This window comes from Parapusillimonas granuli (assembly GCF_013416525.1).
Classification (GTDB): domain Bacteria; phylum Pseudomonadota; class Gammaproteobacteria; order Burkholderiales; family Burkholderiaceae_B; genus Parapusillimonas; species Parapusillimonas granuli.
Genome location: NZ_JACCEM010000002.1, coordinates 114499 through 225954 on the forward strand (window position 1 = coordinate 114499; position 111456 = coordinate 225954).

The 111456-nt window shown below is 66.6% G+C and carries 108 protein-coding genes and 2 riboswitches (2 of these 110 cut by a window edge); of the genes, 59 read left to right on the forward strand and 49 right to left on the reverse strand.

Annotated features, from left to right (window positions below; genetic code table 11):
- Window positions 1–831 carry the 3' portion of a Bug family tripartite tricarboxylate transporter substrate binding protein gene (locus H0A72_RS03255; RefSeq protein ID WP_180153638.1) on the forward strand. 147 nt of this gene lie to the left of the window's left edge, so 831 of the gene's 978 nt are visible here — the last part of the coding sequence; its start codon lies beyond the left edge, outside the window; the stop codon is at window positions 829–831.
- Window positions 832–874: 43 nt separating this feature from the next.
- Here the strand turns inward: H0A72_RS03255 and H0A72_RS03260 are convergent, their stop codons facing one another.
- Entirely contained in the window at window positions 875–1855 is a 981-nt protein-coding gene (locus tag H0A72_RS03260) for a LysR family transcriptional regulator (protein ID WP_180153639.1), read from the reverse strand.
- A 194-nt stretch (window positions 1856–2049) separates the two neighbouring features.
- Here H0A72_RS03260 and H0A72_RS03265 point away from each other — a divergent pair, with 194 nt between their 5' ends.
- From H0A72_RS03265 to H0A72_RS03280, 4 genes are all read left to right on the forward strand, one after another.
- A complete protein-coding gene (locus tag H0A72_RS03265) occupies window positions 2050–3006 on the forward strand; it encodes a Bug family tripartite tricarboxylate transporter substrate binding protein (RefSeq protein WP_180153640.1) in 957 nt (318 codons plus the stop codon).
- A 68-nt stretch (window positions 3007–3074) separates the two neighbouring features.
- Complete coding sequence (locus tag H0A72_RS03270; protein ID WP_180153641.1) at window positions 3075–3440, forward strand: COG4315 family predicted lipoprotein; 366 nt, start codon at window positions 3075–3077, stop codon at window positions 3438–3440.
- A 144-nt stretch (window positions 3441–3584) separates the two neighbouring features.
- A complete protein-coding gene (locus H0A72_RS03275; protein WP_180153642.1) occupies window positions 3585–4487 on the forward strand; it encodes a LysR substrate-binding domain-containing protein in 903 nt (300 codons plus the stop codon).
- A gap of 157 nt (window positions 4488–4644) precedes the next feature.
- A complete protein-coding gene (locus H0A72_RS03280; protein WP_180153643.1) occupies window positions 4645–5298 on the forward strand; it encodes a Bug family tripartite tricarboxylate transporter substrate binding protein in 654 nt (217 codons plus the stop codon).
- 31 nt (window positions 5299–5329) lie between these two features.
- Here the strand turns inward: H0A72_RS03280 and H0A72_RS03285 are convergent, their stop codons facing one another.
- The 22 genes from H0A72_RS03285 to H0A72_RS03390 form a co-directional block, all read right to left on the reverse strand.
- On the reverse strand, window positions 5330–6283 hold the full coding sequence (locus tag H0A72_RS03285) for a 2-hydroxyacid dehydrogenase (protein WP_180153644.1): 954 nt from the start codon (window positions 6281–6283) through the stop codon (window positions 5330–5332).
- Window positions 6192–7322, reverse strand: coding sequence for a tripartite tricarboxylate transporter substrate binding protein (locus tag H0A72_RS03290; RefSeq protein ID WP_180153645.1), 1131 nt, complete (start codon window positions 7320–7322; stop codon window positions 6192–6194). Before H0A72_RS03290 ends, H0A72_RS03285 begins: the two co-directional genes overlap by 92 nt.
- Window positions 7323–7397: 75 nt before the next feature.
- The gene (locus H0A72_RS03295) at window positions 7398–7979 is read right to left on the reverse strand and encodes an amino acid synthesis family protein (protein ID WP_180153646.1); all 582 of its coding nucleotides are present in this window, start codon (window positions 7977–7979) and stop codon (window positions 7398–7400) included.
- Between the two features lie 107 nt (window positions 7980–8086).
- Window positions 8087–9100, reverse strand: a complete 1014-nt coding sequence (locus H0A72_RS03300) for an NAD(P)-dependent oxidoreductase (protein ID WP_343060107.1) — start codon at window positions 9098–9100, stop codon at window positions 8087–8089.
- A 9-nt stretch (window positions 9101–9109) separates the two neighbouring features.
- On the reverse strand, window positions 9110–10528 hold the full coding sequence (locus H0A72_RS03305) for an MmgE/PrpD family protein (protein ID WP_180153648.1): 1419 nt from the start codon (window positions 10526–10528) through the stop codon (window positions 9110–9112).
- A gap of 31 nt (window positions 10529–10559) precedes the next feature.
- Window positions 10560–12059: an amidohydrolase family protein gene (locus H0A72_RS03310; protein WP_180153649.1), complete on the reverse strand. Its 1500-nt coding sequence runs from the start codon at window positions 12057–12059 to the stop codon at window positions 10560–10562.
- A complete protein-coding gene (locus tag H0A72_RS03315; protein WP_180153650.1) occupies window positions 12052–12810 on the reverse strand; it encodes an aspartate/glutamate racemase family protein in 759 nt (252 codons plus the stop codon). Before H0A72_RS03315 ends, H0A72_RS03310 begins: the two co-directional genes overlap by 8 nt.
- A 23-nt stretch (window positions 12811–12833) precedes the next feature.
- Complete coding sequence (locus H0A72_RS03320; protein ID WP_180153651.1) at window positions 12834–13595, reverse strand: aspartate/glutamate racemase family protein; 762 nt, start codon at window positions 13593–13595, stop codon at window positions 12834–12836.
- The gene (locus H0A72_RS03325; RefSeq protein WP_180153652.1) at window positions 13588–15033 is read right to left on the reverse strand and encodes an FAD-dependent oxidoreductase; all 1446 of its coding nucleotides are present in this window, start codon (window positions 15031–15033) and stop codon (window positions 13588–13590) included. The genes H0A72_RS03320 and H0A72_RS03325 overlap by 8 nt, the downstream gene beginning before the upstream one ends.
- Before the next feature lie 19 nt (window positions 15034–15052).
- Window positions 15053–15544: a tautomerase family protein gene (locus H0A72_RS21995; protein ID WP_218953155.1), complete on the reverse strand. Its 492-nt coding sequence runs from the start codon at window positions 15542–15544 to the stop codon at window positions 15053–15055.
- Between the two features lie 34 nt (window positions 15545–15578).
- Complete coding sequence (locus tag H0A72_RS03335) at window positions 15579–16451, reverse strand: isocitrate lyase/PEP mutase family protein (RefSeq protein WP_180153653.1); 873 nt, start codon at window positions 16449–16451, stop codon at window positions 15579–15581.
- A gap of 59 nt (window positions 16452–16510) precedes the next feature.
- On the reverse strand, window positions 16511–17209 hold the full coding sequence (locus H0A72_RS03340; protein ID WP_180153654.1) for an ABC transporter ATP-binding protein: 699 nt from the start codon (window positions 17207–17209) through the stop codon (window positions 16511–16513).
- The gene (locus tag H0A72_RS03345; RefSeq protein ID WP_180154018.1) at window positions 17202–17951 is read right to left on the reverse strand and encodes an ABC transporter ATP-binding protein; all 750 of its coding nucleotides are present in this window, start codon (window positions 17949–17951) and stop codon (window positions 17202–17204) included. Before H0A72_RS03345 ends, H0A72_RS03340 begins: the two co-directional genes overlap by 8 nt.
- Entirely contained in the window at window positions 17951–18934 is a 984-nt protein-coding gene (locus H0A72_RS03350) for a branched-chain amino acid ABC transporter permease (RefSeq protein WP_180153655.1), read from the reverse strand. Before H0A72_RS03350 ends, H0A72_RS03345 begins: the two co-directional genes overlap by 1 nt.
- On the reverse strand, window positions 18931–19803 hold the full coding sequence (locus tag H0A72_RS03355; protein ID WP_180153656.1) for a branched-chain amino acid ABC transporter permease: 873 nt from the start codon (window positions 19801–19803) through the stop codon (window positions 18931–18933). Before H0A72_RS03355 ends, H0A72_RS03350 begins: the two co-directional genes overlap by 4 nt.
- 85 nt (window positions 19804–19888) lie before the next feature.
- A complete protein-coding gene (locus tag H0A72_RS03360) occupies window positions 19889–21106 on the reverse strand; it encodes an ABC transporter substrate-binding protein (protein WP_218953156.1) in 1218 nt (405 codons plus the stop codon).
- Window positions 21107–21108: 2 nt separating this feature from the next.
- Entirely contained in the window at window positions 21109–22530 is a 1422-nt protein-coding gene (locus H0A72_RS03365; RefSeq protein ID WP_180153658.1) for an FAD-dependent oxidoreductase, read from the reverse strand.
- A 21-nt stretch (window positions 22531–22551) separates the two neighbouring features.
- Complete coding sequence (gene leuD / locus H0A72_RS03370) at window positions 22552–23175, reverse strand: 3-isopropylmalate dehydratase small subunit (RefSeq protein WP_180153659.1); 624 nt, start codon at window positions 23173–23175, stop codon at window positions 22552–22554.
- A 4-nt stretch (window positions 23176–23179) separates the two neighbouring features.
- Complete coding sequence (gene leuC / locus H0A72_RS03375) at window positions 23180–24604, reverse strand: 3-isopropylmalate dehydratase large subunit (protein ID WP_180153660.1); 1425 nt, start codon at window positions 24602–24604, stop codon at window positions 23180–23182.
- On the reverse strand, window positions 24597–25535 hold the full coding sequence (locus H0A72_RS03380; RefSeq protein WP_180153661.1) for a polysaccharide deacetylase family protein: 939 nt from the start codon (window positions 25533–25535) through the stop codon (window positions 24597–24599). Before H0A72_RS03380 ends, leuC begins: the two co-directional genes overlap by 8 nt.
- 4 nt (window positions 25536–25539) lie before the next feature.
- Window positions 25540–26457, reverse strand: a complete 918-nt coding sequence (locus H0A72_RS03385; protein ID WP_180153662.1) for a polysaccharide deacetylase family protein — start codon at window positions 26455–26457, stop codon at window positions 25540–25542.
- A gap of 14 nt (window positions 26458–26471) precedes the next feature.
- On the reverse strand, window positions 26472–27143 hold the full coding sequence (locus H0A72_RS03390; RefSeq protein WP_180153663.1) for an isochorismatase family protein: 672 nt from the start codon (window positions 27141–27143) through the stop codon (window positions 26472–26474).
- 145 nt (window positions 27144–27288) lie between these two features.
- On the opposite strand from H0A72_RS03390, the gene H0A72_RS03395 reads away from it, so the two are divergent.
- Window positions 27289–28107 (forward strand): GntR family transcriptional regulator, encoded by an 819-nt coding sequence (locus H0A72_RS03395; protein WP_180153664.1) that lies wholly within the window; start codon window positions 27289–27291, stop codon window positions 28105–28107.
- Here the strand turns inward: H0A72_RS03395 and H0A72_RS03400 are convergent.
- The gene (locus tag H0A72_RS03400; protein WP_180153665.1) at window positions 28104–29033 is read right to left on the reverse strand and encodes a LysR family transcriptional regulator; all 930 of its coding nucleotides are present in this window, start codon (window positions 29031–29033) and stop codon (window positions 28104–28106) included. The genes H0A72_RS03395 and H0A72_RS03400 overlap by 4 nt on opposite strands.
- Before the next feature lie 100 nt (window positions 29034–29133).
- On the opposite strand from H0A72_RS03400, the gene H0A72_RS03405 reads away from it, so the two are divergent.
- Genes H0A72_RS03405 through H0A72_RS03415 form a run of 3 tightly spaced genes read left to right on the forward strand, consistent with a single transcriptional unit; the run spans window position 29134 to window position 32315 of the window.
- Window positions 29134–30081 (forward strand): hydroxymethylglutaryl-CoA lyase, encoded by a 948-nt coding sequence (locus H0A72_RS03405; protein WP_180153666.1) that lies wholly within the window; start codon window positions 29134–29136, stop codon window positions 30079–30081.
- On the forward strand, window positions 30078–31295 hold the full coding sequence (locus H0A72_RS03410) for a CaiB/BaiF CoA transferase family protein (protein ID WP_180153667.1): 1218 nt from the start codon (window positions 30078–30080) through the stop codon (window positions 31293–31295). The genes H0A72_RS03405 and H0A72_RS03410 overlap by 4 nt, the downstream gene beginning before the upstream one ends.
- Window positions 31296–31334: 39 nt before the next feature.
- Window positions 31335–32315, forward strand: coding sequence for a Bug family tripartite tricarboxylate transporter substrate binding protein (locus tag H0A72_RS03415; RefSeq protein WP_180153668.1), 981 nt, complete (start codon window positions 31335–31337; stop codon window positions 32313–32315).
- A 22-nt stretch (window positions 32316–32337) separates the two neighbouring features.
- Here H0A72_RS03415 and H0A72_RS03420 read toward each other — a convergent pair whose 3' ends face one another.
- From H0A72_RS03420 to H0A72_RS03440, 5 genes are all read right to left on the reverse strand, one after another.
- Window positions 32338–32889: a VOC family protein gene (locus H0A72_RS03420; RefSeq protein WP_180153669.1), complete on the reverse strand. Its 552-nt coding sequence runs from the start codon at window positions 32887–32889 to the stop codon at window positions 32338–32340.
- Between the two features lie 12 nt (window positions 32890–32901).
- Window positions 32902–33885, reverse strand: coding sequence for a fumarylacetoacetate hydrolase family protein (locus H0A72_RS03425; RefSeq protein ID WP_180153670.1), 984 nt, complete (start codon window positions 33883–33885; stop codon window positions 32902–32904).
- A 31-nt stretch (window positions 33886–33916) separates the two neighbouring features.
- On the reverse strand, window positions 33917–34879 hold the full coding sequence (locus H0A72_RS03430) for a tripartite tricarboxylate transporter substrate binding protein (RefSeq protein ID WP_180153671.1): 963 nt from the start codon (window positions 34877–34879) through the stop codon (window positions 33917–33919).
- A gap of 121 nt (window positions 34880–35000) precedes the next feature.
- On the reverse strand, window positions 35001–35798 hold the full coding sequence (locus H0A72_RS03435) for an IclR family transcriptional regulator (protein WP_180153672.1): 798 nt from the start codon (window positions 35796–35798) through the stop codon (window positions 35001–35003).
- Window positions 35799–35967: 169 nt separating this feature from the next.
- The gene (locus H0A72_RS03440) at window positions 35968–36741 is read right to left on the reverse strand and encodes a LytTR family DNA-binding domain-containing protein (protein ID WP_180153673.1); all 774 of its coding nucleotides are present in this window, start codon (window positions 36739–36741) and stop codon (window positions 35968–35970) included.
- Between the two features lie 234 nt (window positions 36742–36975).
- Between H0A72_RS03440 and H0A72_RS03445 the strand changes: the two genes are divergently transcribed.
- Genes H0A72_RS03445 through H0A72_RS03490 form a run of 10 tightly spaced genes read left to right on the forward strand, consistent with a single transcriptional unit; the run spans window position 36976 to window position 46684 of the window.
- Window positions 36976–37842 (forward strand): FAD binding domain-containing protein, encoded by an 867-nt coding sequence (locus H0A72_RS03445; RefSeq protein ID WP_180153674.1) that lies wholly within the window; start codon window positions 36976–36978, stop codon window positions 37840–37842.
- Between the two features lie 14 nt (window positions 37843–37856).
- Window positions 37857–38378 (forward strand): (2Fe-2S)-binding protein, encoded by a 522-nt coding sequence (locus H0A72_RS03450; RefSeq protein WP_180153675.1) that lies wholly within the window; start codon window positions 37857–37859, stop codon window positions 38376–38378.
- A gap of 17 nt (window positions 38379–38395) precedes the next feature.
- The gene (locus H0A72_RS03455) at window positions 38396–40801 is read left to right on the forward strand and encodes an aerobic carbon-monoxide dehydrogenase large subunit (protein ID WP_180153676.1); all 2406 of its coding nucleotides are present in this window, start codon (window positions 38396–38398) and stop codon (window positions 40799–40801) included.
- Between the two features lie 14 nt (window positions 40802–40815).
- Window positions 40816–41442, forward strand: coding sequence for an SRPBCC family protein (locus H0A72_RS03460; protein WP_180153677.1), 627 nt, complete (start codon window positions 40816–40818; stop codon window positions 41440–41442).
- A 15-nt stretch (window positions 41443–41457) separates the two neighbouring features.
- Window positions 41458–42351, forward strand: coding sequence for an AAA family ATPase (locus H0A72_RS03465; RefSeq protein ID WP_180153678.1), 894 nt, complete (start codon window positions 41458–41460; stop codon window positions 42349–42351).
- On the forward strand, window positions 42345–43493 hold the full coding sequence (locus tag H0A72_RS03470) for a vWA domain-containing protein (protein ID WP_180153679.1): 1149 nt from the start codon (window positions 42345–42347) through the stop codon (window positions 43491–43493). The genes H0A72_RS03465 and H0A72_RS03470 overlap by 7 nt, the downstream gene beginning before the upstream one ends.
- Window positions 43490–44485 (forward strand): XdhC family protein, encoded by a 996-nt coding sequence (locus tag H0A72_RS03475; RefSeq protein ID WP_180153680.1) that lies wholly within the window; start codon window positions 43490–43492, stop codon window positions 44483–44485. The genes H0A72_RS03470 and H0A72_RS03475 overlap by 4 nt, the downstream gene beginning before the upstream one ends.
- Window positions 44482–45099: a nucleotidyltransferase family protein gene (locus tag H0A72_RS03480; protein WP_180153681.1), complete on the forward strand. Its 618-nt coding sequence runs from the start codon at window positions 44482–44484 to the stop codon at window positions 45097–45099. Before H0A72_RS03475 ends, H0A72_RS03480 begins: the two co-directional genes overlap by 4 nt.
- Window positions 45096–45605 (forward strand): hypothetical protein, encoded by a 510-nt coding sequence (locus tag H0A72_RS03485; protein WP_180153682.1) that lies wholly within the window; start codon window positions 45096–45098, stop codon window positions 45603–45605. Before H0A72_RS03480 ends, H0A72_RS03485 begins: the two co-directional genes overlap by 4 nt.
- On the forward strand, window positions 45602–46684 hold the full coding sequence (locus H0A72_RS03490; protein WP_180153683.1) for an XdhC family protein: 1083 nt from the start codon (window positions 45602–45604) through the stop codon (window positions 46682–46684). The genes H0A72_RS03485 and H0A72_RS03490 overlap by 4 nt, the downstream gene beginning before the upstream one ends.
- On the opposite strand, the gene H0A72_RS03495 is transcribed toward H0A72_RS03490, so the two are convergent.
- Window positions 46664–47791, reverse strand: a complete 1128-nt coding sequence (locus tag H0A72_RS03495; RefSeq protein WP_180153684.1) for a M20 family metallopeptidase — start codon at window positions 47789–47791, stop codon at window positions 46664–46666. The two genes, H0A72_RS03490 and H0A72_RS03495, sit on opposite strands and share 21 nt — an antisense overlap.
- A gap of 149 nt (window positions 47792–47940) precedes the next feature.
- Between H0A72_RS03495 and H0A72_RS03500 the strand changes: the two genes are divergently transcribed.
- Entirely contained in the window at window positions 47941–48849 is a 909-nt protein-coding gene (locus tag H0A72_RS03500; protein ID WP_180153685.1) for a LysR family transcriptional regulator, read from the forward strand.
- Here the strand turns inward: H0A72_RS03500 and H0A72_RS03505 are convergent.
- A complete protein-coding gene (locus H0A72_RS03505; RefSeq protein ID WP_180153686.1) occupies window positions 48843–49325 on the reverse strand; it encodes a PACE efflux transporter in 483 nt (160 codons plus the stop codon). The genes H0A72_RS03500 and H0A72_RS03505 overlap by 7 nt on opposite strands.
- Before the next feature lie 163 nt (window positions 49326–49488).
- Window positions 49489–49579: riboswitch (glycine riboswitch) on the forward strand.
- A riboswitch (glycine riboswitch) is annotated at window positions 49580–49672 on the forward strand.
- 39 nt (window positions 49673–49711) lie between these two features.
- On the opposite strand from H0A72_RS03505, the gene H0A72_RS03510 reads away from it, so the two are divergent.
- Together H0A72_RS03510 and H0A72_RS03515 are read left to right on the forward strand one after the other, a co-directional pair.
- Entirely contained in the window at window positions 49712–50959 is a 1248-nt protein-coding gene (locus H0A72_RS03510; RefSeq protein WP_180153687.1) for a D-amino acid dehydrogenase, read from the forward strand.
- Window positions 50960–51032: 73 nt separating this feature from the next.
- Complete coding sequence (locus tag H0A72_RS03515; RefSeq protein ID WP_425502463.1) at window positions 51033–51539, forward strand: YkgJ family cysteine cluster protein; 507 nt, start codon at window positions 51033–51035, stop codon at window positions 51537–51539.
- A 25-nt stretch (window positions 51540–51564) separates the two neighbouring features.
- Here the strand turns inward: H0A72_RS03515 and H0A72_RS03520 are convergent, their stop codons facing one another.
- Complete coding sequence (locus H0A72_RS03520) at window positions 51565–52443, reverse strand: ATP adenylyltransferase family protein (protein ID WP_180153688.1); 879 nt, start codon at window positions 52441–52443, stop codon at window positions 51565–51567.
- A 99-nt stretch (window positions 52444–52542) separates the two neighbouring features.
- Window positions 52543–53424 carry a pirin family protein gene (locus tag H0A72_RS03525; protein ID WP_180153689.1) on the reverse strand — a complete coding sequence of 294 codons (882 nt, stop codon included), beginning with the start codon at window positions 53422–53424 and terminating at the stop codon, window positions 52543–52545.
- Window positions 53425–53651: 227 nt separating this feature from the next.
- Between H0A72_RS03525 and H0A72_RS03530 the strand changes: the two genes are divergently transcribed.
- The 4 genes from H0A72_RS03530 (at window position 53652) to H0A72_RS03545 (ending at window position 58167) form a co-directional block, all read left to right on the forward strand.
- Window positions 53652–54701 (forward strand): ABC transporter ATP-binding protein, encoded by a 1050-nt coding sequence (locus H0A72_RS03530; RefSeq protein ID WP_180153690.1) that lies wholly within the window; start codon window positions 53652–53654, stop codon window positions 54699–54701.
- Between the two features lie 6 nt (window positions 54702–54707).
- Entirely contained in the window at window positions 54708–56372 is a 1665-nt protein-coding gene (locus tag H0A72_RS03535; RefSeq protein WP_180153691.1) for an ABC transporter permease, read from the forward strand.
- 22 nt (window positions 56373–56394) lie between these two features.
- Window positions 56395–57399, forward strand: coding sequence for an extracellular solute-binding protein (locus H0A72_RS03540; RefSeq protein ID WP_180153692.1), 1005 nt, complete (start codon window positions 56395–56397; stop codon window positions 57397–57399).
- A 156-nt stretch (window positions 57400–57555) separates the two neighbouring features.
- Window positions 57556–58167, forward strand: a complete 612-nt coding sequence (locus tag H0A72_RS03545) for a hypothetical protein (RefSeq protein ID WP_180153693.1) — start codon at window positions 57556–57558, stop codon at window positions 58165–58167.
- A 30-nt stretch (window positions 58168–58197) separates the two neighbouring features.
- On the opposite strand, the gene H0A72_RS03550 is transcribed toward H0A72_RS03545, so the two are convergent.
- Window positions 58198–59256 carry a serine hydrolase domain-containing protein gene (locus H0A72_RS03550; RefSeq protein ID WP_180153694.1) on the reverse strand — a complete coding sequence of 353 codons (1059 nt, stop codon included), beginning with the start codon at window positions 59254–59256 and terminating at the stop codon, window positions 58198–58200.
- Window positions 59257–59448: 192 nt separating this feature from the next.
- Here H0A72_RS03550 and H0A72_RS03555 point away from each other — a divergent pair, with 192 nt between their 5' ends.
- The 7 genes from H0A72_RS03555 to H0A72_RS03585 all read left to right on the forward strand — a co-directional run bounded on the left by H0A72_RS03555 (window position 59449) and on the right by H0A72_RS03585 (window position 66862).
- Window positions 59449–61011, forward strand: coding sequence for an ABC transporter substrate-binding protein (locus H0A72_RS03555; RefSeq protein ID WP_180153695.1), 1563 nt, complete (start codon window positions 59449–59451; stop codon window positions 61009–61011).
- Window positions 61012–61101: 90 nt separating this feature from the next.
- The gene (locus H0A72_RS03560; protein ID WP_180153696.1) at window positions 61102–62019 is read left to right on the forward strand and encodes an ABC transporter permease; all 918 of its coding nucleotides are present in this window, start codon (window positions 61102–61104) and stop codon (window positions 62017–62019) included.
- 3 nt (window positions 62020–62022) lie between these two features.
- A complete protein-coding gene (locus H0A72_RS03565; protein WP_180153697.1) occupies window positions 62023–62919 on the forward strand; it encodes an ABC transporter permease in 897 nt (298 codons plus the stop codon).
- Between the two features lie 2 nt (window positions 62920–62921).
- The gene (locus tag H0A72_RS03570; protein ID WP_180154020.1) at window positions 62922–63911 is read left to right on the forward strand and encodes an ABC transporter ATP-binding protein; all 990 of its coding nucleotides are present in this window, start codon (window positions 62922–62924) and stop codon (window positions 63909–63911) included.
- Window positions 63908–64885, forward strand: coding sequence for an ABC transporter ATP-binding protein (locus H0A72_RS03575; protein WP_180153698.1), 978 nt, complete (start codon window positions 63908–63910; stop codon window positions 64883–64885). Before H0A72_RS03570 ends, H0A72_RS03575 begins: the two co-directional genes overlap by 4 nt.
- Window positions 64882–66267, forward strand: coding sequence for a M20 family metallopeptidase (locus H0A72_RS03580; protein ID WP_180153699.1), 1386 nt, complete (start codon window positions 64882–64884; stop codon window positions 66265–66267). Before H0A72_RS03575 ends, H0A72_RS03580 begins: the two co-directional genes overlap by 4 nt.
- 184 nt (window positions 66268–66451) lie before the next feature.
- Complete coding sequence (locus tag H0A72_RS03585) at window positions 66452–66862, forward strand: DUF4168 domain-containing protein (protein ID WP_180153700.1); 411 nt, start codon at window positions 66452–66454, stop codon at window positions 66860–66862.
- A gap of 35 nt (window positions 66863–66897) precedes the next feature.
- On the opposite strand, the gene H0A72_RS03590 is transcribed toward H0A72_RS03585, so the two are convergent.
- Window positions 66898–69018: a methyl-accepting chemotaxis protein gene (locus H0A72_RS03590; protein ID WP_180153701.1), complete on the reverse strand. Its 2121-nt coding sequence runs from the start codon at window positions 69016–69018 to the stop codon at window positions 66898–66900.
- Window positions 69019–69133: 115 nt separating this feature from the next.
- Complete coding sequence (locus H0A72_RS03595; protein WP_180153702.1) at window positions 69134–70564, reverse strand: YdgA family protein; 1431 nt, start codon at window positions 70562–70564, stop codon at window positions 69134–69136.
- 133 nt (window positions 70565–70697) lie between these two features.
- Here H0A72_RS03595 and H0A72_RS03600 point away from each other — a divergent pair, with 133 nt between their 5' ends.
- Window positions 70698–71297 carry a 2-hydroxychromene-2-carboxylate isomerase gene (locus H0A72_RS03600; protein ID WP_180153703.1) on the forward strand — a complete coding sequence of 200 codons (600 nt, stop codon included), beginning with the start codon at window positions 70698–70700 and terminating at the stop codon, window positions 71295–71297.
- A gap of 74 nt (window positions 71298–71371) precedes the next feature.
- Here H0A72_RS03600 and maiA read toward each other — a convergent pair whose 3' ends face one another.
- Genes maiA through H0A72_RS03615 form a run of 3 tightly spaced genes read right to left on the reverse strand, consistent with a single transcriptional unit; the run spans window position 71372 to window position 73460 of the window.
- Window positions 71372–72019, reverse strand: coding sequence for a maleylacetoacetate isomerase (gene maiA / locus H0A72_RS03605; RefSeq protein WP_180153704.1), 648 nt, complete (start codon window positions 72017–72019; stop codon window positions 71372–71374).
- Complete coding sequence (ispH, locus tag H0A72_RS03610) at window positions 72016–72984, reverse strand: 4-hydroxy-3-methylbut-2-enyl diphosphate reductase (protein ID WP_180153705.1); 969 nt, start codon at window positions 72982–72984, stop codon at window positions 72016–72018. Before ispH ends, maiA begins: the two co-directional genes overlap by 4 nt.
- Window positions 72984–73460: an FKBP-type peptidyl-prolyl cis-trans isomerase gene (locus tag H0A72_RS03615; protein WP_180153706.1), complete on the reverse strand. Its 477-nt coding sequence runs from the start codon at window positions 73458–73460 to the stop codon at window positions 72984–72986. Before H0A72_RS03615 ends, ispH begins: the two co-directional genes overlap by 1 nt.
- Before the next feature lie 94 nt (window positions 73461–73554).
- Here H0A72_RS03615 and radC point away from each other — a divergent pair, with 94 nt between their 5' ends.
- On the forward strand, window positions 73555–74232 hold the full coding sequence (gene radC, locus H0A72_RS03620) for a RadC family protein (RefSeq protein ID WP_180153707.1): 678 nt from the start codon (window positions 73555–73557) through the stop codon (window positions 74230–74232).
- Between the two features lie 47 nt (window positions 74233–74279).
- On the opposite strand, the gene H0A72_RS03625 is transcribed toward radC, so the two are convergent.
- On the reverse strand, window positions 74280–75257 hold the full coding sequence (locus tag H0A72_RS03625; protein ID WP_180153708.1) for a Bug family tripartite tricarboxylate transporter substrate binding protein: 978 nt from the start codon (window positions 75255–75257) through the stop codon (window positions 74280–74282).
- Window positions 75258–75355: 98 nt separating this feature from the next.
- Between H0A72_RS03625 and H0A72_RS03630 the strand changes: the two genes are divergently transcribed.
- Entirely contained in the window at window positions 75356–76300 is a 945-nt protein-coding gene (locus H0A72_RS03630) for a LysR substrate-binding domain-containing protein (RefSeq protein ID WP_180153709.1), read from the forward strand.
- Between the two features lie 18 nt (window positions 76301–76318).
- On the opposite strand, the gene H0A72_RS03635 is transcribed toward H0A72_RS03630, so the two are convergent.
- Window positions 76319–77536: an aminotransferase class V-fold PLP-dependent enzyme gene (locus tag H0A72_RS03635; RefSeq protein ID WP_180153710.1), complete on the reverse strand. Its 1218-nt coding sequence runs from the start codon at window positions 77534–77536 to the stop codon at window positions 76319–76321.
- Between the two features lie 212 nt (window positions 77537–77748).
- On the opposite strand from H0A72_RS03635, the gene kynB reads away from it, so the two are divergent.
- The 5 genes from kynB to H0A72_RS03660 all read left to right on the forward strand — a co-directional run bounded on the left by kynB (window position 77749) and on the right by H0A72_RS03660 (window position 83022).
- A complete protein-coding gene (gene kynB / locus H0A72_RS03640) occupies window positions 77749–78414 on the forward strand; it encodes an arylformamidase (protein WP_180153711.1) in 666 nt (221 codons plus the stop codon).
- Window positions 78411–79271, forward strand: a complete 861-nt coding sequence (gene kynA, locus H0A72_RS03645; RefSeq protein WP_180153712.1) for a tryptophan 2,3-dioxygenase — start codon at window positions 78411–78413, stop codon at window positions 79269–79271. Before kynB ends, kynA begins: the two co-directional genes overlap by 4 nt.
- Window positions 79272–79465: 194 nt before the next feature.
- On the forward strand, window positions 79466–79732 hold the full coding sequence (locus H0A72_RS03650; RefSeq protein ID WP_180067512.1) for a type B 50S ribosomal protein L31: 267 nt from the start codon (window positions 79466–79468) through the stop codon (window positions 79730–79732).
- 78 nt (window positions 79733–79810) lie between these two features.
- Window positions 79811–81577: an ArnT family glycosyltransferase gene (locus tag H0A72_RS03655; RefSeq protein WP_180153713.1), complete on the forward strand. Its 1767-nt coding sequence runs from the start codon at window positions 79811–79813 to the stop codon at window positions 81575–81577.
- Entirely contained in the window at window positions 81574–83022 is a 1449-nt protein-coding gene (locus H0A72_RS03660; protein WP_180153714.1) for an MATE family efflux transporter, read from the forward strand. Before H0A72_RS03655 ends, H0A72_RS03660 begins: the two co-directional genes overlap by 4 nt.
- A 16-nt stretch (window positions 83023–83038) precedes the next feature.
- On the opposite strand, the gene H0A72_RS03665 is transcribed toward H0A72_RS03660, so the two are convergent.
- The 4 genes from H0A72_RS03665 to H0A72_RS03680 form a co-directional block, all read right to left on the reverse strand.
- A complete protein-coding gene (locus tag H0A72_RS03665) occupies window positions 83039–84265 on the reverse strand; it encodes a quaternary amine ABC transporter ATP-binding protein (protein WP_180153715.1) in 1227 nt (408 codons plus the stop codon).
- Complete coding sequence (locus H0A72_RS03670; protein WP_180153716.1) at window positions 84262–85119, reverse strand: ABC transporter permease; 858 nt, start codon at window positions 85117–85119, stop codon at window positions 84262–84264. The genes H0A72_RS03665 and H0A72_RS03670 overlap by 4 nt, the downstream gene beginning before the upstream one ends.
- A gap of 114 nt (window positions 85120–85233) precedes the next feature.
- Window positions 85234–86193, reverse strand: a complete 960-nt coding sequence (locus tag H0A72_RS03675; protein ID WP_246436791.1) for an ABC transporter substrate-binding protein — start codon at window positions 86191–86193, stop codon at window positions 85234–85236.
- 427 nt (window positions 86194–86620) lie between these two features.
- Window positions 86621–87874 carry a class I SAM-dependent methyltransferase gene (locus tag H0A72_RS03680; protein ID WP_180153718.1) on the reverse strand — a complete coding sequence of 418 codons (1254 nt, stop codon included), beginning with the start codon at window positions 87872–87874 and terminating at the stop codon, window positions 86621–86623.
- 131 nt (window positions 87875–88005) lie between these two features.
- Between H0A72_RS03680 and H0A72_RS03685 the strand changes: the two genes are divergently transcribed.
- The 18 genes from H0A72_RS03685 (at window position 88006) to hslO (ending at window position 108482) form a co-directional block, all read left to right on the forward strand.
- Entirely contained in the window at window positions 88006–89238 is a 1233-nt protein-coding gene (locus H0A72_RS03685) for a Bcr/CflA family multidrug efflux MFS transporter (protein WP_246436763.1), read from the forward strand.
- A gap of 170 nt (window positions 89239–89408) precedes the next feature.
- Window positions 89409–91403 (forward strand): ligand-gated channel protein, encoded by a 1995-nt coding sequence (locus H0A72_RS03690; protein ID WP_180153719.1) that lies wholly within the window; start codon window positions 89409–89411, stop codon window positions 91401–91403.
- 86 nt (window positions 91404–91489) lie between these two features.
- Window positions 91490–92026, forward strand: a complete 537-nt coding sequence (locus H0A72_RS03695; RefSeq protein WP_180153720.1) for a MarR family winged helix-turn-helix transcriptional regulator — start codon at window positions 91490–91492, stop codon at window positions 92024–92026.
- Between the two features lie 184 nt (window positions 92027–92210).
- Complete coding sequence (locus H0A72_RS03700; protein ID WP_180153721.1) at window positions 92211–93608, forward strand: efflux transporter outer membrane subunit; 1398 nt, start codon at window positions 92211–92213, stop codon at window positions 93606–93608.
- A 17-nt stretch (window positions 93609–93625) separates the two neighbouring features.
- Window positions 93626–94822 carry an HlyD/EmrA/EmrK family protein gene (locus tag H0A72_RS03705; RefSeq protein ID WP_180153722.1) on the forward strand — a complete coding sequence of 399 codons (1197 nt, stop codon included), beginning with the start codon at window positions 93626–93628 and terminating at the stop codon, window positions 94820–94822.
- A 2-nt stretch (window positions 94823–94824) separates the two neighbouring features.
- A complete protein-coding gene (locus H0A72_RS03710) occupies window positions 94825–96426 on the forward strand; it encodes a DHA2 family efflux MFS transporter permease subunit (RefSeq protein WP_180153723.1) in 1602 nt (533 codons plus the stop codon).
- Window positions 96427–96669: 243 nt separating this feature from the next.
- Window positions 96670–96906, forward strand: a complete 237-nt coding sequence (gene rpmB, locus H0A72_RS03715; protein ID WP_180067524.1) for a 50S ribosomal protein L28 — start codon at window positions 96670–96672, stop codon at window positions 96904–96906.
- 31 nt (window positions 96907–96937) lie between these two features.
- Window positions 96938–97105, forward strand: coding sequence for a 50S ribosomal protein L33 (gene rpmG / locus H0A72_RS03720; protein WP_003810296.1), 168 nt, complete (start codon window positions 96938–96940; stop codon window positions 97103–97105).
- A 231-nt stretch (window positions 97106–97336) separates the two neighbouring features.
- Window positions 97337–99994, forward strand: coding sequence for a leucine--tRNA ligase (gene leuS, locus H0A72_RS03725; RefSeq protein ID WP_180153724.1), 2658 nt, complete (start codon window positions 97337–97339; stop codon window positions 99992–99994).
- A gap of 7 nt (window positions 99995–100001) precedes the next feature.
- Entirely contained in the window at window positions 100002–100667 is a 666-nt protein-coding gene (locus H0A72_RS03730) for an LPS-assembly lipoprotein LptE (protein WP_180153725.1), read from the forward strand.
- Window positions 100668–100672: 5 nt separating this feature from the next.
- Window positions 100673–101746, forward strand: coding sequence for a DNA polymerase III subunit delta (gene holA / locus H0A72_RS03735; protein WP_180153726.1), 1074 nt, complete (start codon window positions 100673–100675; stop codon window positions 101744–101746).
- 58 nt (window positions 101747–101804) lie between these two features.
- A complete protein-coding gene (locus H0A72_RS03740; RefSeq protein ID WP_180153727.1) occupies window positions 101805–103091 on the forward strand; it encodes a glutamate-5-semialdehyde dehydrogenase in 1287 nt (428 codons plus the stop codon).
- 12 nt (window positions 103092–103103) lie between these two features.
- Window positions 103104–103520, forward strand: coding sequence for a CopD family protein (locus tag H0A72_RS03745; protein WP_180153728.1), 417 nt, complete (start codon window positions 103104–103106; stop codon window positions 103518–103520).
- 12 nt (window positions 103521–103532) lie between these two features.
- The gene (locus H0A72_RS03750; protein ID WP_180153729.1) at window positions 103533–105086 is read left to right on the forward strand and encodes a THUMP domain-containing protein; all 1554 of its coding nucleotides are present in this window, start codon (window positions 103533–103535) and stop codon (window positions 105084–105086) included.
- Between the two features lie 122 nt (window positions 105087–105208).
- A complete protein-coding gene (locus H0A72_RS03755; protein WP_180153543.1) occupies window positions 105209–105394 on the forward strand; it encodes a hypothetical protein in 186 nt (61 codons plus the stop codon).
- A gap of 148 nt (window positions 105395–105542) precedes the next feature.
- A complete protein-coding gene (locus H0A72_RS03760) occupies window positions 105543–106061 on the forward strand; it encodes an RDD family protein (RefSeq protein WP_180153730.1) in 519 nt (172 codons plus the stop codon).
- Between the two features lie 107 nt (window positions 106062–106168).
- Window positions 106169–107500, forward strand: coding sequence for an AMP-binding protein (locus tag H0A72_RS03765; RefSeq protein ID WP_180153731.1), 1332 nt, complete (start codon window positions 106169–106171; stop codon window positions 107498–107500).
- Window positions 107501–107558: 58 nt separating this feature from the next.
- A complete protein-coding gene (hslO, locus tag H0A72_RS03770) occupies window positions 107559–108482 on the forward strand; it encodes an Hsp33 family molecular chaperone HslO (protein WP_180153732.1) in 924 nt (307 codons plus the stop codon).
- Window positions 108483–108538: 56 nt separating this feature from the next.
- Here the strand turns inward: hslO and H0A72_RS03775 are convergent, their stop codons facing one another.
- From H0A72_RS03775 to H0A72_RS03790, 4 genes are all read right to left on the reverse strand, one after another.
- Window positions 108539–109576, reverse strand: coding sequence for a TadE/TadG family type IV pilus assembly protein (locus tag H0A72_RS03775; RefSeq protein WP_180153733.1), 1038 nt, complete (start codon window positions 109574–109576; stop codon window positions 108539–108541).
- Window positions 109577–109666: 90 nt separating this feature from the next.
- Window positions 109667–110029 (reverse strand): cell division protein FtsB, encoded by a 363-nt coding sequence (gene ftsB / locus H0A72_RS03780; RefSeq protein WP_180153734.1) that lies wholly within the window; start codon window positions 110027–110029, stop codon window positions 109667–109669.
- A gap of 45 nt (window positions 110030–110074) precedes the next feature.
- The gene (gene eno, locus H0A72_RS03785) at window positions 110075–111361 is read right to left on the reverse strand and encodes a phosphopyruvate hydratase (protein WP_180153735.1); all 1287 of its coding nucleotides are present in this window, start codon (window positions 111359–111361) and stop codon (window positions 110075–110077) included.
- A 58-nt stretch (window positions 111362–111419) separates the two neighbouring features.
- Window positions 111420–111456 carry the end of a MarR family winged helix-turn-helix transcriptional regulator gene (locus H0A72_RS03790; protein ID WP_180153736.1) on the reverse strand. 386 nt of this gene lie beyond the right edge of the window, so only the last 37 of its 423 coding nucleotides appear in the window; its start codon lies beyond the right edge, outside the window — the gene reads right to left on this strand; it ends in the stop codon at window positions 111420–111422.

The following is a 111456-nucleotide window of genomic DNA, read 5'->3' on the forward strand; positions in this document are numbered from 1 at the left end:
GCGCGCATGGTGGCCGAGCCCCTGGCCAAGGAGCTGGGCCAGAGCATCATCATCGAGAACAAGCCGGGCGGCGGCGCGACCGTGGGCGCCCGCATCGTGGCCGACGCGAAACCCGACGGCTACACCGTGCTGTACACGACGCCCGGCCCGCAGCTGACCAACCCCTATCTGATGAAAAGCCTGCCTTATGATCCGAACAAGGATCTGAAGCCGGTGTCGCGCATCGCCATCGTGCCCAGCGTGCTGGTCGTCAACAAGACCGTGGGCGTCAAGAGCGTCAAGGAACTGATCGAGAAGGCCAAGAAGGAGCCGCACAGCATCCGCTTCGCCAGCGCCGGCATCGGCGCCTCCAGCCATCTGTCCGGCGAGCTCTTCAAGGTCATGACGGGCGCGCAGATCGACCACGTGCCCTATCGCGGCACCGGCCCCGCCATGCAGGACCTCGTGGGCGGCCGCGTGGAAATGGCCATCGACAGCCTGACGGTCTACATGCCCTTCATCGAGTCCGGCGACCTGATCCCGCTGGGCGTCGCCACGATCAAGCCGCTGGACGCCCTGCCCGGCGTGCCGCCCATCGCCGACGACCTGCCCGGCTTCGATTCATCGCCGGTCAACTACTTGAGCGTTCCCGGCGGCACGCCCGACGCCATCGTCCAGAAGCTCAACACCGCGCTCAACAAAGTGCTCAGCCAGCCCGAGCTCAAAGAGCGCATGCTGAAGGCCGGCCTGCTGCCCGAAGGCAACACCGCCGCCGAAATGCAGGCGCTGGTCGTGAGCGAACAGGCCAAGTGGAAGAAGGTGATCGAGGTGTCCGGCGCGAAGATAGACTGATGCGCGCCGGCGGGGCCGGGGCCTTTCGGGGCATCGGCAGGCCCTAGCCCTCCGCTTCCCCCGCGTCCGGCTCCGCGGGGGTTCTGTCGCCCGACGACCAGAACACCGCGGTCTCGGGCAACTGGCCTATTTCACGGATGGCCATGGCCACGGACCGCGCGGCGTAGGACGGCGGGTGCGCGCTGGTCGTCGCCAGGACGATCTTGCGTTCGATCACCGGGTTCACGATGCGGGCGGCCTGCAGCTGGCCGCTTTCCAGTTCCGACGAGATCGCGAGCCGCGGCAGCACCGTATAGGCGCCCCCCTTGGCGACTATGGCTTTTTGCAGCTGCGTGGAATCCGCCTCGACGATGATGTCCAGCGCCACCTTTTCCCTGCGCGCCAGCTTGTCGAGCGTGGTGCGCACGCCGCTGGGCGCGCTGGGCAGCACCAGGGGCAGGCCGTCCAGCTGGGCGAACTCCACCGATGCGCGGCGCGTGAGGCGGTCCCCCGCCGGACCCACCAAACAGGAATCGGCCGCGATCAGGCATTCGCTGCCCGACACCGCCGCCCCATACCGGTACGGCAGGCCGATGTCGATGTGGCCGGTCAGCAGCCATTGGTCGATCTGCCCCGCCGAGCCTTCGAAGATCTGCAGGCGTATGCCGGGATAGCGCTTGCGCAGCAGGAAGAACAGGGGCACGATGAAAATCATGTAGAGCGAGGGCAGCACGCCGATGCGGACGTCGCCGAAGGGCAGGCCCGAGGTGGCCGTGATCTGGTTGGTGAGCGCTTCGGATTCGCCCAGCACGCGCTCCACCTGCGGCAGGCTGCGCGCGCCCAGTTCGGTAAGCGTCATGCCGCGCCCGGTGCGGTCGAACAAGCGGCCCTTGCATTCCGCCTCGAGCCTGGCGATCTGGCGGCTGATGGCCGGCTGCGGCATGCCCAGCGAAGCGGCCGCGGCTTTCAGGCTGCCGCTCTTCGCGACCGTGACGAATATTCGCAGGCGATTGAGATCCCACTGAATTTTCCAGGGTTCAGACATGACGCAAATTGCAATTCTGGTTTATGTGGCGCAGGGCTGGTCCGCCCCTATGGCGCATCTTATACTGGCCCGGAAGTTTTTCAAAACTTGACAAAGCACGAACGGCCCGCAGCGGCCACGCTTGCGCGCCGTCCCGGCCTCCGCAGCGGCGCCGCCCCGGCGCGGGCGGTTCACCCCATAATCAGAGGACACAAATGTTCAAACGTATCGCAAGCGCCCTGGCCTTGGCCATGCTGGCGTCCACGGCGGCGGCCGCCGACTTTCCCGCCAAACCCGTTCAGATGGTGGTGCCCTATTCCCCCGGCGGGCTCACCGACAACCTGGCCCGCCGCTATGCCGACAAATTGTCGGAAGCCTGGAAGCAGCCCGTGGTGGTGGAAAACAAGCCCGGCGCGGGCTCGTCCATCGGCGCCGCCGCCGTGGCGCGTTCCGCGCCCGACGGCTACACGATGCTGCTGGGCAGCGTCGGCATGGTGACCAACCACATGCTGCTCAAGAAGATGCCGTACGAGCCCAGCCAGCTGGTGCCGCTGGCCTTGGTGGCCCTGGCGCCCAATGTGTTGTATATCCATCCCTCCATCCCGGCGAACAACGTGAAGGAATTCGTCGAATACGCCAAGAAGAACCCCGGCAAGGTCAGCTTCGCCTCGTCCGGCGTGGGCTCCAGCCCGCACCTGGCCGCCGAGCTGTTCGCGTCCAAGACCGGCATCGACGCCATCCAGGTCCCCTACAAGGGCACCGGGCCCGCCATCGCCGACTTCCTGGGCGGGCAGGTCAACGCCTACTTCGACACCATGCAGTCCATGAAGTACGCCAAGGACGGCTCGATCCGCGCCCTGGGCGTCACCACGGAAAAACGCATCGCCGACGCCCCGGACCTGCCCACCATCGAAGAATCGGGCGTGGCTTCCGGCGTGATTTCCAGCAGCTGGTTCGGCTTCTTCGTGCCCGCCGCAACCCCGGCCGACGTGCAGAAACGCATCGTGGACACCTTGCGCGGCATCGCGCAGGACCAGGGCATGAAGGTGGTGGTTTCGGAAATGGGCCTCGTCCCCGACTTCCAGGACCAGACGCAGTTCAAGCAGTTCATACAGAGCGAAACCGCCAAGTGGGGTGAAGTCATACGCAGTCAGAATATTTCCATCCAGTAACAGCTGGCGAAAAACTTATCGTATAGCATGGTGAAACGCCTGCTCCAGGCGCTCTGAAAGGAGTCACCATGCGTACCGGAACCTCTCTGTTTCTGCTGCTGTTGAGCGCCGGGCTGTCCAGCCCGGCCTTCGCTGAAGCGCCCAAGACGCAAAACGGCCACTTCATCGATTCCGACGGCGCCACGCTGTACATTTTCGACAAGGACACCCGCGGCAAAAGCGCCTGCAACGCCGCCTGCGCGAAGAACTGGCCTCCGGCGCTGGTCGGGCAGGACGATGTGGCGAGCGGGGATTGGACTTTCGTGGAAAGCCACGACGGCAAGCCTCAGTGGGCGTACAAGGGCAGGCCTTTGTACCGCTATGCCAAGGACGCCAACCCCGGCGATACCACCGGGGACGGCGTCGGTGGCGTCTGGCATTTGGCCAAGCCTTGATGCGCGGGCCGCTGCCGGCTCGATTGTTTGCCGCCACGCCCGCTCGTCCGGTTCTCGAGCCGGCCCGCCGAAGGCCGAAGGGAGGCGCCGAGCCGCTTAAGCGATAGAATCTCCTACTCCAGACGAAGAGTAGGAGGTTCCCGCATGCGATTCAGCCTGCGTCAAATGGAGGTGTTTCGCGCCGTCATGCTGACAGGCTCGATCAAGGGTGCGTCGCGGCTGCTCTTCACCTCGCAGCCGGCCCTCAGCCGCATCGTGGCGCATACCGAGCTCACGCTCGGGCTGACCCTGTTCAACCGGGTCAAAGGCAAGCTCGTTCCCACCCCCGAGGCCGAGGCGCTGTACAACGAAATCGACCAATGCTACCAGCAGCTGCTGCGGGTGGACGATTTCGCCCGCGGATTGGCCAGCGGCCCGTCGGGCGTATTGAACCTGGCATGCAGCCCGGCGCTCAGCCGGGGGCTGGTGGCCGCCGCGGTCACCCGCTTCGTGCAGCGGTATCCGAACATCCAGGTGAACTACTCCCTGACGCTATTGAACAGCATGGCGCAGGACGTGCTGAGCAACAAGGTCGACTTGGCGATTTCGGTCCTGCCCATCGACCACCCCAATCTGCGGGTGACCACGTTCGCAAAAGGCCGCATGGTCTGCGTGGTGCCGCGCGGGCACGAGCTTGCCCAGCGGGACAGCGTGTCCATCGCCGATCTGGCGCGCTTTCCCCTGATTGCGCACCACCCGGGCATTCCCTTCGGCCAGCTGGTGTCGGCGGCGTTCCAGAAAGCAAACGTCGAACTGCAAGCCTCCATCTACATACACCAGACCGACATCGCCTGCAGCCTGGTGCGCATGCACGCCGGAATAGCCATGATCGACCAGTTCACCGCGCAAAGCATGGCCTGGCCGGACATCCAGGTGATTCCCCTGGTGGAACGCATAGAGCTCAATCCCAGCATCGTTCGATCCGCGTTCGACACGGGCAAGAGCCACGCCGGAAAATTCATCGAATTGCTTCTGAAGATGCAGAAGGAAGCCGGGCTCGCCGTATGATCCGCCGGCTGCGATAGACGATCGCGCCGCCTCGCCTCGCGATTAACCTGAAGCTATATCCCGCCCTTGAATTAGCACTCGTAGGGCGCACGGCCTGTTCCTACAATCCCCACCTGTGAATCCATACGGAAACGCTGAAAATCACAGGAGACTGAAAATGAAGCGACGCCTCTTCACCGCTATGTTGTGCGCCTTGCCCATGCTGGCATGGGGCGCCTACCCCGAGAAGCCGGTCCGGCTGATCGTGCCGTTCACGCCCGGCAGCATCACCGACGTGGTGGCGCGCGCGCTCGCAAAAGGCCTGGACGCCGAACTGGGGCAATCGGTCGTGGTCGAGAACCGCGCCGGCGCCAACGGCATCGTGGGTACGGTTGCGGCGATGAATTCCCCGGCGGACGGATACACCCTGTTCATGGTCGGAGTCACCACGGGCGCCAGCAATGTCAGCGCCTTCAAATCGCTGCCCTACGACCCCCGCAAGGATTTCGAACCGATAGGCCTGGTGGCCGATGCGCCGTTCATGCTCGTCTCGCGCAGCGACCTGCCCGTCAAGAGCGTGCAGGACCTGATCGACTATGCCAAGGCAAACCCCGGAAAGCTGTCTTACGGGTATGGATCGGGATCCGCGCAATTGTGCGCCGCTCAGGTCGTGTCCATGGGCGGCTTCACAGCCACGCCGGTGGGGTACCGGGGCGTGCCGCAAGCCATGACGGATCTGATGGGCGGCGTGCTGGATTTCACGATTGCCGATATGGTCAATGGCTTGCAGCAATCGCGCGCGGGGGCAAGGTGTTCACCGCCGCCGGCTTGACCCCCCCGTAGCGCGGGGCGGTGGAGCCGTGTCAGTTCACCTTGGTGAGCAGCGGCTCTCCGGCGAAATGCCGCTCGGCATTCTCGAGGAACCGCAGCACGGACGCATGGATGGCCTGGGGCGAAATTCCGGCTATGTGGGGCGTCAGGATGGCGTTATCGAATTCCAGCAGGGGCGCTGGCGGCGTGGGTTCGTTCTCGTAAACATCGAGCGCGGCGGCCCAGATCTTCTTTGCGCGCAAGGCATCGGCCACCGCCCGCGTGTCGACCAGCGTGCCGCGCGCCACGTTCACCAGCACCCCTTGCGGCCCCAGCGCTTCGAGCACGGCCCGGTCGACGGCATGGTATGTGGCCTTGCCGCCGGGCGCCGCGATGACGAGGAAATCGCACCATGCGGCAAGGCCGAGGAGGTCGTCGAACCATTTAAAACCGGTTTCATCCTTGCGGGTGCGGCTATGGTAGCCAATTTCCATGTCGAAGCCCCGCGCGCGCCGGGCGATGGCTTTGCCGATGTTGCCCAGGCCGAAGATGCCCATCCGGCGCCCCGACACGTGCGGCGGCCGCGGGATGTCGTCGCGCCACAAGCCGTTGCGCACGCCGTTGTTCAGGAACGGCAGGCGGCGGATGGCCGCGAGCAGGATGGCCATGGCATGGTCGGCCACGGCGTCGTCGTTGGTCCCGGCCGCGTTGCAGACGGGTATGCCCCGGGCGCCGGCCGCTTTCAGGTCCACGTTCTCGTGGCCCACGCCGACCGTGCATATCAGCTCCAGCTTCGGCAGGGCCTGGATTTCTTCGGCCAGCAAGCCGTTGGTGCCATTGGTGAGCACCACCCTGATATCCCTGCCCCGGGCGGCGATCTGTGCCTGCCCGTTCGAGCGGTCGGCTCCAAGATGCTCATTGGGCGCGTAGATCATCTCGAACCGCTCGGACACGAGTGCGCGGTGCTCTTCGGATAAATAGACGAGAACGAGTAGCAAAGGTTTCATAGTGTGTGAACACGCTCGATGAAAGGGCCCGCCCGCCGCCACGGGCGGGAACAGGCCCCGGTTTATGACTCAATTGATGCTGGCGCCGGAGAGCCTCGACCAGCTTGCCCCATTTGCCGATTTCCGATGCAAGGAATGCCTTGAACTGCTGGGCGGAACTGCCGACCGGCACGGTTCCCTGCTCGGCGAACATCTTGCGCACGCGCTGGTCGTTCGTGATTTCCCGGACGGTCCCGGCGATCTTGTCCACGATCTCATCCGGCGTTCCCGCGGGCGCGAAGATGCCGTTCCATAAAGCGATCTCGTAGCCGGGCCGCACTTCGTCTATGGCCGGCACGTTCGGCAGACGGGCCGAGCGCTCCTTCGTCGTCACGCCCAGGGCCAGCAGCTTGCCGCTGTCGATATAGGGCAGCACCTCGACGAGCGGAGCGAATACGGCCTGTATCTGGCCGGCCAGCAAATCCGTGTTGGCGGGCGCGCCGCCTTTATAGGGCACGTGCACCATCGCCCCTTCGGCCAAGCTGTTGAACAAGGCGCCCGAAAGATGCTGGGAGCTGCCGCTGCCGGCCGAGCCATAGTAGACGGGAGCTTTTTTATCGCGCACATGCTGCACGAACTGGGGCAGTGTCTTGGCGGAAAAATCTTTGTTCACCACCAGCACGTTGGGGATGGTCGCCACCTGCGAAACAGGCGTCAAATCCTTGCGGAGATCGAAGCCCATGTTCTTGTACAGCGACACATTGGTCGCGATGGTGCTGGTGGCCAGCAGTAGCGTATAGCCATCGGGCGCGGCGTGCGCCACGTACGAGCTGCCGATGTTGCTGCCCGCCCCGGCGCGGTTTTCCACGACCACCGCCTGCCCCAGCTTCTTGCTCATTTGCTCGGCCACGAGCCGCGCCGTGGCGTCGGTGCTGCCGCCCGCGGAAAATGGCACGACGAGCGTAATGGGCCGCTGCGGCCAAGCCGTGGCGGCCTGCGCCGCCGGCCCGGACAGCAGCGCGCCCAGCAGCAATCCCTTCAGGCATGCCGATACTTTCATGATGATGTCTCCTCTTTGTTGATATGTCGATGCGGCTCGTCTTGGCGCGAGCCGGGAACAGCCGTTTTCTTCGGATCAGCGCTGGCCGTCGCCCGCCTTGATCTCGTCGGCGCGCAGGCCGCCCAGCCGCTCATGGACGCGCGTGCCCGTGGACATGACCAGCGCGTACAGCAGCTCATCCGGGCGAGGCCCGTCTATCACGCCGACGTCCATGGTGCTGAAATGGCTGCGCACGTAGCAGGCCTCGATATGGTGCAAAGGAATCTGCAGGCGCGTGCCGGCCGCGGCGACGACCTTGGCCGCCGGCACGATGGACTTCGCCTTGGGCAGGTTTGCGCGCATCGGATAGCCGCCGCCGATATGCCAGATCGCCCCGTGCTCGAGTTCGCCGTCCAGCCCGACGATCGCGCCTTTTCCATAAGCCTGGATGGCGTCCGCTCCGCCCAGCGCGTCGATCAGCTCAGGCACCAGTTCCTTGGCCATCTCCGTGGAATCCTTGACGAGCTCGGACAGGTCTTCGACATACTTGCCCGCGTACGGGTTGTGAATGACGACGGCGATGGACCCCATCTTGATGGGCTCCTGGCGGACGGGGCCGCCTTCATGGTAGATGCTCTCGATATTGAGCAGCTTCTTGCGGATCTTGATCAGTGACATGAGTGGACTCCTGGTAAAAAATGCGGTCCGCCCGCCTGGCACGGGCGCGGCGAACCACCGCCGCGGACTGCGGCGCTGTCGTTGGCATGATGGATATGAGCGGCGTTTCAGGCGCCCGATACGGCCGGTTCAGTGGCCGCGCGCCCGAATTCGACCCCGGCCCACTGCTCGATATGGCGGATGACGCAGGCGTTGTCCTGCTCGCCGTTCCCCTGGCTGATCGAAAACGCCAGGAATTGGCGCGCGGCCGGATTGACTTGCATCGGCACGCCCAGCTTCTCGGCTTCGTCCAGGCACATCTTCACGTCCTTATGGAGCAGCGCGGTCGTAAACCGCATCGGAAAACTGCGGTCGAGCACGCACTGCGGTATGCGCTCCAGCGTGGCGAAGGAGCGGCCGCTGGACGCGTTGATCACGTCGAGCATCTTTTCGGGATCGAGCCCGGCCTTGACGCCATACACCAGGGCCTCGGAACTGGCGACGAGACTCGTGGCATACAGCGTGTTGTTGATGATCTTCATCGTCTGCCCGAGGCTGGGATCGGCGCCCAGATAGAAGATTTTCTTGCCCAGGACCTGCAGCAAGGGCTCGACTTTGCGGAAGGCGGATTCGGGACCGGCGGGCATGATCGCCAGCGTCCCTTTCTGGGCGGCGACGGTGCCGCCGCTGACGGGCGCGCCCACCAGATCGATTCCGCGTTCGCGCAGCAGGCGCTCGACCTGCTGTGTGACGGAAGGCCCCGTGGTGGAAAGATCGACGACGATCTTCACGGCCCTGCCCTGCGCCACGTCGGCCGCCACGTCGGCCACGATGCCGGGCACCGGAAGGCACAGCATGACGATCTCCGCCTGGTCCGCCACGTCCCGGACGCCGGCGGCGACGGTCGCGCCTTTTTCTTTCAGCCGCTCCTGGATGCCGGCGTCGCGGTCATACGCCAGTAAATCGTGTCCGGCGTCCAGCAACCGCGTGGCAAAGTGCATGCCGATGTTTCCGGTTCCGATCAACCCTATCTTCATGATGAATACAGCCTCCGATTCAGGCCCCCGCGGTTCGCGGGGGTACGGTGTCCATGTTAAGAACGGAGGCCGCGGGCGACAAATGCTGCTTATGCCATACGGTATAGCTTTATGTTAATCGCTCTTGCGGTGGCGCCGGCCGGCGGCGGGCGGTTCTTCGGCAAGGCCTCGCAACAGCTCCGACACCGCCCGCACGCTACCCAAGTCCGGCAGCCGCGGGATCGCCTCCAGCAAGGCATCCACCCGTTCCGCCGGCAGCGCCATGCCCGCCAGCAGCCGGAACTTCTCCACCAGTTCCTGCTCGCCCAGCGGATTGTCGTGGCCGCCCCTGGGCTGCTCCGACTGCACCGTATGAACCTGGCCGGACGACATGCGCACACTCACCCGCCCCGCGCGTATGCCCGGCAGCAGCGCCGTCAGGGCCGGATCCTCCAGCACCCTGATCTTCCCCAGCAAAGCCTGCAGGCGCGGGTCCCGCAGATGCGCGTCGGTATAGACATCCAGCGCATTCGACCCATACACCGCCCGCGCCGCCACGTTGTACGGAATGGAATGCTTCGCCGCGTAGGCGTTGGCCACGCTGGTGCCGCTCAAGCGTGTCGCGGGATCGTAGGTGTGGACCTCGATCTCTTCGATGGCGTCGAGCGCGATGTCCCGGCTGGCCAGGATGGCGGCCATCGCCTCTATGGGCGCATGATTCCAGCGGCTGCAGGCGTGGATCTTGAAGTAATTGCGGGTGATGTAATAGGGCTGCAGCGCCGTCCCGACGCGGAGGTCGAACGCGCTGCCCAGCACCTTCCCGAACACGGATTCCAGCGCGCCCGGCTCGCCGCTGAAACCGGCCTGGGCCAGGCGCACCGCCAGCAGGCCGTTGTGATTGGTGAAGCCGGTGAAAAGGTTGCGCACCGATGCGCCGGCGTTGGCGGCGTTCTGGGACGACGCAATGCACAGGCCCGCCGCGAGCTCCAGCGCCGTGGCGGTCTGCGCGGCGTCCAGGCCCAGCAGCACGGCGGCGCCGGCGGCGGTGCCCACGATGGTATGCGTGCCGAAGGGGTGCACGGGCCCGCGCAGCCGCGTGGCCGCCCCCACCCGCACGGCGATTTCATAGCCCACGATGAAGGCATGCATCAATTGCGCGCCGCTCGCGTCCCGCTCTTCGGCCAAGGCCCATAGCGCCGGCAGCATGTGTATGGACGGATGGTTGACGGCGTACTGGTTGCCCTCGTCGAGCTCCAGCGACACCCCGCCCGTGCCGTTCACCAGCGCGGCCACGTGGCCGGCCGCCGTGTGGCGGGATCCCAGTATGGTGGCGCCGCCCGCGCCCAGCTCCGGCGCCATCCCGGCAAGCTTCCTGACCTCGGCCAGGGTCGATCCGCCCAGCATCACGCCCAGCGTGTCGCGCACGATCCTCAAGGCGTGGGCGACCACTTCCGGCGGGTGCTGCGTCCATGAGGACGAATGCGCCAGCCGCGCCAGGGCAAGCGCGCTTGCCGAAGGCGGCGCGGTGACGGCGTCGAACGAAGTTTTGGGCATGTGAGCCCTCCTTTGCGGCGGGGCTGCGCGGCTATCGATATGCCGCCCAGCGATTGATGTGATAGGGACGTTCGGCCAGGCAGAGGCAGAACGCCCCGACGGCCTTGGACAGTTTTTCGGCCAGTTCGCGCCGCTCGGCGGTCGACGCCCGCAGGCGTTCCTGGGCGCGCTCGACCTCGCCGCGCAGCGCCGCCAGGTCCACGCGCACCAGTCGGCGTTCCCGGACGACGAACTCGCCGCCCACCATGACGTCCCGCAGCGAGGCGCCGTCCTCCACGTGGACGAGCTGGTTGACGACGTCGTTGCGCGGCACCCAATTGATGTGCCCGAGATCCAGAAAGACGATGTCCGCCTTGTATCCCGGATCGATGCGCCCCAGCATGCCGCCAAAGCCCAGGCAGCGCGCGCTGCCTTCGGTGGCGGCGTGCAAGGCTTCGCGCGTGGAGATCCAGTTCGCGTAGTCCGGCCCGAGGACCTTGGAGGCCAGCGAGGCCAGGCGCTGCGCTTCGTACATGTTCTGGTTGTCGGAACTGGTCGAGCCATCGGTGCCGATGCCCACGTTGACGCCGTGGTCGAGCATGGCCCGGAAATCGGCGATGCCGCTGCCCAGGCGCATATTGCAGCCGGGGTTGTGCGCGATGGACGCCCCCCGCTCGCCCACGATGCGCAGGTCCGCGTCATCCAGCCATATGGCGTGCGCCAGGACGAAGCCCGGATTCAGCATGCCGAGCGCATCCAGCTGCGCCACCACGCTGCGGCCGTAGCGCTCCTGGTAGGCCAGGGCCTGGACCTTGGATTCGGCTATGTGGGTATGGATGCCTATGCCCAGGTCCGCGGCCACGTCCCGGCACGCCAGCAGGTAGTCGTCGCTGCATACCAGGGGGATGGTGGGCGCCAGCGCGACCTTGATGCGGTCGCCGTCGCCCTCCGTGCGCAGGAAGGCGTCCACTTCGGACAGGATGCGGCGGTGGTCCTGGGGCTGGAGGCGCCCCACGGCGGCGCGCAGGTCGGGCGGCAAGGCCTGCAGCAGGCCCGGTATGGTTTCATAGAAGGACTGGTTGCCCGCCATGGGCGCCAGCGTGGCGCGCATGCCCGCGGCGCGATAGGCTTGCGCCACGGCCCGCATGCCTTCGGAAGTGGGGACGGGCGCTTCGGCATACAGGTCGTAGCAGGCCGTGCAGCCCTTGAGCAGCATCTCGGCGGCGTTCAGGGTGGCGCTCAGCGCCTTGTCCGCCAGGCTGCGGTCGGCATTCAGCCAGGCGCCCGCCGTCAAGAGCAGTTCGAGCGTCCAGCGGTCGCCCACGCCTTTCGTATAGCTGCCGTAGCCGTGCGTGTGGGCGTTGATCAGGCCGGCGTGCAGCAGCCGGTCGCTCGCATCGACCACCGCCGCATCGGCCGGCGCCGCCATGCCGGGCGGCCCCAGCGCCGCCACCGTATCGCCCTGGATCAGCACGTCCAGGAATTCCGCCCGGCATTCGGCGCCACGCAAAACCAGCCCGCCCCGGACGATGGTCCACGGGCGCTCAGCCATTCAAGGCACCGTCGACCAGCGCATGGACGAGCGCGTCCTTGCGCTCCGTGGGCTGCGGGTAGGCCTTGCGGCTGTGCGTCAGGCCCAGGCCCAGGAAGGCTTCGGCGAGCTTATAGCTGAGCGGGCCGGGATTGACCAGCGGCACGGGCAGCCGCTCCGACAGATAGGCGGCCGCCTGGTGCATGGTGGTCGACCCCAGGCAGATCACGTCCGCGCCGTCTTCTTCGACGCAGCGCATGGCCGTCTCGAGCATGCGCGGGAAGGTGGCGTCTTCCTTGCCTTCGGTAAGATTGATGAAATCGGGCTCGACGTCGAAGGAACGGACGGACGCGCATTGCGCTTCGAAGCCGTATTCGCGTATGGCTTTTCGGTACCGGGGCAGCGCGGGCTTCCATTGCGCCAGCACCGAGAACTTGCTGCCCAGCGTCAGGGCGTACAGCATCGACGCCTTGCCCGGCCCGATCACCGGTATGGACAGCACGGAGCGCAAGGGCGCCATGCCCGAATCGCTCATGGTGTCGATGACCACCGCGTCGAAGCCTTCTTCCTCGGCCGTCACGCCGGCCTCGTAAATGCCCAGGTCGGCGATCAGCCAATCGTGCGGGCTCATGAACGAGGTCGGGCCGATGCGCACCGGGCGATAGACGAGCTCGGTGTCGGGGTCCAGCTGCACGTGGCCGCTCTGGGCGGCGCGGCGGGCCACGCCGGCCGCGTCCAGGGGAAAGGGATTGATGACCAGAATCTTCGGCATGTCTTTCTCGTCTCGTCAAAGGTTCAAGAGCGGGCGGCGACGTGCTCGCCCATGGCGCGGAACATGTCCGGCCGCGGCGCGAGCGGCGCGGGATACGCGGACTTGCTGTGCGACAGGCGCAGGCGCAGGGCCGTCTCCGCCAACCGGTAGGACAAGGGCCCGGGATTGATGACCGGCACGGGCAGCCTTTCCGCCAGATAGGCGTGGGTCTCGTGCATGGTGGTCGATCCCAGGATGATGACGTCGGCGCCGTCCTCCTCGATGCATTGCATGGCGACGCGGTGCAGGGCGGGAAATACCGTGTCCTCCCTGCCCTTCAGCAGCTTCTGGTTGTTGGGCTCCATCTCCGGGGACCGCATGGAGGCGCATTTGTGCGCCAGCCCCAGGTCGGCGAGCGTCTTCTTGTACAGGGGATCCCAGCGGCTCCACATCGACAGGATGGAGAACCGGTCGCCCAGCATCTGGGCCGCCAGCATGGCGTGGCGGCCCGCGCCGATGACCGGAATGCTCAGCACTGAACGCAGGGCGGCCATGCCCGAATCGCTGACGGTGTCTATGCACACGGCGTCATAGCCTTCCTCCTGGGCGGAAAGCCCGGCCTCCAGGATGCCCACGTCGGCCAGCAAGGCGTCCTGCTGGCTGACGTAATTCACCGGTGCGATGCGCACCGCCTTGAAATCGAACCGGATGCCGGGGCCCAGCTTGACCGCCTCGAGCTGCGCTTGCCGTTTCGAAAGATTCTCATCGCTCATGGGAAAAGGAACGATCACCAGCACTTTATGCATCACTGCCTCCTGTAAATTCCGTCCGTTCTTCAAAACCGGCCGCGCGGGCCGCCGAACCGCCGGCCAGGCGGCCGAGCACCACCGCCGTCACCAGCCCGTTTCCGCCCAGGTAGCCGGACGCTTCCGGCCCCGAGACGCCCCGGGCCGCGCCGCCGCCCGCAAATATGTTGGGAAATGCCTTGCCGTCCGCCGCGCGCAGCAGCGCGGCCCGCTCGTCGACGCAAAGCCCTCCCTGCGTATGGAAAAGCGCGCCGCGCAGCCTGACGGCCCGATAAGGCGGGCGCAACAGCTGTTCGGCGCTGAACCGTCGGCCGTAGGCATCGGGCCGCCCTTCCCGGACGCTTTGCTCGATGTCGGCGAAGACGGCGGCCAGCGCTTCCTGCGGCACGGAAATGGCTTGCGCCAAGGCTACCAGGCTGTCGGCCTGCCTGACCGCCCCCGACTCCAGCACCTGGCGGTAGTCGGCATAGCGCAGCGCCAGGCGTTCGCTGCGCTGATCGTAGAGGGTGAACGCCACGCCGCCAGGCTGCCGCAGCAGCGCAGCGGCCTGCTCCGAATAGCCGCTCATTTCGTTGGAGAACCGCCGCCCCAGGCGATTGACCTGGATGCCGCCCTCGATGACCAGCGTCCAGGTGAGCGGCAGGCGCGATTCGTCCACCACGCAATGTCCCTGGTAGCCGCCCAGGTCGCCCAGCGCCGCGCCCAGCAGGCCGCCCCAGGCCAGCGCGTCGCCGCGGCTGCCGTCATGGCCGCAATAGGCCGCGTCGGCCATGGCCGGGATGTGCGTCCGGACGGCCTGGGGGTTGCCGCCATAGCCGCCGGTGGCCAGCACCAGGGCGCCGCAGCCTATGACTTGTTCGCGCCCGTCGCCGAGCCGGCAGCCGACCGCCCTGACGGCGTCGTCCGCATCGCGGTACAGGGTGGTGATGCGGGCCCGGAAGAGAAAATCCGCGCCGGCGTGGCGGGCCGCGTCGTACAGGCTTTGCTGCAGCTCGGCGCCCGTCCGCGACAGCGGCACGTGATACCGATGGCGGCTGTGGCCCGGGTAAAGCACGTCGTCCAGGAGCTGGAAGGTCAGGCCGTGGCGGTCCGACAGCCACTCTATGGCGGGCCCGGAACCTCGCGCCACGGCCTGGACGACGGCGGGATCCGCGCGGTTGCCGGACTTCTTCACGATGTCGGCGGCGAAGCACTCCGGCGTATCCTCGATGCCGAGCGCCCGCTGGTGGCGCGTTCCCGCCCCGGGCAGCATGCCCCAGGTCATCGCCGTCGTGCCGCGCGCCTGGGCGTCCTGCTCGACGACCAGCACGCCAGCGCCCGCATCGCGCGCCGCCAGCGCCGCGGTCAGCCCGCAAGCGCCGGCGCCGGCGATGACGACGTCCGCTCGCCGGGCGGGCGGCCCGGCCTCTTGAAATGCTTGCACCGACAAGTCCGGCATCTCGACTCCTGCACCGGCCCTAGGCCGCCCCGCCCCAGCTCTGGATGTCCACGATGCGCCCCTGCCGCACGTGGAAACGCTCCACGCTGCCGGCCCCGCGCTTGCGCCGCGCATACACCACCGTGCCGTCCTCGGTCAGGGCTTCGTCGAAATCGGCGTAATCCAGGTCCGCCAGCCATTCCCGCATGCGCAGCGGATTGCGCTCCGCGCCGCCGGCGCCGGTGCAGGCGCAGCCCTCGCCCAGATATCCCGCCGCGCGCGCGGAATCGGCTGCGAGCAGCGCCTGCGCGAAGCCCCGGACCACCTCGACCCCCGACGGCAGCGGCGGCCCGGGCACGCGCGACACGCCGCCGCGCGCATAGGCGCTGGGCTTGACTTCATTCAGCATGGTGACGACGCCGTCGGGCTTGGCCGCCATGACGCTCAGGACGACGTGCGTCATGCCTTTGAGCAGACGGGACTTGGTGGCATCGTCATAGCCTTCTATGACCGTCATCTGTACTACGGGCATGGTGTTCTCCTTGTCGAAAAGAAAGAGGCGGCGGCTAGCGGCCGCCGTCCCCGGCCGCGTAGCGCTCGCCGAGCTCCAGCAGCTCGCGGGTGCCGATGATGTCGTTGAGCCCGTTGAAGTCGAACATGCGGTCCTTGAAGGGCGCGTTGGTCTCGTGCGCCTTCAGCGAGGCGTAGTAGTCGACGGCGGTCTTGGCGATGGCGCGCACGATGCCGCCCGGGAAGATGATGATGCGAAAACCCAGGGCTCCCAGCTGGCCCGCGTCGTGCATGGGCGTGTCGCCGCCTTCGACCATGTTGGCCAGCAAGGGCAGGCGCGCCCCCAGCCGCGACGAGATGGTCTCCAGCTGTTCCCGCGTGCGCGGCGCCTCGACGAACAGGACGTCGGCCCCCGCCTCGGCGAAACGCTCCGCGCGTTCCAGCGCGCGGTCGAAGCCTTCCACCGCGATCGCGTCGGTGCGCGCGATGATCAGCGTTTCGGCGCTGGCGCGCGCGTCGACGGCGGCCTTGATCTTGCCCACCATCTCGCCGCAGGAAATGAGGGACTTGCCTCCCAGGTGGCCGCAGCGCTTGGGCAGGCTTTGATCCTCGATCTGCAAGGCGTTGGCCCCGGCGCGCTCGTACAGCCTGACCGTGCGCTGTACGTTCAGCGCATTGCCATGGCCGTTGTCGGCGTCCACGATCAGCGGCGTATCGACGCGGTCGCGGATCAGGCCTATGGTTTCCGCGATCTCGGTCATGGTGGTCAGCCCGATATCGGACCGGCCCAGGCGGGTGTAGGCGATGGCCGCGCCCGACACGTACAGCGCCTTGAAACCGTGCTGTGTGGCGATCAATGCGGTCAAGGGGTCGTAGACCCCCGGCGCAAGCACCACCTCGCCCGCCCGCAGGCGTGTTTTCAACGACATTCGTGAACTCCTTCAATTTAAACGGCCGGCGCGCACGCGCGGCGCCGGTTCCAAAACTCCTACAGGCCCAGATAGGTGCGGCGCAGGTCCGGGTTGTTGCGCACGGACTCCGCATCGCCCGAGAGCGCGATCTCGCCGTTCTCGATGATGTAGGCGCGGTTCGCGAGCTCGAGCGACTGGACCACGTTCTGTTCCACCAGCATGATGGGCAGCCCGTCCTGGTTCAGCCTCTGGATCAAGGTGAACATCTCTTCGACCAGCAAGGGCGACAGGCCCAGCGAGGGCTCGTCCAGGATCAGGAACAGCGGCTCGGCCATGAGGCCCCGGCCGATGGCCAGCATCTGCTGCTCGCCGCCCGACAGGGTGCCGGCTTTCTGGGCGATCCGCTCGCGCAGCCGCGGGAAGATCTCGAAGACTCTTTCCAGGTTGCGCTTGCGGTTGGCCTTGCCGCGCATGTAGCAGCCCAGCTCCAGGTTCTCGAGGATGTCGAGGTTGGGGAAGATCTTGCGCCCTTCGGGCACGTGGATCAGGCCCGAGGCCACGATTTCGCTGCTGGTCCTGGCCAGCCGGCTGCCATTGAAGCGGATGTCGCCGGCGTTGGCGCGCATGATGCCCGACAGCACCATGTTGAGCGTGGTCTTGCCGACGCCGTTGGAGCCCAGCACGGCGACGATCTCGCCCGCCCCGACGTGCATGTCGATGCCGCGGAGCACCTCGACGGCGCCATAGCCGGCCCGCAGGCCCGAGATTTCAAGCATGCTCTTTCTCCTTGTTGGCGGCCAGGCGCGCGGCCGCGCCATGCCCCAGGTACGCCTCGATGACGCGCGGGTCGCCCACCACGTCGGCCGGCGTGCCCTCGGCGATCATTTCGCCCTGGGACAGCACATAGACATAGTCGCAAAGGCTCACCACCGCCTGCATGACGTGCTCGATCATCAAGATGGTGACGCCGCTGTCGCGGATGCCGCGTATGACGGGGATGATGTCGCGGATCTCCGACGGGTTCAGGCCGGCGAGGACTTCGTCGAGCAGCAGCAATTGCGGCTCCGTGGCCAGCGCCCGGGCCAGCTCCAGCCTTTTCCGGCCCGCCACCGTCAGGCCCGCGGCCGGGCGGTCCAGGTCTTTTTCCAGCCCCACCCGCCGCGCGACCTCGCGCGCCAGCCGCTCGGCGTCGGAGCGGTCGGCATGGCGCAGGAAGGCGCCCACGACGATGTTCTCGAGCGTGGACAGGCCCGCGAAGGGCTGCACGATCTGGAAGGTGCGCGCAATGCCCAGGCTCGCGCGCTGATGCGTGGGCAGGCCGGTGATGTCCCGGTCCTTGTAGAAAATCGCGCCCTCGTTCGCCTTCAGGAAGCCCGAGGCGACCGAGAAAAGCGTGGTCTTGCCCGCGCCGTTGGGGCCGATCAGCCCGGTGATGGATCCCTCCCGGACTTGCAGGGAAGCGTCCTTGACGGCGGTCAAGCCCCCGAAGCGCATGGTGACGCGCCTGACTTCGAGCATCATGATTGTTTCTCCAGAACGGGCTCGGCCGCAGGCTTGCGGGCGCTGCGGCGGGGCAGCAGGCTCAGCAGGCCTTGCGGCAGGAAGCACACCGCGCCGATCAGCACGCAGCCGTAGATGGCCAGGTCTATGCCCGGGATCTCGCCCGTGAAGAACTTGGCGCCCTCGCCCAGCAGATGCAGCGCGAAGGTGCCCACCAGCGGGCCGAACACCGTGCCCAGCCCGCCGACCATCGACGCCAGCAGCACCTCGATGGAGATCTTGGGCCCGAAGACGAGGACCGGGTCGATGTACAGGAAATACTGCACGTAGAGACAACCCGCCGTCGCGGTCATCGCGGCGGATATGGTGATGGCCCCCAGCTTGGTGCGCAGCACGTCTATGCCCAGCGCCCGCGCCGCGTCTTCGTTCTCGCGCACGGCGACCAGGCGGGCGCCGAAGCGGGACAGCGATATCCAGCGCATCAGCAGCAGCCCCGCCGCCACCATGGCCAGGGCCACCCAGTAGTAGTGCCTGCGGTCCGCGAACTGGAAGTGCTCGATGCCCAGGTTGATGGGCAGCAGCCGGCCGGCGGCGCCGCCGGTGAAGGCGGCCGAATTCGCCAGGACGCGCAGCACCTCGGCGAAGGCCAGCGTGACCAGCGCGAAATAAGAGCCCCGCAGCCCGGCCCGGAAGGACAGGAAGCCGACGATCCAGCCGACCAGCGCCCCGGCGGCCACGGCCACGACGAAGCCGGTCCAGGCGTCCAGGCCCAGGTTGATCTGCCAGAGGCTGATCACATAGGCGCCCGTGCCGAAGAAAGCCGCGTGGCCGAAGGAGTTCTGCCCGGCCATGCCGCCCAGCAGGTTCCAGCCTTGCGCCCCCAGCGTCACGATCAGCGTGTAGATGAGGAAGTTGAGGACGACGTTGGAATTGGCCAGCAGCGGGGCCACGGCCAGCAAGGCCACCACGATGAAAATGGACAGGTAATGCTTGATCTTCATGCTTTCGCTCCGAAAAGACCCGTTGGACGCACCAGGAGCACGATGATGAAAGTCAGGAAGATGCCGATCTGGCCCAGGCTTTCTCCCAGGAACAAGCCGCTCAGGCTCTCCACCACCCCGATGATGACGCCGCCCACCATGGCGCCCACGATGGACCCCATGCCGCCCAGGACCACGACGGTGAAGGCGACCAGCACGAAGGCGCCGCCTATGCTGGGATTGACGTAGAAGGTGGGCAGCAGCAGGCAGGCGGAGATCGCCAGGCAGGCGAAACCGATGCCGAAGGTCACGGCATAGACGTGCTTGACGTTGATGCCCACCAGGCTGGCGCCGAGCTTTTCCTTGGACACCGCGCGTATGGCCTTGCCCGTGTCGCTGCGCGCAAGAAAGAACCACAGCAGCACGGCCGTCACCACCGATCCCGCCAGGCCGAATACGCGCGCCTGCGAGAAAATGAAGGGTCCCAGCTCGAAGACGTTGAAGGAATAGTCCGTGCTGATGGAACGGATGTCGGAACGGAAGATGGCGAGCAGCACGTTCTCGATCACGATGGCGATGCCCAGCGTGATCATCAGTATGTTCTCGTCCTTGCCGTGGCTGCCCGGCCCGATGATGAAGCGCTGTATGGCGTAGCCGGCCACGAACAGCAAGGGCGTCAGGATCGGAATCTGCAGATAGGGGTCCAGCCCGAAAGCCTGGTTCAGGGTCAGCACCGCGAACATCGCGGCGGCCAGCATGGCGCCGTGCGAGAAATTGATGATGTGCAGCACGCCGTAGACCAGGGTCAACCCCAGGGCGATCAAGGCATAGACGGAACCTGTCAGCATTCCGTTCAGTATCGCCTCGACAACTATGTTCATCGAGTACATGAATCACTCTCTTTGATGACGTTACAACGCAGCGCCGGGCGGGGCGCGGCCCTGCGCCCCGCCCGGCGGATGGGATCCCGGCCGGTCAAGCCTTGAGCGGGTAATTCGCCTTGGCGTCGGAGAATTCCTCGGGGAAGATCACCTTGATGTCGCCCTTCTGGACCTGGGTCATCACGGGCGCGGCGCCCGTGTTCTGGCCGTCGACGAACTTGGTCGGGCCATACGGCATGATGTGGCCTTCGAAGGTCGACGAGGCCAGCGCCGCGATGACCGCGTCATGCGCCACCGAGCCCGCCCGCTCGATGGCGTCGGCCAGCAGCAGGATGTCGGAGTAGTTGATGGCGATGTTGTAGTTCCAGCCCTTGCCGGCGGCCTCGACCTGCTTGCGCAGCTCGAGCGCCTGGGGCTTGCGCGGATCGTGCCAGTGGTTGCAGTCCATGATGTTCTCGGCCGCCTCGGGGAATTCCCGCACGAAGCGCAGGTTCGACGCGGCGCCGTTGAGCACCGAGAACACCCCCTTGGAACGGACCCGCTGCTGCTGCAGCGTGCGCATCAGCAGCACCGTCTCGCCGTAATAGGACGAGGGAATGATCAGGTCGGGCTTGAGCGAACGGATGCGCAGCGCCACGTTGGACATGTCGCGCGCCGGCGTCGGGTGCGCGATGGAGTCCAGGATCTCGAAGCCGTGCTTGGGCAGTTCGGTCGCCATCATCTTGGCCAGGCCGGAACCGAACAGGCCGTCTTCGTGCACGAGCACGATGGTCTTGGCCGGCTTGCCCGCCGCGTCGTTGATCTTGATGAGATTTTCGATGGCGGCCTTGGTGCAGAGCGAAAAGCCCGGGCTGAACCGGAAGGTGTTCTTCAAGCCGCGCTGAATGATCTGGTCGGTGACGCCGACGTCGACGATGTACGGCAGGTTGTAGCGCGAGGCCGCCTGGCTGGCCGCCAGGCACACCGGGCTGGCGAAGCCGCCGACGATGGCCGCCACGCCCTGGGCGTTCAGCTGTTCCACTTCCTGGACGGCCGCCTCGGGATTGGAGCGCGCATCGGCGAACACCATTTCGAACTTGGCGCCCCCCAGCGCCTTGATCCCGCCCATGGCATTGACCTTGGCGATGCCCAGCTCGGCGCCGGTGCGGCCGAAACCGCCGTCCATGGAAAACGCGCCGGTGACGGGCTGGAGAATGCCGATCTTGATGGCGGGAGGGGTCTGTGCGCGCAGGATTCCCGGCGCAGCCAGCATGGCGGCGCCCGCTGCGCCCGCCTTCATGAAATTGCGCCGATTGATAGAGGTGCGTTTCATAGTCATTTTTTATCCTCGAGGTTGAAGTCAAGTGCTGCGTCGTTTAAGAAAGAAAGTGCTGCAATGCGCCCCAGGACGACGGCCGACAGCAGGCCGTTCCCGGAAAGATAGCCGAACGCAGCCGGGCCGCAGAAGCCGCGCGCCGCGCCCCCGCCCGCGTACAGATTGGGCAGCGGCCGGCCGTCGGCGCGCAACACGCGGGCGGAACTGTCTATCGCCAGCCCGCCCTGGGTATGGAACAGCGCGCCCGTCACCTTGGCGGCCCGGTAAGGCGGCGCCAGCGGCATGTTGCCGGTGAAGTCGCGGCCGAAGGGGTCGGCGGCTTCGCCCCGGGCGCAGGCCTCGACGCCGCGCAGCGTGCGCTCCAGCGCCGCTTGCGGCAGGCCGGTCGCGGCGGCCAGTTCGGCCACGCTGTCCGCCTGGCGTATGCCGCCCATGGCGACGAGTTCGCGGTAGTCCTGGAAGGCGAGCGCGGGCGCTTCGCAGCGGGCGTCGTAGATGTTCCAGGCCACCTTGCCCGGCTGGCGCAGCACTTCCTGGGCGTGTTCGGAATAGCCTTGCATCTCGTCGGCGAAGCGCTCGCCGTCGCGGTTGACCTGGATGCCGCCCAGCGTGATCACGGCCCAGGTCAGCAGCGAGCCGTGCGGCGTGGAAACGGACCCGTGCCCCTGGTAGGCGCCCAGGTCCAGGGCCTGGGCGCCCAGCGCCATGCCCCAGTCCAGCGCATCGCCGGTGTTGGAGGTATGGCCGAAGTATTCCGCTTCGGCCATTTCCGGAATATATTGCCGCACTTTGCCGGGATTGCCGCCGAAGCCGTTGCAGGCCAGGATCACGGCGTCGCAGCCCACGACCTCCATGGAGCCGTCGGGCCGGCGAAAGCCCACGGCGGCGATGCGGCCGTTCTCGTCGGCGTACAAGTCCTCGGCCGAGGCGCTGGTGATGATGTCGACCCCCGCCGCCGCGGCGGCCGTCAGCAGCATGCCTTCCAGGTCGGCGCCGGATTGCGAGCGCGGCCCGTGCATGCGCAGCTGCGAATGGCCGGGGTAGCGAAAGCCTTCCACCAGGTGCAGGTCCAGTTCATGGGTGTCGACCAGCCAGTCCACGGTGGGCCCCGACGCCGCGGCAACCGCCTGGACCACGACGGGGTCGTTCAAGCCATGCGCCTTGGCCGAGATGTCGGCGGCGAACCGCTCGGCGCTGTCCTCGATGCCCTTCTCGCGCTGCAGCCGCGTGCCGGCGGCCGGAATCAGGCCGGCGGACAACGACGTGCTGCCCGTGGGGTGTTCGTCGCGCTCCAGGACCAGGACGCCGACGCCGCGCTCGGCCACCGACAAGGCCGCCGTCAGGCCGCAGGCGCCCGCGCCGATGACCACCACCGGCACACTGAACTCGAACTTTGCCTGCTCGGCAGGTTTTACCGCCATCTTGCCGTCTCCTGTGGTCGTTCACGACACCCCGGGCACGCGCGCCCAGGGCATTTCCGCGTAATAGCGCGCTTCGAAGCGCTGGATGTCCTGTTCGTGGCTCAAGGTCAGCTCCAGGTCGTCCACGCCTTTCAGCAGGCAGTCGCGCCAGAAGGGATCGATGGCGAAAGCGTGGCGTTCGCCGCCCGGCAGGGTGACCGACAGGTTCTGGAGGTCGACCGTGACCATGCGGTCGGCGCCGTCCCGCAGGTTCGCCCGCAGCCTGGTGACGACGTCTTCATCGAGGCGCACGGGCACGATGCCGTTCTTGAGGCAGTTGTTGTAGAAGATGTCGCCGAAGCTCGGGGCGATGACCGCCCGGATGCCGAAATCGGCCAGGGCGTAGACCGCCGCCTCGCGGGACGAGCCGCAACCGAAGTTCACGTCGGCCACCAGGACGGCGGCGCGCCGGAAGGGTTCCTGATTGAGGATGAAATCCGCATGCTCCTTGCCGTCCGCGTCGAAACGCAGGTCGTGGAAGAAAATGCGCCCGTAGCCCTTGCTCCGGTCGACTTTCAGGAAGCGCGCGGGGACGATCTGGTCGGTATCGATATTGCGGCCTTCCAGCGGCGCGGCAATACCGGTTTCACATAGGAATGGCTGCATGCGCTCAGTCTCCCAAAAGCTTTCTGACGTCGGTCAAACGCCCCGTCACCGCCGCCGCGGCGGCCATGGCCGGGCTGACCAGATGCGTGCGCGCCCCCGGCCCCTGCCGCCCCACGAAGTTGCGGTTGGACGTCGAGGCGCAGCGCTTGCCCGGCGGCACCACGTCGCCGTTCATGGCGGCGCACATGGAGCAGCCGGACTCCAGCCACTGCAGGCCGGCGTCCAGGAACACGCGGTCCAGCCCCTCGGCCTCGGCCGCCTTGCGCACCAGGCCGGATCCGGGCACCACCATGCCGGGCACGGCGGCCTTGCGGCCTTTGAGCACGGCCGCCGCCGCGCGCAGGTCTTCGAGCCGGCTGTTGGTACAAGAGCCGATGAACACCATGTCGACGGGCACTTCGTCCAGCCTGGCGCCCGGCGCCAGGCCCATGTATTCCAGCGCCGCGGCGGCCGCCGCCCGGCGCTGCGGGTCGGCGAAGGATTGCGGGTCCGGCACCGAGGCGCTGATCGGCAGCGCGTCTTCCGGGCTGGTGCCCCAGGTCACCATGGGTTCGATGGCGCCGCCGTCGATCTCGATGTCCCGGTCGAACACGGCGCCGTCGTCGGACGGCAGGCCGCGCCAGTACGCCACCGCCTGGTCCCATTGCTCGCCGCTGGGCGCGTAGGGCCGCCCCTTCAGATAGGCGAAGGTGGTGTCGTCGGGCGCGACCATGCCGCAGCGGGCGCCGGCCTCGATGGACATGTTGCAGATGGTCAGGCGCTCTTCTATGGACAGCGCCTCGATCACGGGGCCGGCATACTCGATGGCGTGGCCGGTGGCGCCCGCGGAGCCGATGCGGCCGATGATGGCCAGGATGACGTCCTTCGCGCTGACCCCGGGCGCGCGCCGGCCGGTGACGCGGATGCGCATCACCTTGGGCCTGACCTGCCAGAGGGTCTGCGTGGCCATCACATGCGCGTTCTCGGACTGGCCGATGCCGAAGGCGATGGCGCCCAGCGCGCCGTGGGTCGACGTATGGCTGTCGCTGCACACGACGATCAGCCCCGGCAGGGTGATGCCCTGCTCCGGCCCGACCACGTGGACGATGCCCTGGCGCGGATCCGACAGGGGGAAATTGTTCACGCCGCCCCAGCTCATGTTCTGGTCGAACTGGTCGATCATGCGCGCGATCTCGGGCGTCGCCGCGCCGGCCGAACTGCGCGAACGAGTGGGCACGTAGTGGTCGGGGATGCCGAACACCTGCCTGGGCGAGCGCACCGGCAGGCCGCGGCGGCGCAGGTCCGCGAAGGCATGGAAAGAGCCTTCATGGATGATGTCCCGGTCGATGTACAGCAGCGACGGGCCGTTCTCGCGCTCGATGATCACGTGCCGGTCCCAGATCTTGTCGAACATGGTCCTGGGGCCGGTCGCCGTGCGCGCCTCAAGCATTTCCTTCCCCTTGGCCGGCGACGAAAGCGGCCAGGATGTCGGCGCCGGTGGCCGCCCATACCCCGCCATGCCCCAGGATGTATTCCAGCACTTCGCGCACCTTGCCGATGCGGTAGGGCACGCCGCTGACCCAGGCATGCAAGGGAATGCTCATCACGCGCCCGCCGTATTCGGCGGATTCCCGGTACAGGACGTCGAAACGGTCCTTGACCTGCCGCGCCCATTCGTCTTCGGACTGGTGCAGGTCCAGCATCACCACGCGGTCGTCGGTCTCGTATGCCAGCGGCATGGCGTAGTGCGGGCCCCGCGCGGTGTTCATGGCATAGGGCAGGTCGTCGTTGGCCCAGTCGCAGGAATACGCCACGCCGTTGGCCGCCAGCAGGTCGGGGGTGTCGGCCGACTGCGCGCGCCCGGGCGACAGCCAGCCCGTGACGCCGCGCCCGGTCGCCTTGCGCAGGGTCTCCAGGGCGCCGCGGATCAGCGCGTCTTCCTCTTCGCGCGGCATGCCGGTGTAGTGCACGTGGTCCATGTCCTTGCCATGGGCGATGAACTCCACATCGTGCCGCAGCAGCGCGTCGATCAGGGCCGGATAGCGCTCGGCGATCGCGGCGTTGAGCGCGACCGACGAAGGCAGCTTCAGGTCGTCCAGCACCTTGAGGATGCGGAAGATGCCCACGCGGTTGCCGTAGTCGCGGTTGGTGTAGTGCCGGAAGTCGGGAAAGGGCATGGTCAGCCCGCCGGGCGCCCGGAAGGGCTTGCCTTTCATGTCCAGCGGAAACCATTGCAGCATGGGCGTGACCCACAGGGCGACGCGCGCGCCGCCGGGCCATTGGACCGGCTTGCGCTGGAAAAGGTCGGACCATGCGTAGCGCTCGTGATCCATGCCATGGCGGCGCCAGGGATAGTTCAGATAATCTTTGCTCAGGGACATGGTGCTATCCTCGCTTCGCGTCGTGGGCCGCCACGGCGCCGGCCACCGCGTCATAGTGATGATCGATGTAGTGCCGGGCGATCTCGCGCCCGGTGGCCAGCCAGACCTGGTCGTGGCCCGCGATGTAGGAAAGCGCTTCGGCGAAAGCGTCTATGCGATGCGGCTGGCCCACCAGGTAGGGGTGCAGCGGCACGCACATCACGGTGCCCGATTCCGCGCCTTCGGCATACAGCTGGTCGAACTGGCGCTTGATCATTTCGCCGTAATGGCGCGGCGTGTACTGGTAGGTGTTGTAGACGATGGTGTCGTTCATTTCCAGCGAATACGGAATGCTGATCAGCTTGCCGCTGGCGACGTTGATGGGCGTGGGCTGGTCGTCGTGGAACAGGTCGCAGGTGTACAGCACGCCTTCCTCGGCCAGCAGGTCCATGGTCCAGGTGTTGTTGGACAGCGCCGGCGACAGCCAGCCGTCCAGCGTCTGGCCCGTCCATTTGGCGATCGTGGCGCGGGAATCGACGATGATCGCGCGTTCCTGTTCCGGCGTCATGCCGTAGGTGTAGCGCGTGTTGTAGATGCCGTGGGAAAAGAATTCCCAGCCGCGGTCGGCGCAGGCCTTGATGATTTCCGGATGATGCTCGCACAAGGCCACGTTGAGCGATACGGACCCGCGGAAACCGGCCTCGTCCATGGCCCGCATCATGCGCTGCCAGCCCGCGCGGTTGCCGTAGTCGCGATGCGAATAGCCCACCACGTCGGGGTTGGGTCGCGGCCAGGGCGCCCGGACCGGATTCGGCTCCGGGTTCATTTCATAGAATTCGATGTTGGGCGCGATCCACACCGCGATGCGCGCGTCGCCGGGCCAGGCGATCTTCGGCCTGCCCTGGTACGGCAGGTAGCCATACAGCCCGGGGTCGTTCGTCATGACGCGGCTCATGGTCAGGCCCCCTTGTATTGCTTCAGGTGCGCGATCACTTCGGCCACCGGCACCACGTCCCCGTACTTGATGGCGATGTCGTACAGGTTCGCGAAATGCGGGCTTTCGTGCTTGTCGGCCACGCATTCCTCGGGCACGGTCACGCGGTAGCCGCAGGACAGCGCGTCGACCACCGTGGCCCGCACGCAGCCCGACGTCGACCCGCCCGTGACGATGACGCTGTCGCAGCCGTGCCAGGTCATGAGCGAACGCAGATTGGTTTCAAAAAAGGCCGAGGCCATGCGCTTGTTGATGATGATGTCGCGCACGCTGTCGATGCGCAGGCGGTCGTCGAATTCCGAACGGCGCGAACCCAGCTTGATGTTCTGCAGGGAATCGGGGGTATTGCTGCGGGTGCCCCACACGCCGCAGTCCTCGCCGGATTCCATGTAGCCGACGAAAGTCCAGACCACCGGCAGGTGATTGACCCGGAACAGGTCCGCCAGTTCGTTGACGTAGTCGAGCTGCTTGGGATCGGTCTCGTAGGCGGTGACGAATTCGCCGACGTTGGTGTAGGACTTTTGCAGATCGATGTTCACCAGCGCGGGCTTGCGGCCGAAACCGAATCGGGGACGCGTCGGCTTGAGCTTGATTTCTTCGTACAGCTGGCGGGCCGACTTGCCGGAAAGTTCCATGGTGATCTCCTGACTTTTTCTTTGCCGTAAAAGACCTAATGCTATATCATTAGACAAAAATACCCATACTAGTAGATACCCCTATACTGTGCGGTTTGGCCGCCGGCCAGCACACCGAGGTCTGTCAACGCTGGGAAAATATGGAATGACAAGAAGAGACAGAAAAGCCAGCCATACCCTGGCGCACGGCAAGTCGCCGTTGCCGCTATACCATCGCCTGTACGTGATCCTGCGCGAACGCATCGTGAACGGGGACTACCGGGCCGGGCACGTGCTGCCGTCCGAAGCGGACCTCATGGCCAGCTTCGGGGTCAGCCGCATCACCGTGAAGCGGGCGCTGGACGACCTGGCCGAGGAAGGCCTGCTGGAGCGTTCCCGCGGCCGCGGCACGACGGTCACGCAGGCGGGCGCGTCGATGCGCGTCGGCAGCCCGATCTCGGCCAGCATCGACGGCCTGCTGACGAGCCTGTCCGTCATCGGCCAGGGCACGTCGGTCGAGATCGACGCCTTCGAATACCAGCCCGCCAGCCCGTATGTGGCGGAGCAGCTGCGCATCCCCGCCGGCACGGTGATCCAGCGCGCGTCGCGGGTCCGCCACCTGAAGGGCGAGCCTTTCTCGCATTCGACCAGCTATCTGCTGGAAAGCATAGGCCGCAGCTTCACGCGCGAAGACATGATCACCACGCCGCTCATCGACCTGATCCAGCGCGCCGTCACCATTTCGCAGGTGCAGCAGGCGATCACCTGCACGCTGGCCGACACGGTGTCGGCCAGGCTGCTGAAGGTGAGCGTGGGCAGTCCCTTGCTGAAGCTGCGCCGGGTGTTCTTCGATACCGAGGGGCGTCCGGTCAATTTCGCGGAGATCCTGTACACCCCCGATCGTTTCGAATACAGGATGACCTGGTCGCGGAATGCGAACAACCAGCTCGAAGTGGATACGGAGAGCGCGGCGGTGTCGCTTTAATCCGCTTCAAGGCGATTCCCGCCGCCGCGCAGCGCTTCCGAGCCCAGGTACTCCGCCAGCAGGCGCGCCGCGGGCGTCAGCGACGCGCGCGATTGGAAGCACACGGCGAAGCGCCGCTGCGCCCACGGATCCGACAGATCCACCGCCACGATGCCGCTCGCGCGGTGCCGCGCCGCCAGGACCTCCCTGGGCGCAATGCTCACGCCCAGCCGCGCCTGCACCACCCTCAGCGCGGAATCGAAGTTCGATACCGTCACGCGATGGGAAAACCTGCGGCCCAGCAGCGCGGCCTGCCTGCGCATGTGGCTGACGACCGCGGCGGTGGGCGGCAGGCTTACCTGGTCGTAGTCCAGCACTTCCTCGAAAGCGACCGCCTTGCGCTTCGCCAGCGGATGGTCCTCCGGGACCAGCACCGCCAGGTGATCGTGCCGGTACGGCACGTGCTCCAGCCCCTGGAAGTCCGCGGCGTCCCAGCATATGCCCAGCGACGCGACGCCCGCGCGCACGCCCTGGATCACCTTTTCGCTGACGGCTTCCTCCAGGCTCACGCGGATGTCGTGATGCGCCGGCAGCTGCAGGAAGCCGGCGATGTCGTCCGCCAGCGACTCGGCCATCGCGGAAGAGCTGGCCAGCACCTTGATCAGGCCTTTCACCCCGGCCGCATAGGCCGACATGTCCTGGCGGATCTGGTCCGCGCCCGCCAGGATGGCCCGCGCGTGCTCGAGCAGGGTTTCGCCCGCGGCCGTGGGCTCCACGCCGCGCCGGCGCCGTATCAGCAAAGGCACGCCCAGCGCGTCCTCGAGCGCCGCCAGCCGCTTGCTGACGGCGGACGGCACCATGTTCGCGTCTTCGCTCACCTTGGACATGCTGCGCAGTTCGCACACGGCCACGAACAGCCGCAAGGTCGTGATGTCTATGTCTCTCATGATATTCCAATCTGGAAAACGACTCGTTCTTTAATAGCGCAGCATACCCGATAAAGAATAGCTAGAATCAATCGTCTAACTATCCGTCGCAGAGGTGCCCGTGACCGCCCGAAAAGAAAAAATCATCATTCGCGAAGTCAGCCTGCGGGACGGCTTGCAAAGCATAGGCCGGACCGTGCCCACCGGGCAAAAGCTGGAATGGCTGGCCGCGGCCCATGGCGCGGGCGTGCGCGAAATCGAGGTGGGTTCCTTCGTGCCCGCCAGGCTCCTGCCGCAGCTGGCGGACACCGCCGAACTGCTGCGGGCGGCGCGCGCCTTCGACGGCCTGCAAGCCTCGGTGCTCATACCCAACCTGAAAGGGGCGGAGCGGGCGCTGGACGCGGGCGCCGACCTGATGCTGCTGCCCTTGTCGGCCAGCCTGCAGCACAGCCTTGCCAACCTGCGCAAGACGCCGGACGAAGTCGTCGGCGAAATGGCCCGGATACGCGCCGCGCGGGATGCGTCCGGCTCCCGCACCCTGATCGAAGGCGGCATCGGGACCGCCTTCGGATGCACGCTGCAAGGGTACGTCGCCCCGGACGAGGTGCTGCGGCTGGCCCAGGCGCTGCTGGACGCCGGCGCCGACCGCATCAGCCTGGCCGACACCGTGGGCTATGCCGACCCGGCCCGGGTCGCCGAATTGTTCGGCAGGGTGCGCGCCGCCGTCGGCGACCGGCTGCACGGCGCCCACTTCCACGATACCCGCGGCCTGGGCCTGGCCAACACGCTGGCCGCCCTGCAAGCCGGCGTGCGCCGCTTCGACGCCTGCCTGGCGGGGATAGGCGGCTGCCCGCACGCGCCCGGCGCCAGCGGCAACGTCAGCACCGAGGACCTGGCCTTCATGCTCGACAGCATGGGCTACGAAACCGGCATCGACCTGGAGCGCATCCTGCAGGTCCGCGCCCTCGTCGCCGGGCATCTGGGCGACGTCCCGCTGCATGGCGCCCTCTGGCGCGCCGGCCTTCCCAAGACTCGGGCGTCCGCCGGCGCCAATGGGAGGACGGCATGAACCCGACGGACACCGCCGCCGCGCCGCCGGCCGACCTGCCCCTGGCCGGACTGCGCGTGCTGGAATTCACGCACATGGTCATGGGGCCGACCTGCGGGCTCGTCCTGGCCGACCTGGGCGCCGAAGTGATCAAGATCGAGCCCGTGGAGGGCGACCGCACCCGGCGCCTGCTGGGCGCGGGCGCCGGCTTCTTCCCCATGTTCAACCGCAACAAGAAAAGCATGGCCCTGGACTTGCGCAAGCCGGAAGCGGCCGCCATCGCGCGAAGGCTCTGCGAGGGCGCGGACGTGCTCATCGAAAACTTCCGCCCGGGCGTCATGCGGAAATACGGGCTCGATTACGCATCCCTGAGCGCCAGGAACGAAAGAATCATCTACGTCAGCCACAAAGGCTTCCTGCCCGGCCCTTACGAACACCGCACGGCGCTGGACGAAGTCGTGCAGATGATGGGCGGGCTCGCCTACATGACGGGCAGGCCGGGCGACCCCTTGCGCGCGGGCACCAGCGTGAACGACATCATGGGCGGCATGTTCGGCGCGATCGGCGTCATGGCCGCCCTGATCCGCCGCGGCGTCACCGGCAAAGGCCAGGAAGTGCAGTCGGCGCTGTTCGAAAACAATGTCTTCCTGGTGGGCCAGCACATGCTCCAGTACATGCTGACGGGCGAGGCCGCCGCGCCCATGCCCGAACGCATCTCGGCCTGGGCGCTGTACGACGTGTTCACGGTCAAGGACGGCGAGCAGATCTTCCTGGCAGCGGTCAGCGACGGCCAGTGGAACACCTTCTGCGACGCTTTCGGTTTCGACGACCTGAAGCATCGCGCCGATCTCGCCACCAACAACCAGCGCGTGCAGATGCGCCCCACCCTGCTGCCCGACCTGCGCGAGCGCCTGGCCGGCTACAGCGCCCGGGCCCTGGCCGGGATCTTCGAGGCCCGGGGCCTGCCCTTCGCTCCCATCGCCCGGCCCGAAGACCTGTTCGACGACCCCCACCTGAACGCCACCGGCGGGCTTGCCGGCATCCGGGTTCCCGACGGCGCCATGGCGGGCCGGGACACGCGCGTGCCGCTGCTGCCGCTGGTCCTGGGCGGACAGCGCCTGGGCGTGCGGAACTCCCCTCCCGAACTGGGCCGGGACACCGACAGCCTGCTGCAAGAGCTGGGCTACGACGCGGCCGGCATCCAGGCGCTGAAAACGGCGGACGCCGTCCGATAACTCATAGGGGAACCACCCCATAATTCACAGGAGACGAGCATGAACGAATTTTTCCAGACCCGCCGGCAGCTGCTGGCCGGCTTCGGCGCCGCCGCCCTGGCGCTGCCCTTCGGCGTCCGCGCCCAGGGCGACCGCCCCATCACGCTGATCCTGCCGGTCAGCGTGGGGTCCGGCGTGGACACCATCACGCGCTCGGCCTCCGAGGCGCTTTCCCATGCCCTGGGGCAGACCGTCGTGGTCGACAACCGGCCTGGCGCGGGCGGCATCATCGGGACGAGCGCCATCGTCAAGGCCGAGCCCAACGGGTCGACGATAGGCATGGTCTCCAACAACCATGTCGTGTACCCGAGCGTGTACAAGTCCGTGCCCTTCGATCCCATCGCGGACATCACGCCGATTTCGGTCGTCGGGTCCACCCCCTTCATGCTCGTCGCGAACCCGAACACCATCAAGGCGCGCAACATCCCGGAACTGGTCAGCGCGCTGAAGGCCGATCCCGACAAATACACGTATGCATCGTCGGGCAACGGAACCATCCTGCATCTGGCGGTGGAAATGTTCGTGCACCAGGCCGGCGCGTCCGCGCGCCATATTCCCTATCGCGGCGTCGCGCCCATGATGACGGACCTGATCGGCGGGCAGGTGGATTTCGGCGTCCTGTCGCTTCCGTCCGTGAAGAAGCAGGTGGAAAGCGGCGCGCTGCGCGCCCTGGGCGCCTGCGGCGCCAAGCGCATGGAAAGCCTGCCCGACCTGCCCACGCTGGCCGAGCAAGGCGTAGGCGGCTATGAGTGCGACGGCTGGTTCGCCGCGGTCGGCCCGGCCGGCCTGAGCGACAAAGACGTGCAGCGCTTCCACCAGGCGCTGGAAAAGGCCTTCAACGACCCCGCGGTGCGGGTCAGCATGAAGGCCCAGGGCAACAACATCGTCAACATGCCCCCGAAGGAAACCGCCGCCTACTTCCGGTCCGAAATGGCGAAATACGCCGCCGTCGTGAAGGCGGCGGGGCTGCAGCCCGTCTAGGGCCCATCAACGCCGACGGGCTCTAAGCCCTTTGATAGCCCGTCTTGCCGCCGAACAGCTTCTCGCGCTGCGACCAGTCGTGCGTCTGCTCCCACAGGCGCAGGACGTCCATCGCCTCGGCGCGGAACTGGGCGTCCAGCTCGGGCGTGGAAATATTGGCGCCCAGCTCCAGCCTGTGGCCCGAGGGGTCGAAGAAGTAGATGGACAGCAGGAAATCGTCGTGGTTGACCGGGCCGATGACCGGGACGCCCTTCGCTTCGAGATCCGCCTTGGCTTGCAGCAGGGTCGCCTCGTCCTTGACGCGAAACGCGAAATGCTGGACCCAGGCCGGGGTCTCCGGATCGCGGCCCGACGGCTCGCCCTTGTCGCGCGGGAGCTCGAAGAAGGCGATGCAGCTGCCATCCTCCATCTCGAAGAAAATATGGACGTGCGGGCTATAGGCGCCGGTGGACGGGACGTGGTCCTCGCCCATGGCGTGGATGAACTTCAGTCCCAGCACATTGGTGTAGAAGTCGACGGTCTCCCGGGCGTCCTTGCAACGGAATGCCGCATGATGCAGGCCTTTGATCAGCATGGTGCTCTCCTGTCAGTGATCGAGCCCGGCAAAAGTCTGCTGGATCCGTCCGAAGACGGAATTTCCCGCTCGATCGAAATGTTCAATCCGGACCTCGTCCCCGAACCGCAGCAGCGGCGTCGTGGCGGAGCCCGACCGCAAAGTCTCCAGCGCGCGGATTTCGCCGATGCAGCCGCAGCCCGCGCTTTCGTCTTCGTTTGAAACCGTGCCCAGCCCGACCAGGCTGCCCGGCTCGAACGGCCGGGTCCGGGCCACGTGGGCGATGAGGTCGCCGTAATGGAAAGGCGTGTCGATGCCGGTCTCGATATTGCCGACCTGCTCGCCGCGCACCCAGCATTTCATGGTGCCGGATACCAGCTTGCCGTCCCAGAGCTCGCCGAGTTCGTCGGGCGTCACGGCGATGGGCCCCATGCTCGACGCCGGCTTGCCCGTCAGGAAGCCGAAAGTGCGCTTGAGCTCGCCGGGAATCAAGGCCCGCAGCGAAATGTCGTTCATCAGGACGAACAGCTTGATGTGGCGGCTCGCGTCCTCGCTGGCGACGCCGACCGGGACGTCGTCGGTCACGGCGAAGATCTCTGCCTCGAAATCGATGCCCAGGTCGTCGGACGGCAGCCTGACGGTCTCGTTCCAGGCCATGAAGCCATGCGAGATGCCTTGATACACCAGGGGCTTCTCGTAGAAGTCGTCGGGAATGGTCTCGCCCCTGGCCGCCCGGTTGCGTTTGATGTGGCTGGCGTAGGCCGCGCCGTCCAGAAACTGATAGGCGCGCGGCAGAGGCGCCGCCAGCGCGCCGAGATCGAGCGCGAACTCGCCCTCGAACCGGCCGGCATTGAGCCCGTCGTACAGGCGCTGGAGGGCGGGCGACGCTTCCGCCCAATTGTCGAGGGCGGATTGCATCGTGGGCGCAATTGCTTCCGCCTTGACGGCCTTGCTCAGGTCACGGCTGACGACGACCAATGCGCCGTCCCGCCCCGAACGTAAAGATGCGAGTTTCATGTCTGACTTCTTCCTGCTGTCTGTTGCTGCTTCATTGCAAGGGAATCTGCGCGTCCTGCACGACCCGCTTCCATTGATCGATGTTGTCGCGGATCATGTCGCGCATGCCGCCGGGCGTGCTGTAGTACGGCTCGCTTCCCATGTCATTGAGTTTCTTGCGGACGCCGGGATCCTTCAGAATGTCGTCCATGGCGGCGTTCAATTTGCCGATCACGTCGGCGGGCGTTCCGGCGGGCGCCGCCAGCCCCAGCCAGGACATCACCTCGAAGCCCGGCAGGGTTTCCTTCGCCGTGGGCGCATCCGGCAACAGCGGCCAGCGCTCGCCGCTGGTCACGGCAAGCGCGCGCAGCTTCCCGGCCTGGATCTGCGGACCGGCCACCGTCACCGTGTCGACCAGGACGTCGACGTCGCCGGCGATCACGGACACGACGGGCGCTCCGCCGCCCCGGTAGGGAATGTGCAGCATGGGAACCTTGGCCGTGGACGCCAGCAGCTCCCCGGTCAGGTGCTGGGTGGAGCCGACGCCCACCGAGGAAAAGCTCACGCCCCCCTGCTTGCCGCGCGCCGCCTGCAGGAGCTCGGCCAGCGTCTTGGCGGGATTGTTCGCGCTGACGGCGACGACGAAAGGAAACTGCGTGACGGTGGAGATCATGGAAAAATCGGCCACGGGATCATAGGGAACCGATTTGCGCACGGCGGCCGAAGCCGTATGCCCGCCCGTCAGCATGATCAGCGTATAGCCGTCGGCCGGCGCCTTGGCGACGTGGCCGGACGCGATGGTGCCGCCGGCTCCCGTCCGGGATTCCACCACGAAGGGCTGCTTGAGGCGGCCCTCGAGTTCCGCGGCGACCAGGCGCGCGACGGAATCGGCGTTGCCGCCCGCGCCGAATCCATGGACCAGCGTGACCGGTTTTTCAGGATAGGCGGCCGCCGCGGCACCGCTTGCGAAGGCCAGGGCCAGGCCGGCCAGCACTGCTTTGAAACGAAATCCCATCGGGAGTCTCCTTGATTCTTGTGAAGATCAGGAAGAACTATAGAGAGCGGCGCGCGCAGCGGTCCGGAATTTTCCACTGAGTGGAAATGACTTGGCCCTGGATGGCGGCCGGCCCGCGGGATCAGCCGCCGGCGTTCAAGGCCTTGCGTATGGCCCGGGCGCGGGTCTGCAGAATGGCCGCCAGGGACTGTATGCGCGCGGGCCCCATGCGGCCGTCGATGGCGGCCACGCTGATCGCCGCGATCGGCTGGTCCAGCGAATCGAACAAGGGCACGCCCACGGCCGACACGCCGGGGTTGACCTGGTTCCGGATGAAGGCATAGCCGTTCTTTCTGCAGCGCGCGACCGCGGTGCGCAATTCGCTTTCGGACAGGCCGCCTTTGGCCTGCCCCCCGGCGGCCGCCAGGCCGACGATCATGCCTTCGCGTTCTTCTTCGGGCAGGAAGGCGAGCATCGCCAGGCCGCCGGCGCCCAGCCCCAGCGGCCGCCTGCTGCCGACCTCCAGGGTCAGCACGCGCACGGGCGACGGGCCTTCGTAGCGGTCCAGGCAGACGGCGTCGGCGCCGCTGCGCACGGTCAGGTACACAGTGTCGCCGACTTCTTCGGCAAGGGGCAGCAGGTAGCGGCGACAGGGTTCGCGCAAGTCGAAGGACATGGAGGCGGCAACGCCGAGTTCGAATGCGAGCGGGCCGAGGAGGTAGCGTTTGTTGGCTTCTTTCTGCACGACCATGCGCTGCTGGATCAGGCGCTGCAGCAGGCGGTGCACGGTGGAATACGGCAGGCCGGTGTCCGCGGCGAGCCGGGTGAGCGGCAGGCCGCGGCGGCCGGCGGTGGCCATGTGCTTCATCAGCTGCACCGCTCTTTCTATGGTTCCGACGTCGCCCGTTCCGGCCTCGTTCCGCGCCGCTTTACCGCCCATGATGGCTCCTGTGTCGCGCCCATCCCGGGCGCTGGACGGCATTATAGGCGCGAGCCGGCCGCGTGCAAATAATTCCGGTGCGTGGAAAACCCGAATGGTGCGCGCGCCCAGGCGCCCCCGCCCGGCGCGCCTGGGCCGGCGGGCCCCGAAAGCGGCCGCCCGACCCTCCCTACACTATGCCCAGGAGATCCTTCAGCTGCGCCACCTTGGACCGGCTGACGGGAATCAGCGACTGCTCGTTGTCCACCATGGTCAGGCTGACCGAATCCTTGTTGCGCACCAATTCCACGATGTGCTGAATGCTCACGATATGGCTGCGGTGCACCCGCACGTAGACGTCCGGGTCGAGCCGGTTTTCAAGATCGCTCAGGGAAAGGTTGGACAGAAAGCGGTCGTCCTTGGTGGCGATGGTCGTGTAATGCCCGTCCCCCTGGAAACGGACCACATCGGCCAGATCGATGAGCACCACCCGGTTCTTCCGGAACACCGGAATCTTGTACAGGCGCCGCGGCGGCACCGGCTGGGCCGAGGCCATGGGCGTGGGCATCGTCGTGACGTCGGTCAGATCGTAGAACACCATGCAGGTGCCCATGAGGCCTTGCTCGCCGACCATTTTCGACGCCTTGACCATCAATACCTTGTCGGGGATGTTGATCATCATGGCCACCGGGGGCGGAGACTTGATCGGACAACCCACCGGATCCCGGGACTCAAGCATGAAGCTCAGCTTCCCGCGGCTGCGCTCGGGGTGCAGCTGCAGGACATCCAGCCCCAGCAAGCCGTTTTTCCTGACCCCCAGGGACTGCTCCGCCGCGGGGGCGAGAATCTGCATCGCGACGTCGTTCAGCGCCGTCACGCGGTTGGACGAATCGAGCCACACCATGCCCGGATTGAATTGCTCCAGCCTGTGCTGGAAGGTTTCGTTTCTTTGTGTCTCCTGCATTGCACACCTCCAGGCTCTATTCGGCCGATTTCTTGTGAAGTGCCGCCCCGAGCCGCGAATTCACCCTTTTATTTTCTTGCCGCGACCGCCGCCCGCTGGATCGGTTCACCGCCGATCCGGGGCGTTTGGCGTGGCGAAAACCGCCGTTCGTGCAATTGAATTGAATCGCGCCAGGGGTTGATGTCATGCTGTTGGCAGATAAAAAACAATATACCAGACATCAAGGAGACAACCGTGATCCCTCGTCCATTCGAGTACCACGCGCCGCGCAGCCTGCCCGACGCCATCGGGCTGCTGAGCCGGCTCGGCGACGAAGCCAAGCTCTTGGCCGGCGGCCACAGCCTCTTGCCCATGATGAAGCTGCGGTTCGCGCAACCCGGGCACCTCATCGACCTGGCCGGAATACCCGGCCTGAAAGGCATACGCGAAGTCGGCGGCGAAATCCGCATCGGCGCGATGACGACCGAGAACGAACTGATCTGGTCGGAACTGCTGCAGCAGAAATGCCCTCTGCTGGTCGAAGGCGCGCGCCTGATTTCCGACCCTCAAGTCCGCTACAAGGGCACGCTGGGCGGCGATATTTCCCATGGCGACCCGGGCAACGACCACCCCGCCCTCATGCTGGCGCTGGGGGCCGCCTTCGTCCTGGCGGGCCCGTCCGGCGAACGCATCGTGCCCGCCGGCGAGTTCTTCCTGGGCACCTATTACACCGCGCTGGAACCCACCGAGATCCTCACCGAGGTCCGCATCCCCACGCCGGCGCCGGGCGCCGGCCATTGCTACAGCAAGCTCAAGCGGAAAACCGGCGACTTCGCCACCGCCGCCGCCGCCGTGCTGCTGCGCATGGACGGCGCCGCGGTCGGCTCCGTTTCCATTGCCCTGACCAACCTCGCCCCGACGGCCTTCAGGGCGCAAGCGGCCGAAGCATTCCTGGCGGGCAAGGAACTCGACGACCGGACGATCGCGCAAGCCGCCGAACTGGTCATGGCCGCATGCGATCCGGTCGCCGACCTGCGCGGCGACATCCAATACAAGACCGCCATGGCCGGCGTCATGACGGAACGCGCCCTGCGCGCCGCGCATGCGCGCGCCGCCCGCTGAAACGGAGAACCCACATGAGCAAGAAAACCCTGGTGTCCTTCACCCTGAACGGCAAAGCCACCGACGTCGCCGTCGAACCGCGCGAACTCCTCATACATACCCTGCGCGAGCGCTGCCAGCATACCGGGCCGCACATCGGCTGCGAGACCTCGCACTGCGGCGCCTGTACGGTCGACATCGACGGCATGTCGGTGAAGTCCTGCACCATGCTCACGGTGCAGGCCGAGGGCAGCGAGATCCTGACCGTGGAAGGCCTGGCGCAAGGCGGCGAGCTGCACGCCATACAGGAAGCCTTCATGCAGGAGCACGGCCTGCAGTGCGGCTTCTGCACGCCCGGCATGATCACCCGCGTGTACCGGCTGCTGCAGGAAATACCCGACCCCAGCGAAGAAGAAATCCGCTACTGGATCGCCGGCAACCTGTGCCGCTGCACGGGCTATCAGAACATCGTCAAGGCCGTCCAGCACGCCGCCAAGAAACTGCGCGGCGAAGCCGTCCAATCCTCGCACGCCCTGATGGCGGGCGTCGCCAACTGAGAACGCCGGAGACCCGCATGGACACACTCAACCTCGATCGCCTGAGCAAGCTCGAAGGCATAGGCTGCTCGCGCAAGCGCCGCGAAGATCCCCGCTTCATCCAGGGCAAGGGCAACTACGTCGACGACGTCAAGATGCCGGGCATGCTGTTCGGCGCCATGGTGCGCAGCCCCTATGCGCATGCGCGCATCCTGCGGATCGACACCGCGCGCGCGCTGGCGCTGCCGGGCGTGCATGCCGTGCTCACCGCCAACGACCTGAAGCCGCTGAACCTGCACTGGATGCCCACGCTGGCCGGCGACGTCCAGGCCGTGCTGGCCGACGAAAAAGTCTCGTTCCAGAACCAGGAAGTCGCCTTCGTGGTCGCCGACGACCGCTACATCGCCGCCGACGCCGCCGAGCTGGTCGACGTGGAATACGAAGAGCTGCCGGCGGTGGTCGACCCCTTCAAGGCGCTCGAGCCCGACGCTCCGGTCATACGGGACGACCTGCAGGGCAAGGACAGCGGGGCGCACGGCGCGCGCCGGCACCACAATCACATCTTCACCTGGGAGGCGGGCGACAAGGACCGGACCGCGCGCGTGTTCGAGAACGCGGACATCACGGTGAAGGAATCCATGCTGTACCAGCGCGTGCATCCCTGCCCGCTGGAAACCTGCGGCTGCGTGGCGTCCTTCGACAAGGTGCGCGGCGACCTGACGGTGTACATCACCTCGCAGGCGCCGCACGTCGTGCGCACCGTGGTCGGCCTGCTGTCGTCGATTCCCGAATCCAAGATCCGCGTCATCTCGCCGGACATCGGCGGCGGCTTCGGCAACAAGGTCGGCGTCTACCCGGGCTACGTGGCCGCCATCGTGGCTTCCATCGTGCTGGGCCGCCCGGTCAAATGGATAGAATCGCGCACCGAGAACCTCAGCTCCACCGCCTTCGCGCGCGACTATCACATGACGGGCGAGCTGGCCGCCGACGCCGACGGCCGCATCAAGGCGCTGCGCGTGCACGTCACCGCCGACCACGGCGCCTTCGACGCATGCGCCGACCCGACGAAATTCCCCGCCGGCATGTTCCATGTCTGCACCGGCTCCTACGACATTCCCAACGCCTTCGTCTCGGTCGACGGCGTCTACACCAACAAGTTCCCCGGCGGCGTCGCCTATCGCTGCTCCTTCCGCGTCACCGAAGCCGTCTACATCATCGAGCGCATGGTCGACGTGCTCGCCCAGAAGCTGGGCATGGACAAGGCCGAGATCCGCCTGAAGAACTTCATCCCCAAAGAGCGCTTCCCCTACCAGACGCCGCTGGGCCTGGAATACGATTCCGGCGACTACGACACGGCGCTGCGCAAGGTGATGGACGCCGTCGACTACCGCGCGCTGCGGGCCGAGCAGGCGCGGCGGCGCGCCGATCCCCAGGCCGAATGGCTGATGGGCATAGGCCTGTGCACCTTCACCGAAATCGTGGGCGCCGGGCCGTCCAAGATGTGCGACATCCTCGGCCTGGGCATGTTCGACTCCTGCGAGATCCGCGTGCACCCCGACGGCTCGGCGATCGCCCGCATGGGCACCATCACCCAGGGCCAGGGCCACCAGACCACCTATGCCCAGATCATCGCCACCGAAGCGGGCATACCCGCATCGGTCATCGAGGTCGAGGAAGGCGATACGTCCACCGCGCCCTACGGCCTGGGAACCTATGGGTCCCGCTCCACGCCCGTGGCCGGCGCCGCCATCGCCCGGGCGTCGCGCAAGATCCGCGAAAAAGCGCGCCTGATCGCCGCGCATCTGCTGGAAGTCAGCCCCGACGACGTCGAATTCGACCTGGACCGCTATGTGGTGAAAGGCTCGCCCGACCAGTTCAAGACCATGAAGGAAGTGGCCATGGCCGCCTACAACAACGTGCCCGAGGGCATGGAGATGGGGCTGGAGGCGGTCGACTACTACGATCCGCCCAACTTCACCTTCCCCTTCGGCGCCTACCTGTGCGTCGTCGAGGTCAACCGGTATTCCGGCGAAACCCGGGTCAGGCAGTTCTATGCCCTGGACGATTGCGGCACGCGCATCAATCCGATGATCATCGAAGGCCAGGTGCACGGCGGGCTGACCGAGGGCTATGCCGTCGCCATGGGCCAGGAAATGCCTTACGACGACGCGGGCAACCTGCTGGGCGCGACGCTGATGGACTACTTCGTGCCCACGGCGGTGGAAACGCCCACATGGCAGACCGACTTCACCGTCACGCCGTCGCCCCATCACCCGCTGGGCGCCAAGGGCGTGGCGGAATCCCCGCACGTCGGGTCCATTCCCTGCTTCACGTCCGCGGTCGTCGACGCCTTCGCCCACCTGGGCGTCACGCACATGAACATGCCGCACAACGCCTACCGGGTATGGCGGCAAAGCCATGCCCTGGGCCTGGATAAACGCTAACCATCCGAGAACCCATGCAAGCGATACTAGACAAGGTTTACCCCATGCCATGCCACGCCGGCACGGCATGGCAGTTCCTGCAGGACATCGAAGGCGTCGCCGGCTGCATGCCGGGCGCGAGCATCACCGAGCGCATCGACGACCAGCACTACAAAGGCGCGGTGTCGGTGCGCGTCGGGCCCGCGACCATGTCGTTCAAGGGCCAGATCACAGTGCTGGACGTCGATGCCGCCACACAGACCCTGCGCCTGTCCGGCAAGGGCACCGACAGCACGGGCACGTCGGGCGCGTCCATGGACCTGGTCGCCACCGTGCGGGCCACGGGCGACACCTGCGAACTCATCGGAAAAAGCACCATCACCCTGAACGGCAAGGCGGCGGCCTTCGGCGGACGCATGATGGACACGGTGTCCGAGCAGATACTGAAGCAGTTCACCGCGAATTTCGCCGAGCGGGTCCAGGCCTTGCAGGCGCAAGCGGACACCGCGGCGAACGGCGGCGACACGCCCGGGCCGGCCGCGCCGGCCACGGCGCCCGGCCGCAGGGCCGGCCGGAAGGCGAATGAGCTCAACGGGCTGGCGCTGTTGTGGGCCGTCGTCGCCGACTGGTTCCGCCGCCTGTTTTCGCGCAAGCCCGTGTAGAGGCCGGGAGTCGCCATGCCTGCCGAGCAAGCCGACCGGGTTTCCGACTTCAAGCAGTTGCTGGCCGGACACGGATACGTGGCCGATTCCAGCCTGGCGTCCACCCTGCTACTCACGACGGGCCTGGCGCGCCCCTTGCTGCTGGAGGGCGAAGCCGGCGTCGGCAAGACCGAGGTCGCCAAGGCGCTGGCGCTGGCGCGCGGCACGCGGCTGATACGCCTGCAGTGCTACGAGGGCCTGGACGCGCATTCCACTCTGTACGAATGGAATTATCAGCGCCAGCTGCTGGCGATCAAGCTCTTCGAGCACGACGAGCGCAGCGCCGCCGAGAAAGAGCGGGACATCTTTTCGGAACCGTATCTGCTCAAGCGGCCGCTGCTGGAGGCCCTCTGCGCATCGCCCGCGGCCGTGCTGCTGATCGACGAAATCGATCGCGCGGATGAAGCCTTCGAAGCCTATCTGCTCGAGCTGCTGTCGGACTACCAGGTGTCCATCCCCGAGTTCGGCACCATACGCGCACGCACGCGCCCCATCGTCGTGCTGACGTCCAACGGCACGCGCGAGCTCTCCGACGCCTTGCGCCGCCGCTGCCTGTATCACTATGTCGACTACCCCGACTTCTCCAAGGAATTGATGATCGTCCAGGCCCGCGTGCCCGAGGCGCCGCAGGCATTGGCGCGCCAGGTCGTGGAATTCGTGCAGTCCCTGCGCCGGCTGGACCTCAGGAAGAAGCCCGGCATCGCCGAAACCCTGGACTGGATCGGCGCGCTGCTGCAGCTGGGCGTGAGCACATTGGACGAACACGGGACCGACCGCATCATGGAGTCCCTTTCCGCGCTTCTCAAGACCCGCGAAGACCGCGCCCGGATGACGCGGCCGGCCATAGAAAAGCTGGTGGCGTCATGCTGAGCGAACGGATCCAGTCCCGCTACGTGGGCTTCGCGGGTTTCCTGCGCGCCAACGGCTTCAAGCACGCGGACGCCGCCGCCGGGCTGCGGGCGCTGGCCCTCGCCGGCCACCTGGACGGCGACGTCGTCCGCTGGACCTTGCGCGCCGCACTGTGCGGATGCCCGCGGGAATGGCGCCGCTTCGACGAGCTCTTCGATCTCTGGTTCCTGCCCGGCGCCCGGCGCCGGCGCACCGAGCTCCGGGCTTCCGGCGCGGGCCGCCTGGACGCCGGGCCGCCCGGCACGCTGCCCGGCGGCGGGCCGGGCACGCCCCTGGACGCCCCCGCGCAGCAGCGCGAAGACGCGCCCGGCGGCGCCGGCTCGGAAGGCGCGAGCCCGCAGGAAGCGCTGAAGTCGGCCGACTTCCGCCATCTGCACGAACCCGGTTTCCTGCGCGCCCTGGACGCCCTGATGCAGGACTTCGTGAAGCGGCTCCTGCGGATCGAACTGCGCCGCGACCGGCCGTCATCGTCCCGCGGCCGCCGCCTGGATCTCGCCCGTTGCCTGCGGCGCAGCGTGTCCCACGGCGGCATTCCCTTCGAGCTGGCCTGGCGCACGCGCCGCAAGCGGCGCCCCGGCCTGGTCCTGCTGCTGGACGTCAGCCGTTCCATGAGCCTGTACAGCTTCTTCTACCTGAGGCTGGCGCGGGTGCTCGCCTCCCTCCTGACCGACGTGCACTGCTTCATGTTCCACACCCGCCTGGTCGGCATCGGCCAGGCGCTGCGCGATCCCGATCCCGTGCGCGCCCAGGAAAGCCTGGGCCTTTTGTCCAGCGGCTGGGCCGGCGGCACGCGCATCGGCGACGCGCTGGAGCAATTCAACCGCGACTATGCCGCCAGGCTGCTGCACGCCCGAAGCTGCGTGCTCATCGCCAGCGACGGCTACGACACCGGCTCGGCCGCGCAGACGGCCGACGCCCTCACCGCCTTGCGCCGCCGCGCCCGCAGCATTATCTGGCTCAATCCCCTGGCGGGACGGCCGGGCTACACCCCGGTGTCGGCGTGCATGCAGGCGGCCCTGCCCTTGATCGACCGGCTCGTCCCCGCCGGCAATCTGGCGAGCCTGGAACGAGCCTTGCCCGACATTCTGAGAGCCTGCCGATGAATACGACCGCCCCCGACACGGCCCTGCTGTCCGAAGCACTGCGCCTGTCCGAGCAAGACCGGCCATACGCCTGGGCCACCGTCGTCCGCGCCGCGCCACCCACTTCCGCCTACGTCGGCGCCCAGGCCATCGTGACGGCCGAAGGCTCGCTGCTGGGCTGGGTGGGCGGCGGCTGCGCCCGCGACATCGTCGTGCAGTCATGCCTCGGCGCCATTCAAGACGGAAACCCCCGGCTGATCCGCATCAGCAACGACGGCCAGGTCAGCGACCCGGACACGGAACACCACGCCATGCCTTGCGCCAGCAACGGCGCGCTCGAGCTCTTCATCCAGCCCGTCCGGCCGGCGCCCGCGCTGTGCATCGCCGGCTCGACGCCCGCGGCCATGGCGGCGGGCGCAATCGCCGGCGTCCTGGGCTGGCGCGTTTCGCACGGCCGCCCCGGGGTGGACGGCCCGCCGCCGGACTACGTGCTGGTCGCCACCCAAGGCGCGGACGATGCGGAAAACCTGGAATGGGCGCTGAGCAGCCCGGCGAGGAAGGTGCTGCTCATTGCAAGCCGCCGCAAGGCCGAGGCCCTGGCGGACGCGATGCGGCGCGCCGGGCTCGGCGAATCCAGGCTGTCCGACCTCGAAAGTCCCGCCGGGCCGGACATCCAGGCCGGCACGCCCGCCGAAGTAGCGCTCGCCGCCGTCGCCGGGCTGGTGCGCGCGCACCGCCGGGCGAGCGGCGCCGCGCCAAGCCGCGACGCCCACCTGGACGAGCCCCGCGCCGCCGAACCCGCCGCCGCGCGGGCCGCCGCCGCGGCGTACGTCAATCCGGTGTGCCTGCGCCCCATCGATCCGGCAAGCGCCCTGCACACGGTGTCGATCGAGGGCGCCACGCATTATTTCTGTTGCAACGGCTGCAAGGCCAAGTTCGACGGCGACCCCATGAAATACCTGGAAATCGCGCGGCGCATGCCCGGGGCCGGCCACGGCCCGGAGGCCGCATGAAGTTCTCCGCCGTTCTCCTGGCCGCGGGCGCCTCACTCAGGATGCGCGGACGCCACAAGATGCTGCTGCCCGCGCCCGTCGAGCCGGTCGTGCGCCGCAGCGCCCGGTCGGTCGAGCAGTCCGGCGCCTGCGAAGTGGTCGTGGTCACCGGCCACGGCCACGAGCGGGTCGCCGAAGCGCTGGCGGGCTTGCGCGTGCGCCTCGTGCACAACCCGGATTACCGGCAAGGCCAGATGGTGTCCGTCAACACCGGCCTGGCCGCTCTGGTCCAGCCCTGCGATGCCGTCATGGTGTGCCTCGCCGACCAGGTCCTGCTCACCCCGGACGACTATGCCGAGCTGGCGCGCGCCTTCGCGCGCAGGCCGCATGGGTCGATACTGGTGCCCTGTTTCGAGGGCAGGCGCGGGAATCCCGTCATGTTCGACAGCCGGCACATGGCCGGGATCCTCGCGGGGCGCCACAAGCTGGGCTGCCGCAAGCTGGTGCAAGACAATCCCGAGGCGGTCTACGCGCACGAGGTCGCGCACGACGCCTACGTGTCCGATCTGGACACGCCCGAAGACTACGCCCGGATTCTGCGGCGCCTGGCGGCATCCGAATCGCTCGCGCCATGAAGCACGGCTCGCCCCTCTTCGCCTGTCATGGCATGCCGCTGGCCGGCCTGGGCATGCTCGCCGGCATGGCGGCGGACGCCGGGCAAGGCGGCTTCATCCTGCTGGCCGATCTATGCGCCGGGCCTCGGCCGCCGGGCTTCCTCGATCTCCTGCGCCTGCACTGGCTGTGCCTGCCCTTCATGCATGCTGGGATGGTGGTCGCCGGCCTGCTGGCGGCGGCCCTGGCCCCGGGGCGGGCGCCCGGCGCCGCGGAGGCCGCCCGGCGGGTGCTGGCCGGCCTGTCCAGTTCCGCCTGGATGATTCTCGGCATGAATCTGGGCGGCCATCTTCTGCTCCGGTCCTGGTTTCCCCTTGAAGACACCGGCGGCGCCGCCCCGATGGCGGCGGCGATGACGGCGGGCATGGCGGCCGCCATGCTTGCCTGGGCCCGGTTGAGCCGCTTGTGCGGCCCGCGCCCGGCGCCGCGCCGACCGAAACACCCATTACACGACGAGGCGCTTCCATGAACAGCACCGATCTATCCGTACTGGCCCGCTGCATCGGCTGGCTGGAAGCCGGCCGCCGCGCGGCCCTGGTCACCGTCGTCCGCACCTGGGGGTCGGCGCCCAGGCCCGAGGGCGCCTGGCTGGCCATCCGCGACGACGGGCAGATCTTCGGCTCGGTTTCGGGCGGCTGCATCGAAGACGACCTGGTCCACCGGGTGCGGCACGAGGGCTTGCTGGACGCCGATGCCCCGAGCTGCGTGGTCTACGGCGTGGCCAAGGAAGACGCCGCCAGATTCGGGCTTCCCTGCGGCGGCACGCTGGAACTGGTCGTCGAGCCGCGGCCGGACCTGGACTTGCTGCGCGCCCTGCTGCGGCGCATCCAGGCCAAGCGCATCACGCTGCGCGAGCTGGACGTCCGCGACGGCGCCTGCCTGCTGCGCGACGCCGACCGGTCGGCCAGGCCGGAATTCGATGGCGTGACGATGCGCTCGGTCTACGGCCCGCGATGGCGGCTGGTCCTGATCGGAGCCGGGGAATTGTCCCAATGCGTGGCGCAGATCGCCATGGGCGCCGACTATGAGGTGGTCGTCATCGATCCTCGTGAAGAGTTCCTGAGCGGCTTTCTGGTTCCCGGCGCGACGCTGATCCAGGGGATGCCCGACGATGCCCTGCTCGAGCTGGACGTCGATGCGCATACGGCCATCGTGGCGCTGACGCATGACCCGAAGCTGGACGACATGGCGCTGCTCGAGGCGCTGAAGTCGGCGGCCTTCTATGTAGGCGCGCTGGGCAGCCGGCGCAATACCAGAAGCCGCAAGGCCCGCCTGCTGGACTTCGATCTCTGCCCGGATGAGGTGGAGCGGCTGCATGGGCCGACGGGGCTGTACCTGGGCGCGCGGACACCCGCGGAGATCGCAATCGCGATACTGGCGGAGCTGACCTGCGTCAAATACCGGGTGCCGGTGCTGCAGAAGCGCGAGATCCCGGGCGCGGAGCTATGGCGCCGGCATGCGGGGCTTGCCGGCGAGGCCGGCGCCGATGGGGCCGCGGGTGTCCCGGGGGGCGGTTGCAGCGCCCCGTCAGTTCAGTTCCGTGAGTAACAAGCGCCAGAACTCCAGCCTTTTTCCCAGCGTCGACACCAGGACATGCTCTTGCAGAGTATGGGCGCCATCGCCGTCCGCGCCGATGCCGTCGATGGTGGGAACACCCAGAGCGGCCGTGAAATTCGCATCGCTGCCGCCGCCCGTCATGGGCGCCTCGTCCAGCTGGAAGCCGGCGCGCCGCGCGCAGCCCTGGGCCACGGCGAGCAGCTGCGCCGTGCCTTCGCTGCGCGTCATCGGCGGACGGTTCAGCTCCGCCTTCACGATCAGTTCGACATCGGGATCGACGGCCGTCAGCGCCCGGATCCGGGACAGGACCAGTTCCGCCGCTTCCCGGTCCGGGACCCGGAAGTCCACGACCGCGCGGCATTCGCCCGGGACGACGTTGGTGGCGGTTCCGCCGTTCAGCGTGCCGACGCTGACGGTGATGCCCCGCGCATAATCGGTCATGGCTTCCAGCGCCAGCACCTGATGCGCCATCTCCTTGATCGCGCTGCGCCCTTTTTCATGGGCGACGCCGGCGTGCGCCGGCCTGCCGCGCGCGGTCAGCCTGGCCATGCCGGTGCCCTTGCGCGCCGTCACGCAGCGGCCTCCTTCGGCGCGCGCCGGTTCGGTCACCAGCACGCAGCGGGCGCCGGCGGCGTGGCGTTCGATGCTGGCCCGCGAGGCGTGGCTGCCGGTTTCCTCGTCCGGTGAAAACAGATAATCGACGGGCAGCGCGGTGCCGCCGTTCGCCGTCGCCTGCCCCAGGGCGGCCAGGGCGAGATAGGCGCCGGCCTTCATGTCGTAGGTGCCGGGGCCGTACAAGCGGTCGCCTTCGATGCGGATCGGATTCTGGCTCAGGGTGCCAACGGGATGCACGGTGTCCAGGTGCGCCAGGATCAAGATGCCGGCCCGCTCGTCCCCGGGCTTGCGATTGCTGACGCGCAGCAGGGGGCCGACGTCGCCGTCCAGGGTTTCGATGCAGGCATTCAAGCCCAGCCGGCGCGCTTGCCGCTCGGCCATCCGCATCATCTGCCCGACCCGCTCGGGGTCGTGCGTCGGCGATTCCAGCCGCACCCATTCCTCGATGCCGGCAACGAGGCTTTCCGTGGTTTCCCTGTTCATTGCACCTTCCATGTGAAGTTAAATGCGCCCAAGCAAGACGCATGGCGCCGCGCGCCGCCCATTCTACCTTCGACCCGGCCCAGGCACCGCGCCGCGGGCTTCCGGCTTGCATTACACTCATATCAAATAAACTGAAGGATGACGGCGCCATGGCGTTCACGACGGAAAACGTCAAGGTCTTTCTTGCCGTGCTGGACACGGGCAGTTTCTCGGCCGCCGCCCGCCGGCTCGGCCGGGTGCCGTCCGCGGTCAGCATGATGATCGCCCAGCTCGAGGCGGAGCTGGACCTGCCCCTGTTCGACCGCTCGGGCCGCGAGCCGCGCCCCACCAGCGCCGCGCTTGCCCTGGAACCGCAGGCGCGGCAATTGGCGGGGCAGCTGCGGCAATTGCAGACCCATGCGCTCGCGCTGCACAAGGGGCTGGAAAGCCGCCTGACGCTGGCGATTGCGCCCGAACTGCTGTCGGCGCCCTGGAACGATCCGCTCGCCCTGCTTTCCAGCGAGTTTCCCTCGCTCGAAGTGGAGGTCCTGTCGGCGCCGCAGGCCGATGCGCTGCGCATGCTTCAGCAGGGGTCAGCCCAGCTGGCCATCGTGTTCGAGCGCCCGGGCACCGACGAACACGAAGCCTTCCAGGAGTTCAGCAGCGAAATCCTGGTCGCCGTCATCGCGCCCGGGCATCCGGTGTTCTCGAACGGCCGCAAGATGCCGCGCCAGGAAGACCTGATCGACGTCCGGCAGATCATCGTCGCGAGCCGCGACGGGCACGACACCGATCCGCGCATGGTCGTGTCGCGGCAGACATGGCGCACCGACAACTACCTGGCCACCCTGAGCCTGGTGCGGACGGGGCTGGGCTGGGCCTATCTTCCGCGTTCCCTGGTGAAGCCGCTGACCGACAGCGGGGCCCTCGCCGAAATCACTTTCGAGAACATCAGCAACCAGCTGCAGCTGTGGGTGGACATCGTCTGGCTGCGGGACCGCCCCTTGGGCTTGGGCGCGCGGCGCTTCATCGAGCTGGTCCGGCAGCTGCGCGGCCCGCGCCAGGTCGGCGGTCAATAGCTTTTGGCGGCCGGGCCGGCGCAGCGCGCGGCCGAACCGGATTTCGCGGAAGATCCCGCCGGCATGGCCGATGCGGGCAGCCCGAAGACCTTGTCGAAAACCAGGCTGAACACAAAGGTGTAGACCAGGAAGAACACGATGAAGCCCAGGTCCAGGACGAAGGCTTCCCACCAGGAGACCTCCAGCCACCACGCGAAAAAGGGCACGAACGCCACGATGAGGCCGCCCTCGAAGCCGATGGCGTGCGCCACGCGGCGCCCGACGCTGCGGCCCTTGACGGCCTGGCGCGATTCCCAGAATTCAAAGACGGCATTCCAGACCAGGTTCCAGGCCACGGCGATCAAGGACGCGGCGACGGCCGCGACGCCCGCCTGCCCCGGCGCGTGCCCGAGCATCGCCAGCGCGACGCTGGTCAGGATGACGGCGATGAATTCATAAAGCGACACATAAACCACCCTGCGCTTGAGGCCCTGCATGCTGCGACTCCGTGAAAAACTCGACTGAACCGTGAAAATATATCTTTGCGAGCATGCAAAAAAAAGTCAGCTTCTATCAGTTTTACTGAAAGATCGTGGAATCAACGGGTTTATCCCCTATTGAATTTATTGCGCAATCCGGCTACGCTTGCGTCCGTTCACTATCGATCATGCAGAAGAGTCCGGCCACGCGCGCCGGCGCCGACGGAGCAACCGCCCCGGAAACTCTCAGGCCACAGGACTGCAAGGATCAGGACAATCTGGAGAGCGGCGCATTGGCGCCCACCGAAGGGGAACCCGGCGCACGCCCGGGTGAAACTCTCAGGTAAACGGACAGATGGGGCGTCGCCGTCATACGGTGGCGACCACATTTTCCTGGAGCTCTCATGCACCACATCGCCGTCATCGGCGCCGGGATCACCGGCGTCACGTCCGCCTATGCCCTCGCCAAGCAGGGCTATTCCGTCACCGTCATCGACCGCCTGCGCTACTGCGCCATGGAAACCTCGTACGCGAACGGCGGCCAGCTGTCGGCGTGCAACGCCGAAGTCTGGAACAGCACCTCGACCATCCTGAAGGGCATGCGCTGGATGCTGCGCCGCGACGCCCCGCTGCTGGTCAACCCCTCCCCGAACTGGCACAAGTATTCCTGGATGGCGGAATTCGTGCGCCACGTCGGCAATTATCGCGAGAACACGCTGCGCACCACGCGGCTGGCCATCGAGTCGCGCAAGCATCTGTTCAAGATGGCGGAAGACGAAGGCATAGCCTTCGACCTGGAAAGGCGCGGCATCCTGCACGTCTTCCACGACAAAAAAAGCTTCGAGGCCGGCCGCCGCGTCAATGCGCTATTGCGCGAAGGCGGCCTGGAGCGCCACGAGGTCACGCCCGACGAAGCGCGCGACATCGAGCCCACGCTGACCACGGAATGCTACGGCGGCTTCTACACGCCGTCCGACGCCACGGGCGACATACACAAGTTCACGCGCGGGCTCGCCCAGGCGTGCGAACGCAGGGGCGTCCAATTCCTGATGGACACGGAAGTCGACGGCATCGCTTCCGTCGGCCAAGTCCACAGGCTGAGCATCACGCGGGCAGCGGGGCCCATGGAGCGCCTGGACGCCGACGCCGTCATCGTCTGCGCCGGCACCGCCAGCCGGCGATTCGCCTCGATGCTGGGCGATCGCCTGAACATCTATCCGGTGAAGGGCTATTCCATCACGGTCGAGCTGGAAGACGAGCAAAGCGTCGCCGGCGCGCCCTGGGTCAGCCTGCTGGACGAGGAAGCCAAGATCGTGACCAGCCGGCTGGGGCGCGACCGCTTCCGCGTGGCGGGCACCGCCGAGTTCAACGGCTATAACAAAGACATCCGCGCCGACAGGATACAGCCGCTGACGAACTGGGTCCGCCGCCATTTCTCGCAGGTCGATACCTCGCGCGTCATTCCCTGGGCGGGGCTGCGCCCCATGATGCCCGACATGATGCCGCGGGTGATGGCGGGACGGCGGCCCGGCGTCTTCTACAACACGGGGCACGGGCACCTGGGGTGGACGCTCTCGGCGATCACGGCGCAGATGCTGGTCGACGAGATCGCCCGCGGCGCGGCGCCGGCACGGGTGGCGGTGCCGGCCTGATTTCCGGGCGGTGTTTTATTTTGTAAGGCGCGGCTGCAATGCGCGGCGTGCACGGGAAACGGCGTAGTAAACTTTGCGCTTCATTTCCCGTGCCGAACCCATCATGCTCGACGAGCGCTCTTTCCTTGCGCAGGTTTCGCGCCTGTCGCCACGCGGCAGGTCGGCGGCCAACGACGACGTCCACACCAATCCCTGTCTCAGTTGCGGCGCGTGCTGCGCGCATTTCAGGGTGTCCTTCTATTGCGGTGAAATCGCCGGCGAGGCCGGCGGCACGGTGCCGCCCGAGCTCGTGACGCAAGTCGGCCCCTTGCGCGCCTGCATGAAGGGCACCGAACACGGCGGGCAGCGCTGCGTCGCGCTGCGGGGGGAACTGGGGCGGGAAGGGATTCACTGCGCGATCTACGAGCAGCGCCCTTCGCCTTGCAGGGAGTTTCCGGCGTGGCTGGATGACGGCTCCCCGAATCCGGATTGCCGGCGCGTGCGCATGAAATTCGGCTTGCCGCCGTTGCCGGCGATCACGAAGGACGACGGACTGGATCCGGGGAATACGCCGCCGCAGCATGGGGACGTGGCGGCCTGATCGCGGCGGCCCCCGCCTGCGCAATTCACCGCGCCCAGGACGCCTCGGCCAGCACCGCCAGCGGCCCGGCCTTCCGGATGGGCCCCACCTGATCGGGATGCCTGACATACAAAGCGCCGGCGAAAGCCAGGGCATTGACCGACACCTCGTACGAATGCTCTTGCCGCCTCGGCACCAGCAGCATCCAGCCGTTCTGCACCAGCAGATTGCAAGGCGGCATCAACCCCTCCTCGTCCGGCTCCAGACCCAGCTTCGCGCATGCCAGGTCATAGGCGCGCGACATGCTGGCGGCCGACGCCTCGACATCGGCCGTGCGCTGCGCCAGCACGCGGGCGAACACATGCCGGACCGGCAGGACCCCGTGCTCCGCCAGCGACAGCTCGGGCGCATCGGCCGGCAAATGCGCGATCAGCGGGTCCAGGCTGGCGTTGCCGGGCGCCGCCGGCAGCCATTGCACGTGCTTGTGGCGCTGGCTGGCGCCCGCCGGCGCCCCGCCGTTGTAGAAACCCAGGCCGCCGGATTCCGACAGCAGGCTGGCCAGCACCCAGAAATCCTCATAGGCCAGCGGCAGCCGCTGTTCCTGGAATTCCCGGCGCGCCAGGACCAGGTGGCGGTCGCATACCGGGAATTTGTTCAGGATGGCGACATGGTGGTCGCCGAAGGGGCCGACCGTCAGCGCCGGCTCGGGCGACAGGAAGGGATTGAAATCCGGGTCGCGCGGGCCGCCCGGCATGACGGCGGGCTTGGCTTCGTCTTTCGCGGCCAGCGAAGCCAGCCAGCGGACCATGAACGGCAGGCCGCCGTCGGTGATTTCGATCTGTTCCGCCTGTATGGGCTGCAGCGCGCCCGATGCCAGCGCGGCGGCGGCGCGTTCATCAACGGCTTTCATGAATGCGGTCGTCATGCTTTCCCCCTGTTGCCGAGTGCTCACGCGGGCCATTGTACGGCGGGACCGGCCGTATCCGAAGCCGCCCGCGCTGGACCTCGTCAGCGTTGGCGGGCCCTAGACGAACTTGCCGGCCTGGTAGTCCGAGAAAGCGGCCATCAGCTCTTCCTTGGTGTTCATCACGAAGGGGCCGTACTGGGCGATGGGCTCGTGCAGGGGCATGCCCGCGATCAGCAGCGCGCGCGCCGGGCCCCGTGCCTCGATGACCACGCCGTCCGCGTCGGCATCGTTGGCGAGTATGGCCATGCGATGCAGTTCGACGGGCTTGCCGCCCACTTCCACCTGGCCCCGGTAGACATAGACGAAGGCGTTGGCGCCGGGCGCGATGGATTGCCGGAATTCGCCGGCGCCGTCGAAGTGGATGTCCAGATAAAGCGGCTCCGTCACCTCGCGCTGCATCGCGCCCTGCACGCCGTGGCTGCGCCCGGCGATGACGCGCGCCTTCACGCCTTGCGCCGGCGCGACCTCGGGGATGGCGTCGCTCTGGATGTCCTTGTACCAGGGCGCGACCATCTTGTTGCGGGCGGGCAGGTTCAGCCACAGCTGGAAGCCTTCCATGCTGCCCTCTTCCTGTTCGGGCAGCTCTGAATGCACCACCCCGCGGCCGGCGGTCATCCATTGGACGCCGCCGTTCTGCAGCAGGCCTTCGTTGCCCGCGCTGTCGCGATGGCGCATGCGGCCCGAGATCATGTAGGTGATGGTTTCGAATCCACGGTGGGGATGATCGGGAAAGCCGCCGATATAGTCTTCAGGGTTGTCGGTGCCGAAGTTGTCGAGCATCAGGAAGGGGTCCAGCCGTTTCTGCAGGTCCTGGGTCAGGACGCGGGTCAGCTTGACGCCCGCGCCGTCGGACGTGGCCTGGCCGCGCAGCACGCGTTCGACGGGCCGCGGGCGGGTTACGGTTTCCTGCCGGGCAGGGATGGATGCGACGGTATTCATGGTGTTCTCCAGTGAATGGCTTGGGCGTCGCGGCCGCCGGGAGCAGCGGCCGCGACCTCGATGAATCGATTATAGATAGTTCCAGAACCGGCCATAAGCCACCAAACCTGCAAGTCATCGTTCCAAAATTGAAGCCAATTTTTGATTACCGCTGTCATATACAGACTTTTTTCTGTCACAATCCGGGCATTCGAACATGACCTCCGGAGCGCGCTCCAAAAGATCTTATGGCAGAAATATCAATAGAAGGCGTCAGCAAACGTTACGGCGACGTGACGATCATCGATCGCCTCGACCTCAAGGTGCGGCACGGCGAGTTCTTCACCCTGCTGGGGCCCAGCGGCTGCGGGAAAACGACCCTGCTGCGCATGATCGCCGGCTTCATCGTCCCGGACGAAGGCCGCCTTTTCCTGGACAAGCAGGACATCACGCGCCTGCCCGCGCACAAGCGCGAGACCGGCATGGTCTTCCAGGACTATGCCCTGTTTCCCGACAAGACCGTCTATGACAACGTGGCCTACGGCCTGCGGGTGCGCAAGCTTTCCAGCCAGGAGATCGACAGGAAAGTCGGCGGGATCCTCGCGCGCGTCGAGCTGGGGCACCTGGCCAAGCGCTATCCGGGCGAGCTTTCCGGCGGGCAGCGCCAGCGGGTGGCGCTGGCGCGGGCGCTGGTCATCGAGCCCCGGGTGCTGCTGATGGACGAGCCCTTGTCCAACCTGGACGCGAAGCTGCGCATACAAATGCGGGACGTCATCCGCCAGCTGCAGCAGGAAGCCAACATCACCGCCATTTTCGTCACGCACGACCAGGAAGAGGCCTTGTCGATGTCGGACCGGATCGCGCTGCTGCGCAGCGGCCGGATAGACCAGCTGGACACGCCCGAAGGCCTGTACGGCTCGCCCGTCACCGCCTATGCGGCCGACTTCATCGGCGCCGCCAACCTGATCGACGTGCAGGGCCAGCAAGCGGACGGCGGGCGCACCGTGGTGGCCATCGCCGGCGGCCGAGTCGCCATTCCGGGCGCGCCCCGCGGCGACGCCTGCCAGCTGGCGGCGCGGCCCGAGCACATCGGCGTGCATACCGACGCGGCCGATGCGCGCGTTCCCGCCCAGGTGGTGCACCGGCGCTATCTCGGCTTCAAGGCGACCTACGCCCTGCGCCTCGCCGACGGCAAGATCATCAATGCCGACCTGCCGGCGGCGAGCGACCCCATCCACAGCCCGGGAAGCCCGGTGTTCCTGAGCTTCAGCCCCGATTGCCGCCTGGTGCGCGCATAGCAGACCATGCCAGCCCTTTCCTTCAAAAAAAGCCTCTCGCCCTGGTTCCTGCCGGCGCTGCTATGCCTGCTGGTACTGGTCGCCCTGGTCTTGTGGCCGCTTGCGGCCTTGTTCCACCAAAGCGTGCTGGATCCGAAGACCGGCGCGTTCAGCCTGCACGGTTTCCAGACCTTCTTCGATAGCCCGCGCTATGTGGGCGCGTTCTTCAACACCGTCATGCTGGGCGCCGTCTCGACCCTGGGCTGCCTGCTGCTGGGCGCGCCCCTGGCCTATATCGTGGCGCGCTACGAATTTCCGGGCAAGACCATCGTCGCCCTGCTTCCGCTGGCGACCATCATCCTGCCGGACATCGTGGTGTCGCAAGCCTGGCTGATGCTGCTCGGCAACAACGGCATCGCGCGCCATGCGCTGGAAAGCATAGGCATCGACCTGCCCTCGTTCTACGGCTGGTTCGGTATGACCTACACGCTGATCCTGAACGACTACACCTATGTGTACATCGGCATGCTTGCCGCGTTGAAGGCCATCGACGGCACGATAGAGGAAGCCGCCGTCAACCTGGGCGCGAGCAATCTGCGCCGCGCGCTGACGGTCACCCTGCCGGTGCTGGCGCCGGCCCTGCTGGTCAACGCCATGATCGTCTTCACGCTGGCGGTGGACAACTTCTCGATCCCCATGATTCTGGGCGGCCGGGTCGACGTGCTCTCGTCGCTCACCTACACGACCTTCCTTTCCGAAATGGGCGGGAACCCGACCATGCAGAGCGTGCTGGCCGTCGTCTCCGTGGTGCTGGTGGGCTTCGTGCTGTTCATCCAGAAGCGCGTGGTCGAACGCAAGACCTACCAGATGCAGCAAGGCCGGGCGCCGCTGGCCGTGCGCACGAAAGGCCTGGCCGCCGCGGCGCTCACCGCCTGGGCCGTGCTGTTCGTGGCCTTCACCATGATTCCTGCGGTCACCGTGATCGTGGGCGCCTTCACCAAGGCGAGCGGGCCCGTCATGCAGTATGGGACCTTCACGCTGGAAAACATGGAGCGCGCGCTGCGCAACGCGCCCGAACCCATCCTGAATTCGCTCATGCTCGCCAGCGTGGCCGCCGTGGCCGGCACCTGCTTCGCCACCCTCACCAGCTACCTGATCGTCAAGAAGCGCATGTGGGTGGTGTCCACCCTGGACTACGTCGTGATGCTGCCGCTGGCGATCTCGGGCACCGTGCTGGGCATCGCGCTGATACACACCTACAACAGCGGGATGATCATCCTGACCGGCACCTGGGTCATCATGGCGGCCGCGTACTTCGTGCGCAAAGTGCCGTTCTCCATCCGGTCGGCCTCGGCCTCTCTGTACAGCATTCCCGATTCCATCGAAGAAGCTTCGATCAACCTGGGCGTGTCGCCCATCGCCAGCTTTTTCAAGGTGGTCCTGCCGGTGATGAAACCCGCCATCCTGGGCGCCGCGATCCTGATGTGGGTGACGTCGCTCGCCGAAATCTCGGCCACCATCGTTCTTTACTACGGAGGCATGGAAACCATGCCCATCGAAATGTTCCGCCAGATCGACGCCGGCTATCTGGCGCGCGCGTCGGCCTACGGCGTCATACTCATGTTCGTCATTCTCGTGCCGATCTACCTGGCCGTCCGATTCTTGAAACTGGATCTGTTCTCCAGCCGCTAACCTTAACTTCGAGGAACTACACATGTTCAGCCAACGTTTTGCCAAGCATTGCATGGCCGCCGCGATCGGCGGCGCCGCGCTCCTGCTGGGCCGGGCGGCGATCGCCGCCGAAGCCGTCGTCTACACGTCGAACAACGTCCAGACCATAGACACCGCCCTGGACATCGCCAAGAAAGCCGCTCCGGACCTGTCCATACAGAAGGTCACCTCCGGCACGGGCGCGCTCATGAAGCGCATCGAGGCCGAGGCGGGCAACCCCCTGGGCGACGTCGTCTGGGGCGCGGGCTTCGGCACCATGGCCGCCTTCAAGCAGAACTTCCAGCCCTATGAATCGCCCGAAGCCAAAGGCGTGGACGCCGCGTTCATCGGCCCCGATCACCTGTGGACCGGCACCAATGCCCACGTCATGATCATCATGGTCAACGAAAAGCAGCTCAAGGGCCTGGAAGCGCCCAAGACCTGGAAAGACCTGTTCGATCCCAAGTGGAAGGGCAAGCTGATCGTCGGCGACCCCGCCACCTCGGGCAGCACCTACGACCAGATGTACGGCATCCACCAGCTCTACGGCCAGGAAGGCTTCAACAAGCTGGTCGCCAACGCCGACATCTCCAAGAGCTCCGCGCAGATCTACAAGAGCGTCGCCAACGGGGAATACGCCGTGGGCGTGACCATGGAATACGCCGCCTATGCCTATGTGGCGGGCGGGCAGAAGGAGATCCGCATCGTCTATCCGGAAGACGGCGTGTTCGTGGCGCCCGAAGCCGTGGCGGTCATCAAGAACCCGAAGAACGGCGCGGCGGCCGCGCACAAGCTGTATGACGTCCTGCTCTCCAAGGCGGTGCAGGAAGCCGAGCTGGTGCACAACTTCCGCCGCCCGACGCGCGCGGACATCGATGTCGCCAAGCTGACCAAGCTGCCGAACCTGAGCGACATCAAGATCGAGAAGACCGACCCGCTGAAGGCGGCCGCCGAATACGACAACATCATCGCGGCCTGGAAGAAGGCGACCGAGGCGGCGGGCAAATAAGCATTCCGCGCCGCTTCACATTCTTGCAACACTCGAGCCCGTTTTTTTAGAAACGGGCTTTTTTTTAGGGAATCTTCACGCGTACAATTCTGGCTGCCGGCGCATCCGCCCACGGCGGGCCCGGGATTCAGGCATCACCATCGGAACACACGCATTTTGACTACGAAACGAAGCAAACGCTGGAACGGCGATCTGGACTCCCTTTCTCCGGACTTTCTGAAAGAGGTCTTGGAAAAGATGCAGTCCTACGGCGACCGGATCCAGTTCGAACTCCCCAATAAAGCCGCTCGTCCCAATTACCAGGTCATCGGTCCGACGGACCGGAAGATGGCCTTCGATGACAGGCATCTGATCCTGCGTCTGAACGAAAACGGCAATGTCGGCGACGAACTGACGCCGGTCTATTCCCTGGAAACCATCCGGGCCGCCATGCTGGGCGCCGGCAAGCCCGCCCGCGCCGCCCGGACGGCCCGCGGCGCCGCCCGCCGCGTGGCGAGCGCCGGCCCCGCCCGGGACACGGACGACGACGCCGGCCTCTCGGACCTGGAGCGCCTGACCGGCGTCAGCATGCGCCGCAGCGCCGCCGCGGCCCCCGCTGCCGACGTGGATGCGATCGAGCGGGAAAAATACGCATACTACAAGGCCAACCGCGATGCTTTCCCGGACGGCATCACGAAGTATTCGCAGGAGATCAGCGCGCTGATGCGTGCGGGCGTGCCCGTGGAAGATGCGTTCGAGCAGGTCATCAAGGAGAATTTCCAGTTCTGAGGCGCAGGGGCGGGACCCCGCCCCCCGCCTCTAGGCCAGCGAATCGACCGCCTTCAGTATCCGCCCGAACAAGCCATCCGCATATTCCGAATTGAGCCACCGCACAACCGCGACCATGCGCCTTTCGGGCTCTATCCAAGTGAACGAACTGCCCGCCCCGATCGCAAAATAGCTGGATTCGGGCACGCTCGGAAACACCTTGCGCTGATGATTCAGCCAGATCAGATAGCCATAATACGGCGCCAGATCGCAAGGCCGGCGCATCCGCTGTATCCATTCCCGCGAAATCACCTGCTTGTCCCCGACGCGGCCTTCATTGAGCATCATCTGCCCGATCCTGGCCTGGTCCTCGGCGCTGATGGACAGCCCGCCGCCCCAGTGCGTGCCGCCCGGCACCGACTGCACCCTGCGGCCCGCCACCTCTACCCAGGCATTGTCGTAGCCCACCCACTGCCAGGGATCCGCGGCGCCCACCGGCCCCATGATGGACTCGCCGAAGACCTCCGGCAGCGGCCGCTGGAACAGATGCAGCAGCGACAGCGACAACTGGTTGATGCGCACGTCGTTGTATTCCCAGTAAGTGCCCGGCTTCTGCAACGGCCGCGCGTCGCCCTTGCGGCCGTCGGGCGCCTTGCCGAAGGTGACAGCGCGATAGCGGTCCGCCTGGTCGGGGATGCCGAACAGCTCGCCTTCCCATTCGCTCGTCTGCTGCAGCAGGTGTTCCCAGGTGACGAGCGCATTGTTGCCGCTGTCGAACCCGATGCCGGGCAGCCGCTTGCCCACCGGCTCGTGCACGTCGGGCAGCAGGCCGCGGTCGTGCGCGATGCCGGCCAGCAGGGCGAGGTAGGTCTTGGCCACGCTGAAGGTCAGGTCGGAGCGCCGGGGCTCGCCCCAGGAGGCCACCGTCTTGCCGTCGACCACCACCGTGCCGCTGACGGGGCCGCGGTCGTGCACCGGCCCGAAAAGGCGGTTCCATGGCGGCGGGTCCTGCAGATGCACGCCCCAAACACCGCTGACCTCACGATCCCAGGCGGATTCGTGGTCGACGGCGAATTGCACCGCCTCCTGGAATGCTGCATTGCTTTGCATCAGATCTAGCTCCCGAACGTTTTACAAAAATCAAATGAATTCGTGTCATTTGTATACAAAATACCAATTTCGAACCATAATAAGCACCCTGAAGAGCATGCGCAAGCCTTTTACGTGCGTGATAAGGTTTGACCGCCGACACAGACGGAACATAATGCTCAAAGGCACGATCACCCATCAAGGAGAAGACACATGGAGTTCAAAAAATCGCCACGGCCCGTTCCTACGTTCAAGAAAGCCGGCCGGGGCATCGCCGCCTGCCTGCTGGCAGCCGGGCTGCTGAGCACCAGCACGCTGGCGCTGGCCGACAAGAAGTCCGATACCCTGCGCATGGCCTACGACCAGGCGCCCGAAAGCGTGGACCCGTACTTCAACAACGTCCGCATCGGCGTGATCATCGCCGCCAACGTCTGGGACACCCTGCTCTATCGCGACCCGCTCACCAACGAATACGTCGGCCAGCTGGCCAAGAGCTGGAAGCAGATCGACGACCGCACGCTGGAACTCGAACTGCGCGAAGGCGTGAAATTCCATAACGGCGAAGAATTCGACGCCGACTCCGTGGTCTATACGCTCACCTACGTATCGGATCCCGCCAACAAGGCGACCACGCAGCAGAACGTGCGCTGGATCGACAAGGTCGAGAAGCTCGGCAAGTACAAGGTGCGCATCATCAGCAAGGAGCCCTTCCCCGGCGCCAAGGAATACCTGTCGACCACGGTCGCCATCCACCCCGCCAAGTACTACAAGGAAGTCGGCCCTCAGGGCATGAACGCCAAGCCGGTCGGCACGGGGCCCTACAAGGTTGCGGAATACGTGCCCGGCAAATCGATCACGCTGGAACGCAACGCCGACTACTTCAAGGATTCGCCCAAGCGCCAGCCCACCATAGGCAAGGTGCAGATCCGCTTCATCCCCGACCGCCAGACCCAGATGGCCGAAGTCATTTCCGGCGGCCAGGACTTCATCATGCACGTGCCCAAGGACCAGGCCGAGCAGCTCAAGTCCATGCCCAATCTGCAAGTCGTCAGCGGCAACACCATGCGCATCGTCTTCATGCAGATGAACATTCTCGACGGCACCCCGGCGCCCCAGCTGAAGGACGTGCGCGTGCGCAAGGCGATCAACCACGCCATCGACCGCAACGCCATCATCAAGAACATCGTGGGGGAAGGCTCGGAAATCCTGAACACCATCTGCACGCCCTCGCAGGTGGGCTGCACCGATGAAGGCGCGACCGTGTACGAATACGATCCCGCCAAGGCCAAGAAGCTGCTCGCCGAGGCCGGCTACCCGAACGGTTTCGACATCGACCTAGTCGCCTACCGCGAACGCAACCAGACCGAGGCCATCATCAATTATCTCCAGGCGGTCGGCATCAAGCCCAAGCTGAACTTCCTGCAGTACGCCGCCATGCGCGACATGATCCGCGCCAACAAGGCCTCCCTGACCCACCAGACCTGGGGCTCCAACCTGGTGAACGACGTCTCGGCCTCCACGCCGGTGTATTTCTCCTTCGGCAACGACGACATCACCCGCGACCCCGAAGTCCGCGACCTGCTCGACAAGGGCGACCGCACCATCGACGAAGCCCAGCGCAAGGAAGCCTACAAGAAGGCCCTGGGCCTGATCGCGGAACGCGCCTACGCCGTGCCGCTGTGGTCGCTGCCGGTGTATTACGTGGCAAGCAAGGAAGTATCGTTCAAGCCGTACCCGGACGAACTGGTCCGCTTCTGGGAAATGGGCTGGAAGTAAGCCTGCGCAGGGCGCGCGGCGGGCCGGCCCCCGCCGCGGCTCCGCTGCGGCGCAGCCGTTTTTTTCCAGTGAACCATAGAGGCACGCTCAATGCTGATGTACATGCTGAAGCGCATTGGTCTGGCTCTGTTGGTGGCGCTTACCGTCTCCATCATTGCTTACTTATTGCTGCACCTGTCGGGTGATCCCGCCATTGCCCTGGCGGGCGAAGGCGCCCGCCAGGCCGACATAGAAATGATACGCAAGGCCTACGGCCTGGACCGCCCCATCGCCGTCCAGTACGCCGATTGGCTGTGGAACCTGCTGAACGGGAATTTCGGCACCTCGGTGTATTTCAAGACCGACGTGGGCGCGCTGATACTCGACAAGATCGGCACCACGCTGATGCTGGGCGTCTGTGCCCTGGGCGTCGCGCTGGCCGTGTCCATTCCGCTGGGCGTGCTTGCCGCCATCTACAAGAACAGCTGGATCGACCGCCTTTGCCTGGCCATCGCCGTGCTGGGCCAGGCCTTGCCCAATTTCTTTTTCGCCCTGCTGCTCATCATGCTGCTGTCCATATCGTGGCGGCTCCTGCCCGTGTCGGGCAGCGGCACCTGGCAGCATCTCGTCATGCCCTCCATCGCCCTGGGCTATTACGTCGCCCCGGCCTTCATGCGCCTGATCCGCGCCGGCATGATCGAAGTGCTCGGCGCCGACTACATACGCACCGCCCGGGCGAAGGGCCTGCCGGTGCGCAGCGTGGTGTTCAAGCATGCGCTGCGCAACGCCATCGTCCCCGTGGTGGCGCTGGCCGCCGTCCAGCTGGGCTATCTGCTGGGCGGCTCCGTCGTCATCGAGACCATTTTCGCGCTGGACGGCCTGGGCTATCTCGCCTATCAAAGCATCACCTTCAAGGACTACCCCGTCATGCAGACCATCGTGCTGCTGCTGTCCGTCATCTACGTGCTGCTGACGCTGGCCTCCGACATAGCCAATGCCTGGCTGGACCCCCGCATACGAGTATCCTGACCTATGGCCATACCCACCACTCTTCCGTCTCCCGCCGCCGGCGCCGGCCAGCGGCGCTCCGTGTGGCGGCGCCTCGGGCAGAACCGGGCCCTGGCGTTCGGCGGCGGCCTGCTGCTGCTGATCGTGCTGATCGCGCTGCTGGCGCCCTGGATCTCCCCGCACGATCCCTATACGCAAAACCTGGCCAACCGCACGATCCCGCCGGTCTGGTACGAAAAAGGCTCCTGGCTGCATCCCCTGGGCACCGACCAGCTGGGGCGCGACTACCTGTCGCGCCTGTTCTACGGCGCGCGCATCTCGCTGCTGATCGGCGTCAGCGTGGCGCTCATCTCGGGCCTCATCGGCACCACCATGGGCCTGCTCGCCGGCTACTTCGGCGGCAAGACCGACATGTTCGTCTCCTTCCTGGTCACCACGCGCCTGTCCATGCCCGTCATCCTGGTGGCGCTGGCCACGGTGGCCATCGTGGGCGGCTCGCTGACCGTCGTGATCCTGGTGCTGGGCCTGCTGAAATGGGACCGCTTCGCCGTCGTCATGCGCAGCGCGACCCAGCAGGTGCGCTCGCTGGAATACATCGCCGCCGCGCAGTCGGCCGGCGCGTCCACGCTGCGCATCGTCCTGACCGAAGTGCTGCCCAACGTCGTGCCCCACTTGATCGTGATCGCCACCCTCGAAGCGGCCAGCGCCATCCTGCTCGAAGCGGCGCTGTCCTTCCTGGGGCTGGGCGTCCAGCCGCCCCTGCCGTCCTGGGGCCTGATGATTTCCGAAGCCAAGGCCTACATGTTCTTTTCCTTCTGGCTGATCGCGATTCCCGGCACGGCGCTCGCGCTGCTGATCTTCGCCATCAATCTCGCGGGCGATGGCCTGCACCAGTTGCTGACGCCGGACGAGAGGGCATGACCATGAACCAACAAGACGCCGTCCTCGACGTGCAGGGGCTGAATGTCGACATCGACACCCCGCGCGGGGTGCTGCACGCGGTGCGCAACGTGTCCTTCCAAGTCAGGCGGGGCGAGACGCTCTGCCTGGTGGGGGAATCCGGTTGCGGCAAATCCATGACCTCGCTGTCGCTGATGGGCCTGCTGCCGCGCCAGGCCAGGCGCAGCAGCAGGAAGCTCAGCTTCATGGGCGAAGACCTCAGCACCGCGAAGAAGGGGCGCATCAACGCCCTGCGCGGCGACAAGATGGCCATGATCTTCCAGGAGCCCATGACCGCCCTGAACCCGGCCTACACGATAGGCGAGCAGCTCACCGAGCACTACATCCACCACCGCCGGGCCTCGGCCGCGCAGGCGCGGGCGCGCGCCATCGAGCTGCTCGACAAGGTCGGGATCGCGTCGGCCGGGCAAAGGCTGGGGCAATACCCCCACCAGCTGTCGGGCGGGCTGCGCCAGCGCGTCATGATCGCCATGGCGCTGATGTGCGGGCCGGAGCTCCTGATCGCCGACGAGCCCAGCACGGCGCTGGACGTCACCATCCAGGCCCAGATCCTGCGGCTGCTTGCCGACCTGCAGCAGGAACTCGGCATCGCGATGGTGCTGATCACCCACGACCTCGGGGTGGTCGCCCGCATCGCCGACCGGGTCGCCATCATGTATGCGGGCGAAATCATGGAAGAAGGCCCCGTCGAGCACATCTTCGCGCGACCCCGGCATCCTTATACGCAAGGGCTGCTCAGCTGCATACCCGTGCCGGGCCACACGCCCCACGGCGGCAAGCTGGGCACCATACCGGGCGTCGTCCCGTCGCTCATCGGCGACCTGCAGGGCTGCGCCTTCCGCGAGCGCTGCGCCTACGCCGAACCCTCCTGCGCGCGCACGGTGCCCATACACGGCACCGCCGAAGGGCAAAGCTGGCGGTGCATCCGGAACGGAGCGGAGGTGACGGCATGAGCGCACTGATCGAAGCACGGCAGCTGTACCGCTCCTTCACCGTGAACGCCGGCATGTTCAAGGCCAAGCAGACGCTGCACGCCGTGAACGGGGTCGACCTGAGCGTGCAGCGCGGCGACGTCCTGGGCATCGTGGGCGAATCGGGCTGCGGCAAGTCCACCCTGGCGCGCATGCTGCTCGGCCTGACGCCGCCCAGCTCGGGCAGCATCGCCATAGAAGGCCGCGACATCTCCAGCATCAGCCGGCTCGAGCTCGCGCGGCGCGTGCAGCCCATCTTCCAGGACCCGTACTCCTCGCTCAACCCGCGCCGCAGCATCGCTTCCATCGTGAGCTTCCCGCTGGACGTCCACCGCATCGGCACGGCGGCGGAACGGCGCCGCAAGGCCTGTGAGATGCTGGAGCGGGTGGGCCTGCCGCTGCGCTATGCGGACAACACGCCCGGGCAGCTGTCGGGCGGTCAGCGGCAGCGCGTCGCCATCGCGCGCGCCCTGGTCATGCAGCCGGAAATCGTGGTCTGCGACGAGCCCACGTCCGCGCTCGACGTGTCCGTGCAGGCCCAGATCCTGAACCTGCTGATGGACTTGCGGCAGGAATTCAACCTGACCTACATCTTCATCAGCCACAACCTGGCGGTGGTCGATCACATCGCCAGCCACGTCGCCGTCATGTACCTGGGACGCGTGGTGGAATTCAAGGAAGCCGCCGACCTCTTCGGGCGCCCGGAGCATCCTTACACGCGCGCCCTGCTCGATTCGGTGCTGACGCCCGAGACCGGGCTGGGCATACCCGATACGGGACTGGGGCTGTCCTTTCCCGATCCGATCAATCCGCCGCCGGGCTGCGCCTTTCATCCACGCTGCCCCCAGCGCCTGCCCCAGTGCTCCAGCCTGCGCCCGGAACTGGACGGCACCGGACTCGGCCAGGTGGCCTGCCATCTATATTCATCCAAAGCAGAAGAAGGACTTGTTTCATGACTCGCGACCAAGCCATCGCCCACGCACACGAGTGTTTCGACTCCGGCCGATTCAAGCAGACGCTTGCAAGGCGGATATCCATGCCAACGGAAAGCCAGAATCCGGAACGGGCGTCCGTGCTGGCCGGCTATCTGCAGGACGAGATCCGCCCCGCCTTCGAAGCCATGGGCTTCAGCTGCCGGACGTTGACCCATCCCAAGGCGCAGGCGCCCTTTCTCTTCGCCCAGCGGATCGAAGACCCATCCCTGCCCACCGTCCTGGGCTACGGCCACGGCGACGTCATCCGCGGCCTGGAAAGCGAATGGAAGCCCGGCGTGGGCCCCTGGTCGCTGACCGAGTCCGGGGGCTGCTGGTACGGGCGCGGCATCGCCGACAACAAAGGCCAGCATTCCGTCAACATGGACGCCATGCGCGCCGTGCTCGAAACGCGCGGACGCCTGGGCTTCAATGCCAAGTATCTGGTCGAGATGGGCGAGGAAACCGGTTCCTCGGGCCTGCGCGAGCTGTGCGACGAACACCGCGACCTGTTCAAGGCCGACCTGCTCATCGCCTCGGACGGCCCACGGCTCCGGGCCGAGCGCCCCACCGTGTTCCTGGGTTCGCGCGGCAGCGTGAACTTCGACCTCGTCATCCAGGCGCGCGACGGCGGCCATCATTCCGGCAACTGGGGCGGCCTGATCTCCAATCCCGGCATACAGCTCGCCCATGCGATCTCCAGCATCGTGTCCGCCACCGGCCAGATCCGCATCCATGAATGGGTGCCCAGGGAATTGCCCGATTCCGTGCGGCGGGCGCTGGCCGACTGTGAAGTCGACGGCGGCGCCGACGGCCCGGTCGTCGAGCCCTGGTGGGGCGAGCCGGGCCTGACTCCCGCCGAGCGGGTGTTCGGCTGGTGCTCTTTCGAGGTCCTGGCCTACAAGACCGGCAACCCCGAGACACCCGTGAACGCCATCCCCCCGCGCGCCTGGGCGCGCTGCCAGCTGCGCTTCGTGGTGGGCATCGACCCGGAAGAAATCCTGCCCGCCCTGCGCCGCCACCTGGACCGCCACGGCTTCCCCATGGTCCAGATCCAGAGCACGCGGGAAACCATGTTCCAAGCGACCCGCATCGACCCGGACGACAGCTGGGTGCAATGGGCGGTGGCATCGATTGCGCGCAGCACGGGCAAGAAACCGGCGGTGCTGCCCAACCTGGGCGGCTCATTGCCCAACGACATCTTCACCGACGTGCTCGGGCTGCGCACGATCTGGGTGCCTCATTCCTATCCGGGGTGCTCGCAGCACGCGCCGAACGAGCACCTGCCGCCCTCCATCCTGCGCGAAGGGCTGGGCTTGATGGCCGGCCTGTACTGGGACCTGGGCGACGGCAACACGCCGGCTTGACGCGGGCGCGGCAGGATGTTGCTGAAAGGTAATAATCCTGCCCAATTCCGAGTGGCCGCCGGCCACGGCGGCCTTCGGGTTACCTGCCGTTTCGGGCGGTCAATACTTCCCACAGAATAGGCTTGTGGTCCTCCGGGATGTTGGCATCATGGACTTTCACCCATGGCAACAGACAGGAGATTGCATGCACAAGCGTATCATCACCAGCGTCACCACCGTGCTCACCGGCGCCGCCCTGGCCTTCGGCGGCGCCGCCCTCGCGCAGCAGCCGGCCGCCGGGGCGCCGGCCGCCGGAGCGCCGCCGGTTCCGGCGGCCGCGGGGATGAATGTACCCACGCCCGATTACTCGGATGCGCAACTGAAGCGCTTCGTGAGCGCCACGCAGAAAGTGGCGTTGATTTCGCAGGAATACACGCCCAAGCTGGAAGCCACGCGCGACGAATCGGCCCGCAAGACGGTGTTCGAGGAAGCCGACGGGAAAATGGTCAAGGCGGTGCACGACGAAGGCATGACGGTGGACCAGTTCAATGGCATCAACCAGGCGGTGCAGCGCGACCCCGAGCTGGCGCGCCGCGTCCGGGACCTTGCGGGCTAGGGTCCGTCAGCGCTGACGGGCCCGGGGCGGACCGGTCAAGCGGACGGCACCGCCCCCAGACGCAGCCCGGCGGGCGGGCGTTCGTCGTCTTCATCTTCCCCAGCGCCGGCCCCGCGGGCCGCGGCCGCAGATGACAGGTAGCTTGCCTCGGCCTGCATCTCCACCACCACGCCCGAACCCGGAGCCAGCCGGAACACCGCCACGGCCTCCGTCAGCCTGGTGGCCTGATCCTGCAGCGAACCCGCCGCGGCGGCGGCCTGTTCGACCAGGGCGGCGTTCTGCTGAGTGACCTCGTCCATTTGCGACACCGCGAGATTGATCTGGTCGATGCCGGTGGACTGCTCGTCGGACGCGGCCGAGATTTCCTTGATGATCTCGGTCACGCGCCCCACCGAGGCGAGGAGCTCCTGCATCGTGCTTCCCGCGCCTTCCACCTGCTTCGCCCCGTTCGTCACTTCGGCGATCGAGCTTTCGATGAGGTTCTTGATTTCCTTGGCGGCCTCGGCGCTGCGCTGGGCCAGGGAGCGGACCTCGGACGCCACCACGGCGAAGCCGCGGCCCTGTTCGCCCGCGCGCGCCGCCTCGACCGCGGCATTGAGCGCCAGGATGTTGGTCTGGAAGGCGATGCTGTCGATCACGCCGACGATCTCGCCTATCTTGCCCGAGCTGTCGGAAATGCGATGCATGGTGTCGACGACCCGGGAGACGACTTCCTCGCCGCGGTGGGCCACGTCGGAAGCGTCGACCGCCAGGGTGTTGGCCTGCCGCGCGTGGTCGGAGTTCTGCTTCACGGTCGCGGCCAGCTGCTCCATGCTGGCCGCCGTTTCTTGCAGCGACGCCGCCTGTTCTTCGGTGCGGCTGGAAAGATCGGTGTTGCCCGCCGCGATTTCGCTGGCGCCTATGCTGATTTCTTCGACGCTGGCGCGCACCGCGGCGATGGTGCGCGCAAGGCTTTGCTGCGTGCGCTTGGCGTTGCCCAGCAGCACGTGGACCTCGTTGCGGCTGTGGGACGGGACGTCGGGCACGCGGGCGGTCAGGTCGCCCTGGCCGAGCTTGTCCATGACGTCCATGACCTGGCGGACCGGCCGCAAGGTGCGGGCCGCCAGCCAGCCCACCAGCAGCGAAATGAGCAGCGTGCCGGCCAGCATCAGCGCCGCCTGCTGCGTCAGCTGCCGCATGCTGGCCTGCAGGAACTCGGATTTTTCGCCCACGCCGTAGACGACCCAGTCCCAGCCGTCCACGGATTCCCAGGCGATGAACTGGTCGACCGGTTCAGAGCCGTTGCTGAGGCTGACTTCCGCCACGCCGCGCGGCTGGGAAATGAGCTCCGGCAGTTTGGCCACGGCCTCGCCCGGGACGTCGCCCGCCTGGGCGTCGGCCAGCGGCACCAGCTTGCCGTCGCCCGTCTTTTGCAGGATGCCGAGCCGGCCGAATTCGGCCACGTTGACGGAGCGCACCCACATCAACAGCTGCTGGACCTGGACGTCGATGGGAACGCGCACCGAGAGGCCGCCGAAAACCTGGCCGGCATCATCGTAGAGCGGTTCGATGCTCATGGTGTACCAGCGGCCGTTGCGCTGCACGATCCCCGTGTAGGGGTTGCCGGCGTCGAGCGAGCGCGCCAGGATGTCGTGCTTGTTGACCGCGCTGCCGGTCATGAACCGCCCCTCGTTGTCTTGCAGCAGCGTGGCGGCACGCAGCCATTGGTCGTCCTTGCGCACGAGCACGGCCGCATCCGCGCCGGTGTTTTCGCGGACCCTGTTCAGCAGGTCGACGTCGCCGTTCAGGATGTGATCGCCGACGACCAGCAGCGGAATCTGCGTGCCGTCGTCGAGTTCGACCATGGTGCCGTCCCGCTGCGGCGCTCCGCCCAATTCGCGCTTCAGCACGGGAAGGATGTCCGTCCCTTGCCGGCTGGCGCTGGAAAACAGCATCGACAACGATTGTTCGACGGACTGCAATGACGCGGCCATTTCCCGCTGCACCGCTTCGACCGCTTGCTGCCGGCTCTGCACGGCGCCCACGATGCTGATCGTCACCATGACCGCCACCGCGACCAGCGTCGTGACCCAGAACAGCTTTATGGCCAGCGAACGCCGGCCCATCCACCCGATCGACATCGCGGGGCTTTTGCCCCCTGCATGTGTTGTCCCCATCACGGTTTTCCTTGTAAGAAAATGCTTATGGCTTTGCCATAATTTACGGACTATGATGCATTGACTTTACGGTTTTGCCGCTAGGGGATTTCCTGGGGTTACGTCTTCGGCCCTTCTACAACGCGAACAGCATGACGCGCTGCACGAGCTCCTGCACCGTCATCATTTCGCCGTTCAAGGTCACTTTGTGGTCCCGATACAGCACCGATCCTGCCGCGACGTCGCCGTCCAGCTTCACCAGGCCGGCTTGCTGAAGCTGGCCGACGTACTGGTCGTAGAGCTCGCTGCCCATCATTTCCATCTGCAGGCGGTCGTCGGTGCCTTCCCCCGCCTGCCCGAAAGCCTGCACGAACATGGCCTTGGAAAGCTTCAGGTCCAGGCCCGCGAGCTGGATGATTTCCGACAGCAGGGTCTCGACGTCCTGCGTCTTGGGGTCGCTGGGCGCGGCCAGGTCCAGCTGGACGCGCAGCGAACTTTCGCCTTTCTCGTTCTTCCAGACGATGGGATCGATGACGATGGACGGCTTGGGAACCAGCAGCGCCATGGCCCGGTCGCGCAGCAGGGCTTCCTCTTCTTCCGTCATGCTGAACTGGTCGGTTCCGTATTTGGCCTGTATGGCGTCGTATTCGGCGGCCAGCGCGGTGAAGGCGGATGCGTCCAGGCGAAGGATCTTGCCGCCCGCGGTGAAGCTGCCCAGCTCGATGGCGCCGGCCGCCACCCGCCCGAAGTCGTAGCGGATGGCGCCGTCCATCATGTTCCCGACCTGGGTCGCGTCCATGGTGATCGCGACCTTGCCGAGCTTCAAGGGCTCGGCGGCGTGCTCGTCGACGATGACTTCCGCCGCCGTCAGGCTGTTTTGCTGGCGCACCGAGTCGTCGGCCCGCGTGGCGTTCTGGGTTTCGATGCGCACGTCGCGCAGCGACAGGCTGTCGTCGCCGGCGCTGTCGGAGAAGTCCAGGGCGTCGAAGCCGCCGCGCGCGGAGACGTCTTTGAAGTCATTACCGAAGAGCATGGAGACGGCGCCGCCGCTGAAGGAAAGCTTGCGGCCGCCCTCCGAGAGCTCGGTGGGCAGGAATGTCCATTCAGCGCTGCCCTTGCCGCCGAACTCGATGCGAGTCCGCACCTGGATGGGCGAGGCGCCCTTCTGGCTGTCCATCCAGGCCTGCACCGTGCGCGTGGGCAGCAGTTCGCTGCGGCTCAGCGCAAGCACGGGGAGCAGCTGGCCTTCGCGCAGGGCTTCCCAGGGCAAGGGACCGTGCAGCACGCGGTCTTTCAGCATCAGGTCATACGGCTTGCCGGCCGCGTCCTTGATGCGGAAGGTGTAGACGATGTCGGAAGAGAACAGGCCGCGCTCGTATTTGTTGATTTCGATATTGAGGCTGTCCCGGGCCATGTTCGGCCCCAGCAGCTTGGCCATGCGCTCGTTGGACTGCGCCACCAGGCGTTCGACCGTGGCCTGCACTTCTTTCCCTACATACCATGTGGACCCCACATAAGCCGCCCCCAGGACGATCACCGTCGCAGCCAGCAACTTGCCTTTGTTCATTTAGCCCTCTTTTTGCGATCAACAAATCGATTCATTTAACCACGAATGCGGACCCCGTTGCGCCCGGGAACGATGCTGCCCTACCATGTACGGCACACCCCCTGACAACGACGACCCTGGACGAGACGCCGACATGACCGACACGCTGGATTTTTATTTCGATTTTTCATCGCCCTACGGGTATTTCGCCAGCACGGCCATCGAGCAGCTGGCCGCCGACATACGAAGAACGGTGCGCTGGCGGCCGATACTGCTGGGCCCCATGTTCAAGGCCATGGGCTCGGGCCCGCTAGTGGAAATCCCCCTGAAGGGCGCTTATGCCCGCCACGACATCGCGCGCAGCGCCCGCCTGTTCGGCATTCCCTATCGTGAGCCGGCCGTGTTTCCCATCGCCGCGGTGGCGGCCTCGCGCGCCGCGCTGCTGTTGCAGGAAGACGACCCGCAACAGGCGGCCGAATTCATCAAGCGAGTGTACCGGGCGTACTTCGCCGAGGGGCGGGACATCACCGACATGGACGTCCTGGTGGCGGCGGCGGACCAGGCGGGCGCGGACGGAAGCCGGCTGCCGGCGGGCGTCGCCACGGATCGCATCAAGAGCCGGCTGAAGGAAGAGGTGGACGCCGCCATGGCGCGCGGCGTGTTCGGTTCGCCCTACATGATCGTGGACGGCGAGCCGTTCTGGGGCTTCGACCGGTTCGAGCACATACGGAAGTGGGCGGCCTCGGCGAGCTAATAGCCGTGCCGCCCGCCTTACAGCGTTAGCAGGCTCTAGGGCCTGTTGACGCTAAAAGGTAGGCGTCACTGGCCCTAGGCTTCGGCGTCGGGCTGCCGCGACGGCGCCGCCCTCTGGAAGGCCTCGAGTTCGGCGCAGGCGGCGTCGATGCGGACGATCGTCGGGAAGGCGCTTTCATCGCAATTGAAGCGCCGCGCATTGAACAACTGCGGCACCAGGCAGGCATCGGCCATGCCCGGCTGGTCGCCATGGCAGAAACGCCCCGTCTGGTCGCTGCGCGCCAGCATCGCCTCGACCGCCGTCAGCCCCGTTTGTATCCAGTGGCGATACCAGGCGTTCTTCGCTTCTTCGTCGACGCCCAGCGTGTGCTTCAGGTATTTCAAGACGCGCAGGTTGTTCAAAGGATGGACATCGCAAGCGATGGTCTGGGCGATGGCGCGCACGCGCGCGCGGCCTTGCGCGTCGGCCGGCAGCAGGGCGGGTTCCGGGCGGGTTTCCTCCAGGTACTCCAGTATGGCCATGGACTGGCCCACCGCCAGGTCGCCGTCGACCAGCGTCGGCACCAGTTCGGTCGGGTTCAGGGCTTGATAGCTCTCGGAATGCTGCTGCCCGCCGTCCTTGAGCAGATGCACCGAAACGCTTTCGTAGGCGATGTTCTTGAGGCTCAGCGCGATGCGCACCCGATACGCGGCGGAGCTGCGAAAATAACCGTACAGTTTCATGGGGTTTCCTTGATTTTCCGGGAGAGCTCCCTGGGCAGCGGGAACGATACGTTTTCGGGCGCGCCGTCCAGCGTGCGCACCGACGCCGCGCCGAGTTCTTTCAGGCGGGCGATCACCCGCTGGACCAGGACTTCGGGCGCCGACGCCCCCGCCGTCACCCCGACGCGCTTGGCCTCGGCCAGCCAGGCGGGGTCTATCATGCCCGGGTCGTCGATGAGATAGGCCGCGGCCCCCTTGCGTTCCGCGACCTCCCGGAGGCGGTTGGAATTCGAGCTGTTGGGGCTGCCCACCACCAGCACCAGGTCGCAGGCGGGCGCCATGATCTTGACGGCGTCCTGGCGATTCTGCGTGGCATAGCAGATGTCGCTTTTCTTGGGCTCGACGATGTCCGGAAAACGCGCGCGCAGGGCGGCCGCCACGATGGCGGCATCGTCGACGGACAGCGTCGTCTGGGTGACGAAGGCGAGATTCCCCGGGTCCTTGACCTTCAGGGCGGCCACGTCGTCCGGTGTTTCGACCAGGTACATGCCTTCGTCGGCCTGCCCCAGGGTGCCTTCGACCTCGGGATGGCCTTTGTGGCCGATCATGATGATTTCACGGCCCGCCTGCCGCATGCGGGCGACCTCGATGTGGACCTTGGTGACCAGCGGGCAGGTGGCGTCGAACACCTTCAGGCCCATGCGCTCGGCTTCGTCGCGCACTTCGCGCGAAACGCCGTGGGCGGAGAACACCACGATGGCTCCGGCCGGCACTTCGTGCAGCTCGTCGATGAAGATGGCGCCCTTGTTGCGCAGGTCTTGGACCACATAGCGGTTGTGCACGATTTCGTGGCGCACGTAAATGGGCGCGCCATGCAGTTCGAGCGCGCGCTCGACGATGTCGATGGCGCGGTCCACCCCGGCGCAGAAGCCCCTGGGCTGGGCAAGGACGACTTCGATTTCCGGCGCCGCGTTGCTGTCCGGCATTACAGGACCCCCAAGAGATGAATGTCGATGCGCAGATCCGCGCCCGCCAGCGGATGGTTGAAGTCGAACAGGGCCAGGTCGCCTTCGACCTGCTTCAGCACCCCCGAATAGCGGCTGCCGTTGGGCGCCGGGAATTCCACCATGTCGCCGGGTTCGAATTCCATGCCGGGCTCGGCGTGGGCTTCCAGCACGGAACGCTTGACCCACTGGACCAGATCGGAATTGCGGTCGCCATAGGCCTGCGCCGCCGGGAGCTCGAAGGAAAAGCGCGCGCCCTCTTGCCGGTCCAGCAGGGCCGCTTCCATGCCGGGCGCCCACTGGCCCGCCCCCATTTGCAGGGTGGCCGGCTTGCCGTCGAAGGTGTTGGCGAACGTGGAGCCCGCCGCCGGACCGGTGAGCAGATCGATGCGGTAATGCAGGGTCAGGTACGAATCAGGGCGGACAAAAGCTTTCACTGGTTCAGAGGTAGAAGTCAAAATCTGTCACCGTAGAGGATCGTTAGCGTTCCCCTATTTTAGAGCACATCAGGGGCCGGACCCATCCCGGGCCCGGCTCCGCCGCGAGCCCGACATGACACTTCAAATTCTGCACGACAAAGCCGAGCGCCCCCGAGAGCGCCTGCTCGCCCACGGCGCCCACGTCCTGACCTCGGCCGAACTGCTTGCCATCATCCTGCGCACCGGCTTCAAAGGCTGCGACGCGGTCAGCCTGGGGCATCGCCTCATCCGGCAATTCAACGGCCTGCGCGGCCTGCTTTCCGCCGATGCGCGCACGCTCATGTCCCTGGAAGGCCTGGGCGCGGCCAAGGCCTGCGAACTGCTCGCCATCAATGAACTGAGCCGGCGCGCCCTGGAAGAAGACCTGAAAGAGGGCCTGGCGCTGAACCAGCCGCAGCGGGTCAAGCACTACTGCGCCGCCAAGCTGGGCCACCTGGCGGTCGAACACTGCCTGGCGCTGTACCTCGACAGCCAGCTGCGGCTCATCACCAGCGAAGAAGTGTCGCGCGGCACCTTGAACCATGCTTCCGTCTATCCGCGGGAAATCATCAAGGCGGCGCTGAAACACCATGCGGCGGCCCTGATCCTGGCGCACAACCACCCGTCCGGCGTGGCCGAGCCCAGCGCAGCCGACCTGGCCCTGACCCGGCACCTGAAGAACGCGCTGTCGCTGGTCGACGTTCGCCTGGTGGACCATCTGATCGTGGCCGGTTCCAGCGCGGTCTCGCTGGCGGAACGGGGGCAGTTGTGACGCGGCCCTTCGGTTCCCGCGGCGGCCCGCCTGGCGGGCCGGGCGGGTCAATTCGTTTGCAGCTTCGCCACTTTGACGACTTCCTCCCATTGCCGCACTTCTTCCCGCATGGTCTGACGGGCCTGCTCCGGGTCCAGATCATAGGGGCTCAAGCCGGCGGCGGCGAACTTCTCCTTCACCTCGGGGTCGGCCAGCACGGCGGCCAAAGCCTGCCGCCATTTCTGCCTGGCGTCCGCCGGCGTGTCGGCGGGGATCAGCAGCGCGAACCAATAGCTCACGTCGAACCCCTGCACGCCGCTCTCGCGGAAAGTCGGCAGGTCGGGAAAACGCGCATCGCGCTGATCGCCCGTCTGGGCCAGGGCGACGATGCGCCCGCCTTTCAGATGGGGCGCGGCCGATGCCGGGTTGGTGAACACCAGGTCGATGTGCCCCGCCAGCAGGTCGTTCAGGGCCAGCGACGCGCCTTTGTAGGGAACGACCGACAGCTGGATGCCGGATTTCAGCTGGAAGTACTCCGTGATCAGATGGCTGGGCGAGCCATGCCCCGTGCCTATCGTGATCGTTCCCGGGCGGCTTTTGGCCCGCTCGATCAGGTCTTGAACGCTCTTGATGCCGGCGCCGCTGTTGGCGAAGAGCATGACCGACGCCCTGCCCACGAATCCCACGACGGAGAAATCGTCCACCGAATCGTAGGAAAGATTCTTGTACAGGGCGGGCGCCGTGGTCTGCGCGTTGTCGGCCAGGAGCGCCACGTAGCCGTTCTGCCCCTTCCGGGCCGCAAGCCCCGTCCCGATCGTCGCCCCCGCTCCCGCCCGGTTCTCGACCACCACCGGCTGGCCGAACTTTTCGCCGAGCTTCTGGGCCAGCAAGCGCGCCACGAAATCGGAGGACCCGCCCGCCGCGTAAGGAACGATCATATTGATGGGCTGCGAGGGAAACGTCTGGCCGTGGCCGGGCGCCAACGCCGCAAAAAACAACGCCATGCCCGCCAGCACCCCCGCCCATTGACCTTTTCGCTTGAACATTCTTGTATCCTTCCATTGGCAAAGTTGAAGATTCCTATAGCCTTGTCAGGATATAGGCGCCCAACGGCGGCGACCATCGACTAATTCGGCACACAGCTATGACTGCATCGAATACCAGCATTCTTTCCAGGATTCCTTCCCTGCGCTCGCTCCTGGTTTTCAACGCCGCGGCGCGGCACCTGAACCAGGTCAGGGCCGCCGAAGAGCTCTGCCTCACCCAAAGCGCGCTGAGCCGGCAGCTGAAAAGCCTGGAAGAACACCTGGGCGTGCAGCTGTTCGAGCGCGGCCCCCGCGGCCTGCGCTTCACGCAGGAAGGCGAACTCCTCTACGACTTCACCTCGCGCGCTTTTTCCTTGATGGGCGAAGGGGTCAGCCGGCTGGGCCTCTCCACCGAGCGGCACACGCTGGTGGTCTCGGTCGCGCGCAGCTTCGCCCAGCGGGTGCTGGCGCCCCGGCTCGGGGAATTCGTGGCCGCCCATCCCCAAATCGACTTGCACATAGACATCCACCGGTATTACGCCGACCTGGAATCCTCCGGCGCGGACATCTCCATCCGCCTGGGCGGGGGCGACTGGGACGACTACCATTCCGTCAAGATCACCGACGACGCGCTCGTCCCCGTCTGTGCGCCGCAGGTCGCCGAGCGGATGAAAGGCCGCGCGGACATACCGGACGACATCGTCGTGCTGCGCAATCGCGAGCGCGAATACCTGGACGCCTGGATGCTGCATCCGCGCGTGCGGCGCATTCCCGTCGAAGGGCGCATGTCCTTGAGCTTCAATGATTCGGCCACCCTGATCGCGGCGCTCGAGGGCGGGATCGGCATCGCCGTCAGCCGTTCTTCGCTGGTCGCCGACGCCCTGGACGCCGGCCTGCTGGTGCGTCCCTTCGAAGGCGAAGTCAAGGACGGGCTGGACTACTACGCCGTCAGCTCCCCGCGCTCCAGGCGAAACGCGGTGGTCATGCTGTTCATGCAATGGCTGGACGCCAGGTTCGCATCCGGTTTTTCGGCGGACACGGTCCGCAGGACCGCGCCGCGGTGAACCAAGCGGCGGCCGCTCTCACGCCGCCCGCGTTTTTTCGCGCCGCAGGAAGTCCTTGCACAAGGCCAGGACGCGGTCTATGTCTTCCATGCCGTTGTATACGTGCATGGAGAACCTGAGCATGTCCCTGCGCACGGAAAGCTTCACGCCCTGTTCGAGCAGATGCCGATGCAGGCGGCGCAGGGTGTCGGCGCTGCCGGGGGAAGCCGCGCCCGCCTCGTAATGCCCCACGGAAATGGTCTGCGCGATATGCGGGCCGGGCGCGCCGCCGCAAACCGGCAGTCCCAGCTCGATCAAGCCCCTGCCCAGGGCGTGGGCCAGCGCGGTCACGTGCTCCTCTATTCTTTTCGTGCCGATGGACGCGATCAGGGCCAGCGACGCCTCGGCGGCGCAAACGCCGGCGAAGTTGTAGTTGCCCAGGTCGAACCGGCGCGCGCCCGGCAGGAAAGAGAACTCCGTGCCGCCGAAATCGGACTCGTGCGCGTCCGCCTTGGAAATGTCTATGCCGAAACGCGCGACGTAGGCGGGGTCCAGCTGCTCGGCGACCGCGCGGCGCACGTACAAGAAGCCCATGCCGTACATAGCCATGAGGCCTTTCTGCGTGGACACGGCCAAGGCATCGATGCACATCGCCTCGACGTCGGTATGCAATACGCCCACCGACTGCGCGCCGTCGACCAGGAACAAGGCGCCGCGCGCCCGGCAGGCGCGCCCCAGGCGTTCGACGTCGGTGCGGAAACCCGGAATGAAAGACACGCTCGACACCGTGAGCAGGCGCGTGCGCTCGTCCATCGCGGCGATCAGCTCGTCTATCGGCATCGCGCCGTCGCGGGGCTTGACCAAGCGCACTTCCACGCCCCGGCGCCGCAGGTTCAGCCATAGGTAGATGTTGTTGGGATGCTCCAGTTCGGGGCAAAGCACCACGTTGTCGCCGCTTTGCCAGTCGATGCCGGCGCAGACGATGTTCAATCCCTCGGAAGTGTTCTTGGTGTAGGCCACCTCGTCGGGCTGGGCGTTGATCAGCGCGGCGTAGCGGTTGCGCACGGCTTCGGCTTGCCGGAACCATGCGTCTTTATCGACCCGCCCTTGGACGCAATCGTCGAGATGACGCGTGACGGCCGCCAGGACATCGGTGGAAAGCGGGGCCCGGCCTCCGAGATCGAGGTAGGTGCAGGCTTTCATCACGGGAAATTTTTGCCGGATTTCAGCGGTTTCGACTTGAGTCAGTGTTTTCATGGAAAATTGGATAGAAGATTGTCAATGCCCGGACGGCCTGGAAAATGATATGAGGGAGGCCGGCGGCGGACAATTGAGAAGGCTTCCACTGGCTATGAGCGAAACGCATACCTGCGTGGACGAGGCAGGCGCCATGCGGGGATCCGGCCCGCAAAAGCCACTGACATTTTTCGCCCGGATAGTATAAGCTTCAAGCAAACTGGAGTACCGCCATGCAAGAGCTATGGGACATATCCCCGCCGGTGTCGGCCGCGTCGCCGGTGTTCCCGGGGGACACGCCTTACCGCCAGGTCTGGAACGCTGAAATCGGCCCGCAATGCCCGGTCAACGTCAGCGCCATCACCCTGTCGCCCCATATCGGCGCGCACGCCGACGCGCCCCTGCACTACAGCGCCCAGGGCGCAAGCGCCGGCCGGATGGCGCTCGCGCCCTTTCTGGGGCCGTGCCGCGTGATACACGTGATGCACGGCGGGCCGCTGATACGCATCCAGGACCTGGAGCCCTTCCTGGCGCATGCGCCGCCCCGCATACTGGTGCGGACCGCCCGGCGGGCGCAGACCGAGGCCTGGGACCCCGAGTTCACCGCCTATGCGCCCGACGCCGTCGAGCACCTGGCGCGGCGCGGGGTGAGGCTGATCGGGCTGGACACGCCCAGCATAGATCCCGCCGACAGCAAGACCCTGCCCAGCCACCACGCCATCCTGAAGCACGACATGCGGGTCCTCGAGAACCTGGTGCTGGACGACGTCCAGGCCGGCGACTACGAACTGATCGCGCTGCCGCTGGCGCTGGTGGACGCGGACGCCAGCCCGGTGCGCGCGGTATTGCGCAGCCTGCCGCCCGCCCTCCTTCCGACCGACATGAGCACGACACCATGAACCAGCCGCCCACCGACGCCCCGCAGGGCGAATCCATCGTCCGCGAAGAAAAAGCCCAGCTCGATTTCTCCGAGGACATGAGCTATGGCGATTACCTGCACCTGGACCAGGTGCTGGATGCCCAGAAGCCGCTATCGCCCGAGCACAACGAGATGCTGTTCATCATCCAGCACCAGACCAGCGAGCTCTGGATGAAGCTGATGCTGCACGAATTGCGCGCCGCCATGGGCAACCTGGCGGCGGACCGCCTGCAGCCCTGTCTCAAGATGCTGGCGCGCGTCAGCAAGATCATGGAGCAGCTGGTCCACGCCTGGGACGTCCTGGCCACCATGACGCCCCCGGAGTATTCGGCGCTGCGCCCCTACCTGGCGCATTCCAGCGGCTTCCAGAGCTTCCAGTATCGCCAGATCGAATTCTCGCTCGGCAACAAGAATGCGGCCATGCTCAAGCCGCACGCCCACAACCCCGCCCGCCTGGCCCAGGTGCGGCAGGCGTATGAATCCCCTTCGCTCTATGATGAGTCCCTGCGGGCGCTGCACCGGCAGGGGTTCGCGATCCCGGCCGAATGGCTGGACCGCGACTGGACCCAGCCGTACGCGGCCAACCCCGGGGTGCAAGAGGCCTGGCTGCAGGTCTATCGCAATCCCGAGCGTTACTGGGACCTGTACCAGTTGGGCGAAAAGCTCACCGACCTGGAGGACGCCTTCCGCCTGTGGCGGTTCCGGCACGTCACGACCGTGGAACGCATCATCGGGTTCAAGCGCGGCACGGGCGGCACGTCCGGGGTGGCTTACTTGCGCAAGATGCTCGATATCGTGCTGTTCCCCGAACTCTGGAGCTTGCGCACGGACCTCTAGCACGCTAAAATCATCGGCTACCTCAGGATACGTGGCAGACGCGACAGCGGATCAACGTAGAAACGGATCAACGTAGAAACGGATCAACGTAGAAACGGATCAACGTAAAAACGGATCAACGTGGCAACGGATCATAGAAACGGATCAGATGCGCGACTGCCGGCGACCCGACTTTTCAATTACAGGATTTAATCATGAAAGAAGGCATCCACCCCGAATACCGCGAAGTGGTGTTCCTGGATCAGCAAACCGGCACGAAATTCATTTCGCGCTCCACGCTCCACAGCCGCGAAACCATCGAACTTGACGGCAAGACCTACCCCTTGTTCAAGTGCGACGTGACCTCGGAATCGCACCCCTTCTACACCGGCGCGCAAACCCGCATCGTCGAGACCGGCCGCGTCGAGAAATTCCGCGCCCGTTTCGCGCGCACCGCCGGCACCACACGCAAGGCATCGTAAGCTCGCGCTTACTCCAGCGGCACGAAAGGCAGCCTTTTGGCTGCCTTTTTAATTTAAGATAGCCCTGTCTCGATTCCCATGGCGCATTCCGTGTCTTCCAGCGACTCCTTATCCACGCCGGCGCGCCTGACGGCCACAGCCACCGTGAAGCTGCCGCGGCTCTTACTGGTTTCAGTCGGGCTGGTGTACATACTGGCCGGCCTGTTCTTCCGGGATCCCTGGAAAACCGATGACGTGGTCGGCCTGGCCACCATGCTCACGGCCCTGCGCGACGGCGGCAGCGCCATGCTGCTGCCCCAGATCGGCGTGCTGGCCCATGCCCAGGACGGCCCGCTCATCACCTGGGTCGGGGCCTTCTTCATCTGGGCGTTCGCGCCTTTCATCGAATTCTTCACCAATCGTCCCGACGCGGCCATCATTGCTTCCCGCCTGCCCAATTTCCTGTGGTTCGGGATACTGACGGCGTCGATCTGGTACGGCACCTACCTGCTGGGGCGCCGCCCGGAACCGCAGCCGCTGGCCCTGCCCTTCGGCGGCGAGCCCACCGTGCGCGATTACGGCCGCATGATCGCCGACGCCGCCCTGATGCTGATCGTCGCGACCGTCGGCATCGTCTGGCGCATGCACGAAACCTCCGAAGTGCCGGCCCTGATCGCCTTCCAGGCGCTGGCCTTCTATTCGGTGGCGCGCATGCTGGACCATCCCGCCTCGGGCTCCATCACCCTGGGTTTCGCGCTGGGGGCGGCCTTCCTGACGCGCGGCTGGATCGGCGCCCTGCCCATCATGCTGGCGATTCCCTGCATCTTCCTGCCGCGCAACTGCCTGTGGCGCCAGAAGCACTGGCTGGCCCTCAGCGCGGCCATCTGCGCCGCGCTGATCCTGGCCTGGTGGATACCCGCCAGGCTGGCGAACGGATACTGGATACAAAGCTGGGTGCTCTGGAATACGTCCTCCTTCGGCTGGCCGCAGTACCGGGAAGTGCTCAGCACGCTGCGCGATCTGCCCTGGTTCCTGTGGCCCACCTGGCCGCTCGCCCTACTGGCCGTATGGCGCTGGCGCGCCTGGCTCACGGCGCCGCACATCTGGATTCCGCTGATGCTGGCGGCATGGCCGCTGATCATCATGCTGTTCCTGGCCGATGCCTTCGAACCCGAATACAGTCTCATGGCCGTGCCCGCCGCGGTGCTGGCCGCGTTCTCGCTGCCCACCCTGCGCCGGGGCGTGGTGAACTCGCTGGACTGGTTCGCCGTCATGTGTTTTTCGCTGACGACGGCAACGGTGTGGCTGGGCTGGATCGCGCTGCAAACGGGCTGGCCCGAACAGATTTCCCACAACATCGCCCGCCAGACGCGCGGCTACGACGTGTTCATCTCCTGGCCGGCGGCCTTCATCGCGGCGCTCGGCACCCTGGCCTGGGTCGCCCTGGTGCGCTGGCGCCTGCATTCCAAGCCGGCCGGCCTCTGGCGCGGCACCGTGCTTTCCGCCGGCGGTCTGATCGTCACCTGGCTGCTGCTGGTCACGCTGTGGATGCCGGCGCTGGACTACGTGCGCAGCTATCGCGGCGTCTCGGCCCAGCTCGCGGCGGCGCTGGACGCGCACCGGAAGCCCGGCGAATGCGTGCGCGCGCTGGCCGTGGGCACCGGCCAGCGCGCGTCCTTCCTGGTGTTCAACGACATCGACTTCAGCTATGAGTCCAACTGCACGCTGGTCGTGCAGCAGACCACCGCGCACAACATCGCCACCGGCGCGGCCGCCTACTCGGACTCGGCGACCGTCCTGTGGGAAGGCAGGCGCGGCGCGGACCGGCACGAGGTCTTCCGCCTGCTGCGCCTCGGCAACCCATGACGCCCGCCCGCAGCGCAAGACCGACGCCCGGGCGCTACATCAAGGACATCCTCGGCCAGGCCTGGCCGGTGCTGGTCAGTTCCTGGGCAAGCGTGATCTTCGGCGTGATCGACACGGCGATGGCGGGCCACGCCAGCGCGGCCGACCTGCAGGCCATGGCCCTGGGCGCTTCCATATACATCACGGTCTTCGTCGGGCTGATGGGCGTGGTGCACGCGCTCATTCCCATCATCGCGCAGCATTTCGGGGCCGGCCGCCACCGCGAGGTGGGCGAGGCCTGGGGCCAGGGGGTGTGGCTGTCGATGGGCCTGTCCCTGGTCGGCGCCGCCGCCATGCTGTTCCCGGACGTCTGGCTGCGATTCTCCGGCGACGTGGCGCCCGAAGTGCGGTCGGGCGTCACCTGGTATTTGCGCGCCCTGATCATGGCGCTGCCCGCCACCCTCGCTTTTCGCTGCATCTACGCAATGGGCACAGCCGTGTCGCGGCCCAAGACGGTGATGGTCATCAATCTGGGCAGCGTCGCGTTCAAGATTCTCTTCAACTGGATATTCATCTTCGGCAAGCTGGGCATGCCGGCCCTGGGCGCCGCCGGAGCCGGCCTGTCCACCGCCATCGTCGGCTGGCTGAGCCTGGCCGCCGGCCTGTGGGCGATTTCCCGCGACTCTTACTTCCAGCGCTTCAGGCCGCGCCTGGGGCGTTTCCAATGGACGCGGCAGAAAGAGCTGCTCCTGCTGGGCATCCCCATGGGCGGCTCTTATCTCATCGAAGTCTGCGCCTTCACTTTCATGGCGCTGCTGGTGGCGCGGGAAGGGATGTACGTGAACGGCGGCCACCAGATCATGGCCAGCCTGGCGGCGCTGTGCTACATGGTGCCCATGGCGGTGGGCATCGCGTCGTCCTCGCTGACGGCCCAGGCGATAGGCGCGCGCGACATGCGCCGCGCGCGCAACATGGGGCGCGCGGGCATCGGCATCGTGGCGGCCGGCGCCCTGGTCACGGCAAGCGTGCTGATCGTCGCGCGCCGGCCGATTCTGGGGTTCTACACCGATGACGTCCAGGTGGCGCTGGTCGCGGCGGCGCTGATGCAGATTCTGCCCTGGTTCCATCTGGGCGATGCGATGCAGTGCATCATTTCTTATCTGCTGCGGGCATACAAGGTGGCGGTGGTGCCGCTGATCCTGCAGGTGGTGGCGTTATCCGGGCTGGGGCTGGTGGGCGGATGGTGGCTGGGGTTCGGCCCGGCGGCGGGGGCGCTCGCGCCGGTGGTCCATGCGGTGGCGCCGGGCGCTCCGATCGGCGCCGGAACCATGTGGCTGATGGCGATCCTGGGCCTGAGCCTGTCTTCGATCCTGCTTTTCGGCTGGTATGGCCATGTGGTGCGCACGAAAATGGGCGGCAGGCGCGGACGGGCGCTGCGCGGCGGGCGGAGCCCGTCGGGGGCCTGAGCGCGCCCCGGGGCACTCACGCCGCATCCCGGCTCGCGGACTCGCCGCCCGCCTCGTCTTCGCGCCCCTCCACCACCGGCGTGACGAGCTCCACCACCTTGCGGCGCGACAGCATGCCCAGGAACTCATCGTCCTCGCCCGTTACCGCAAGAGGCGCCGTACTGCGCAGCAGCCGCCCCAGGACCTCGTCCAGCCCGGCATCCGCCGGCACCGACGCCACGCTCTCCGCATAAGCCGCGACATCCCGGGCCCCGTCCCGCAACGCCCGTTCGGCCGCCGCGCGGGTGAGTATCCCGGCAAGCCGCTTGCCGTCCAGAACCGGCGTGTACTCGTACGCCATGCCCGCCATGCGCTCCAGCGCATGAGCCGGGCGGCTGCGCATCGTCAGCGTCAAGGACGGCGTGTTGCAGGCATGGGCCGCGTTCAACACCTTGCCGCGGTTCACGTCCTGCAGGAAGGATTGCACGTAATCGTTGGCCGGGGCCAGCAGAATGTCTTCCGGCGTTCCTTCCTGGACCAGCACCCCGTCCTTCAGAATGGCGATCCGGTTGCCCAGGCGCAGCGCTTCATCCAGATCGTGGGTGATGAAGACGATGGTCTTGTTCAGCCGCGCCTGCAGCGCCAGCAACTGGTCCTGCATTTCGCGGCGTATGAGCGGATCCAGCGCCGAGAACGCCTCGTCCATGAGCAGGATCTCGGCGTCCGTGGCCAGGGCCCTGGCCAGGCCCACCCGCTGCTGCATGCCGCCGGACAGCTCATGGGGGTATTTTTCCTCGAAGCCCGACAGCCCCACCTGTTCCAGCCAATGCCGGGCGCGTTGCCGGCGCTCGCTCCTGGGCAGGCCCTGCACCTTCAGGCCATAGGCGGCGTTCTCGATCACCGTTCGATGCGGAAACAGGCCGAAGCGCTGGAACACCATGCTCATCTTCTTCTGCCGGAAGCGCTCGAGCTCGGACCGGCCCAGGCTCACGACGTCCACGCCGTCGACCAGAATGCTGCCCGCGCTGGGTTCGATCAGGCGGTTGAAGTGGCGGATCAGCGTGGATTTGCCGGAGCCCGAAAGCCCCATGATCACGTATATGCTGCCTTCGTCTATGCTGAGGCTGATGTCGCGCAGGCCCAGGACGTGGCCGCTGCGCGCGAGCAGTTCGTCCTTGCCCACGCCGCGGCGCGCCGCGTCCAGCCAGCGCTCCGGATGCGAGCCGAATATCTTGTAGACGTTCTTGACCTCGATCTTGCTCATGCCGCGCTCCTTGACTGTTGACGGCGGCCGAACTCCTGCGTGATCCGGTCGAAAATGATGGCGATGATGACGATGCCCAGTCCGGCCAGCACGCCGCGGCCCACCTGCAGCCGGTTGATGCCCTGCAGGACTTCGTAGCCCAGCCCCCTGACGCCTATCATGGACGCGATGACCACCATGGCCAGCGCCATCATGGTGGTCTGGTTGATGCCGGCCATGATGTTGGGCATGGCCAGCGGCAGCTGCACGCCGAACAATTGCTTGACCCGGTTGGCGCCGAAGGCGCGCGAGGCTTCCAGCACTTCGCTGTCGACCAGCCTGATGCCCAGGTCCGTCAGGCGTATGACCGGCGGCACCGCGTAGATGATGGTGGCGATGATGGCGGCGATCTTGCCCAGGTTGAACAGCATGACCACGGGAATCAGGTAGACGAAGCTGGGCATCGTCTGCATGACGTCGAGTACCGGCAGCATGATGGAGCGCAGCCATTTGAAGCTGGCCATCAGTATGCCGGTCGGTATGCCGATCGCCACGGAAATGGCCACCGCCACGATCATGAGGGACAGGGTCTGCATGGCCGCATCCCACAATCCGATGAAGCCGACGGCGCACAGCAAGGCGCCGATGACGATGGAAAAGCCGATGCGCCGGCTGGCGAGCCAGGCCAGCAGCGCCACCGCGGACACGATCGCCCACCAGGGGGATTGCCGGAGCAGCTGGTCCATCCATACCAGGACGTCCAGCAGCGGCTGCGTCAGGGCGCGCAGCAGATCGGAATAGTCGGCGACGATGCCGCCGACGAATTCATCGATGGGCGCGCGCAGCGCCCGCGGCGCTATGAACTCTGGAAACATAAAGAATACTCCGTAGAACTCGTTGCAGCGGCGGGCCTGTCACCCGCCGTCCAGGGAAAGCGGCGGCCTCGCGCAGAGGCCGCCTTCCATGCCGGAAGGCACTTTCCACGAATGCTAAAGAGCAGCCTTTACGCGCTCGGCGACATCGGCCGGCAGCCAGGACGTCCAGGTCCCGGCCTGGTTCTTCAAGAACCACTGGGCCACGTCGGCCGGCTCGGCTTCGTTTTCCTCCATGTAGGCCATGGCCTGGTCCATGACCGGCAGCGGCACGGCGACCTTGGACAGGAAGGCGGTGAGCCGGGGAGCGTCTTGGGTGAAGCGCGCGCTGACCGCGGTGAACACGGGGTTTTCCGGATAGGCGCTGGGTTCGGGATGCGCGCAATCGGGATCGGTCAGGCAGGCATGCTTCTTCTGGTCGTAAGGCGGCAGATCCAGCTTGACGAGGTCCATGGAGCCGACGAGCGGCGTGGGATACCAGTAGTAGAAGACCACGTTTTCCTTGCGCTGGTAGGCGGCGGTCAGCGCGGCTTTCTGGGTGGCGCCGGTGCCGGGCGAGAACAGGGTGAAGGTGTCGCCCAGGCCCAAGGCCTTGAAAAGATTGCCGCTCACCACTTCGCAGCCCCAGCCGGCGGGGCAGCCGTAGAAGCGGCCTTTCGAAGGCTCTTCGGGGTCCTTGAAGGCGTCCTTGAATTTGGGCAGATCGGCCGCGCTCTTGAGTTCGGGCAGGCGTTCGGCGGTATGGCGCGGGATGAACCAGGCTTCGCCGCCCATGTAGATGTCGCCGATGCGCTTGACTTTGCCCGAGGCTTCGGCCTTGGCCCAAGGCTCGGCGACGCTGTTCAGCCAGATTTCGGTGTTGACGTCGAGGTCGCCGCGTTCCAGCGCGGCAAGGGCCGGCAGGGTTTCGACCGGCAGGACTTCGGATTTGCAGCCGTAGCCCTTTTCGGCAATGTAGCGTTCCACTTCGACCAGGACGAGGTTGGATTCCCAGTTCATGCCGCCGAACCGGATCGGGCGGTCGATTTCGCACTGCGGCGCCGATGCCGCATGCGCGGTGGCTGCGACGCCGGGCAGGGCGGCGCAGGCGGCCGCGGCGGCGAGCGCGAGGGCGAGCCGCTTGAACGGGATGGCGCCGGTTGCGGGCGCGGGTGACGCGGGTGTTGCGATGAAAGACAAGATTGCCTCCTTAGTTGCGTGGACGCATCCGGACTGCATGGATGCGCCATGGTTAAGGGGGGTGTGCGGAAGACGGTTTACCGCCGATACATACCGACACTAGCGTGCGGAGTACGAGGTACTCGTTGACAGGTTATGGGGCCTTGGAAAAGACCCGCCATACGCCAGATTGAAAAAAAGCCGTGACACGGCCAAAACGCAAGGTTTGCGGCATTTTACGTGGAGATGCTGGGAAATGTAAACCCGGGCGTCTCCGGCGGCCCGACGAAACCAGGGCCGGGCCCCGGCGCAAGGGGTCCGGCCCGGCCCGTCGCGGCCACCGCTTTTACTTATAGATATAGTCGCGGCGCCATGGGTAGGCCTGGCCCGCCGGGTAGTCGAGTTCGTCGTCCCCGCCGCCGGGCCTGGGCTGCGCCAGGACCTGGTGCAAGGCGATCCACCCATGCTCGAAGCCCATGGCGCAGCCGGCCAGGTACATGCGGTAGGCGCGCAGCGAACGTTCGCCCTGCTCGCCCTGCAGGGTGGCGCGGGCTTCGGGCAGGCGGGCTTCGAGGGCGTCGCTCCATGCCCACAAGGTGCGGGCGTAGTGCGGGCGCAGGTTTTCGATGTCCAGGTCTTCCAGGCCGCCTTCGGCCATGTGTTCGAGCACGTGGCTGATGTGGGTGAGCTCCCCGCCGGGGAAGATGTATTTCTCGATGAACTCGCCCATGCCGGCGCCCAGTTCGGCGTTGTCGACGCCGCCCGCGGTGATGCCGTGGTTCAGGATGAGGCCGCCGGGACGCAGCAGGCGGCGCAGTTTCGAGAAGTAGCCTTCGAGCTGGGCGCGGCCCACGTGCTCGAACATGCCCACCGAGGCGATCTTGTCGTAGGGGGCGCTTTCGTCGAGCTTGCGGTAGTCCAGGAGCTCCATGCGCACCCGCCCTTGCAGCCCTTTTTCCTCGATCAGCCGGTTGACGTGGGCATGCTGGTTGCGCGACAGCGTGATGCCCGTGGCGTCGACGCCGTAGTTTTCGGCCGCCCACATCAGCAGGCCGCCCCAGCCGGCGCCGACGTCCAGGAAGCGTTCGCCCGCCTTGAGATCCAGCTTGCGGCAGATGTGGTCGAGCTTGGCTTCCTGGGCTTCGGCCACGGTCATGTCGGGCCGGCGGAAATAGGCGCAGGAATAGACGCGGCGAGGGTCCAGCCACAAGGCGTAGAAGTCGTCGGACAGGTCGTAGTGGAACTGGATCTGGCGCGCATCCCTTTCGATGGAGTGGCGCCAGACGGACACCAGCCGGCGTATCAGCTCGGTCAGGCGGCCGACCCGCGCGGCCTCGATGGGAGAGCCGGGCAGGATCGCCGCGGCCACGCGCATGAGATCGCGCATCGAGCCCTCCACGTCGAACTTGCCTTCGACGTAGTCTTCGCCCAGGGCGCCCACGTGCCCGGCCGCCAGCTTGGCCAGGGTGGAGCGGTCTTTGATCAGCAGCCTGACGGAGGCGTCCGGGGCGCCCACCGCCTGCCCATCGGGCATGACCAGCTGCACGGACAGAGGCAAAGACGCCAATTTGGTTTCAACGACGGATAAGACAGAGCTCAATGCCGACTCCCTATATTGAAATGGACAATGCCAAAAAATACGATGTTCGAGCATGCTAAGATCATCACAAATACCGCATAAACGACAATTCGGCAAGCCGTGACCGGCCGCTCGCATCTCTTTCCCGCCGCATGCAATCTCCCCCCAGCCACCTCACCAGCATCCCGCCCTGGCTCGTCCTGATGGGGCTCTTGACCGCGCTCGGGCCGCTCGCCATCGACATGTACCTGCCCGCGTTCCCGGACATGGTCCGGAGCCTGGGCACGGATCAGGGCATGGTGGAGCGCACGCTGCCCAGCTATCTGCTCGGCCTGGCCGCGGCCCAGGTGTTCTACGGGCCTTTCGCCGACCGCTACGGCAGGAAAAAACCGCTGCTGTTCGGCCTCATCGTATTCACCATCGCCTCGGTCGGCTGCGCATTGACCGACAGCATCGAACACCTGAGCCTGTGGCGCATCGCGCAGGCGTTCGGCGGCGCGGCCGGCATGGTCATACCGCGCGCGGTGATCCGCGACAACTTCGACACGCGCGATGCATCGAAGGCGCTTTCCGTCCTGATGCTGGTGATGGGCGTGACGCCCATCCTGGCTCCCATCCTGGGCGCGCAAGTGCTGAATTTCGGAAGCTGGCGCTACATCTTCGCCATCATGGCGGGCTGCGGCGCGCTGCTGTTCGTCAGCGTCGTCTTCGGCATGCGCGAGACCCTGGTCCCCGAAAAAACCATCCCGCTGAGCTTCGGCAACATCGGCCGCAACTACCGCGGCCTGCTGGCCCACAAGCGCTTCATGTGCTATTCGCTTGCCGGGGGCTTCGGCTCGGCCGGCATGTTCGCCTATATCTCGGGTTCGCCGCGGGTCTTCATCAACGTGTTCGACGTGCCCCCGCAATACTTCGGCCTGTTGTTCGGCCTCAACGCCGCGGCGCTGATCGCCACCTCGCAGGTCAGCGCGCGGCTGCTCAACCGCCACGCGCCCGAGACCCTGCTCAAGTTCGCGCAGGCCGCCCTGCTGATCGGGTCGGCGGCGGGCTTCGCCATGACGCTGGCCGGCGTCCTGACCTTGCCTCTGCTGATGGCGGCCCTGCTGTGCTTCATGGCCGGGCAGGGCTTCGTCAACCCCAATGCCGCGGCCCTTGCCTTGCGGGAACAGGGGCACCGGCTGGGCGTGTCCTCGGCGATGATGGGCACGCTGCAGATGATCTGCGGCTCGGCCGCCGGGCTGGGCGTCAGCGCCTGGCAGTCCGACACCGCCCTGCCCCTGACCGGCATACTGGCTTTCTGCGCCTTCCTGTCGTGGCTGTTCGGGCGCATCGCGCTCAGGGCGCCCGCCACCGCCCGCGATCACCGCGGCGCCGGCCGCTCCTGACCCCACCCCGCCCCAGGCCCCACGCCCCCTTCTCCCCGCCCGTGAACGGGCGGCGCCGATTTGTTTGCGCACAACAGTTCGCCCGCGCATGACCGATCGGATTGACAGGCACATCAATAATAAGAATAATTCTCAACTTTATTCATACTCTGTAAAAGAAGAGGGGTTGCATGTCGTCCAATACTGTTCGCGCGCTTTGTTCCGTTTCCTTGTTGTCGCTTTCTTCGGTGGCCGTCGGCCAGGACGCGCAAGCGCCGGTCACGCGGCTGGACAACGTGGTGGTGACGGCCACCGGTTTCGAGCAGATGGTCGAAGACGCGCCCGCTTCGATCACCGTGATCCCGCGCGCCGAGCTGGAGAAAAAGGCCTTCAAGGACGTCACCGACGCGCTGAAGGACGTGCCCGGCGTGGTCATCACCGGCGGGGCGAGCTCCAGCGACATCAGCGTGCGCGGCATGGCGCCCTCCTACACGATGATACTGGTCGACGGCAAGCGCCAGAACTCGCGCGAAACCCGCCCCAACAGCGACGGCCCCGGCATCGAGCAGGGCTGGCTGCCCCCGATGCAGGCCATCGAGCGCATCGAGGTCATACGCGGGCCGATGTCCTCGCTCTATGGTTCCGACGCCATGGGCGGCGTGGTGAACATCATCACGCGCAAGGTGCCGAAGGCATGGACGGGCAGCCTGCGCAACGAAGGAACGGTGCAGCAGGATTCCGATTCCGGCAACATCTATCAAAGCAATTTCTACCTGGCGGGGCCGCTGGTGGACGACAAGCTCGGCTTGCAGGTCTACGGCCAGAAGGCCCGCCGCCAGGAAGACGAGATCCTGAACGGCTTCAACAAGCAGGATGCGACCTCGGGCACGGTCAAGCTGTCCCTCACGCCCAACAAGGATCATGACCTGATCGCCGAGTTCTCCCGCACCCTGCAGGAAAGGACCTCGACGCCCGGCAAATCGATGGCGGCGCTCGATTCGCGCGGCCGGCCCAACAGCATCTCCAGCACCAAGTACGACAAGAACGTCTATTCGCTGACCCACGTCGGCCGCTGGGGCAAGGCCACCTCCAACACCTATGTGCAACGCGAGGAAATCGACAATCCCACGCGCCAGATGGACCTGAGGAACACGGTGTTCAATACGCAGTGGAACCTGCCGCTGGGCAGCCACATGGTCAGCGGCGGCTTCCACTACCAGAAGGAAGGCCTGAACGACCAGGGCAACCAGTACGATCCCACCGTCAGCAAGCTGGACCGCTATCAGTGGGCGCTGTTCGCCGAAGACGAATGGGCGATCACCGAGGATTTCGCGCTGACGACCGGCGTGCGCATGACGCGCGACGAAAACTACGGCACCCACTGGACGCCGCGCCTGTACGGCGTCTGGCACACGACCGAGAACCTCAGCTTCAAGGGCGGCATATCCACGGGCTTCCGGGCGCCCTCGCTGCGCCAGGCCGTCGCCGACTGGGGCCAGATCACCGGCGGCGGCGGCGGGGTGCCCGCCATCATCGTGGGCAATCCCAACCTCAAGCCCGAGAAAAGCATCAGCCAGGAATTCGGCGTGGTCTGGGACGACCGCCAGGGCTGGAGCAGCAGCCTGACCTTCTTCAACACCGACTTCAAGGACAAGATCTCCGAGACGCGCCGGTGCACCGATCCCAACGGTCTGCCCAACTGCCACGTGTTTCCGGGCGACCAGGGCTACAAGTTCATCAGCGACCGGGTGAACGTCGACCGCGCCAACATCCGCGGGATCGAGGCGACCACCACGTGGTCCCTGCGCGACGACATGCGGCTGTCGGCCAACTACACCTACACCCACTCCAAGCAGAAGAGCGGCGACTTCGAGGGCCAGCCCCTGAACAAGATGCCCAAGCACATGTTCAACACCACCTTCGACTGGGACGCCAATGAAAGGCTCGGCTTGTGGACGCGCGTGAACTTCCGCGGCAAGACGTCCGACTACCTGAACCGCACGGCCATGGCCAACGGCACGCCGTCCTTCACCTTCGTGGACCTGGGGGTGAACTACAAGCTGAACAAGAACGTCAACTTCGGCGTCGGCGTCTACAACGTCTTCGACAAGCGCGTCACCGACGAGGCCTTCGAAGCCGTGTACGACGGGCGGCGCTACTGGGCGCAGCTGACGGTGGGCTTCTAAAGCCGCCCGCGCCGGGAAGGGGCGGCGGCCGGGGGCTGTTCATGCAGTAATTGCCTAAGCAGCTATCTCGGCGCTAGAATTGCTCCATGAGCAAGTCCGCCCCGCCCTCCCCCGCCCAGCGCGGCACGCCGCGCCGCAAGCCTGATCTCGGCCGGGCGCCCGCCGGCTACTACAGCCCCACGGCGGAATCGCTGGGTCCCGACGTCAACATCGGCCACCTGATCAAGCAGCTGCAGTCCTCCTTCAACCGCATGATGGACCGGCACATGGCCCCCATGGGCCTGACGGCCATGCAATGGCGGCCGCTGGTGCTGATCCGCTACCTGAACGTGGACACCCCGGCCGAGCTCTCGCGGCACGCCAACATCGACACGGGCGCCATGACGCGCGCGCTCGACCGGCTGGAGGCCAAGCGCTTCATTGCGCGGCGCCGCTGCGCCGAAGACCGCCGCAGCGTGCGCATCGAACTCACCGAAGCGGGCAACGAAGTGGCCGAGCGCATACTTCCCGCCGTCGCGGCAACCCTCAACACCCATTTGCGCGGCTTCAGCCAAGAAGAAATCGAGTTCTTCATCGGCATGATCACCCGCATGCTGGCCAATGGCGAAGCGGCGCCGCAGTAGCGCCGAGCCCCGCGCCGCCGGGCGCTGAACGCCCCTCTTGGCCTTTCACATCCCACGGGCCTTGCGCGGCGCTTGCCCGGATCGGGCGTCTTTCTTTATAATTATTGCCTAGGCAGTTACTTACTAGGCAGATATATTCAGCTTCCTGTCAGCGAGGACACGCCCCTCCCTTTCCATAAACAGCATGAAAGCAGCGATTCCCCTATTGTTCGCCGCCGCATTGGCGGGCTGCGCAGCCATGGACCCCGGCACACCCGCGGTGGCCCCGCTCGATGCGGCCCGGCTGGGCCTGCGGGACGGCGCGATCGCCTGGCCCTCCGGCCGGTGGTGGACCCGATACGGCGACAGCCAACTGAATCTTCTGGTCGAGCAGGCGCTGGCCGGCAACCCGTCCATGGACGCCGCGCGCGCCCGGCTGAACATGGCCGATGCCGCGGTGCGCGGCGCACAGGCCGTACGCCTGCCCCGGGCGGACGCCTCTTCCAGCATCACCCGCGAACGCTTTTCCGCGAACTACATCTACCCGCCGCCTTACGGGGGCTCCATGCTCACCGAAGCCGACCTGCGCCTGAACCTCGGCCTGGACCTGGACCTCTGGGGTCGCAACCGGGCCCGCTACGCCGCCGCGCTGTCCGAACGCGACGCCGCGCAGGCCGACGTGCACATGGCGCGCAACGCGCTGGCCGGCGCGGTGGCGCAAAGCTACTACAAGCTGCAGGGCGCGCTGGCGCAGCAGGCCGTGCTGGAAGACATGGTGCGGCAGCAGCAGAACGTGCTGGACATCACCCGCGAACGCGTGCGCGCCGGCCTGGATACCCAGATCGAAGCCAAGCAGGCCGATTCGTCGCTGTCGTCCACGCGCGTGCAGCTGAGCCAGGCGGCCGCCAATGCGCGGCTGCTGCGCCACCAGATTTCCGCCCTGCTGGGTGAAGGCCCCGAACGCGGCGCGCGGATCGGCCCGGTGACGCTGGAAGGCATGCCGCCCGACGTGCCCGCGACCCTGCCCCTGGAACTGCTGGCGCGCAGGCCCGACGTGATCGCGGCGCGGGAACGCGCCCAGGCCGCCGCGGGGCGGGTGTCCGCGGCCAAGGCGGAGTTCTTCCCGAACGTGAATCTCACCGCCTTCGTGGGCGTCATGTCGCTGGGGCTGGGCAGCCTGCTGGACGGCGCCAGCAAGACTTACGGCGTGGGTCCGGCCGTCTCGCTGCCCATCTTCCACGGCGGCGCCCTGAACGCGCAACTGGACGCCCGCCGCGCCGAACGCGACCTGGCCATCGCCGACTACAACCAGACCCTGCTGGCCGCCGTGCGGGAAGTGGCCGACTCGGCGGCTTCCATCCAGGCCCTGGCGCAGCAGGCCGACGACCAGGCCGAAAGCCTGCGCGCCATCGCCTCGGCCTACCAGATCGCCGTCGACCGCTACCGGTCCGGCCTGGGCAACTTCATACAGGTGCTGCTGGCGCAGAACGAAGTCCAGAAGCAGGCCATGCTCGACGCCGACCTGCGCGCGCGGGCCTACGCGCTGGACGCCCAGCTGGCCACCGCGCTGGGCGGCGGCTACCTGAATCCCTCGAACAACTGAAAGCACGAGACGCTTCCATGAGTCCTGAAAGAAAACCCGCATATCGGCGCAAGACGCTGCTGCTCATCGCCACCCTGGCATTCGCGGCCATCGGCATCGCCTATGCCATATGGTGGGCGGTCTACGCCTCGCATTTCGAAGCCACCGACAACGCCTATGTGAAAGGCAATCTGGTGCAGGTGGTCTCGCAGATACCCGGCACCGTGGTGGCCATCGAGGCCGACGACACCGACAGGGTCGAGCGCGGAGCCCCGCTGGTCAGGCTGGACGCCAGCGACGCCGAACTCGCCCTCAGCAAGGCCAAGGCCGGCCTGGCGCAGACCTTGCGCCAGACCCGCGCCGTCTTCGTGCAGAACGACGCGCTGAAGGCCGAAATCGACGTGCGCAAAGCCGACATCGAGCGCGCGAAGGCCGATCTCTCCAAGGCTCGCAGCGACCTGAAGCGCCGCGAAGCCCTGGCCAAATCGGGCGGCGTGAGCGGCGAAGAGATCCTGCACGCGCGAACCGCCCTGGAAGCGGCCGAATCCGGGCTGGCCCAGGCACAGGCCGCCCTGGCGGTCGCCAAGGCCAGGCTGGCCACCAATCTCGCGCTCACGGCCGGGATGGCGGTCGAGGACCACCCGGACGTCCGGCTCGCCGCGGACAAGCTGCGCGAAGCGCTGCTGGCCGGCTCGCGCACCCTCGTCCCCGCGCCGGTGAGCGGCATGATCGCGCAGCGCTCCGCGCAGGTGGGCCAGCACGTCGCGCCCGGCGCCCCCTTGATGACCATCGTGCCGCTGGACCAGCTCTGGGTCGAGGCCAATTTCAAGGAAAGCCAGCTGCGGCGCATGAAACCCGGCCAGCGGGCCACGCTCACGGCCGACGTCTACGGCGGCGACCTGCGCTATCACGGCTACGTGCAGGGCCTGGCCGCCGGCACTGGCTCCGTCTTCTCGCTGCTGCCGGCGCAGAACGCCAGCGGCAACTGGATCAAGGTGGTGCAGCGCCTGCCCGTGCGCATCGTGCTCGACCCCGAGGAAGTGGCGCGGCACCCCTTGCGCGTGGGCCTGTCCATGCAGGTGGAAGTCGACCTGCACGACCCGACCGACCAGGACGTGGCGGCCGCCCGGCGGATCGCCGACTCCGACGCCCTGAGCACCACGGTGTATGGCTCCGTGGACGACCGGGCCGACGCCCTGATCGCCGGAATCATCGCGGCAAACGGCGGATCCTGACCATGGCGGACGAAGAACGACAGGCCACGGGGTCCGGATCCGGGGCGCCGGCCGCCGGTACGCCGGCCGCCCATCCGCCCCTGCAGGGCAGGGCCCGCGCGATGGGCACGATCGCGCTCTCGGCCGCGGTGTTCATGAACGTGCTGGATTCGTCCATCGCCAACGTCTCGATCCCCACGATCGCGGGCGACCTGGGGGTGAGCGCCACGCAGGGCACCTGGGTCATCACCTCGTTCGCGGTCGCCAACGCCATCACCGTGCCGCTCACCGGCTGGCTGACGCAGCGCTTCGGCCAGGTCCGGCTGTTCGTGGCCTCCGTGCTGCTTTTCGTGCTGACGTCCTGGCTTTGCGGCTTCTCCTGGTCGCTGGAATCCCTGGTGGCCTCGCGCGTGCTGCAAGGAGCGGTCGCCGGGCCGATGATTCCGCTGTCCCAGTCGCTCATGCTGGGCTCCTATCCCCGGGAGAAGGCGGGCATGGCCCTGGCGCTGTGGTCCATGACCATACTCGTGGGCCCGGTGGCGGGGCCGCTGCTCGGCGGCTGGATCTCGGACAACTACACCTGGCCGTGGATCTTCTACATCAACGTGCCCGTGGGCCTGCTGGCGGGCTGGGCCGCCTGGCGGATCTACAAGGAGCGCGATTCGGCGAGGTCCCGCCTGCCCATAGACAAGATGGGGCTGGCGCTGCTGGTGCTGTGGGTCGGGGCGCTGCAGCTGATGCTGGACAAAGGCAAGGAGCTCGACTGGTTCGCCAGCGGCCAGATCGTCGTCCTGGCCGTGGTCGCCGTCGTCGCCTGCGTGTTCTTCGTCATCTGGGAACTCACCGCCGAACATCCGGTGGTCGACCTGGCCCTGTTCAAATACCGCAACTTCACGGCCGGCGTCATCACGATCTCGGTGGGCTACGGCGTGTTCTTCGGCACGGTGGTGCTCCTGCCGCTGTGGATGCAGAACACCCTGGGCTATACCGCCACCGACGCCGGCATCGCCTCGGCGCCGGTGGGCATCCTGGCCATCATCATCTCGCCCATCGTCGGCAAGCTGCTGGCCCGGCACGACCCGCGCCTGATCGCCACCTTCGCCTTCCTGGTGTTCTCGCTCATCAGCTTCATGCGGGCCGACTTCAGCACCGAAGTGGACATCGGCACCATCATGCTGCCCACCTTCATCCAGGGCGCGGCCATGGCCACTTTCTTCATACCGCTCACCACGGTCACGCTGTCGGGCCTGGACCCGCGGCGCATCCCGGCGGCGGCGGGCCTGTCCAACTTCGTGCGCCTGGTGTTCGGCGCCTTCGGCACCTCCATCACGACCACCTTGTGGGAAAGCCGCGCCAACCTGCATCACGCCCACCTGGCCGAAGCCGCCAGGCCGGGCGAGCCCGCGTTCGACGCCCTGGTCGCGGGCCTGCGGCAAAAAGGCCTGGACGGCGGCCAGGGCGCCATGCTGATCGACCGCCTGATCAACCAGCAGGCCTTCACGCTGTCGGCGCTGGACATCTTCTATGCCTCCGGCATATTGTTCCTGGTGATGATCGCGCTGATCTGGGTGGCCCGGCCTTCCGCCGCCAAGGGCGCCGGCGCCGGCGCGGCCGGGGCGCATTGAACCCGCCTGCCGGGCCCCGCGCCGCCGCCACGCCGCGGCAGCCGCCGTGCTTGCCCTGCTGTCAATGCCCTGCTTGACCCAAAGTGCTGTTTCACATTAGAATACTAGGCTTTACGGATGCTTTTGGGTTGCTTTTGGGCCAGCGTCAGCCACAAGGCTTGCTTAGCAAGGCTTGTGCAAGCCCGGCAGTACAAGCCCCAGCAGCGCCACGGCATTCAAAGCATATTTTCAAGGGGTATGACCATGGCACGCGTATGCCAAGTTACCGGCAAAGGCCCGATGGTGGGCAACAATGTTTCGCACGCAAACAACAAAACCAAGCGTCGCTTCCTTCCCAACCTGCAATCGCGCCGCTTCTGGGTTGAAAGCGAAAACCGCTGGGTGCGCCTGCGCGTTTCCACCAGCGCCCTGCGCACCATCGACAAAGTCGGTATCGACGCCGTCCTGGCCGACCTGCGCGCCCGCGGCGAGCTGGCCTGAGCCGCTCGCGAACTAAACCAAGGAGCTCATCATGGCAAAAGGTATCCGCGAGAAAATCAAGCTCGAGTCCACCGCCGGCACCGGTCACTTCTACACGACCACCAAGAACAAGCGCAACATGCCGGAAAAAATGCTGATCAAGAAGTTCGATCCCGTTGCGCGCAAGCACGTCGACTACAAGGAAACCAAGCTCAAATAAGAGCTTGCCTGGGCCTGGCGCTCCAAATCCGATCCGGTTCGCCCCGGCCGGATTCGATCAAGGCTTCCTTCCCCAGTCCTTCTGAAAGACCCTGCCCTGGCGGGGTCTTTTGCTTTGTACGCCGCAACGGCGCTGCCGGCGGCCCGGCGCTCCCGCACGCCCGCCATGCCCGCGCGCGAAGCATCCTATAATCTCTGGTTTACACAACCATTTGCGAATTTTCCGGATCCCATGCAGGAACGCTACAGCCCCAACGACGTCGAAAAAGTCTCTCACCAGAACTGGCAGGCACGCGATGCCTATCGCGTCACCGAAAACGCCACGGCGGCCGACGGCTCGCCCAAGCCCAAGTTCTATGCATGTTCCATGCTGCCCTACCCCAGCGGCAAGCTGCACATGGGCCACGTTCGCAACTACACGATCAACGATATGATGACGCGGCAGCTGCGCATGCGCGGCTACAACGTCCTCATGCCCATGGGCTGGGACGCTTTCGGCATGCCCGCCGAGAACGCCGCCATCAAGTCCAAGGTCCCGCCCGCCCAATGGACGTACGACAACATCGCCTACATGAAGAAGCAGATGCAGGCGATGGGGCTGGCCATAGACTGGTCGCGCGAAATGTGCGCCTGCGATCCCAAGTACTACAAATGGAACCAGTGGCTGTTCCTGAAGATGCTGGAAAAAGGCATCGCCTACCGCAAGACCCAAGTCGTCAACTGGGACCCGGTCGACCAGACCGTGCTGGCGAACGAACAGGTCATAGACGGGCGCGGCTGGCGTTCGGGCGCGCTGGTCGAAAAGCGCGAGATCCCCGGCTACTACCTGCGCATCACCGACTACGCCGAAGAGCTGCTGGAACAGGTCAAGAACGGCCTGCCCGGCTGGCCCGAGCGCGTGCGGCTGATGCAGGAAAACTGGATAGGCAAGAGCGAAGGCGTGCGCTTCGCCTTCACCCACGACATCCGCGACGACTCCGGCGCGCCCATACAGGACGGCCGCATGTACGTGTTCACGACGCGCGCCGACACCATCATGGGCGTCACCTTCTGCGCGGTTGCGCCGGAACACCCGCTGGCCGCCCATGCGGCCAAGTCCGATCCCGCGCTCGCGGCCTTCATCGAAGACTGCAAGCACGGCGGCACGACCGAAGCCGAACTGGCGACGCGCGAAAAAGAAGGCATGCGCACCGGCCTGTCCGTCACCCATCCGCTCACGGGCGACCAGGTCGAAGTCTGGGTCGGCAACTACGTGCTCATGAGCTACGGCGACGGCGCCGTCATGGGCGTGCCCGCGCATGACGAACGCGACTTCGCCTTCGCCAAGAAATACGGCCTGCCCATCCGCGACGTCATCGCCGTCCCCGGCAAGGCCTACTCGGCGGACGCCTGGCAGGACTGGTACGGCGACAAGCAGCAGGGGCGCACCGTGAACTCGGGCAAGTACGACGGCCTCGCCCATGCGCAGGCCGTCGACGCCATCGCCGCCGATCTGCGGGAAAAAGGCCTGGGCGAAAAACAGACGACCTGGCGCCTGCGCGACTGGGGCATCTCGCGCCAGCGCTACTGGGGCACGCCCATTCCCATCATCCACTGCCCGGACTGCGGCCCCGTGCCCGTGCCCGAAAAAGACTTGCCCGTCGTGCTGCCCGAGGAACTCATCCCGGACGGCAGCGGCAACCCCCTGGCCAAGCACGAAGCCTTCCTGTCCTGCTCCTGCCCCAAGTGCGGCGCCGCGGCGCGCCGCGAAACCGACACCATGGACACCTTCGTGGACTCGTCCTGGTATTTCATGCGCTATACCTCGCCCGGCAACGACGCGGCCATGGTCGACGAGCGCAATGATTACTGGATGCCCATGGACCAGTACATCGGCGGCATCGAACATGCCGTCCTGCACCTGCTGTATGCCCGTTTCTGGACGCGCGTCATGCGCGACCTGGGCCTGGTCAAGTTCAGCGAGCCCTTCACCCGCCTGCTGTGCCAGGGCATGGTGCTCAACCACATCTATTCGCGCAAGAACGAGCACGGCGGCATCGAGTACTTCTGGCCCGACGAAGTCGAGAACGTCTACGACGCCAAGGGCGCCATCATCGGCGCCAAGCGCATCGCCGACGGCACTCCGGTGCAATACGGCGGGATCGGCACGATGTCCAAGTCCAAGAACAACGGCGTCGATCCGCAATCGCTCATCGACTCCCTGGGCGCCGATACCGCGCGCCTGTTCGTCATGTTCGCCAGCCCGCCGGAGCAGACGCTGGAATGGTCGGATTCCGGCGTGGAAGGCGCCAACCGCTACCTGCGGCGCCTGTGGGCGTTCTGCTACGCGAACCGCGACGCCATCCTGAAAGGCCACGGCGCCAATCCGGGCCTGGGCGGCGAGGATGCCGCCGCCAAAGGCCTGCGCCTGGAAATCCACACGCTGCTCAAGCAGGCCGACTACGACTACCAGCGCATCCAGTACAACACCGTGGTCTCCACCTGCATGAAGATGCTCAACGCCCTGGAAGCGGCCGGCCTGCCCGACACGCCCGCGGCCAACTGGGCGCTGGCCGAGACCACCTCGATCCTGCTGCGCGTGCTGTATCCGGTCGTTCCGCACATCACCTGGAAGCTCTGGCAGGACCTGGGCTACGACACCGTGCATGGCGACCTGCTCGACGCCCCCTGGCCCGCCGTCGACGAAGCCGCCACCATCGCGGACGAAATCGAGCTCGTGCTGCAAGTCAACGGCAAACTGCGCGGTTCGATCAAAGTCGCCAACAGCGCCGGCAAGGAACAGATCGAAGCCGCCGCCGTGGCGCACGACGCCGCGATACGTTTCCTGGAAGGCCGCGCGCCCAAACGCGTCATCGTCGTTCCCGGAAAACTGGTCAACATCGTTGGATGACACCCGCATGCACAGCACCTCGCCCACGCTCCCGTACACCGCCTCCGTGCGACGCCGCCTGCGGGGGCTCGCGGGCCTGGCGCTCTGCATGCTGCTGGCCGCCTGCGGCTTCCACCTGAAGGGCGCGGCCCAGCTGCCTTTCACCACCCTCTACACCAACGTCCCGCAGAACTCGGAGTTCGGCTCCAATCTGCGCCGGGCCATCACCGCCAGTTCGCCGGACACGCGCATCGTCGAGGACGTCACGCAGGCTCAGGTCAGGCTGACGCAGCTATCGAGCGTCGAAAGCCTGCGCGAGCTCTCGCTGGACGCCCAGGGCCGCGTCGAGGAATACGAGCTCAACCTGGAATTCGTCTTCCAGGTCACCGACTCCAAGGGTCACGTCGTCCTGCCTCCCACCACGCTGCGTTCGACCCGCGAACTGCCCTACGACGACACCGCGGTCCAGGCCAAGCAAGGGGAAATCAACACCGTCTTCAAGCGCATGCAGCAGTTGCTGATAGACCGCATCGTGCGCCATCTCGCCTCGCCCGACGTGCGCCAGGCCTATGCCCAGTCCCAGGACCTGCCGCCCGCCGACGCCTCGGAGGCGGCCGACGCGCCGCCGCCCGCCGCCATCCCGCAGCCGCCGACGCCCTGGGGCTCCCCAAGAGTCGGACCGGGCCTGTACTGAGCGCCATGGGACGCCAACTCGACCCCGACAGCCTCATCGGCCAGCTGCGCCTGGCCTCGCCCCCCCAGCTCGACACGCTCTACGTCGTTTCGGGCGACGAGCCCCTGCTGGTCATCGAGACCTGCGACGCCCTGCGGGCGGCCGCCGCCCGCGCCGGGTTCGGCGAACGCATCAGCATGACGCTGGATGCCCGGTCCGACTGGTCCTCGGTGATCGGCGCGACGCAGAACGTTTCGCTGTTCGGCGACCGCCGGCTGGTCGACGTATCGATTCCATCCGGCAAGCCCGGGAAGACGGGCGCCGACACCCTGCTCAAGCTGGCCGAGATGGCCGGCGGCGGCGCCCTGGCGGACACCATGCTGCTGGTCAGCCTGCCGCGGCTGGACAGGGCCACGCGCGCCGCGAAATGGGCCCAAGGCCTGTTCGGCGCCGCCACCTCGGTGGAAATTTCGCAGATCGAGCGTCCGGCGCTGCCGCAATGGATCGCCCAGCGGCTGGCGCGGCAGAACCAGCAGCTGGACCGCGAAACGCTGGAATGGATGGCCGACAAAGTCGAAGGCAATCTCCTGGCGGCCTTCCAGGAAATCCAGAAGCTGGGCCTGCTCTATCCGGAAGGCCGGCTCAGCGCCCAGGACGTCGAGCAGGCGGTGCTGAACGTCGCCCGCTACGACGTCTTCGGGCTGCGCGACGCCATGCTGGCCGGCAACCCGGCCCGGGCGCTGGCCATACTTGCCGGCTTGCGCGCCGAAGGCGAAGCCCTGCCGCTGGTCCTGTGGGCCGTGGGCGACGAGGTACGCGTGCTGGCGCGCCTGGCGGCCGCGCAGGCCGGCGGCGACATCCAGGCCGAGCTGCGCCGCCAGCGCGTCTTCGGGCAGCGCGAGCAATTGCTGCGGCAGGCGCTGAACCGCGTCCCGCCCGGCAGCTGGCCCGCGGCGGTCCAGCATGCGCACGACATCGATCGCCTGATCAAGGGCCTGAAGGTGCCCGGACGGCTGGATGATCCCTGGGAAGAACTGGGCAGGCTGGCCCTGCGCATCGCCGTTTCCCGGCCGCGCAAGCCGCGCGGCGTGGCCGCCTGAACGCGATCCGCGAATAACTGGGATAATTCCTCCAAGCACGACAGCACCCTCGGCCATCATGACAGAACAGACCTACACCACACCCTCCGCCGATATCGCCGCGGAAATGATCCAGCTGGGCCGCCAGGCCAGGCAGGCGGCGCGCGCCATGCGCAACGCCTCCGGGCAGGCCAAGGCCGTCGCCCTGCGCGCCATGGCGGACCGCCTGCTCGACCAGAAAGCCGTCCTGCAGTCCGAAAACGCGAAAGACCTGGAAGCCGCCCGCGCCAGCCAGATCAGCGGCGCCATGCTGGACCGCCTGCAGCTGTCCGACAAGGCCATCGCCAACATGGCTGACGGCCTGCGCCAGATCGCCGACATGCCCGACCCGGTCGGCAGCCTGTCCGCCAGCACCACCCGCCCCAACGGCATGCGCGTCGCGCAGATGCGCGTGCCGCTCGGGGTCATAGGCATCATCTACGAGTCCCGCCCGAACGTCACCATCGACGCGGCGGCACTGTGTCTGAAATCCGGCAACGCCACCATCCTGCGCGGCGGCAGCGAGGCCTTCCATTCCAACCGCGCGCTGGGGGCGGTCATCGCCCAAGGACTGGCCGACGCCGGCCTGCCGCGGCACGCCGTCCAGGTCGTCGGCACCACCGACCGCGCCGCGGTCGGCCATCTGGTCACCATGACCGACTACGTCGACGTCATCGTCCCGCGCGGCGGCAAGGGCCTGATCGCCCGCCTGGCCGCCGAAGCCAAGGTCCCGCTCATCAAGCACCTGGACGGCAATTGCCATGTCTACCTGGACGCCTCCGCCGACCTCGACAAGGCGCACGACATCGCCGTGAATGCAAAAACCTACCGCTACGGCATATGCGGCGCCATGGAAACCCTGCTGGTGCACGCCGGCATCGCCGCCCGCATCCTGCCCCGGCTGGGCAACACCCTGACCGGCATGGGCGTGGAGCTGCGCGGCTGCGACGCCACGCGCGCCATCCTGCCGCAAGCCCTGCCCGCCACCGAAGACGACTGGCGCACCGAATACCTGGAGCCCATCCTGGCGATCCGCATCGTCGACGACATCGACGCCGCCCTGGATCACATCGCCCGCTACAGTTCCGAGCACACCGAATCCATCGTCACCGAAAGCCTGCAGGCGGCCGAAAGATTCCAGCGCGAAGTCGATTCCAGCTCGGTCTACGTGAACCTGCCCACCTGCTTCGCCGACGGCTACGAATACGGCCTGGGCGCCGAGATCGGCATCTCGACCAACCGGCTGCATGCGCGCGGCCCGGTGGGGCTGGAAGGCCTGACCACCTATAAATGGGTCTTGACGGGCAACGGTCAATTGCGCGGATAGGCGGCTCCAGCCATGCTATGGATCAAGACCTTCCACATCCTGTTCGTGACCTCGTGGTTCGCCGGGCTGTTCTACCTGCCGCGCATCTACGTCAACCTCGCGCAGGCGCAGGACCCCGCCGTCGTCGCCCACCTGCTCGGCATGGCGCGCCGGCTGTACCGCTTCATGACGCCCATAGGGGTGCTGGCGCTGGTGTTCGGCCTGTGGCTGTACCTGGGCTACGGCCTGGGCATGGGCCAGGGCTGGATGCACGCCAAGCTGGCGGCGGTGGTCCTTCTGGCCGTCTACCACCTGGCCTGCGGCCGCATGCTCAAGACCTTTGAAAGCAAGGCCAACCGGCGCAGCCACAAATTCTATCGCTGGTTCAACGAAATTCCCGTGCTTCTGCTGCTGCTCGTCATCGCGCTGGTCGTCGTACGTCCTTTTTGATCTCCACACCCCATGACCGACTCACCATCCCGAAAAACGCTGACGCTGAAGAAAGCGGCCGCAACCCGGCAAGCCGGCGCGGCCGAAGCCGCGGAGGGCGAGCGCCGCAAACGGTCCGGCGCCCGCGCCCGGCAAGTGGCGCAACTGGAACGCGAACGCGAAAAACAGCCGCTGGCGGCCGCCAAGGCCGCGCCTTCTTCCGGCCAGGCCGGCCCCGCTCCGGCGCGCGCGCGCAAGCCCGCCGCGCCAGGGGCCGAGGACACTCGCGGCGTCGACACGCCCCGTCCCCCGGATGCGCCCGCCGACCGGCCCCTGGTGATTCGCAAGCAGAAAAACGCCCCCGCGCCGCGCCTCGGGCCCGACGCCTCCCAAGAGGGCGCTTTTTCCCTTGGGACGGCCCGGCGTCAAAAGACCCGCCGGGACGAAACCTTTCCGGTCTTCACCCCCTGCCCCCAAGGCCTGGAAGAAGCCCTGGCGGCGGAACTGCAAGCCCTGGGCTTCGACGACGCAGAGCCCGCGCGGGCCGGCTGCCGCTTCGTGTCCGACTGGACGGGCATCCTGCGGGCCAATCTGTATTCGCGGCTGGCGACGCGCGTGCTGGTCCAGGTGGCGCACGGCCCGGTGCGGCACGAAGACGACATCCTCGAACTCGCGCGCCAAACACCGTGGGAACGCTGGTTCGGCCCCGAGCACACCCTGCGGGTCGATACGTCCGCCATCCGCAGCCCCATGCAAAGCCTGCAATATTGCAATCTGCGCGCCAAGGACGGCATCTGCGACCGCCTGCGCGAGCGCGAGGGCGCCAGGCCCGACATCGACACCGTGCGCCCCGACGCCCGCGTGCATCTGTTCCTGAGCGAAGCCAGCGGCACGCTATACCTGGACACGTCGGGGGAATCGCTGTTCAAGCGGGGTTGGCGCCTGGAGAAAGGCGAGGCCCCGCTGCGCGAGAACCTGGCCGCCGGGATCCTGGCGCTGTCGGACTGGGACCCTTCCCAGCCCCTGCTCGACCCGTTCTGCGGCAGCGGAACCATCCTGATCGAAGCCGCCTGGATCGCCCTGGGCGTGCCCCCCGGCGTCTGGCGTCCCTTCGGCTTCGAGCGGCTGCGCGGCCACGATGCCCGCCACTGGCGCGACATCAAGGACGAAGCGCGCTCGCGCATCGCCACCCGTCTCGACAGCCCCATCGTGGGTTGCGACCTGGACGCGCGAGCCATCGAGGCGGCCCGGGCCAACACCGAACGCGCCTGGCTGACCCCGGACTCCATACGCTTCGAGGTCGGCGACGCGCGCAGCTTCCCGCCGCCCGCCGACCACGGCTGGCTGGTCACCAACCCGCCCTACGGCGAGCGCCTGCCCGGCGACGACGCCCGGCTCTGGGAAGACTGGGCGCGCCATCTCAAGCAGCACTACAGCAACTGGCAGGTCAACATCATTTCCAGCGACCTCGACCTGCCCCGCCATTTGCGGCTGAAGCCCAAGCGGCGGCATCCCTTGTACAACGGCGGCCTGGAATGCCGGCTGTTCAACTTCGAAATGGTCGCGGCAAGCTACCGCAAGACCTGACCGTAGCGCGGCGGCGACACCTTTTGTGCGATGCAAGGTAAATCTTGCGTCAGTCTAGGGTTTACCCCTATAATAGGGTTAACCCTGAACGAAACGTTCATCTTCACGCAAAAGGCACCACCATGATCACCGTCGGCACAGACACCCGCTTAACAGACGAACTCGAACGTCAACTGATGATGCAAGCCATCGAAGACCAGTTCCGTTTCAAGCCGCTGGTGTCGCTCAAGAAGCTGCTTGCGAAACTGTTTGCCGGCCATGCCGGCGGCAAGACTCCGGTGCAAGGCGCCGTCGAGTCGGCCGGCTGATGTAAAGATTGTCTCCTCCTTGGTTGCGTGGTTCAGCAACCCGCGCGGTCCCTCCCGCGCGTTTTAGCCGCCATCGGTATGGCGGCTTTTTTATTGCCCGGGATTTTGCGGGATAATACCCGTCCTTGCCACTTCCGCCCTTCGCCTCATGCCCGCAGCATCCGCCACATTTTCCACGCCCAGCCGCTGGCGCCGATTCACCTGCATGATGTATGAAGGGGTGCTGCTGTTCGGGGTCGTGTTCCTGGCCGGCTATCTGTTCGACACCCTGACCCAGAGCCGCAACGCCCTGATGTTCCGCCACGGCCGGCAAGCCGTCCTGTTCGTCGCCATCGGCGTGTATTTTCTGGCCTCATGGAGCAAAAGAGGCCAGACGCTGCCCATGAAAACCTGGAACATCCGCCTGGTCGACCGCCGGGGCGAGCCGCCCGCCATGGCGAAGCTGCTGGCCCGCTACCTGCTGATGTGGCCGCTGCCGCTGCTGGGCGCGCTGCTGGTCCTGGCCGCGTCCCGCGTCACGGGCTACGGCTCGACCGATTTGTTCATCGTCTTCACGCCGTTCACGCTGTTCATATGGACCTGGTTCGACCCCGACCGGCAGTTCCTGCACGACCGGCTGGCGGGCACGCGCCTGGTGAATGTGGCCCCCACCCCGGGGAAACCCTAGTGCTGTTGGCTTTCTGAATCTTAGGGTTGCGCATACGCGCCTTGTCGTTCATGCTTCGGGATGGAATAAACCCGCGCGTTTACTTGCCCAGTTGAAGCCTAACGATAATGAACGACCAATACTCGGAGCTGTACTCGTCTTACCAGTGGCTAGTCCCCTCGCAGTTCAATATCGCACAGGCGTGCGTCCATCGCTGGGCAGAGAATCCGTTCGAAGGGCGCCGTATCGCGATCTACCATGAAAACGAACTGGGGCAGCGCGAAGTATGGACGTACTCCAGGCTGGCCGACTCCTGCGGCAAACTGGCCAACGGCCTGCTGAAAATGGGCGTGCGGCCCGGCGACCGGGTGGCGGTGACCATGGAGCAGCGGCCCGAGCTCGCCGCCGCCCACCTGGCCATCCTGAGCATAGGCGCGATCGCAACGCCGCTGTCCGGCTATCCCTACGACCACCTGGCCGCCTGCCTGGACGACGCCGATATACGCGTGGCCATCACCGACGCGGAATCGGCGCCGGGCCTGCTCGGCGCGCAGGCCCGGCGGCCCGCGCTGGCGCAGATCGTCGGGCTGGACCTCGACCACGAGGCGGTCATTCCCTGGCGCACCCTGCTGGCCAGGCAGCTGCCCGACCTGAAACCGCTGTCCACCCGCCCTTTCGGTCCGGCGCTGCTGATGTACGGCCCGCCGGGCGCCGCGCCGCTGGGCGCCCTGCTGCCGCACGGCGCCCTCATCGGCAGCCTGCCGGGTTTCGTGGCGTCGCAGAACTGGTTCCCGCAAAAAGGCGACATCTTCTGGACCCCGAGCACATGGAGCACCCACCCCGGCCTGGTGCTCGGGCTCCTGCCAGCGCTTTATTTCGGCCTGCCCGTCCTCAGCCTGGCGGGCTATGTTTCCGCCCAGCGCGCCCTGGAGGCCCTGGAACGCTATCAGATCACCAACGTCCTGGCGCCGGCCGCCATGCTGTCCGCCATCATGGAATACGCGCCGTTGCCGCGCCGGCAACACCATCTGGCCTTGCGGGCCGTCGCCCTGCAGGAGCCCGACCCGGATCCCGCCCTGCATGCCTGGTGCGAAAAATCCCTGGGCTGCCCCGCCAACCAGACCCTGAGCTGCACCGAGGCCGGCTACATCCTGGGCGACAGCCACCGCAAGTGGCCGCTCGCCCCGGGCAGCCTGGGTAAGCCCTATCCCGGCCACCGGCTTGCCGTGCTGGACAGCCTGGGCCGGCCCTGCGCCCCCGGCAAACGGGGCGAAATCGCGCTCAACCGCCACGACCGCTACGGCCACCCCGACCCCGCCCTCTTCCTGGGCTATTGGGGCAACGAAGCCGCCGCCCAGGCGCGCTTCCGCGGCGACTGGTTCCTGACCGGCATGCGCGCCTTCATCGACGAAAACGGCTATTACCGGCGGGCGCAGCCCGACCCGCAGCGCAACCCATAGCGGCCCTCCGTCCCCTGCCGGGCCGGACCGGCGCCGGGATATGGGCTAAAATTTGTCCATGACCGATTTATTCAGAAAATACCTGCTGGCCGACCACAGCACGCGCGTGCAGGCGGTGAAGCTGGACCAGGCCTGGCAAACCGGCCTGGCCCACCAGCACTATCCCGCCAGCGTCGAAAAGCTGCTGGGCGAACTGGTTTCGGCCGCCGTCCTGCTGGCGTCGAACATCAAGTTCGACGGCTCCCTGGTCTTGCAGCTGCAAGGAGACGGCCCGGTCGCCCTGGTCGTGGTCGAATGCACCACCGACCTGTCCGTTCGGGCCACGGTCAGCCTGCGCGAAGGCCACGCCGTCCCGGAAGACGGCTCGCTGCAGTCGCTGCTCAATGCCAATGGCAACGGCAGGTTCATCGTGGTCCTGGACCCGGACCGCGAAAAAACCAATATGCAGCCCTATCAAGGCGTGGTCCCGCTCGAAGGCGACACCGTCGCCGCGGTCCTGGAAAGCTATATGCGCGATTCCGAGCAGCTCGATACGCGCCTTTGGCTCGCCTCCAGCCGGCACTGCTCCGCGGGCCTGCTGCTGCAGCGGCTGCCCAGGCACGGCGGCGCCGAACATCCCGACGGCGCCGCGGCCGACGACACCTGGCAACGCGTGTCGCACTTGGCCTCCACGGTGAAATACGACGAACTGCTGGATCTGGGCATCGATGAGCTGGTGCGCAGGCTGTTCTGGCAGGAAGACTTGATCGCCTATGAGCCGCAGGAGATCCGCTGGCATTGCCCGTGCACGCGGGAGCGGGTGGGCAATATGCTGCGCACGCTGGGGCGCGAGGAAATCGAGGATCTGCTCAGCGAGCGGGAATCGATCGAGGTGCTGTGCAATTTTTGCGGCAAGCCCTACCATTTCGACGCGGTCGACTGCGCCGAGCTGTTCGTGGACGGCGCGAGCGCTTCGTCCGAAGGCAAGCCGTCCATTCACTGACACTCCCGTGGAAAGGGGCCGGAGGCCGTTGGCCGCCCCCCCCCCAAAAAATACCCCTAACAACCAGGCAACTCGCCACCCACTCCCGCCGGCGCCTCATCCGGCGCATCCGGCAGCCCGCCCGCCTCTCCCGGCGCCCCGGGCCGCGAAGGCCGCCAACCCGGCGCGGCAGGCTCCCCCGCCGCCCCCGCGGCTTCACCCAATAACGGCGACGACGGCAAACACCAGATCCCCGCACACTCCGCCGCCGCCCCAGCCGCCCCCACCGCAACCCGTTCCGGCCCCACGATCTTGCCGCTCTCCGGCATCGCCCAACTGACCGGATGGCTTTGCATCACCAGCGACATCTCCCTGACGATGGGCAGGTAACCCGCCGCCATCACCCGCTGCCGATAGCTGCCCCGCTCATTCCCCAGCATCGAAAGCAGCGCCCGCATCCCCGGCACCGCCGGCTCGTGCGGATAGCTCAGCCGCAGCGCAAGAGTATTCGCCTGGAAGATGTCCACCCCCGACGCCGGCCCGCGGCCCTGCGGCCAGCCCATGGCCCGGTACCGCAGGTCCTGCTCGTGCAGATAATCGTTGTTGATGGCGGAACGGCCGCTCCGGTGCGCGACGGGCAGCGCCGGGTCGGCGAAATCACGGTATGCGTCCGCGCCGGGCGACAGGATCTCTATGCGCCAGGGGGCGCCGCCCAGCCTGTGCTCGCGCCGCGCCAGCGCGGCTTCCAGCCTGCTTTGCGCGGATGCGCGGGACGGCGAGGCGTGCAAAGGCAGGAGCGCCTGTTCGAAGGCCGTGATCATGGCTTGCGGGCTGGCGTGCTGGGTGATGCCCGCGCGGCCGGCTTCGAGCAGGGCGAGGCCCGCGGCTTGCCGCGTGAACAGCCATTGCGCCGATTCGATGGCGGCCAGGCCCAGCAGCAGCACGGGTATCGCCACGATGGAGAATTCCAGGATGCCGGCGCCCGACTGCGCGCCCGGGCCCGCCGCCCGGCCCGCCGTGGCGCGGCGCAGGCGTGCGGACGGCGGGGCGGAACGAGCCCTGGAGGAACGGGCCCCGGTGTGGCGGGCGCATGGCGATGACGGTGTGGCAGGCATGGAGGCAGTGTGCCCCCGCCAGACCGGCGCGTCGATTGTGGATACCGCCCCAGGACTTTTTTGACGCTGACTGGCCCCAGGGCCCCGCCGTCACCGGTGCTCGGGCGCCGGGCGGGGCTTGGCCGGTGCCTTGGCCGCCGGCCCGCGCTTGGGCGGCGGCTTGATCTCGGGTTCTTTTTCGTTCGGCGCCAGGATCTGGACGTAGATCTCGCCGTCCTTGACCATGCCCAGCTCGCTGCGGGCGCGTTCTTCGATGGCCGCGGTTCCCGACTTCAGGTCCTGGACCTCGGCCTGCAGGGCGTTGTTGCGCGCCATCAGGGCTTCGTTGGTTTCCTGCTGCGTGGCGATCTTCCTTTCCAGCTCCTGCACGCGCAGCCACCCGCCCTTGCCCCACCACAAGGCATATTGGGTGATGGCGGTGAGCAACACCAGGATGATCAGGAGCAGTCGCATGCTTCTCAGAAAGCAAACCCGGCCGGGGCCGGGCTGCCGCTGTGATTAGCGCAGATTGTAGAACGCGTCGCGGCCGGGGTAGGACGCCACTTCGGCCAGCTCTTCTTCGATGCGCAGCAGCTGGTTGTATTTCGCCATGCGGTCGGAGCGCGACAGCGAGCCGGTCTTGATCTGCATGGCGTTGGTGGCGACGGCGATGTCGGCGATGGTGGAGTCTTCGGTTTCGCCGGAGCGATGCGAAATGACGGCGGTGTAGCCGGCGCGCTTCGCCATTTCGATGGCCGCGAAGGTTTCGGTCAGCGTGCCGATCTGGTTGATCTTGATGAGGATGGAGTTGGCGATGCCCTGTTCGATGCCCTGCTTGAGGATCTTGGTGTTGGTCACGAAAAGATCGTCGCCCACCAGCTGGACCTTTTTGCCCAGCTGGTCGGACAGCAGCTTCCAGCCTTCCCAATCGTTCTCGGCCATGCCGTCTTCGATGGAGATGATGGGGTACTTGTCGCACCAGGTGGCCAGCAGGTTGGTGAAGTCCTGGGACGTCAGGGCCACGCCGCCTTCGCCGGCGAGATGGTATTTGCCGTCGCGATAGAATTCAGAGCTGGCGCAGTCCAGGCCCAGCGCGATCTGCGAACCGGCTTCGTAGCCGGCTTCGGATATGGCCTGCAGGATGAGCTGGATGGCCGCTTCGTGGTTGGCCACGTTGGGCGCGAAACCGCCTTCGTCGCCCACCGCGGTGGACATGCCCTGCTTGTTGATGAGCTTCTTGAGCGCGTGGAAGACTTCCGCGCCCATGCGCAGGGATTCCCGGAAGCTGGTGGCGCCGATGGGCAGGATCATGAATTCCTGCATGTCCAGCGTGTTGTTCGCGTGCGCGCCGCCGTTGATCACGTTCATCATGGGGACGGGCATCTGCATGGGCCCGCTGCCGCCGAAGTAGCGGTACAGCGACAAGCCGGAATCGTCGGCCGCGGCACGCGCGACCGCCATGCTGGCGGCCAGCATGGCGTTGGCGCCCAGCCGGCTCTTGGATTCCGTGCCGTCCAGGTCGATCAGGGTGCGGTCGACGAAAGTCTGTTCCTGGGCGTCCAGCCCCATCAGCGCTTCGGAGATCTCGGTGTTGAGGTTTTCGACGGCGCGCAGCACGCCCTTGCCCAGGTAGCGGGACGCATCGCCGTCGCGAAGCTCGATGGCTTCGCGCGAACCCGTGGATGCGCCGGACGGCACCGCGGCGCGGCCCATCGCCCCCGATTCAAGCAATACGTCACATTCAACAGTGGGGTTGCCGCGCGAGTCCAGAATTTCGCGCCCGATGATATCTACAATTGCACTCATGGTTGATTGTCCTGCTTGAACGTTGTATGTGGGTTTGCAAACGCTTGATTGTACCCGCTTATTCCTCGCGCAAACGCTCTTCCAGCGTGCGCAGC

What these genes read in the sequence shown, in the direction of transcription:
- H0A72_RS03260 (WP_180153639.1), bottom strand. Translation starts at nt 1,855, where the DNA reads ATGTCTGAACCCTGGAAAATTCAGTGGGATCTCAATCGCCTGCGAATA.
- H0A72_RS03265 (WP_180153640.1), top strand. Translation starts at nt 2,050, where the DNA reads ATGTTCAAACGTATCGCAAGCGCCCTGGCCTTGGCCATGCTGGCGTCC.
- H0A72_RS03270 (WP_180153641.1), top strand. Translation starts at nt 3,075, where the DNA reads ATGCGTACCGGAACCTCTCTGTTTCTGCTGCTGTTGAGCGCCGGGCTG.
- H0A72_RS03275 (WP_180153642.1), top strand. Translation starts at nt 3,585, where the DNA reads ATGCGATTCAGCCTGCGTCAAATGGAGGTGTTTCGCGCCGTCATGCTG.
- H0A72_RS03280 (WP_180153643.1), top strand. Translation starts at nt 4,645, where the DNA reads ATGAAGCGACGCCTCTTCACCGCTATGTTGTGCGCCTTGCCCATGCTG.
- H0A72_RS03285 (WP_180153644.1), bottom strand. Translation starts at nt 6,283, where the DNA reads ATGAAACCTTTGCTACTCGTTCTCGTCTATTTATCCGAAGAGCACCGC.
- H0A72_RS03290 (WP_180153645.1), bottom strand. Translation starts at nt 7,322, where the DNA reads ATGAAAGTATCGGCATGCCTGAAGGGATTGCTGCTGGGCGCGCTGCTG.
- H0A72_RS03295 (WP_180153646.1), bottom strand. Translation starts at nt 7,979, where the DNA reads ATGTCACTGATCAAGATCCGCAAGAAGCTGCTCAATATCGAGAGCATC.
- H0A72_RS03305 (WP_180153648.1), bottom strand. Translation starts at nt 10,528, where the DNA reads ATGCCCAAAACTTCGTTCGACGCCGTCACCGCGCCGCCTTCGGCAAGC.
- H0A72_RS03310 (WP_180153649.1), bottom strand. Translation starts at nt 12,059, where the DNA reads ATGGCTGAGCGCCCGTGGACCATCGTCCGGGGCGGGCTGGTTTTGCGT.
- H0A72_RS03315 (WP_180153650.1), bottom strand. Translation starts at nt 12,810, where the DNA reads ATGCCGAAGATTCTGGTCATCAATCCCTTTCCCCTGGACGCGGCCGGC.
- H0A72_RS03320 (WP_180153651.1), bottom strand. Translation starts at nt 13,595, where the DNA reads ATGCATAAAGTGCTGGTGATCGTTCCTTTTCCCATGAGCGATGAGAAT.
- H0A72_RS03325 (WP_180153652.1), bottom strand. Translation starts at nt 15,033, where the DNA reads ATGCCGGACTTGTCGGTGCAAGCATTTCAAGAGGCCGGGCCGCCCGCC.
- H0A72_RS21995 (WP_218953155.1), bottom strand. Translation starts at nt 15,544, where the DNA reads ATGCCCGTAGTACAGATGACGGTCATAGAAGGCTATGACGATGCCACC.
- H0A72_RS03335 (WP_180153653.1), bottom strand. Translation starts at nt 16,451, where the DNA reads ATGTCGTTGAAAACACGCCTGCGGGCGGGCGAGGTGGTGCTTGCGCCG.
- H0A72_RS03340 (WP_180153654.1), bottom strand. Translation starts at nt 17,209, where the DNA reads ATGCTTGAAATCTCGGGCCTGCGGGCCGGCTATGGCGCCGTCGAGGTG.
- H0A72_RS03345 (WP_180154018.1), bottom strand. Translation starts at nt 17,951, where the DNA reads ATGCTCGAAGTCAGGCGCGTCACCATGCGCTTCGGGGGCTTGACCGCC.
- H0A72_RS03350 (WP_180153655.1), bottom strand. Translation starts at nt 18,934, where the DNA reads ATGAAGATCAAGCATTACCTGTCCATTTTCATCGTGGTGGCCTTGCTG.
- H0A72_RS03355 (WP_180153656.1), bottom strand. Translation starts at nt 19,803, where the DNA reads ATGTACTCGATGAACATAGTTGTCGAGGCGATACTGAACGGAATGCTG.
- H0A72_RS03360 (WP_218953156.1), bottom strand. Translation starts at nt 21,106, where the DNA reads ATGAAACGCACCTCTATCAATCGGCGCAATTTCATGAAGGCGGGCGCA.
- H0A72_RS03365 (WP_180153658.1), bottom strand. Translation starts at nt 22,530, where the DNA reads ATGGCGGTAAAACCTGCCGAGCAGGCAAAGTTCGAGTTCAGTGTGCCG.
- leuD (WP_180153659.1), bottom strand. Translation starts at nt 23,175, where the DNA reads ATGCAGCCATTCCTATGTGAAACCGGTATTGCCGCGCCGCTGGAAGGC.
- leuC (WP_180153660.1), bottom strand. Translation starts at nt 24,604, where the DNA reads ATGCTTGAGGCGCGCACGGCGACCGGCCCCAGGACCATGTTCGACAAG.
- H0A72_RS03380 (WP_180153661.1), bottom strand. Translation starts at nt 25,535, where the DNA reads ATGTCCCTGAGCAAAGATTATCTGAACTATCCCTGGCGCCGCCATGGC.
- H0A72_RS03385 (WP_180153662.1), bottom strand. Translation starts at nt 26,457, where the DNA reads ATGACGAACGACCCCGGGCTGTATGGCTACCTGCCGTACCAGGGCAGG.
- H0A72_RS03390 (WP_180153663.1), bottom strand. Translation starts at nt 27,143, where the DNA reads ATGGAACTTTCCGGCAAGTCGGCCCGCCAGCTGTACGAAGAAATCAAG.
- H0A72_RS03395 (WP_180153664.1), top strand. Translation starts at nt 27,289, where the DNA reads ATGACAAGAAGAGACAGAAAAGCCAGCCATACCCTGGCGCACGGCAAG.
- H0A72_RS03400 (WP_180153665.1), bottom strand. Translation starts at nt 29,033, where the DNA reads ATGAGAGACATAGACATCACGACCTTGCGGCTGTTCGTGGCCGTGTGC.
- H0A72_RS03410 (WP_180153667.1), top strand. Translation starts at nt 30,078, where the DNA reads ATGAACCCGACGGACACCGCCGCCGCGCCGCCGGCCGACCTGCCCCTG.
- H0A72_RS03415 (WP_180153668.1), top strand. Translation starts at nt 31,335, where the DNA reads ATGAACGAATTTTTCCAGACCCGCCGGCAGCTGCTGGCCGGCTTCGGC.
- H0A72_RS03420 (WP_180153669.1), bottom strand. Translation starts at nt 32,889, where the DNA reads ATGCTGATCAAAGGCCTGCATCATGCGGCATTCCGTTGCAAGGACGCC.
- H0A72_RS03425 (WP_180153670.1), bottom strand. Translation starts at nt 33,885, where the DNA reads ATGAAACTCGCATCTTTACGTTCGGGGCGGGACGGCGCATTGGTCGTC.
- H0A72_RS03430 (WP_180153671.1), bottom strand. Translation starts at nt 34,879, where the DNA reads ATGGGATTTCGTTTCAAAGCAGTGCTGGCCGGCCTGGCCCTGGCCTTC.
- H0A72_RS03435 (WP_180153672.1), bottom strand. Translation starts at nt 35,798, where the DNA reads ATGGGCGGTAAAGCGGCGCGGAACGAGGCCGGAACGGGCGACGTCGGA.
- H0A72_RS03440 (WP_180153673.1), bottom strand. Translation starts at nt 36,741, where the DNA reads ATGCAGGAGACACAAAGAAACGAAACCTTCCAGCACAGGCTGGAGCAA.
- H0A72_RS03450 (WP_180153675.1), top strand. Translation starts at nt 37,857, where the DNA reads ATGAGCAAGAAAACCCTGGTGTCCTTCACCCTGAACGGCAAAGCCACC.
- H0A72_RS03455 (WP_180153676.1), top strand. Translation starts at nt 38,396, where the DNA reads ATGGACACACTCAACCTCGATCGCCTGAGCAAGCTCGAAGGCATAGGC.
- H0A72_RS03460 (WP_180153677.1), top strand. Translation starts at nt 40,816, where the DNA reads ATGCAAGCGATACTAGACAAGGTTTACCCCATGCCATGCCACGCCGGC.
- H0A72_RS03465 (WP_180153678.1), top strand. Translation starts at nt 41,458, where the DNA reads ATGCCTGCCGAGCAAGCCGACCGGGTTTCCGACTTCAAGCAGTTGCTG.
- H0A72_RS03470 (WP_180153679.1), top strand. Translation starts at nt 42,345, where the DNA reads ATGCTGAGCGAACGGATCCAGTCCCGCTACGTGGGCTTCGCGGGTTTC.
- H0A72_RS03475 (WP_180153680.1), top strand. Translation starts at nt 43,490, where the DNA reads ATGAATACGACCGCCCCCGACACGGCCCTGCTGTCCGAAGCACTGCGC.
- H0A72_RS03480 (WP_180153681.1), top strand. Translation starts at nt 44,482, where the DNA reads ATGAAGTTCTCCGCCGTTCTCCTGGCCGCGGGCGCCTCACTCAGGATG.
- H0A72_RS03485 (WP_180153682.1), top strand. Translation starts at nt 45,096, where the DNA reads ATGAAGCACGGCTCGCCCCTCTTCGCCTGTCATGGCATGCCGCTGGCC.
- H0A72_RS03490 (WP_180153683.1), top strand. Translation starts at nt 45,602, where the DNA reads ATGAACAGCACCGATCTATCCGTACTGGCCCGCTGCATCGGCTGGCTG.
- H0A72_RS03495 (WP_180153684.1), bottom strand. Translation starts at nt 47,791, where the DNA reads ATGAACAGGGAAACCACGGAAAGCCTCGTTGCCGGCATCGAGGAATGG.
- H0A72_RS03500 (WP_180153685.1), top strand. Translation starts at nt 47,941, where the DNA reads ATGGCGTTCACGACGGAAAACGTCAAGGTCTTTCTTGCCGTGCTGGAC.
- H0A72_RS03505 (WP_180153686.1), bottom strand. Translation starts at nt 49,325, where the DNA reads ATGCAGGGCCTCAAGCGCAGGGTGGTTTATGTGTCGCTTTATGAATTC.
- H0A72_RS03510 (WP_180153687.1), top strand. Translation starts at nt 49,712, where the DNA reads ATGCACCACATCGCCGTCATCGGCGCCGGGATCACCGGCGTCACGTCC.
- H0A72_RS03520 (WP_180153688.1), bottom strand. Translation starts at nt 52,443, where the DNA reads ATGACGACCGCATTCATGAAAGCCGTTGATGAACGCGCCGCCGCCGCG.
- H0A72_RS03525 (WP_180153689.1), bottom strand. Translation starts at nt 53,424, where the DNA reads ATGAATACCGTCGCATCCATCCCTGCCCGGCAGGAAACCGTAACCCGC.
- H0A72_RS03530 (WP_180153690.1), top strand. Translation starts at nt 53,652, where the DNA reads ATGGCAGAAATATCAATAGAAGGCGTCAGCAAACGTTACGGCGACGTG.
- H0A72_RS03535 (WP_180153691.1), top strand. Translation starts at nt 54,708, where the DNA reads ATGCCAGCCCTTTCCTTCAAAAAAAGCCTCTCGCCCTGGTTCCTGCCG.
- H0A72_RS03540 (WP_180153692.1), top strand. Translation starts at nt 56,395, where the DNA reads ATGTTCAGCCAACGTTTTGCCAAGCATTGCATGGCCGCCGCGATCGGC.
- H0A72_RS03550 (WP_180153694.1), bottom strand. Translation starts at nt 59,256, where the DNA reads ATGCAAAGCAATGCAGCATTCCAGGAGGCGGTGCAATTCGCCGTCGAC.
- H0A72_RS03555 (WP_180153695.1), top strand. Translation starts at nt 59,449, where the DNA reads ATGGAGTTCAAAAAATCGCCACGGCCCGTTCCTACGTTCAAGAAAGCC.
- H0A72_RS03560 (WP_180153696.1), top strand. Translation starts at nt 61,102, where the DNA reads ATGCTGATGTACATGCTGAAGCGCATTGGTCTGGCTCTGTTGGTGGCG.
- H0A72_RS03565 (WP_180153697.1), top strand. Translation starts at nt 62,023, where the DNA reads ATGGCCATACCCACCACTCTTCCGTCTCCCGCCGCCGGCGCCGGCCAG.
- H0A72_RS03570 (WP_180154020.1), top strand. Translation starts at nt 62,922, where the DNA reads ATGAACCAACAAGACGCCGTCCTCGACGTGCAGGGGCTGAATGTCGAC.
- H0A72_RS03575 (WP_180153698.1), top strand. Translation starts at nt 63,908, where the DNA reads ATGAGCGCACTGATCGAAGCACGGCAGCTGTACCGCTCCTTCACCGTG.
- H0A72_RS03580 (WP_180153699.1), top strand. Translation starts at nt 64,882, where the DNA reads ATGACTCGCGACCAAGCCATCGCCCACGCACACGAGTGTTTCGACTCC.
- H0A72_RS03585 (WP_180153700.1), top strand. Translation starts at nt 66,452, where the DNA reads ATGCACAAGCGTATCATCACCAGCGTCACCACCGTGCTCACCGGCGCC.
- H0A72_RS03590 (WP_180153701.1), bottom strand. Translation starts at nt 69,018, where the DNA reads ATGGGGACAACACATGCAGGGGGCAAAAGCCCCGCGATGTCGATCGGG.
- H0A72_RS03595 (WP_180153702.1), bottom strand. Translation starts at nt 70,564, where the DNA reads ATGAACAAAGGCAAGTTGCTGGCTGCGACGGTGATCGTCCTGGGGGCG.
- H0A72_RS03600 (WP_180153703.1), top strand. Translation starts at nt 70,698, where the DNA reads ATGACCGACACGCTGGATTTTTATTTCGATTTTTCATCGCCCTACGGG.
- maiA (WP_180153704.1), bottom strand. Translation starts at nt 72,019, where the DNA reads ATGAAACTGTACGGTTATTTTCGCAGCTCCGCCGCGTATCGGGTGCGC.
- ispH (WP_180153705.1), bottom strand. Translation starts at nt 72,984, where the DNA reads ATGCCGGACAGCAACGCGGCGCCGGAAATCGAAGTCGTCCTTGCCCAG.
- radC (WP_180153707.1), top strand. Translation starts at nt 73,555, where the DNA reads ATGACACTTCAAATTCTGCACGACAAAGCCGAGCGCCCCCGAGAGCGC.
- H0A72_RS03625 (WP_180153708.1), bottom strand. Translation starts at nt 75,257, where the DNA reads ATGTTCAAGCGAAAAGGTCAATGGGCGGGGGTGCTGGCGGGCATGGCG.
- H0A72_RS03630 (WP_180153709.1), top strand. Translation starts at nt 75,356, where the DNA reads ATGACTGCATCGAATACCAGCATTCTTTCCAGGATTCCTTCCCTGCGC.
- H0A72_RS03635 (WP_180153710.1), bottom strand. Translation starts at nt 77,536, where the DNA reads ATGAAAACACTGACTCAAGTCGAAACCGCTGAAATCCGGCAAAAATTT.
- kynB (WP_180153711.1), top strand. Translation starts at nt 77,749, where the DNA reads ATGCAAGAGCTATGGGACATATCCCCGCCGGTGTCGGCCGCGTCGCCG.
- kynA (WP_180153712.1), top strand. Translation starts at nt 78,411, where the DNA reads ATGAACCAGCCGCCCACCGACGCCCCGCAGGGCGAATCCATCGTCCGC.
- H0A72_RS03650 (WP_180067512.1), top strand. Translation starts at nt 79,466, where the DNA reads ATGAAAGAAGGCATCCACCCCGAATACCGCGAAGTGGTGTTCCTGGAT.
- H0A72_RS03655 (WP_180153713.1), top strand. Translation starts at nt 79,811, where the DNA reads ATGGCGCATTCCGTGTCTTCCAGCGACTCCTTATCCACGCCGGCGCGC.
- H0A72_RS03660 (WP_180153714.1), top strand. Translation starts at nt 81,574, where the DNA reads ATGACGCCCGCCCGCAGCGCAAGACCGACGCCCGGGCGCTACATCAAG.
- H0A72_RS03665 (WP_180153715.1), bottom strand. Translation starts at nt 84,265, where the DNA reads ATGAGCAAGATCGAGGTCAAGAACGTCTACAAGATATTCGGCTCGCAT.
- H0A72_RS03670 (WP_180153716.1), bottom strand. Translation starts at nt 85,119, where the DNA reads ATGTTTCCAGAGTTCATAGCGCCGCGGGCGCTGCGCGCGCCCATCGAT.
- H0A72_RS03685 (WP_246436763.1), top strand. Translation starts at nt 88,006, where the DNA reads ATGCAATCTCCCCCCAGCCACCTCACCAGCATCCCGCCCTGGCTCGTC.
- H0A72_RS03690 (WP_180153719.1), top strand. Translation starts at nt 89,409, where the DNA reads ATGTCGTCCAATACTGTTCGCGCGCTTTGTTCCGTTTCCTTGTTGTCG.
- H0A72_RS03695 (WP_180153720.1), top strand. Translation starts at nt 91,490, where the DNA reads ATGAGCAAGTCCGCCCCGCCCTCCCCCGCCCAGCGCGGCACGCCGCGC.
- H0A72_RS03700 (WP_180153721.1), top strand. Translation starts at nt 92,211, where the DNA reads ATGAAAGCAGCGATTCCCCTATTGTTCGCCGCCGCATTGGCGGGCTGC.
- H0A72_RS03705 (WP_180153722.1), top strand. Translation starts at nt 93,626, where the DNA reads ATGAGTCCTGAAAGAAAACCCGCATATCGGCGCAAGACGCTGCTGCTC.
- H0A72_RS03710 (WP_180153723.1), top strand. Translation starts at nt 94,825, where the DNA reads ATGGCGGACGAAGAACGACAGGCCACGGGGTCCGGATCCGGGGCGCCG.
- rpmB (WP_180067524.1), top strand. Translation starts at nt 96,670, where the DNA reads ATGGCACGCGTATGCCAAGTTACCGGCAAAGGCCCGATGGTGGGCAAC.
- rpmG (WP_003810296.1), top strand. Translation starts at nt 96,938, where the DNA reads ATGGCAAAAGGTATCCGCGAGAAAATCAAGCTCGAGTCCACCGCCGGC.
- leuS (WP_180153724.1), top strand. Translation starts at nt 97,337, where the DNA reads ATGCAGGAACGCTACAGCCCCAACGACGTCGAAAAAGTCTCTCACCAG.
- H0A72_RS03730 (WP_180153725.1), top strand. Translation starts at nt 100,002, where the DNA reads ATGCACAGCACCTCGCCCACGCTCCCGTACACCGCCTCCGTGCGACGC.
- holA (WP_180153726.1), top strand. Translation starts at nt 100,673, where the DNA reads ATGGGACGCCAACTCGACCCCGACAGCCTCATCGGCCAGCTGCGCCTG.
- H0A72_RS03740 (WP_180153727.1), top strand. Translation starts at nt 101,805, where the DNA reads ATGACAGAACAGACCTACACCACACCCTCCGCCGATATCGCCGCGGAA.
- H0A72_RS03745 (WP_180153728.1), top strand. Translation starts at nt 103,104, where the DNA reads ATGCTATGGATCAAGACCTTCCACATCCTGTTCGTGACCTCGTGGTTC.
- H0A72_RS03750 (WP_180153729.1), top strand. Translation starts at nt 103,533, where the DNA reads ATGACCGACTCACCATCCCGAAAAACGCTGACGCTGAAGAAAGCGGCC.
- H0A72_RS03755 (WP_180153543.1), top strand. Translation starts at nt 105,209, where the DNA reads ATGATCACCGTCGGCACAGACACCCGCTTAACAGACGAACTCGAACGT.
- H0A72_RS03760 (WP_180153730.1), top strand. Translation starts at nt 105,543, where the DNA reads ATGCCCGCAGCATCCGCCACATTTTCCACGCCCAGCCGCTGGCGCCGA.
- H0A72_RS03765 (WP_180153731.1), top strand. Translation starts at nt 106,169, where the DNA reads ATGAACGACCAATACTCGGAGCTGTACTCGTCTTACCAGTGGCTAGTC.
- hslO (WP_180153732.1), top strand. Translation starts at nt 107,559, where the DNA reads ATGACCGATTTATTCAGAAAATACCTGCTGGCCGACCACAGCACGCGC.
- H0A72_RS03775 (WP_180153733.1), bottom strand. Translation starts at nt 109,576, where the DNA reads ATGCCTGCCACACCGTCATCGCCATGCGCCCGCCACACCGGGGCCCGT.
- ftsB (WP_180153734.1), bottom strand. Translation starts at nt 110,029, where the DNA reads ATGCGACTGCTCCTGATCATCCTGGTGTTGCTCACCGCCATCACCCAA.
- eno (WP_180153735.1), bottom strand. Translation starts at nt 111,361, where the DNA reads ATGAGTGCAATTGTAGATATCATCGGGCGCGAAATTCTGGACTCGCGC.